The organism is Plesiomonas sp., assembly GCF_051652165.1.
Classification (GTDB): Bacteria; Pseudomonadota; Gammaproteobacteria; order Enterobacterales; family CAMTGL01; genus Plesiomonas.
This window is the reverse complement of the sequence record NZ_JBOFTR010000002.1, coordinates 115,344-221,062: the sequence shown is the minus strand read 5'-3', so window position 1 is coordinate 221,062 and position 105,719 is coordinate 115,344. Positions and strand designations below refer to the sequence as shown.

At 45.9% G+C, this 105,719-nt stretch carries 87 protein-coding genes (1 of these 87 only partly in view); 40 read left to right on the top strand and 47 right to left on the bottom strand.

Going from position 1 to position 105,719, the window contains the following annotated elements:
* Positions 1-239, top strand: a 239-nt coding sequence (locus ACRC53_RS01300) for a hypothetical protein (protein WP_438641776.1), incomplete at its 5' end; no start/stop codon positions are given.
* 317 nt (positions 240-556) lie between these two features.
* Here ACRC53_RS01300 and ftsX read toward each other — a convergent pair.
* From ftsX to ftsY, 3 genes are read right to left on the bottom strand one after another with little or no spacing between them, the layout of a single operon-like run.
* Positions 557-1,528: a permease-like cell division protein FtsX gene (gene ftsX / locus ACRC53_RS01295; RefSeq protein WP_438641775.1), complete on the bottom strand. Its 972-nt coding sequence runs from the start codon at positions 1,526-1,528 to the stop codon at positions 557-559.
* On the bottom strand, positions 1,521-2,198 hold the full coding sequence (gene ftsE, locus ACRC53_RS01290) for a cell division ATP-binding protein FtsE (RefSeq protein ID WP_438641774.1): 678 nt from the start codon (positions 2,196-2,198) through the stop codon (positions 1,521-1,523). The genes ftsX and ftsE overlap by 8 nt, the downstream gene beginning before the upstream one ends.
* Before the next feature lie 3 nt (positions 2,199-2,201).
* Positions 2,202-4,100: a signal recognition particle-docking protein FtsY gene (gene ftsY / locus ACRC53_RS01285; protein WP_438641773.1), complete on the bottom strand. Its 1,899-nt coding sequence runs from the start codon at positions 4,098-4,100 to the stop codon at positions 2,202-2,204.
* A 104-nt stretch (positions 4,101-4,204) separates the two neighbouring features.
* Between ftsY and rsmD the strand changes: the two genes are divergently transcribed.
* From rsmD to crcB, 6 genes are all read left to right on the top strand, one after another.
* On the top strand, positions 4,205-4,852 hold the full coding sequence (gene rsmD / locus ACRC53_RS01280) for a 16S rRNA (guanine(966)-N(2))-methyltransferase (protein ID WP_438641772.1): 648 nt from the start codon (positions 4,205-4,207) through the stop codon (positions 4,850-4,852).
* A 375-nt stretch (positions 4,853-5,227) separates the two neighbouring features.
* Positions 5,228-6,340, top strand: a complete 1,113-nt coding sequence (gene asd, locus ACRC53_RS01275; RefSeq protein WP_438641781.1) for an aspartate-semialdehyde dehydrogenase — start codon at positions 5,228-5,230, stop codon at positions 6,338-6,340.
* 431 nt (positions 6,341-6,771) lie between these two features.
* A complete protein-coding gene (locus ACRC53_RS01270) occupies positions 6,772-7,329 on the top strand; it encodes a hypothetical protein (protein ID WP_438641771.1) in 558 nt (185 codons plus the stop codon).
* Between the two features lie 178 nt (positions 7,330-7,507).
* Positions 7,508-8,641 carry a lysophospholipase L2 gene (pldB, locus tag ACRC53_RS01265; protein WP_438641770.1) on the top strand — a complete coding sequence of 378 codons (1,134 nt, stop codon included), beginning with the start codon at positions 7,508-7,510 and terminating at the stop codon, positions 8,639-8,641.
* A 132-nt stretch (positions 8,642-8,773) separates the two neighbouring features.
* Positions 8,774-9,574: a sugar/pyridoxal phosphate phosphatase YigL gene (yigL, locus tag ACRC53_RS01260; RefSeq protein WP_438641769.1), complete on the top strand. Its 801-nt coding sequence runs from the start codon at positions 8,774-8,776 to the stop codon at positions 9,572-9,574.
* A gap of 231 nt (positions 9,575-9,805) precedes the next feature.
* A complete protein-coding gene (gene crcB / locus ACRC53_RS01255; protein WP_438641768.1) occupies positions 9,806-10,186 on the top strand; it encodes a fluoride efflux transporter CrcB in 381 nt (126 codons plus the stop codon).
* A gap of 126 nt (positions 10,187-10,312) precedes the next feature.
* Here the strand turns inward: crcB and glpQ are convergent, their stop codons facing one another.
* Entirely contained in the window at positions 10,313-11,425 is a 1,113-nt protein-coding gene (glpQ, locus tag ACRC53_RS01250; RefSeq protein WP_438641767.1) for a glycerophosphodiester phosphodiesterase, read from the bottom strand.
* A gap of 113 nt (positions 11,426-11,538) precedes the next feature.
* Between glpQ and ACRC53_RS01245 the strand changes: the two genes are divergently transcribed.
* Positions 11,539-11,742: a hypothetical protein gene (locus ACRC53_RS01245; protein WP_438641766.1), complete on the top strand. Its 204-nt coding sequence runs from the start codon at positions 11,539-11,541 to the stop codon at positions 11,740-11,742.
* On the opposite strand, the gene glpT is transcribed toward ACRC53_RS01245, so the two are convergent.
* Positions 11,678-13,024 carry a glycerol-3-phosphate transporter gene (gene glpT, locus ACRC53_RS01240; protein ID WP_438641765.1) on the bottom strand — a complete coding sequence of 449 codons (1,347 nt, stop codon included), beginning with the start codon at positions 13,022-13,024 and terminating at the stop codon, positions 11,678-11,680. The genes ACRC53_RS01245 and glpT overlap by 65 nt on opposite strands.
* A 677-nt stretch (positions 13,025-13,701) precedes the next feature.
* On the opposite strand from glpT, the gene glpA reads away from it, so the two are divergent.
* The 3 genes from glpA to glpC are packed head-to-tail and all read left to right on the top strand — an operon-like array spanning position 13,702 to position 17,898.
* Positions 13,702-15,402, top strand: coding sequence for an anaerobic glycerol-3-phosphate dehydrogenase subunit A (gene glpA / locus ACRC53_RS01235; protein ID WP_438641764.1), 1,701 nt, complete (start codon positions 13,702-13,704; stop codon positions 15,400-15,402).
* Positions 15,392-16,699, top strand: a complete 1,308-nt coding sequence (gene glpB / locus ACRC53_RS01230; RefSeq protein ID WP_438633401.1) for an anaerobic glycerol-3-phosphate dehydrogenase subunit GlpB — start codon at positions 15,392-15,394, stop codon at positions 16,697-16,699. The genes glpA and glpB overlap by 11 nt, the downstream gene beginning before the upstream one ends.
* On the top strand, positions 16,696-17,898 hold the full coding sequence (gene glpC / locus ACRC53_RS01225; protein ID WP_438641763.1) for an anaerobic glycerol-3-phosphate dehydrogenase subunit GlpC: 1,203 nt from the start codon (positions 16,696-16,698) through the stop codon (positions 17,896-17,898). The genes glpB and glpC overlap by 4 nt, the downstream gene beginning before the upstream one ends.
* A 107-nt stretch (positions 17,899-18,005) precedes the next feature.
* Here the strand turns inward: glpC and ACRC53_RS01220 are convergent, their stop codons facing one another.
* Together ACRC53_RS01220 and ACRC53_RS01215 are read right to left on the bottom strand one after the other, a co-directional pair.
* Positions 18,006-18,674, bottom strand: a complete 669-nt coding sequence (locus ACRC53_RS01220) for a 7-cyano-7-deazaguanine/7-aminomethyl-7-deazaguanine transporter (RefSeq protein ID WP_438641762.1) — start codon at positions 18,672-18,674, stop codon at positions 18,006-18,008.
* Between the two features lie 147 nt (positions 18,675-18,821).
* Positions 18,822-19,100 carry a DUF3630 family protein gene (locus tag ACRC53_RS01215; RefSeq protein WP_438641761.1) on the bottom strand — a complete coding sequence of 93 codons (279 nt, stop codon included), beginning with the start codon at positions 19,098-19,100 and terminating at the stop codon, positions 18,822-18,824.
* 254 nt (positions 19,101-19,354) lie between these two features.
* On the opposite strand from ACRC53_RS01215, the gene ACRC53_RS01210 reads away from it, so the two are divergent.
* Both ACRC53_RS01210 and ACRC53_RS01205 read left to right on the top strand, forming a co-directional pair.
* Positions 19,355-21,004 (top strand): methyl-accepting chemotaxis protein, encoded by a 1,650-nt coding sequence (locus tag ACRC53_RS01210; protein ID WP_438641760.1) that lies wholly within the window; start codon positions 19,355-19,357, stop codon positions 21,002-21,004.
* A gap of 350 nt (positions 21,005-21,354) precedes the next feature.
* A complete protein-coding gene (locus ACRC53_RS01205; protein WP_438641759.1) occupies positions 21,355-22,044 on the top strand; it encodes a pirin family protein in 690 nt (229 codons plus the stop codon).
* Positions 22,045-22,072: 28 nt separating this feature from the next.
* On the opposite strand, the gene recQ is transcribed toward ACRC53_RS01205, so the two are convergent.
* Both recQ and pldA read right to left on the bottom strand, forming a co-directional pair.
* On the bottom strand, positions 22,073-23,893 hold the full coding sequence (gene recQ, locus ACRC53_RS01200; protein ID WP_438641758.1) for an ATP-dependent DNA helicase RecQ: 1,821 nt from the start codon (positions 23,891-23,893) through the stop codon (positions 22,073-22,075).
* Positions 23,894-24,238: 345 nt separating this feature from the next.
* Entirely contained in the window at positions 24,239-25,189 is a 951-nt protein-coding gene (gene pldA / locus ACRC53_RS01195) for a phospholipase A (protein WP_438641757.1), read from the bottom strand.
* Positions 25,190-25,518: 329 nt separating this feature from the next.
* On the opposite strand from pldA, the gene ACRC53_RS01190 reads away from it, so the two are divergent.
* Positions 25,519-26,001: a thioesterase family protein gene (locus ACRC53_RS01190; protein WP_438641756.1), complete on the top strand. Its 483-nt coding sequence runs from the start codon at positions 25,519-25,521 to the stop codon at positions 25,999-26,001.
* A gap of 36 nt (positions 26,002-26,037) precedes the next feature.
* On the opposite strand, the gene ACRC53_RS01185 is transcribed toward ACRC53_RS01190, so the two are convergent.
* The 5 genes from ACRC53_RS01185 to ACRC53_RS01165 form a co-directional block, all read right to left on the bottom strand.
* Positions 26,038-27,681 carry a M16 family metallopeptidase gene (locus ACRC53_RS01185; RefSeq protein WP_438641755.1) on the bottom strand — a complete coding sequence of 548 codons (1,644 nt, stop codon included), beginning with the start codon at positions 27,679-27,681 and terminating at the stop codon, positions 26,038-26,040.
* 206 nt (positions 27,682-27,887) lie between these two features.
* Positions 27,888-28,514 carry an OmpA family protein gene (locus ACRC53_RS01180; RefSeq protein ID WP_438641754.1) on the bottom strand — a complete coding sequence of 209 codons (627 nt, stop codon included), beginning with the start codon at positions 28,512-28,514 and terminating at the stop codon, positions 27,888-27,890.
* A gap of 190 nt (positions 28,515-28,704) precedes the next feature.
* Positions 28,705-29,808: an FUSC family protein gene (locus ACRC53_RS01175; protein ID WP_438641753.1), complete on the bottom strand. Its 1,104-nt coding sequence runs from the start codon at positions 29,806-29,808 to the stop codon at positions 28,705-28,707.
* A 97-nt stretch (positions 29,809-29,905) separates the two neighbouring features.
* Positions 29,906-31,285, bottom strand: a complete 1,380-nt coding sequence (locus tag ACRC53_RS01170; RefSeq protein ID WP_438641752.1) for a DASS family sodium-coupled anion symporter — start codon at positions 31,283-31,285, stop codon at positions 29,906-29,908.
* 438 nt (positions 31,286-31,723) lie between these two features.
* On the bottom strand, positions 31,724-33,013 hold the full coding sequence (locus ACRC53_RS01165) for a GGDEF domain-containing protein (RefSeq protein ID WP_438641751.1): 1,290 nt from the start codon (positions 33,011-33,013) through the stop codon (positions 31,724-31,726).
* A gap of 274 nt (positions 33,014-33,287) precedes the next feature.
* Here ACRC53_RS01165 and gpmM point away from each other — a divergent pair, with 274 nt between their 5' ends.
* Genes gpmM through ACRC53_RS01150 form a run of 3 tightly spaced genes read left to right on the top strand, consistent with a single transcriptional unit; the run spans position 33,288 to position 37,317 of the window.
* Positions 33,288-34,832, top strand: coding sequence for a 2,3-bisphosphoglycerate-independent phosphoglycerate mutase (gpmM, locus tag ACRC53_RS01160; protein WP_438641750.1), 1,545 nt, complete (start codon positions 33,288-33,290; stop codon positions 34,830-34,832).
* A gap of 7 nt (positions 34,833-34,839) precedes the next feature.
* The gene (envC, locus tag ACRC53_RS01155) at positions 34,840-36,087 is read left to right on the top strand and encodes a murein hydrolase activator EnvC (RefSeq protein WP_438641749.1); all 1,248 of its coding nucleotides are present in this window, start codon (positions 34,840-34,842) and stop codon (positions 36,085-36,087) included.
* A 21-nt stretch (positions 36,088-36,108) separates the two neighbouring features.
* A complete protein-coding gene (locus tag ACRC53_RS01150) occupies positions 36,109-37,317 on the top strand; it encodes a divergent polysaccharide deacetylase family protein (protein WP_438641748.1) in 1,209 nt (402 codons plus the stop codon).
* A gap of 123 nt (positions 37,318-37,440) precedes the next feature.
* Here ACRC53_RS01150 and ACRC53_RS01145 read toward each other — a convergent pair whose 3' ends face one another.
* The gene (locus tag ACRC53_RS01145) at positions 37,441-38,730 is read right to left on the bottom strand and encodes a malic enzyme-like NAD(P)-binding protein (RefSeq protein ID WP_438641747.1); all 1,290 of its coding nucleotides are present in this window, start codon (positions 38,728-38,730) and stop codon (positions 37,441-37,443) included.
* A gap of 221 nt (positions 38,731-38,951) precedes the next feature.
* Complete coding sequence (gene rpmE / locus ACRC53_RS01140; protein ID WP_438641746.1) at positions 38,952-39,164, bottom strand: 50S ribosomal protein L31; 213 nt, start codon at positions 39,162-39,164, stop codon at positions 38,952-38,954.
* Positions 39,165-39,414: 250 nt separating this feature from the next.
* Here rpmE and priA point away from each other — a divergent pair, with 250 nt between their 5' ends.
* The 7 genes from priA to rraA all read left to right on the top strand — a co-directional run bounded on the left by priA (position 39,415) and on the right by rraA (position 47,852).
* Positions 39,415-41,628: a primosomal protein N' gene (gene priA / locus ACRC53_RS01135; RefSeq protein WP_438641745.1), complete on the top strand. Its 2,214-nt coding sequence runs from the start codon at positions 39,415-39,417 to the stop codon at positions 41,626-41,628.
* A 197-nt stretch (positions 41,629-41,825) separates the two neighbouring features.
* The gene (gene cytR, locus ACRC53_RS01130; protein WP_438641744.1) at positions 41,826-42,830 is read left to right on the top strand and encodes a DNA-binding transcriptional regulator CytR; all 1,005 of its coding nucleotides are present in this window, start codon (positions 41,826-41,828) and stop codon (positions 42,828-42,830) included.
* Positions 42,831-43,160: 330 nt separating this feature from the next.
* Complete coding sequence (ftsN, locus tag ACRC53_RS01125; protein ID WP_438641743.1) at positions 43,161-44,039, top strand: cell division protein FtsN; 879 nt, start codon at positions 43,161-43,163, stop codon at positions 44,037-44,039.
* 85 nt (positions 44,040-44,124) lie between these two features.
* Positions 44,125-44,655 (top strand): ATP-dependent protease subunit HslV, encoded by a 531-nt coding sequence (gene hslV / locus ACRC53_RS01120; protein WP_438623864.1) that lies wholly within the window; start codon positions 44,125-44,127, stop codon positions 44,653-44,655.
* Between the two features lie 9 nt (positions 44,656-44,664).
* Entirely contained in the window at positions 44,665-45,999 is a 1,335-nt protein-coding gene (gene hslU / locus ACRC53_RS01115; RefSeq protein WP_438641742.1) for an HslU--HslV peptidase ATPase subunit, read from the top strand.
* Between the two features lie 282 nt (positions 46,000-46,281).
* Positions 46,282-47,184, top strand: a complete 903-nt coding sequence (locus ACRC53_RS01110) for a 1,4-dihydroxy-2-naphthoate polyprenyltransferase (protein ID WP_438641741.1) — start codon at positions 46,282-46,284, stop codon at positions 47,182-47,184.
* A gap of 182 nt (positions 47,185-47,366) precedes the next feature.
* Entirely contained in the window at positions 47,367-47,852 is a 486-nt protein-coding gene (rraA, locus tag ACRC53_RS01105; RefSeq protein ID WP_438641740.1) for a ribonuclease E activity regulator RraA, read from the top strand.
* Positions 47,853-48,000: 148 nt separating this feature from the next.
* Here rraA and zapB read toward each other — a convergent pair whose 3' ends face one another.
* Positions 48,001-48,240, bottom strand: a complete 240-nt coding sequence (zapB, locus tag ACRC53_RS01100) for a cell division protein ZapB (RefSeq protein ID WP_438641739.1) — start codon at positions 48,238-48,240, stop codon at positions 48,001-48,003.
* 585 nt (positions 48,241-48,825) lie between these two features.
* Here zapB and ACRC53_RS01095 point away from each other — a divergent pair.
* Positions 48,826-49,668: an MIP/aquaporin family protein gene (locus ACRC53_RS01095; protein ID WP_438641738.1), complete on the top strand. Its 843-nt coding sequence runs from the start codon at positions 48,826-48,828 to the stop codon at positions 49,666-49,668.
* 163 nt (positions 49,669-49,831) lie between these two features.
* Positions 49,832-51,331 carry a glycerol kinase GlpK gene (gene glpK / locus ACRC53_RS01090; RefSeq protein WP_438641737.1) on the top strand — a complete coding sequence of 500 codons (1,500 nt, stop codon included), beginning with the start codon at positions 49,832-49,834 and terminating at the stop codon, positions 51,329-51,331.
* Positions 51,332-51,349: 18 nt separating this feature from the next.
* On the opposite strand, the gene ACRC53_RS01085 is transcribed toward glpK, so the two are convergent.
* A complete protein-coding gene (locus ACRC53_RS01085; protein ID WP_438641736.1) occupies positions 51,350-51,583 on the bottom strand; it encodes a hypothetical protein in 234 nt (77 codons plus the stop codon).
* Positions 51,584-51,770: 187 nt separating this feature from the next.
* Here ACRC53_RS01085 and glnL point away from each other — a divergent pair, with 187 nt between their 5' ends.
* The 3 genes from glnL (at position 51,771) to add (ending at position 55,579) form a co-directional block, all read left to right on the top strand.
* On the top strand, positions 51,771-52,817 hold the full coding sequence (gene glnL, locus ACRC53_RS01080; protein WP_438641735.1) for a nitrogen regulation protein NR(II): 1,047 nt from the start codon (positions 51,771-51,773) through the stop codon (positions 52,815-52,817).
* Between the two features lie 34 nt (positions 52,818-52,851).
* Positions 52,852-54,282: a nitrogen regulation protein NR(I) gene (glnG, locus tag ACRC53_RS01075; RefSeq protein WP_438641734.1), complete on the top strand. Its 1,431-nt coding sequence runs from the start codon at positions 52,852-52,854 to the stop codon at positions 54,280-54,282.
* Between the two features lie 289 nt (positions 54,283-54,571).
* Positions 54,572-55,579 (top strand): adenosine deaminase, encoded by a 1,008-nt coding sequence (gene add, locus ACRC53_RS01070; RefSeq protein WP_438641733.1) that lies wholly within the window; start codon positions 54,572-54,574, stop codon positions 55,577-55,579.
* Positions 55,580-55,718: 139 nt separating this feature from the next.
* On the opposite strand, the gene ACRC53_RS01065 is transcribed toward add, so the two are convergent.
* Complete coding sequence (locus ACRC53_RS01065; RefSeq protein WP_438641732.1) at positions 55,719-56,345, bottom strand: c-type cytochrome; 627 nt, start codon at positions 56,343-56,345, stop codon at positions 55,719-55,721.
* 170 nt (positions 56,346-56,515) lie between these two features.
* On the opposite strand from ACRC53_RS01065, the gene yihA reads away from it, so the two are divergent.
* Positions 56,516-57,160, top strand: a complete 645-nt coding sequence (gene yihA / locus ACRC53_RS01060; RefSeq protein WP_438641731.1) for a ribosome biogenesis GTP-binding protein YihA/YsxC — start codon at positions 56,516-56,518, stop codon at positions 57,158-57,160.
* Between the two features lie 83 nt (positions 57,161-57,243).
* Here yihA and hemN read toward each other — a convergent pair whose 3' ends face one another.
* The 6 genes from hemN to ACRC53_RS01030 form a co-directional block, all read right to left on the bottom strand.
* Positions 57,244-58,626 (bottom strand): oxygen-independent coproporphyrinogen III oxidase, encoded by a 1,383-nt coding sequence (gene hemN, locus ACRC53_RS01055; RefSeq protein WP_438641730.1) that lies wholly within the window; start codon positions 58,624-58,626, stop codon positions 57,244-57,246.
* A 38-nt stretch (positions 58,627-58,664) separates the two neighbouring features.
* On the bottom strand, positions 58,665-59,123 hold the full coding sequence (locus tag ACRC53_RS01050) for a DUF2489 domain-containing protein (protein ID WP_438641729.1): 459 nt from the start codon (positions 59,121-59,123) through the stop codon (positions 58,665-58,667).
* Positions 59,123-59,683, bottom strand: coding sequence for a Der GTPase-activating protein YihI (gene yihI, locus ACRC53_RS01045; RefSeq protein WP_438641728.1), 561 nt, complete (start codon positions 59,681-59,683; stop codon positions 59,123-59,125). The genes ACRC53_RS01050 and yihI overlap by 1 nt, the downstream gene beginning before the upstream one ends.
* A gap of 1,162 nt (positions 59,684-60,845) precedes the next feature.
* The gene (locus tag ACRC53_RS01040) at positions 60,846-60,893 is read right to left on the bottom strand and encodes a spot 42 RNA, inhibition of DNA synthesis (RefSeq protein WP_071892919.1); all 48 of its coding nucleotides are present in this window, start codon (positions 60,891-60,893) and stop codon (positions 60,846-60,848) included.
* A gap of 256 nt (positions 60,894-61,149) precedes the next feature.
* The gene (polA, locus tag ACRC53_RS01035; RefSeq protein WP_438641727.1) at positions 61,150-63,975 is read right to left on the bottom strand and encodes a DNA polymerase I; all 2,826 of its coding nucleotides are present in this window, start codon (positions 63,973-63,975) and stop codon (positions 61,150-61,152) included.
* A 1,257-nt stretch (positions 63,976-65,232) separates the two neighbouring features.
* Positions 65,233-66,384: an NAD(P)/FAD-dependent oxidoreductase gene (locus ACRC53_RS01030; protein ID WP_438641780.1), complete on the bottom strand. Its 1,152-nt coding sequence runs from the start codon at positions 66,382-66,384 to the stop codon at positions 65,233-65,235.
* 223 nt (positions 66,385-66,607) lie between these two features.
* On the opposite strand from ACRC53_RS01030, the gene ACRC53_RS01025 reads away from it, so the two are divergent.
* Entirely contained in the window at positions 66,608-66,784 is a 177-nt protein-coding gene (locus tag ACRC53_RS01025) for a hypothetical protein (protein ID WP_438641726.1), read from the top strand.
* A gap of 246 nt (positions 66,785-67,030) precedes the next feature.
* Positions 67,031-68,512: an inorganic phosphate transporter gene (locus tag ACRC53_RS01020; protein WP_438641725.1), complete on the top strand. Its 1,482-nt coding sequence runs from the start codon at positions 67,031-67,033 to the stop codon at positions 68,510-68,512.
* Between the two features lie 65 nt (positions 68,513-68,577).
* On the opposite strand, the gene uspB is transcribed toward ACRC53_RS01020, so the two are convergent.
* From uspB to fabG, 4 genes are all read right to left on the bottom strand, one after another.
* Positions 68,578-68,931 (bottom strand): universal stress protein UspB, encoded by a 354-nt coding sequence (uspB, locus tag ACRC53_RS01015; RefSeq protein WP_438641724.1) that lies wholly within the window; start codon positions 68,929-68,931, stop codon positions 68,578-68,580.
* Between the two features lie 234 nt (positions 68,932-69,165).
* Entirely contained in the window at positions 69,166-69,693 is a 528-nt protein-coding gene (gene ftnA / locus ACRC53_RS01010) for a non-heme ferritin (protein ID WP_438641723.1), read from the bottom strand.
* Between the two features lie 124 nt (positions 69,694-69,817).
* Positions 69,818-70,861 carry an extracellular solute-binding protein gene (locus ACRC53_RS01005; RefSeq protein ID WP_438641722.1) on the bottom strand — a complete coding sequence of 348 codons (1,044 nt, stop codon included), beginning with the start codon at positions 70,859-70,861 and terminating at the stop codon, positions 69,818-69,820.
* Positions 70,862-71,114: 253 nt separating this feature from the next.
* A complete protein-coding gene (fabG, locus tag ACRC53_RS01000) occupies positions 71,115-71,846 on the bottom strand; it encodes a 3-oxoacyl-ACP reductase FabG (protein ID WP_438641721.1) in 732 nt (243 codons plus the stop codon).
* A gap of 497 nt (positions 71,847-72,343) precedes the next feature.
* Here fabG and uspA point away from each other — a divergent pair, with 497 nt between their 5' ends.
* A complete protein-coding gene (gene uspA / locus ACRC53_RS00995) occupies positions 72,344-72,775 on the top strand; it encodes a universal stress protein UspA (RefSeq protein ID WP_438641720.1) in 432 nt (143 codons plus the stop codon).
* Between the two features lie 141 nt (positions 72,776-72,916).
* Here uspA and ACRC53_RS00990 read toward each other — a convergent pair whose 3' ends face one another.
* The 3 genes from ACRC53_RS00990 to prlC all read right to left on the bottom strand — a co-directional run bounded on the left by ACRC53_RS00990 (position 72,917) and on the right by prlC (position 76,384).
* A complete protein-coding gene (locus ACRC53_RS00990) occupies positions 72,917-73,093 on the bottom strand; it encodes a hypothetical protein (protein WP_438622631.1) in 177 nt (58 codons plus the stop codon).
* Between the two features lie 202 nt (positions 73,094-73,295).
* Positions 73,296-74,051: a 16S rRNA (guanine(1516)-N(2))-methyltransferase RsmJ gene (gene rsmJ, locus ACRC53_RS00985; protein ID WP_438641719.1), complete on the bottom strand. Its 756-nt coding sequence runs from the start codon at positions 74,049-74,051 to the stop codon at positions 73,296-73,298.
* A 251-nt stretch (positions 74,052-74,302) separates the two neighbouring features.
* The gene (gene prlC, locus ACRC53_RS00980; RefSeq protein WP_438641718.1) at positions 74,303-76,384 is read right to left on the bottom strand and encodes an oligopeptidase A; all 2,082 of its coding nucleotides are present in this window, start codon (positions 76,382-76,384) and stop codon (positions 74,303-74,305) included.
* 105 nt (positions 76,385-76,489) lie between these two features.
* Between prlC and ACRC53_RS00975 the strand changes: the two genes are divergently transcribed.
* Positions 76,490-77,332, top strand: a complete 843-nt coding sequence (locus tag ACRC53_RS00975; protein ID WP_438641717.1) for a 23S rRNA (adenine(2030)-N(6))-methyltransferase RlmJ — start codon at positions 76,490-76,492, stop codon at positions 77,330-77,332.
* A 537-nt stretch (positions 77,333-77,869) separates the two neighbouring features.
* A complete protein-coding gene (locus ACRC53_RS00970; RefSeq protein WP_438641716.1) occupies positions 77,870-79,438 on the top strand; it encodes an EAL domain-containing protein in 1,569 nt (522 codons plus the stop codon).
* A 121-nt stretch (positions 79,439-79,559) separates the two neighbouring features.
* On the opposite strand, the gene ACRC53_RS00965 is transcribed toward ACRC53_RS00970, so the two are convergent.
* The 14 genes from ACRC53_RS00965 to rfbB all read right to left on the bottom strand — a co-directional run bounded on the left by ACRC53_RS00965 (position 79,560) and on the right by rfbB (position 97,102).
* Positions 79,560-81,515: a polysaccharide biosynthesis protein gene (locus tag ACRC53_RS00965; RefSeq protein WP_438641715.1), complete on the bottom strand. Its 1,956-nt coding sequence runs from the start codon at positions 81,513-81,515 to the stop codon at positions 79,560-79,562.
* A gap of 88 nt (positions 81,516-81,603) precedes the next feature.
* Positions 81,604-82,155, bottom strand: coding sequence for a sugar transferase (locus ACRC53_RS00960; protein WP_438641714.1), 552 nt, complete (start codon positions 82,153-82,155; stop codon positions 81,604-81,606).
* An 11-nt stretch (positions 82,156-82,166) separates the two neighbouring features.
* On the bottom strand, positions 82,167-83,126 hold the full coding sequence (locus ACRC53_RS00955) for a UDP-glucose 4-epimerase family protein (protein ID WP_438641713.1): 960 nt from the start codon (positions 83,124-83,126) through the stop codon (positions 82,167-82,169).
* Positions 83,126-83,932 carry a glycosyltransferase gene (locus ACRC53_RS00950; protein WP_438641712.1) on the bottom strand — a complete coding sequence of 269 codons (807 nt, stop codon included), beginning with the start codon at positions 83,930-83,932 and terminating at the stop codon, positions 83,126-83,128. Before ACRC53_RS00950 ends, ACRC53_RS00955 begins: the two co-directional genes overlap by 1 nt.
* Before the next feature lie 153 nt (positions 83,933-84,085).
* Complete coding sequence (gene wecB / locus ACRC53_RS00945; protein ID WP_438641779.1) at positions 84,086-85,216, bottom strand: non-hydrolyzing UDP-N-acetylglucosamine 2-epimerase; 1,131 nt, start codon at positions 85,214-85,216, stop codon at positions 84,086-84,088.
* Between the two features lie 1,042 nt (positions 85,217-86,258).
* Entirely contained in the window at positions 86,259-87,356 is a 1,098-nt protein-coding gene (locus ACRC53_RS00940; protein ID WP_438641711.1) for a glycosyltransferase, read from the bottom strand.
* A gap of 1 nt (position 87,357) precedes the next feature.
* A complete protein-coding gene (locus ACRC53_RS00935) occupies positions 87,358-89,466 on the bottom strand; it encodes a glycosyltransferase (RefSeq protein WP_438641710.1) in 2,109 nt (702 codons plus the stop codon).
* 19 nt (positions 89,467-89,485) lie between these two features.
* Positions 89,486-91,549 carry a methyltransferase gene (locus tag ACRC53_RS00930; RefSeq protein WP_438641709.1) on the bottom strand — a complete coding sequence of 688 codons (2,064 nt, stop codon included), beginning with the start codon at positions 91,547-91,549 and terminating at the stop codon, positions 89,486-89,488.
* Positions 91,546-92,883, bottom strand: a complete 1,338-nt coding sequence (locus tag ACRC53_RS00925; protein ID WP_438641708.1) for an ABC transporter ATP-binding protein — start codon at positions 92,881-92,883, stop codon at positions 91,546-91,548. Before ACRC53_RS00925 ends, ACRC53_RS00930 begins: the two co-directional genes overlap by 4 nt.
* A complete protein-coding gene (locus ACRC53_RS00920; protein WP_438641707.1) occupies positions 92,873-93,691 on the bottom strand; it encodes an ABC transporter permease in 819 nt (272 codons plus the stop codon). Before ACRC53_RS00920 ends, ACRC53_RS00925 begins: the two co-directional genes overlap by 11 nt.
* Positions 93,691-94,239: a dTDP-4-dehydrorhamnose 3,5-epimerase gene (gene rfbC, locus ACRC53_RS00915; RefSeq protein WP_438641706.1), complete on the bottom strand. Its 549-nt coding sequence runs from the start codon at positions 94,237-94,239 to the stop codon at positions 93,691-93,693. The genes ACRC53_RS00920 and rfbC overlap by 1 nt, the downstream gene beginning before the upstream one ends.
* Positions 94,240-94,241: 2 nt before the next feature.
* On the bottom strand, positions 94,242-95,123 hold the full coding sequence (gene rfbA / locus ACRC53_RS00910; protein ID WP_438641705.1) for a glucose-1-phosphate thymidylyltransferase RfbA: 882 nt from the start codon (positions 95,121-95,123) through the stop codon (positions 94,242-94,244).
* Between the two features lie 5 nt (positions 95,124-95,128).
* Complete coding sequence (gene rfbD, locus ACRC53_RS00905) at positions 95,129-96,019, bottom strand: dTDP-4-dehydrorhamnose reductase (protein WP_438641704.1); 891 nt, start codon at positions 96,017-96,019, stop codon at positions 95,129-95,131.
* A 6-nt stretch (positions 96,020-96,025) separates the two neighbouring features.
* Positions 96,026-97,102: a dTDP-glucose 4,6-dehydratase gene (gene rfbB, locus ACRC53_RS00900; protein WP_438641703.1), complete on the bottom strand. Its 1,077-nt coding sequence runs from the start codon at positions 97,100-97,102 to the stop codon at positions 96,026-96,028.
* A gap of 608 nt (positions 97,103-97,710) precedes the next feature.
* On the opposite strand from rfbB, the gene ACRC53_RS00895 reads away from it, so the two are divergent.
* Together ACRC53_RS00895 and ACRC53_RS00890 are read left to right on the top strand one after the other, a co-directional pair.
* Positions 97,711-98,070, top strand: coding sequence for a c-type cytochrome (locus tag ACRC53_RS00895; protein WP_438641702.1), 360 nt, complete (start codon positions 97,711-97,713; stop codon positions 98,068-98,070).
* A gap of 315 nt (positions 98,071-98,385) precedes the next feature.
* Positions 98,386-98,991, top strand: a complete 606-nt coding sequence (locus ACRC53_RS00890) for a transcription termination/antitermination NusG family protein (RefSeq protein WP_438641701.1) — start codon at positions 98,386-98,388, stop codon at positions 98,989-98,991.
* Positions 98,992-98,993: 2 nt separating this feature from the next.
* Here the strand turns inward: ACRC53_RS00890 and rep are convergent, their stop codons facing one another.
* Positions 98,994-101,033, bottom strand: coding sequence for a DNA helicase Rep (rep, locus tag ACRC53_RS00885; protein WP_438641700.1), 2,040 nt, complete (start codon positions 101,031-101,033; stop codon positions 98,994-98,996).
* A 286-nt stretch (positions 101,034-101,319) separates the two neighbouring features.
* Here rep and ACRC53_RS00880 point away from each other — a divergent pair, with 286 nt between their 5' ends.
* The 3 genes from ACRC53_RS00880 to ACRC53_RS00870 form a co-directional block, all read left to right on the top strand.
* A complete protein-coding gene (locus ACRC53_RS00880) occupies positions 101,320-101,913 on the top strand; it encodes a TetR/AcrR family transcriptional regulator (protein ID WP_438641699.1) in 594 nt (197 codons plus the stop codon).
* A 163-nt stretch (positions 101,914-102,076) separates the two neighbouring features.
* On the top strand, positions 102,077-103,183 hold the full coding sequence (locus ACRC53_RS00875; RefSeq protein WP_438641698.1) for an efflux RND transporter periplasmic adaptor subunit: 1,107 nt from the start codon (positions 102,077-102,079) through the stop codon (positions 103,181-103,183).
* Positions 103,184-103,198: 15 nt separating this feature from the next.
* Positions 103,199-105,719 carry the 5' portion of a multidrug efflux RND transporter permease subunit gene (locus ACRC53_RS00870; protein ID WP_438641697.1) on the top strand. It continues 614 nt past the right edge of the window, so the window shows 2,521 of its 3,135 coding nt (coding positions 1-2,521); its start codon is at positions 103,199-103,201; the stop codon falls past the right edge of the window.

The following is a 105,719-nucleotide window of genomic DNA, read 5'->3' as shown; positions in this document are numbered from 1 at the left end:
TGCGTAAAAACCTGCACATCAATAATGCTAATGCAGTTGCCAGTGTCATGGATGGATTTGGTGGGTTATCGACACAATACCAGATCAAGAAAGTGAACAAAGTACTACCAGAGATGGAAGCCTACTACTCGTATTCAGTGAAATCGAATCAGAATATCACGCTTTACTCTGGCTACCGCGATGTTGGTTTTGGTTCTGGAGAAGTTAATGGTGGCGTGAGTTACCGCGTCTCATTCTAATTTATCTGCTATCTACTTAAAAAGGCCAGTCAGTTATTACTGACTGGCCTTTTTTATACCGTGAGTTAATCTTAATGTCACTTGATTGTACGCACCAAACGCCATGGTGCAGTACAACTCTGTGTTAACCCTTTTACTTGCTCTCGCTCAACGAAATAGAGCAAGCTTGGTAATCACTTTTCATCATTTAACCCAGTACTCTGCTCTTCTGATAAACATGCCGCTTATTATAGGAATACACCCAAACTTAGCCGGTGTACTCAATGGTTAAGCAGCCATTTATAAAGAACAATGTGTTATGGCATCGTGAATAAATATTAATTGGGCACAAAATCACGCAGATGGCGCGCAGTGGCTAACCATGCAGCACTCCAGCCAATCATGGTCGACACGATCAACATAATCAGCACTTCATCTATTCCGAAACCCTGTAGTGTAAATTGTGTACCGAAAACTTGCATAACTGAGTTAACTTGAATCTGTAATCGCCAAGTAATCACTGCATTTAACAACCACGCAAGCAAACCACCTGACAACCCTAGCAACGCACCACCATACAAAAATGGGCGCAGAATAAAGCCATCTGTTGCCCCGATCAGTTTCATTACTTCAATGCTGTCGCGGCGGTTAAAGATGTTTAACCGCACACTGTTACCGATAATCAAAAATACGGCGCACAGCATCAACGTAGCCAAAATCAAGGCCGCTTGTGCCACCAGTTCAGTTAATGCAGTGAGCCTATCGAGCCACGTGTTATCCAGTTTTGCCTCGCTAACCCCTTTTTCGGCAGCCAGCACATCGCGTAAACCAGCCAATGCTGTACCGTGTGAAAACTCACCTTGTGGGCGAACAATGATCACTGCAGGTAACGGGTTATCTTTGAGCATGTCTAATGCATCATTAAAGCCTGACCACTGGCGAAACTCATTTAAACTTTCAGCACGTGAAAGATAGGTTAACTCACTTGCACCGGGAATCGCACGAATCGAGTCAGCCAGTGTTTTTGCTTGTGAGTCGCTCAGTGATTTTTGCAGATACACTGTAATTTCTGGCTCAGGATACCACTGGTCAGCCGCTAACGAGGCGTTCTTCCACCCTAAATAACACACCCCTGGCAGGGTCAATGCAATGGCAATAACCACAACGGTCAGCAGTGTTGCGATGGGTTGCAACAGAATATCTTGTAGGCAATTGTGCCATGCATGCCGCCACTGTTCGCGTAACCCACCACGCGCGCGGGTTGGGCGCAATTTCTCTGGTTGGCTCTTTTTACTGACACTTTTAGCCACGGTCAGACTCCTTCCTGTTAGTGCTGATCCGCCCTTGTTCAAGGGTCAAGACAGGGTATGGCTGACTGGCAATCAGTTGGGTGTCGTGCGTGGCCATCAATACCGTGACCCCGACACGGTTAAACTCTTCAAACAGATGTAAAATACTGCCTGACAACGCATCATCCAGATTACCGGTTGGCTCATCGGCCAACAGCAGTGCGGGTTTATTCACTACTGCACGCGCAATGCCTACCCGTTGTTGCTCACCACCGGAAAGCTGAACCGGTAGGCAGCGGGCTTTATCTAACAACCCAACCTTATCCAGTGCTGCACTGACGCGGCGCTTGATGTCATCGGCTGTGTTGCCGGTGATCACCAGCGGCAATGCCACATTTTCATATACTGTACGATCCATCAATAAGCGATGATCTTGGAAAATCATCCCGATATGTCGGCGTAAAAATGGCACTTCACGGGTTTTCAACCGTGATATATCGTGCCCGTCAAACCAAATCTGGCCATCACTTGGCCGCTCTATCCCGCAGATCAGCTTTAATAATGTGCTTTTCCCTGCCCCTGAGTGGCCGGTAAGAAAGGCCATTTCGCCGGCACGTAGGTGGAAAGAGACACCCTGTAATGCCTGTCGACCACCCAGATAGGCTTTGCTGACCTGCTGGAAACGGATCATTTTTTACTCCTCACGGGCAAAAAGTGCCTCAATAAAGTCTTTGGCATGGAATGGGCGTAAATCGTCAATCCCCTCTCCGACACCGATATAACGAATCGGAATGCTAAACTGATCCGCAATGGCGAAGATCACCCCCCCCTTAGCCGTACCGTCAAGTTTGGTCAGGGTAATACCGGTTAGCCCAACGGCTTCTTGAAACAGTTTAGCCTGACTGATGGCGTTCTGACCTGTACTGGCATCGAGTGTCAGCATGATTTCGTGCGGGGCGTTTTCATCACTTTTCTTCATCACCCGTACGATTTTCTTTAGCTCTTCCATTAGATGGCTCTTGTTCTGCAAGCGCCCTGCGGTATCAGCAATTAAAATATCTACCTTGCGCGCTTTGGCAGCCTGAATCGCGTCATAAATCACCGAGGCAGAATCTGCACCGGTATGCTGGGCAATCACCGGGATCTTGTTGCGCTGCCCCCACACTTGCAGTTGTTCAACGGCAGCAGCACGGAAGGTATCACCTGCTGCCAACATGACACTTTTGCCTTCGGCTTGGAACTGGCGGGCCAGTTTCCCGATAGTTGTGGTTTTGCCTACGCCGTTAACACCTACCATTAAAATAACATACGGGTTTTGCCCCTCAACACTCAGTGGTGCTTCAACTGGTGTGAGGATCTCAGCCATCTCCTCTTTTAGAAGACCATACAGAGCTTCTGCATCACGCAGTTGTTTACGGCTGGCATGTTGAGTGAGTTTATCGATAATTTTACGGGTTGTGTTAACGCCAACATCCGCAATCAGCAGTTGCTCTTCTAGCTCTTCAAACAGCTCATCATCAATTTTTTTACCGCGGAACAGGCTAAAAAATCCGGTTCCGATATTCTGTTTGGTTTTTAGCAAGCTGCGCTTTAAGCGAGCAAAGAAGCCCTCTTTGGTTGGGCGCTCTTGTACTTCAGGTTGAATTTCATCATTACCGATATTCTCCTCATCTTCGTTGCAAGCCTCTGCAAGGACAATATCTATGTTCTCAATGCTCTCTTCGACCACGTGCTGCGCGTGGGGTTCGATAGTGTGCTCGATTTCTTGCACATGCTCTGGCTCTGCTGTTGGCTCTGGCTCTGCTGTGGGTGCGAGCACAGGTTCAACGCTGTGTGCAACAACTTCAGTTTCAGCAACCGCTATTGCAGGTTCAACCGGAAGCTCGGCAACAGGCTCGCTATCCTGCACATGCTCTGGCTCTGCTGTTGGCTCTGGCTCTGTTGTGGGCACGGGCACAAGTTCAACAATAGGTTCAACAATAGGTTCAACAATAGGTTCAACACTGTGTGCAACAACTTTAACTTCAGCAACTGCTATTGCAGGTTCGGCCTGAAGCTCGACAACAGGCTCGCTATCCTGCACATGTTCTGGCTCTGCTGTTGGTTCTGGCTCTGCTGTTGGCTCTGGCTCTGTTGTGGGCACGGGCACAAGTTCAACAATAGGTTCAATACTGTGTGCAACAACTTCAGCGTCAGCAATGGCTATTGCCGGTTCGGCCTGAGGCTCAGTAACAGGCTCGCTATCCTGCACATGTTCTGGCTCTGCTGTTGGCTCTAACTCTGCTGTGGGCGCGAGCACAGGTTCAACAGTAGGTTCAACGCTGTGTGCAACAACTTCAGTTTCAGCAACCGCTATTACAGGTTCAGCCTGAGGCTCAGTAACCGGTTCTGACACAGGGCGATGAGGCGTATCGGCAAGCTCATCTGTCGAGAGGGGGATAGCATCAACAACAGGTGTGATATCCGTATGAGTCTCAGTGTGGTGAGTATCAACCTCAGGTTCGTTGGCCTGTTCAGCCGGTAACTCAGGCTCGGCCTCTTTACGCCCTAACCCCAACCAAGACCAAAATCCACGTTTCTTTTCTTTAGTCATTTCGCAATACGACCCTGCGCAATTAGAATATCATCTTTAATGAACTGTATAGTTTACCACTTTCCTTGCGGTCGAAAAATTGTATGGCTAAACGATCTCCGAGTATGACAAAAAAATCTTTCGGTCAAATCCGAATTATCAGTGGCCAGTGGCGTGGACGCAAATTGCCTGTTCCCGACAGCCCCGGTTTACGCCCAACGACTGATCGGGTGCGTGAAACGCTGTTTAACTGGCTTGCCCCTGTGCTGCACGGTGCACGCTGTTTAGACTGTTTTGCCGGTAGTGGGGCACTTGGGCTAGAGGCACTATCACGCTATGCTGACCATGTTGTGTTACTTGAGTTTGAACGCCACGTGGCAGAGACCCTGCAAAAAAATATCCGTGAGTTGGGCAGTACTCACGCTGAGGTTATCCACACAGATACGCTTAACTATCTGAATAAAAATGGAAAACCTTTTGATGTGGTGTTTATTGACCCCCCATTCCGGCGCGATATGCTAACCACCTGCTGCCAATATCTTGAGAATAACCACTGGCTTGCCGCAGGCGCATATATTTATGTAGAAGCTGAAGTTGATGCTGGCCATCTGGCCGTTCCTGCTTGCTGGCAATTGCACCGCGAGAAAATCGCCGGACAAGTGGCATACCGTTTATATATTCGCCACGGTGATGAGAGCGATACTGATACCGACAATGACAATGAAATAAAAGAAGAAAATATACCGGCTAATCATACACAACATGCTGATTGAGCTGGCGATGCATCGCCGTAAGACAGTTTTTTATGGTTAATAATGCAAGTAAAACAGTCAGAAAAACTAAGGCGATTGCTATTTTTCTGTATTATTTATTGAAGCGTATAAAATCCACTGTTCGGGGCTTGCGCCTGCGCGCTCAATCAGTAAGGTGAGATGTAGCAGATTAAGCATAATTAACCCGTTGTGCTGACAAAAAGGCCCATTGTGGCCCATCACTGACATACGGGTTTATGTTGATTTTCTCATTGGGATTTTCTTCATTTGAGGGTATATCTACCTCTTGTATTCAGGTGTGCAAAAGGTACATCCATAATAATACGTAAGGTTTACACTCAAAATTTCACTCACTCAGCTTAGGATGAACGCGTGATGAAAAATGTAGGGCTTGTTGGATGGCGTGGCATGGTGGGCTCTGTGCTGATGCAGCGTATGCAAGAAGAGCATGATTTTGCTCACATTAATCCACTCTTTTTTACTACATCACAAGCAGGTCAAGCTGCACCCGTTGTCGCAGGGAAAAGCGGCCTGTTGCAAGATGCGTATGATATCGATGCACTCAACGCATTGGATATTATTATTACCTGTCAAGGTGGCGATTACACCAGTGAGATCTACCCTGCACTGCGTGCAAGCGGCTGGCAAGGTTACTGGATTGATGCTGCCTCAACACTGCGAATGAATGATGATGCGATTATCATTCTTGACCCGGTCAACCAGCATGTTATTCATCAAGGCCTTGATAGTGGTGTGAAAACATTTGTTGGGGGAAACTGCACCGTTAGCTTGATGTTGATGGCAATCGGGGGGTTGTTTGCCAATAATCTGGTCGAGTGGGTCTCAGCAGCCACCTATCAGGCCGCCTCTGGTGGCGGGGCACGCCATATGCGTGAGCTGCTGACACAGATGGGAATGTTGCAGCATGAGGTAGCCGCAGAGTTAACCGATCCGGCATCGGCAATTTTAGAGATTGAGCGTAAAGTCACGGCAAAAACCCGCAGTGGCACACTGCCGGTGGATAATTTCGGTGCACCGCTGGCTGGCAGCTTGATCCCGTGGATTGACAAGCAGCTCGATAACGGTCAAAGCCGTGAAGAGTGGAAAGGTCAGGCGGAAACCAATAAAATTCTGGGTATTGATGGCAAGCCGATTCCGATTGATGGCCTATGTGTGCGTATTGGTGCACTGCGTTGCCACAGTCAGGCATTCACCCTGAAGTTAAAACAAGATGTCAGTATTGAGAGTATTGAGCAGATGCTGGCGACCCATAATGATTGGGTCAGCGTGATCCCCAATCAGCGTGAGATCACCATGCAGGAGCTTACCCCCGCGCGCGTTACTGGCACACTGTCTGTACCGGTTGGTCGCCTGCGCAAACTGAATATGGGGCCAGAATATGTGTCGGCCTTTACGGTCGGTGATCAGCTATTGTGGGGTGCAGCAGAACCACTGCGCCGTATGCTACACGTTTTACTGCGCACTTAATCTCTTACAACACAATATCCATGTGGGATTTTGTTGGTTGCGCCAAAAACCGCACACCCAGTATAGCGCCACACTCAATAACGCTGTACTGGGTGATGACCATAATTTTTTAAGTGATAACTGAGCAATATGAAGTGATGCCTTAGCCATATCCTCTGACGATGTGCTACGCATTGAGCAAAAAATCGATGGTTCCCGCCACAATGTTTGAAAACATTTTATTAACATTCGCAATTTGAGAGCAAGCTAACGTTACGGGCGGTTTCCTCAGTGCATATCCAATGGCTTTGTTACACTGGTAAAAAGGGTGAGCATCATAATGGCTAAATAGGGTTAATCTAACCGTAATCATACAAGATAGCCTGAAAAAAAGAGACCAGATAACCACCGCATCACCCCGCCTCTGACTCTGAACAATGAGAAAGCAACCCATGCAAATACCGTGGCAACCTGCCGTTATCGCTCTGATGCTTTTCAGCCTAAACGGGTTTACGCCTGTTTTTGCTGCAAGCCTTGATTTTAAAGGGACGCTCGCCACCCCTTTTTTTGGTCATGCGCGCGGTAGTGCATTTAGTGCTACGCTATTTTATGATCAAAATACAGCAAGTTTTGAAACTCTCGAAGAGCAAGATCACTGGCAACAAGAGAACTACCCGTTTCAGCAAGTCTCTATTGTCATTGATGATCAGCTCTATCAGGTGAGTGCAATTGAACCATCGAGTGTCGATAATCGTATTCGCCTGACACACTGTAAAGTCGCATCAGCCACCTGTGTGTATGATGAGATCAGTGTTCATGCCAACGGTGAAGCAAACGGCACATTAGATGCTCCGCGTATCCAACTTATTTTACGTGGCAATGCTGGTTGGCTAACGAATACCAAGTTGCCAGATGCCATGAAACTGCGTGATTTATTAGCCAGTGCTAATCAAGCCAGTATGACATTGCAATCAAATCTTGCATCATCTTCATTGCGTATTCAGCGTTGATCAGGGCATCATCTTACAGAAAAAAATACTCTCTTTTCTCTGCCAACAGCAGACAAAACAACACGTAGAGATGAGCCACGCGAACATGGCGATAATAAATGACAACCCAAAAACGTGCTGTCAATCCGAAAATACGGCAAGATTTGCACGCCCTCTTTTTTTTAGCTTATGGTTATTGATGATGAGTTCTTCTGCACAGGCCAATAGCGCCAATGATCACACTGAAATACACCATGATAAAACCACACCCACCTCAGCAATGCAGTACCAAACCGGCTCTAAACCCTCTGCTGTTAGCCGTTTACCGGCTGATTTGCTCACCCGTGAGGCTGATTATCAAGCCTTCATGCAGCAGCGTGTTGCCCCGTTTTGGCAACAAGGGGTAACATCATCTATCGTGGGAAAAGATAACATTCGTTTGAGTTCGATGAGCTTTACCGCGCCTGACCATGATAACGCCATTTTGATTGTTAATGGCCGCCTAGAGACATACCTAAAGTATCAAGAGCTTGCCTACGATCTGTTCTTGCAAGGCTATGATGTATTTTTGTTTGATCATCGCGGACAAGGGCTATCTGGGCGGTTGTTGCCAGACCCGCAAAAAGGCTATGTTCAGCACTTTAGTGATTATGTCAGTGATATGAAAACAGTGCGTGATCAGCTCATCACACAGGCAGAGCAAGCTCGTGGCAAACCTTATCAGCACCGTTATCTGCTGGCACACTCCATGGGCGGGGCTATTTCAAGCCTGTATCTAGCACGCTATCCACACGATTTTACTGCCGCAGCCCTTTCAGCCCCAATGCACGGTATTGTATTCCCTATGCCGATGTGGCAAGTCAAAACCCTGACCACGGTTGCCAAATTATTTACCCGTTATGATCAAGGTTATGCGCCGAGTACCGGCCCTTATCAAGCAACGCCATTTGCTGGAAATGATCTGACCCATAGCCAAGCACGTTACCAGTGGTTTCGTGAGTTGTATGCGGCACATCCGCAAGTACAACTTGGTGGCCCCACGCTGCATTGGATCGGTGAAAGTGTGCAAGGTGCAGAACAGGCCATTGTACAAGCAGGGGCGATTACCACACCGCTGCTGTTGCTGCAAGGTGGTGATGATACCGTAGTCGATAATCAGACTCACCGTGCATTCTGCGAAGTGATGCAACAAGCTAACCACCCTTGTGCCAACGGTTCGCCAATCACTATTCAAGGGGCACATCATGAGCTGTTATTTGAACAAGACGCAATGCGAAAACAAGCACTGCAGTACGTGCTAAACTTTTTTAACTTGTACTCTGCTGTCCATTAAGTGCGCGACTTAGCCGATAAGTTTAGTGAGGTCGATCACCCTATCGAGTGAGAATTTGTCATATCAACAGACAGCCTCACCTGAGCGGGTATACTGTAGATCTCACTTTTTCGGTTACCAGAGTATGTCACTATGTATCGTGTTGTCGCCTCAGATCTGGATGGAACGTTACTCACCCCTGATCATCGTGTCTCGCCTTTTACCGCAGAAACGTTACATCTACTGACAGAGAAAGGGGTTCGTTTTATTTTTGCTACGGGCCGTCATCATGTTGATGTAGCACGTATCCGCGATAATCTGGGTATCGACGCTTATATGGTCACCTCGAACGGTGCGCGAGTACACAACACCGCCGGAGAGCTGATCTTCAAACATGATTTGCCTGCTGATATTGCCCGCGATCTGATGCTACTGTCACATAATCACCCAGATATTATGACCAATATCTATCAAGGTGATAACTGGTGCATTGATCGTGATGCAGAGTGGTTAGCCAAATTTCACGAAGAGACCGGTTTTTGCTGTCGCATTGTCGATATGGCCATGGTTGAAAACCATAACGATATCGCCAAAGTGTTCTATTTAGGCAATCATGAACTTCTGGTGGCATTGGAAGAGGCCATCAATGCTCGCTTTGGTGATCAGGTTAATGTGAGTTTTTCACTGCCTGAATGTTTAGAAGTGATGGCCGGTGGTGTGTCAAAAGGCCATGCGCTAGAACAAATTTTGCCGCTCAAAGGGTTGACACTGCAAGAGTGTATCGCATTTGGTGATGGTATGAATGATGTTGAAATGCTGAGTATGGTCGGCAAAGGCTGTGTTATGCAAAATGCACATCAACGTCTGAAAGATACCCTGCCTGAGTGCGAAGTGATCGGTGAAAACAGTACTGAGGCTGTCGCACACTATCTGCGTAAACTCTTCTTGAGCTAACGCGGTTTAATCTCAAGCTGTCTCTTATACTCGGTATAATCTAATACCATGTCGATATCTAGTATTAAAAAAGCTGCTCTATACTCACAGAGTAGCTTTTTTCTGTTTCTCTGCGACAAACAGTAACCTTTAAAATACCCCTATCCTCTTTTTTTCAGCGATAATCAGAGAATTATTATTTTGGTCTGTTTTTCTTTGTTGTGATTATCTTTTAATTAGAGGAGTCACCCAATGTTTAGCTCATTATTGGCTGTCAGTGGCGGCGCGGCGATTGGCGCATCACTTCGCTGGTGGATTGGAACAAAACTGAATGACTTTTTGCCACAGCTTCCGCTCGGTACATTAACGGTTAACTTGCTTGGTGGTTTTTTAATTGGTTTGGCCATCGAGCTTTTTTTGCGGATCCCCAATATTTCACCCTATCTGCGCTTGTTTATCATTACAGGTTTTCTGGGCGGTTTGACCACGTTCTCAAGTTTCTCCGCTGAGATGATCACTGGCCTTGAAAAAGGGCAAACGTTGTGGGTACTCGGTGGGATTATTTTGCATTTAGGTGGATCACTGCTGATGACGTTTGCGGGTATGAGCCTTATACGCTATCTCTGGCCTTAAAGGTTTCAGATAACGATATACCCAGCGCATCGGCTGGGTTTGCGTTTAATCTGCGCGTTAAAACCGCAAAGTATGAGGGCCGTAAGCCAAACATACTCCCATTATGCCCAATGGTTCGATTCATTTTTACGGTTGTTTAACGGCAGTTTGCTTTTGTAAAAACTTGACCGCAATATCAGGAAAATCGGTAAACACACCATCAACATCAGCGGTATTGTAGAAAATATCCAGCATATTATTCAGATCTTTTGCGTATGCCGGTACTTTGCCCGGATCTTTACGGAAGGTATACGGGTGCACCACTAAACCGTTTTCATGCGCTTCTTTGACCATAATGGTGGTTTTAATATTACCCGGTGTAGAGCTCTCTTCCACGACCATTGGGTACCACGGGCCAACACCATCGGCATACTTGGCAATTTTGGCCATCGCACCGGGCTTAAACATCCAGTCGTAACTGTAGTTGGTTAATGAGCCATCAGGGTTAATGACCATCGTCTCTTGATCATCGGTTGGCGTAATCAACTGTACCAGTTTGATATCCATACCCATTTTTGGCAGCAGATCATCATGCACTCGCTGTAAATCGGGCGCATCAAAACTCTGGAAGAACACCTTATCGCCCTTCTGGGTATATCCGTACTTTTTCAGCGTCTCTAGTACGGCCACTGAAATGTCTTTGCCTTCGGTTTTATGAAACCACGGTGCTTTCGTCTCAACATAAAGCCCGACATTATTGCCAGTAGAGTGGTTCATTCCCTGAATCATCTCGATCTCTTCGGCCAGAGTATGCACTCGGAAATCAGAAGCCCACATCGGGAAGCGGTTCGGGAATTTCTGGCTCATTTTGCCATCTTTATCCAGTACAAACTCTTCAGTAAAGCTCAATTGGCGGATCTCAGGCAAAGTAAAATCTATTGCGTAGAAACGGCCATCTTTACGCGCCCTGTCAGGAAATTTCTTTGCGACATCGGTCACTCGGTCAAGATAGTGGTCGTGCAGCACAATCAGCTGATTGTCTTTCGTCATCACCACATCTTGTTCCAGATAATCCGCCCCCATTGCATAGGCCATCGCTTTTGCCGGCAACGTGTGCTCCGGCAGGTAACCGCTCGCACCACGGTGGGCAACCACAATTTTACCTTCCGTTTTATCAGATGGGGCCGCATTTTCAGCCAATGCAAACAACGGTGTAGCTAACAACGTTCCAGTCATAAGTGCCAGCAATGTTTTTTTCATCGTGAATGTGCTCTTAGTTTATGTGCGTTGCAGAGTAGGGTACAAAGGTAATGTGTTATTTTTATTAACAGAAAAATAATTTTTATATAAAACAATTGATTAGGATTATCTTTATGACAATGGGTGATAAATATGGGGTGATAAAAAGCAACCGACTTACCGCCTCTGTCACCTCACTGGATAATCATGACAGCCTAAGCTGCCATGATTTAATGCCAGTAGGGGCAACAGCAATGAACGCGGTAGAATCCATTACCCGCGAGCTTTATCTTCCTGCACTTTATTGTGGTGGAACATGGTTAATGCCAGCAAAATGACCGCCATCACACATGAACCGATCAGCAACATAAAGCCGCCATCCCAACCAAAGCGATCCACGGTGTAACCCACCACGGCATTGGCCGCAACCGAGCCACCTAAGTAACCAAACAGACCGGTGAAACCGGCTGCCGTACCTGCCGCTTTTTTCGGTGCCAGTTCAAGCGCATGCAAACCAATTAGCATGACAGGCCCGTAGATCAAAAAGCCAATCGCAACCAGCGCGGCCATATCCACCGTCGGGTTTCCTGCCGGATTTAACCAGTACACGGTAGTCGCAATGGCAACCAAAATCATAAAGAACACACCGGTTGCACCGCGGTTGCCCTTAAAGACTTTATCTGACATCCAACCGCACACCAGCGTGCCTGGAATACCCGCCCACTCGTACAGGAAGTAAGCCCATGAGGATTTATCCACCGAGAAGTGTTTAACTTCTTTAAGATAAGTTGGGGCCCAATCAAGCACACCGTAGCGCAGCAGATAGACGAATACGTTGGCAAATGCGATATACCACAGCAGTTTGTTCGGCAGGATATATTTGGTGAAGATCTCTTTTGCTGTCAGCTCTATCTCATTTTTAGCACTGTAATCTTCCGGATAGTCATTTTTGTACTCTTCAATCGGCGGTAAACCACATGACTGTGGCGTATCGCGCATTGTCAGGTAAGCAAAAATAGCCACGCCCACCGCAGCAGCTGCCGGAACATAGAAAGCAGAACGCCAATCATTGAACCAACCCATACCGAGAATAAACAGTGGCCCTATCATGCCGCCGCCCACGTTATGCGCACAGTTCCAAACTGAAACTATCTCACCACGCTCTTTTTGCGACCACCAGTGCACCATTGTCCGGCCACACGGTGGCCAACCCATCCCCTGTACCCAGCCGTTCAAAAACAGCAGTACAAACATGATGGTAATGCTTGAGGTTGCCCACGGCACAAAACCCATAAACAGGAAGATAGCCGCTGACATCAGCAAACCAGCCGTTAAAAATACCCGCGGATTTGAGCGGTCAGATACCGCGCCCATCAGAAATTTTGATAACCCGTAGGCAATCGCCACCCCTGACATGGCAAACCCCAAATCACCGCGCGAAAAGCCCTGTTCAACCAGATAGGGCATGGCCAGTGAGAAGTTTTTACGCACCAAGTAATAACCGGCATAACCAAAGAAAATACCGGCGAAAATTTGCCAACGCATGCGTTTGTAAGTGCTGTCAATTTGCGCATCCGGCAAACGGGCACTGTGTGCTGCAGGTTGAAAAAAACGCAACATAATCAGGTCCTCGATATGTTTTATGAGTGAGATGAGCTTGTTATTGTTATTGCCATTGTGAATAAAAGCGCATTTGATTAAGAAGAGTGTCATCAAAAGTGAGTAGGAGATGCGCGATGCGCTCGAAATCGAACGCAATAATAGTGACAATACAAAGATAATGGTGTGAGATCAAACACACTTCGTTGAATATAAAATTAATTTTCCCTTTAAAATAAATTAGTTAGCTGTAACCTTTCAGCAAAATATGCTGGCATTCACCTCGTGTTCATCTGTAAAAAGTCATCAATAACGAAGGTGTTTTTAGACAATGTGTCTATTATTACCGCTGCACCCACATCAATCGATCACAACTTGGTTACAGTGGCATTACGAACGATGATATCTTGTGATAAAAATCACAAATAACCACAAAAAAAGCCAATGATAACTTTCGGTTTTGCTCATTTATGGTTTATATCAAACATTTTAGAGTAAAAAACCGTGATACTTCCCACACCAAAAGAGTGTCCTGTATAAAATGCGTGCAAAATAAAATGCTAGATAACCTCATAATAACCGTATATTTACATCAATAATGAGCATAACAGGCACACAAGATCTCCATACTTTTGCGCACAAAAAAGAGGCTTATTTCCTCTTTGATGCTCTACCGCTAACTTGCGAGACATGTGACCATGATGAACAGCGCAACCCGAATTGAAACTGATGTTGCCATTATTGGTGGCGGTGCAACCGGCGCCGGTGTCGCCCGAGATTGCGCCCTGCGCGGCCTGCGCTGCGTGCTACTTGAGCGCGATGACATTGCAACCGGTGCTACCGGACGCAATCATGGTCTGTTGCACAGCGGCGCACGTTATGCCGTGACTGATGAAGAGTCAGCACGTGAATGTATCAGCGAAAACAAAATTCTTAAAAAAATTGCCCGCCACTGTGTCGAACCGACCGGGGGGCTGTTTATTACGCTGCCAGAAGATGATCTCGATTTTCAGGCCGGTTTTATCCGCGCCTGCCAAACTGCCGGTATTGATGCCAATGCTATCAGCCCAGCAGAGGCTCGCCGTTTAGAGCCTTCCGTGAACCCTACACTGATTGGTGCGGTCACCGTTCCCGATGGCACGGTTGACCCATTTCGCCTGACGGCTGCCAATATGCTCGATGCGCGCGAGAATGGTACGCAAGTGCTTACTTACTGTGAGGTGGTCGGTTTAATTCGAGAAGGTACGAAAGTCATTGGGGTACGCGCATTTAATCACCAAACCCATACGGTGGTTGAAGTGTATGCGCCAATCGTGGTGAATGCTGGCGGGATCTGGGGGCAACGTATTGCTGAGTATGCTGACTTAACCATTCGGATGCTGCCCGCGAAAGGGGCGCTGCTGATCATGGGCCACCGCATCAACAATCAGGTCATCAACCGTTGCCGCAAACCGGCAGATGCCGATATTTTAGTTCCGGGTGATACCATTTCGCTGATCGGTACAACCTCTAGCCGGATCCCGTATGACCGAATTGATGATATGCGGGTAACACCAGAAGAGGTTGATATTTTAATCCGTGAGGGAATTAAGTTATCACCGATTATGGAAAGAACCCGCATTTTGCGTGCCTATGCCGGAGTACGGCCTCTGGTGGCAACCGATAACGACCCTTCTGGTCGTAACGTCAGCCGTGGTATTGTGCTGCTTGATCATGCCAAGCGCGACGGGCTCGATGGGCTAGTCACCATTACTGGCGGTAAACTGATGACCTACCGGCTGATGGCCGAGTGGACAACCGATCTGGTATGCGAAAAACTCAACCACCAAGCGCGCTGCACCACCGCCGAACAACCGCTGCCCGGCTCAAATGAACGCACCGAAGAGACGCACGGCAAAATTATCAGCCTACCCGCACCGTTACGCGGTTCAGCGGTTTACCGCCACGGCGACCGCGCGCCACGTTTTGTCAGTATCAACCGTTACGACAGCTCACTGGTGTGTGAATGTGAAGCGGTCACCGCCGCCGAAGTGCGCTATGCGGTAAACGAGCTGAAAGTGAACAATCTTATCGATCTACGCCGCCGTACACGGGTTGGCATGGGGCCCTGTCAGGGCGAGCTGTGTGCCTGCCGCGCCGCGGGCGTTATGGCCCGTTTTGGCCAGACCACACCGCAACAATCAACCCAACAATTGCGCGAATTTCTGGAAGAGCGTTGGAAAGGCATTCGCCCAATTGCGTGGGGGGATGCGCTGCGCGAATCGGAATTTACCAACTGGATTTATCAGGGGTTATGCGGGCTTGATGATGTGCCGCCCGTTTCGTTAAATACCGTAAATACAGTGCCAAACACCACCACAACCCAGACCGTTCAACAGGAGAACGCCAATGAAATTTGATGTGGCTATCATTGGTGCCGGTTTAGCTGGGTTAACCTGCGGGATCAAGCTGGCACAAGCCGGACAACGCTGCACCATTATTAGCTCAGGGCAGTGTGCGCTGAATTTCTCGTCTGGCTCACTCGATTTACTCAGCCGATTGCCCAACGGCCACGCCGTAGCGACGCCACTGCAAGCACTTGATCAACTGGCTACCCAAGCGCCACAGCACCCGTATACCCGTATCGGCTATCAGGCGATTACACAGGCTACCACCCAGTTCAGCCAGATGCTGGCCGACAGCGGTATCTTGATGCACGGCTCGGCACAACACAATCATCTGCGGATGACCCCGCTTGGCAGCCTGCGCAGCACTTGGTTAAGCCCAGCGTCAGTGCCGGTACATCCGTTATCTTCCCACGCAGAGCACAGTGATGATTCTGTGGCTATGCGCAGTAAAATTGCGCTGATTGGCATCGAAGGCTTCCATGATTTCCAGCCGGAAATGGCGGCCGCAACACTGCGCGAACACCCGCTGTACCGTCACTGCGATATCGTTACCGACCACCTGACCTTGCCGCAGCTTGATCTGCTGCGCACAAACCCCAGTGAGTTTCGCTCCGTCAATATTGCCCGCGTGCTCGAACAGCTCACTGACCTAGCACCGCTGGCCGCCGAGCTGCAACGGGCCGCGCAACAAGCACAAACTGTGATTTTACCGGCAGTACTGGGGCTTGAGCAGCACGATCTGCTGGCTCGTCTGCAAACTCTGACCGGTTTAACACTGCTCGAATTGCCGACCTTGCCACCCTCAGTGCTGGGTATTCGACTACAACAGGCTCTGAAACGCCGTTTTCAACAGCTCGGCGGTCTGCTGATGAACGGCGATCAGGTGCGCAGCGCAACGCTTGAGTCCGGCCGCGTGCAGGCACTGTATACCCGAAATCATGAGGATATTCCGGTACAAGCCGATTATGTCGTGCTGGCCAGCGGCAGCTTTTTCAGCAACGGTTTAGTTGCCGAATTTGACCGTATTCGTGAGCCTATTTTTGGGCTGGATGTGGTTGATACCGGAGAACGCGCACAGTGGAGCAACCCACAGTTTCTGACCAGTCAGCCGTTTTTACAGTTCGGCGCACAGGTTGATAATCAGTTACGCGCCCGCAAAGCAGGAAAAACCATTGAGAATTTATATGTCATCGGCTCGGTGCTCGGTGGCTATGATCCTATCTATCTTGGCTGCGGTGCCGGTGTGTCCGTCACCACTGCACTTACCGTAGCAGAACAGATCCTGCAACGTCAGGAGGCCCACGCATGAGCATTACCCCCGATTCAAGCTTTGAAAGCTGCATAAAGTGTACCGCCTGTACTACGTTTTGTCCGGTATCGAAGGTCAACCCGCTCTATCCTGGCCCTAAGCAGGCCGGCCCTGATGGTGAGCGCCTACGGCTCAAAGACCCTGATCTGTATGATGAAGCCCTGAAATATTGCACCAACTGCAAACGCTGCGAAGTAGCTTGTCCGTCTGATGTCAAAATTGGTGACATTATTCAACGCGCCCGTGCCCAATACAGCCAGAAAAAACCGACACTGCGCGATGCGATTTTAAGCCATACCGATCTGATGGGCACACTCTCAACCCCGTTTGCCCCCATCATCAACCTAACTACCGGCTTAAAGCCCGTACGCAAACTGCTCGACAGCGCACTGAAAGTCGATCACCGCCGTGAACTGCCCAAGTATTCACACGGTACATTTCGTAACTGGTATCGCAAACATGCGGCAGACAAGCAGGCCCAGTATGCCGAGCAGATCGCCTATTTTCACGGCTGCTATGTCAACTACAACCATCCACAACTGGGTAAAGATCTGATCCGCGTATTTAATGCCATGGGGCTTGGCGTACAGTTGCTGGATAAAGAGAAGTGCTGCGGCGTACCGCTGATTGCCAACGGGTTTACCGAAAAAGCAAAAAAACAGGCCAGCTTCAACGTCAAGCATCTGGAAACCGCCGTGGAACAAAAAGGGTTGCCGGTTGTGGCCACCTCTTCCACCTGCACCTTCACGCTGCGCGATGAGTACCCGCATATTTTGGGGATAGACAACAGCAAAGTGCGCAGCCACATCGATCTGGTCACCCGCTTTTTATACCGTGAACTCAGCGCGGGCCGTACCTTGCCGCTCAAACACACTCCGCTGAAAGTGGCTTACCACACGCCATGCCATATGGAAAAAATGGGCTGGGTTCCCTATACCCTTGATTTACTCCAACGTATTCCGGGAATAGAGCTGATTATGCTCGACTCACAATGCTGCGGTATTGCCGGAACATACGGTTTTAAATCAGAGAATTACGATACCTCACAAGCTATCGGCTCATCACTGTTCCGCCAGATTGAAGAGAGTGGGGTTGATTTTGTGGTGTCTGACTGTGAAACCTGCAAATGGCAGATTGAAATGTCGACCAGCAAACGCTGTGAACACCCGATCACCGTATTGGCTCAAGCACTGGCCTGATAACGCTGTGAATAACGTCGCTAATAACCTCGCTAACAGGCTAAAACAAAAACGGGCATGCCCTCCGCTGCCCGTTTTTGTTGTTTACTCGGCCGATACAGACAGCGTTAGTTTTGCTGCACCCACACCGCTTTTTCTGGTGTATGCGTCAGGCGTTTGAGCAGAAAATTGAGCAATACACCGTATGCTGGCACAAACAACCCCAAACTGATAATCAACTTGAAGGTGTAATCCACCAGCGCAATCTCTACCCAATGCTGGGCCATAAACAGATCGGGGCTTTTATAGAAGGCAATAAAGAAGAACGATGCGGTATCACTGATATTACCAAACAGCGTAGATGCCATCGGTGCCAACCACCACGCCTTCATCTGACGTAAACGGTTAAAAACATTAATATCAAGGATTTGACCGAGCAGATACGCCATAAAGCTGGCAACCGCAATCCGCGCCACAAACAGATTAAATGTCGCCAGTGAAGCTAACCCCTGATAGCTTCCTGCCAAAAACAGCACAGAAACCACATACGAGATCAGTAACGAAGGCAACATCACAGCAAAAATAATCCGGCGCGCCATTGCCGCACCATAAATTCTGACCGTTAAATCAGTGGCTAAAAAGATAAACGGAAACGAGAATGCGCCCCACGTGGTATGAAAACCAACAATCGTGATCGGCAACTGCACCAGATAGTTACTTGAAGCGATGATAAAAACATGAAACAAAACCAGCCAGATCAGCGCATGGCGCTGCTGGTCGCGGCTAAAAGAGAGCATGACACATCCACCTTTTTGTTAGTTGGGGTGAGGGAACCCAATACCAGAAATTTATCAGCCACAGCCGGTTTTGCCTACAAAACAAAATATACAACACCGGCATAGACTAACCTACGGCGCAGAGTATACCTGTGTGTTGCGCAACTGTCAGCTATTGTCCCGCACAGCAGTGAACATGGCTTGCTTCGTTAGCAAAAACTGCAACACGGCCACGCCTTCATCACATAACGCCTCTAGCCAAAGAGTCTGGGTGTAGTGATCACCACGCAGCAGCAGTGGCGTACCTTCAAATTCGACCCGCCATGTGTGCAGATCGGCATCGCACTGACGATCGATCACTTGTAACTCAGCCTGCTCTAACAACGGCTGTACTTTTTCAGCAAAATTATCAACATCAAGCCCACGGCAATACACACTTAATACCATCTCTTTTCCCTCTGGTTCGATCCCTGATTGCCTTGTTGCATGGCATTTACATCACACATGCATAAAAAATTTGAATCTACCCTTCATTTTATCCAGAGTCAGCCGCTAAAACAGACTGTGACAACCTGCACTGCGACACGTTGAACTATGCCATTGAATAAGCCGCATATCGAAATTCCGCAGTGTTACCGCCTTTTATGGTTTCCACCGCATAAGTGGTGGCTTTGCAATGCCTCTGGCAACAAGGTGATTTTATGTTCTTACCCAGCTTAAACATTGGTAAAAAACTTGCGGCAGCATTTGCCACTCTTTGCTTAGTATTGATTGGGATAGGAATATTCTCTCTCTCCCAATTTAACAAAATGAATACTGAATCATTTAATCTTACCAACAATATTATTCCCAGCATTCGTACTGCGGCCAATATCGATCAGGCTATGGCTAATTTTCGCCGTTATGAACTCGGTCTATTTTTGGTCGAATCTGATCCAGTGCGTACTGCAGAATATCTACAGATACTCGAACAAATAAATACGACTATAAATACCGCTATCGATAGATATGCCAAACTGATGTCATATGATGAAGAGCCGCCTATATACAACAGCATTAAAGAAAAATGGTCACAATATTATACAATCCACAAACAAATCATTTCTTTGTTAAACACTCGTCAAACAAGTCAAGCCAGTAATATTCTACTTGGCCAAGGAATGACTATTTATAACGCAATGCTCAATGATGTAGGGCAAATAATCGAGATCAATAAAAAATATGCTGATATAGCACGTGTAGATTCTGTCTCTGTTTATAACGCAGCCAAAATCAACATTGCCATTTGTATTGTACTTTCTATTATTTTAGTGGTGGTATTTGCCACTATGTTAACCCGCCAAATCCGCGATCCGCTGATTTTATTAGTGCAACAAGCACAACAGATTGCCAGCGGACACCTGGGCCGCAGCGCACTGTGTGATTACCTTGATTCAGGCAAACTCTCTAACGATGAAATTGGCCAACTTGCCCGCGCGATTCGCCAAATGAAAGAGGGGTTAAGCCAGTTAGTTAATGAGATCAGCACCTCAGTTTCGCAGCTCAGTAGTGCAGTTGAAGAGGTAGGGGCCATTGCCGAGCAGTCATCACAAGGTATGCAGCAGCAGCAAAGTGAAGTATCACAACTGGCAACAGCCATGAATGAGATGCAATCAACTGTACAAGAAGTTTCACGTAACACCACCGATGCAGCAACCGCAGCACATAAAGCCACTGATGCTTCAAACAGTGGCAGTAAAGTGGTTCATAACTCGATTGGCAGTATTGAACAAGTGGCCCAAGAGATTGAGCGAGCAGGCTCAGTGGTACAGCAACTTGAGCAAGACAGTGCCAGCATCAGTGTGGTGCTTGATGTTATTCGCAATATTGCCGATCAAACCAACTTGCTGGCGCTGAATGCGGCGATTGAGGCAGCACGTGCGGGTGAACAAGGGCGTGGCTTTGCCGTCGTTGCCGATGAAGTTCGCACACTGGCCCAGCGCACTCAAGACTCAACGGCTGAGATCAATAAAATTATCGATGTACTGCAATCCCGTGCTGCAGAAGCTGGGCAAGCAATGCAAGTGAGCCGTCAGCAGATGCAAACCAGTGTAGAGCAAGCTCGCCATGCAGGTGCAACCATTGGGCAGATAAATCAGTCGGTTATTCAAATCTCTGATATGAACACCCAGATTGCCAGCGCCACCGAGCAACAAAATTCTGTAACCGAAGAGCTCAACCGCAGCATTGTGAATATTCATAACGCGTCTGATGAAGTGGCACAAGGCGCAAACCAGACGGCACAAGCCTGTGCAGAGCTCAGTCAATTGGCCGTTTCATTACAGCAGATGACGAACCGTTTCACCCTGTAATACGCTACATAACTTAACGTCATCTTATTGTTTTGTGCAATACCCCCACGGAGCAGATTTTCTGCTCCGTTTTTTCATCCTTACCGTAGTAAAACCGCTGATTACTTGCTCTGTGTTCAAGCTTGTCATGCCATATTTATCTGCCTCAATGACACAACAATGGGTTTTATCATCATAAATAGCTTGTTTTGTATCGCTATCCTCACTCAACTCGCATTAAGACACCGTATCGCCCGCCTAACAGCGTCATCATTCGTAAAAATTGATACATTCTGGTGATTTTTTGCGCTTTTTTTCTCTTTTTGAACGATTACACTGCATCTATTACATTGAGGATAAGAGAGGTTTATATGCTACAGCTTCGTCAATCTGATCGGCGCGGGTACGATAATCATGGTTGGTTGCAAAGTTGGCACAGCTTTTCGTTTGCCGACTATTTTGATCCTAACTATATGGGTTTTTCTGCGCTGCGCGTGATCAATGAGGATATTATTGCGCCCCATTCCGGCTTTCCGACTCACCCACACAAAGATATGGAGATACTGACCTATGTGCGGCAAGGGCGCGTTGCACATAAAGACAGCATGGGCAATATGACGGAAGTGCAAGCCGGTGAGTTCCAGATCATGAGCGCCGGCACAGGCATTCGCCACTCAGAGTATAATCCGAGTGAAAGCATGCCATTGCACCTGTTTCAGATCTGGATTTTACCGCAACAACATGGGCTTGAGCCACGCTATGCGCAGCAACACTTCGCGCCACAACAAGGTAAGCAGTTGATTTTATCCCCGAATGGAGACAAAGGCTCACTTCAGGTTTTTCAAGATATGACACTGTGGCGCTGGATACTACCCACACACACGCCCGCCTGCTACCGTATCGCCGAACGCCGGCATATCTGGCTACAGCTCATTAGCGGTGAGTTAGAGGTTAACGGGCAGCCGTTACAACACAGCGATGGGCTTGCGATTTGGGATGAACAAATACTGCAAATCACCGCCCAGAGTGACAGTGAATTTTTACTGTTTGATCTGCCTTAGTTGGCAGTACGATACTTTTTTGCAGGGGTTACTCACTATCAACATGATCACGGATCATCGCCAAAAATGGTGAGCCAAAACGGGTCAGCTTACGCTGGCCTACCCCGTTAACAGCCAGCATATCACGCGCGGTAACTGGCATCTGCTCGGCCATCTCTTGCAATGTGGCATCATTAAACACCACATATGGCGGGATCCCCTCTTCATCAGCAATCGATTTGCGCAGCTTGCGTAACTTGGCAAACAGCTGCCGATCATAGTGACTGAGCGCAGTTTTAATGCTGTTTTTCAGTGATGACAATGAGGTACGTGGCTCGGCTAACTGCAAGCTCACCTCTCCGCGCAGCAGCGGTCGGGCTGCCTCTGTCAGTTGCAGGGCCGAGTGCTGTACAATATTTTGTGTCAGAAACCCCAGATGGATCAGTTGGCGTAACACACTCACCCAGTGTTCATGGCTCTGATCGCGCCCCACGCCATACACCGATAGCTTTTCGTGCCCGTGTTCGCGAATACGCTGATTGAGCGAACCACGCAACACCTCGACCACATAACCAATCCCAAAACGTTGGCCAACACGGTAAACACACGACAAGGCTTTTTGTGCATCTTGCAACCCATCATACCGTTTGGGGGGATCAAGGCAGATATCGCAGTTCCCGCACGGCTGCTGACGCCCCTCACCAAAGTAGTTCAGCAGCACCAAGCGGCGGCACGTTTGCGCTTCGGCAAATGCACCCATCGCGTTGAGTTTATGGGTTTCCACATCGCGTACCGGCCCTGGCTCTTTCTCTTCGAGCATACGGCGTAGCCACACCATATCGGCAGGATCAAAAAACAGCACGGCTTCTGCCGGTAGGCCATCGCGCCCTGCTCGCCCAGTCTCTTGGTAATAAGATTCAATATTACGTGGGATATCAAAATGCACCACAAAACGTACGTTTGGCTTATTGATGCCCATGCCAAATGCTACAGTAGCCACCACAATCTGTACATCATCACGCTGAAACGCCTCTTGTACCTGATTGCGGCGCTCAGTCGGCAAACCGGCATGATAAGCGGCAACACTGAGCCCACGGGTCTTTAAACGTTGGGCAGTATCCTCAACTTTGGTGCGGCTATTACAGTAGATAATGCCACTTTTACCACGCTGATCTTGCACATAGCGCAGTAATTGCTCGGCCGGTTTGAATTTTTCCACCAATGTGTAGCGGATATTCGGCCGGTCAAAACTGCCCAAATGCAAAAAGTGGTTGGGGATCGCTAAATGGCGGACAATATCTTGTCGGGTGGTCTCATCCGCAGTGGCGGTCAATGCCATTACCGGTAAGTGCGGAAAACGCTGCTTTATCTCGCCCAGTGCACGATATTCTGGCCTAAAATCATGCCCCCACTGTGAGATGCAGTGCGCTTCATCTACTGCCAACATGGAAAGAGGCCAATCAGCCAAACGATGTAGCAGCCCACCAGCCAGTAACCGTTCTGGTGAGATATACAGCAGTTTAATGCTGCCGTTTTTAACCTCTAGCATCACCTGCTGCTGCTCTTCACGGCTTAGGGTGGAGTTTAAGCAGGCCGCAGCAACACCATTGGCACGCAGCTGATCGACCTGATCTTTCATCAGTGAGATCAGCGGAGAGATCACCAGCGTAACGCCCGGCAGCATAAGCGCCGGAACCTGATAGCAGAGCGATTTTCCACCGCCGGTAGGCATAATCACGAGGCAATCATTGCCGTTGAGCACCTGCTCAATAATCACCGCTTGTCCGGGGCGGAAGGCCTGATAGCCAAAGACCTCACGCAAAACATGCGCGGCCGCTGAGGGTTCTAGGGGACGTTCCGCCAATGACACGCTGTGATCCTTAAAGTAAGCGATAAAGTAACAGACTAAAGAGTGGCTATTGTAGAAAGAGTACTGGGGTTTGTCGCTATTTTGTTGCGGTAGCGGTTGTCTTACTCAGATGAGGGAAAGCATAATCTGCTCATGGGCCAGACAGTGAAGGTGATGCTACTGTTTTTACACCACCGGTTTACACTGCCTGTTTTACATTACCTGTCTTGACATCACCTAAATTTGTGGCGTTCAAAACAGAGCCAAACGCTCACCGTGCATGGCAGTGCAGTAACCTTCACACAGCACTGCCATTGTGACTACCACTGTGGCGGAACTGTCACCGTCACTGGATAGACACGCTTTTTACATAATATCGTTAAGCATAATCCCGACACCAAACGAAGTCTGGCGGAAGTTATAATCAATCATGGTTTGACCATAACCGGTAAATAACTGCGTATAGAAACGGACACTAGGGGTAATAGGGTAGCTCCAACCTATTTGTGCGCTGCCCTTATCTGAACTCCAGTTATAACGCCCTTCAACACTATATACACTCTTACCGGCTTTATAGCCGACTTGCAGACGATAGTGCCCCAGATAATCAACAATATTTGGGTTATCATCATTTTTCTTCGAGTCAATCCGCACCCAAGGTTCGAGATCAACCATCCAGTTGCCTCGCTGTGCCATGACCCGCGCATAAACACGATTCCAGCTCCGCGATGTATCATGCTTCTCATTGTGTTCATCAAAATAGTCGTAACCACGGCCATTTGATTGATGTACCATACCAAATTCAAGCTCTTTAAAGTGCCAGCCTGCCAGCGTGTAATCGGTGCTCCAAGCAGTAAATACGCGCGGCTCATAATTTGTTTCTAAAAAAGGCGCTGAAATGGAGAAGTTAGTTGCTTGCCAAAATGACTTTTGGGTATACGCCGCGGCTAACACTGAGTTATGGCCGAAAATACCACGCCAGATTGGGAAGGCAAAACTGAGTTGAAATTTAATATTATCTTTTCGTAAATCATTGGCATCATAGCCACGATTTGCATACATCTCTTTATTAATATTATTGCTGTAAGAGTACACTATATAGTTAGTGTCATAGGGGATCAGTAAAAAAGGTGAATCATGATCCTCAAGCAAATTAGCAATACGCCCGGCATAATTGTGCTTATTGCTCTGCGTCTCTGCGGATACGGAAGCCGCGTGCGTCTCGCTTTCTGGCACAGTTTGCGCACCAACTGACTGACTGATGGCTAACCCAGAGAGCAATGCACTCGCGCCAATTGCCCAACGACTACCTAACATATATAACATCTCCATGTGATTGATCTTCAATGCAAACAAGCAAATGACATCTCTCTAAATAGCTTGCTAACACGATAAGCGATGTGGCCTCACAATGCATCCACACCGGCCTACAAGAATACTGATAATCTTACGCGTATCTGCCTAAATAGCGACTACGCTAACTTTATATATATGCATCCTACCAACGAATGACTGATTCTGTTAGCAGATGTCTCTCTTTTTCTGTGAGAAAAAATACTGTGAACCCGTGATGCAGATAACATTTTTTTAGTGTGGTTGCTTTACAGTAAAAACACCTTGCAAACAATTTAGCAACAAAGGTATTTATGTTATCAGCACAACCTGATCTCATCCTCAGCCCCACTGATGCACGTGATTTTATCGGCCAATTATTTATGGAGCAAATGCCATTTAACCGCTTAATCGGTATGACACTAACACGCAATGCACCTGATATTGTCGAAGTGCAAGTCAAAATGCGTGATGAGCTCATCGGTAATACACACCAAAAAATTTTACACGGTGGGGTAACAGCGGCCATTTTAGATGTGGTTGGCTGTATTTTGGCAGCCACCTCTGCACTGGCCCACGAAGAGCAACAGACCTTGCAACAATTGGGCGCTCGCTTAACTAAAGTTGGCACAATTGATCTGCGTATTGATTATCTGCGCCCTGGACGTGGCCAGCAGCTTATTGCCACCGGCCACTTAATCCGAGCGGGTAATAAAGTGGCAGTCACCCGTATGGAGCTACACAATGAAGAGGGTATGCACATTGCGTTTGGTACAGGCACTTACCTTGTCGGTTAACGTATCACCCCAACACCAATGACCAAAGAGGCCCTGTTATTGCGCGGCATCTTGGAATACGCTCTTTGGTAGAAAGCCCGCTGTCAGTTGCCCTGGTGCATTAAGATAGTGCAGCGTTAAATCGCGCAAAACCTGTTCAGAAATACCGGCTAAAAGAGTTGGCATCTGCATAATATCTTCTATTGGATAGCCCGCCAGCCAATAAGTACTTAGCGTTTGCGTGCTGCGCTTAGGATCTTGCCAGAGTGCCATGATTTGCTGGTTTACCTGCTGCTTTGCCGTATCCATCTCTTTTGCACTGAATCCTTCAACAAGTAAAAGATTGAGCTGTTTTTTCAAGATCATTTCAGCCTCAGCATACTGTTCTGCTGGTACAGTTGCCCGTATTTGTAGCATGTTCATCTGCATATCGGTGGCAGGATATGTCATATCCACCGTAACATGCACTGCTTCTCCTCCCGTTGCACGAAGCGCCTGACGCATACGCTGCTGTAAGATGTATTGCAGCATTTTATGGGCTAAACGGTGTTCCACATCATCAGTTATGGCTGGAACAGAAAGGCGGGTAATCACCACCAATGCCCGATCATCGGGATTGTGTGCCTCTATCAGTGGTGCACTTTTTTTCAGTAAAAACGGGTAGCTATTCCAGTAGGGTTTACTGCCTAAATCAAGCCCTCCGAAATAGTTGCCAACAAGGGTTAACACCTGTTGTGGGTCAACATTACCGACAATGACAAGCTCTGCATCTTGCAATGCATTGCGAAGCTGTGTATGTACAGCATTAAGCTGTTTAACACTGACATTTTGCACATCACGCGGAGAGCTAAAACGCACATATGGGTTGTTTGGAAACAAATACTGCTGCAGGTGCGATTGAAAAAGCCCTTTGGGTGTCTGCAAATACTGGCTTATTGCGCGTGCTTCTTGCGTTTGTACGCGATACAGCAGTGTTTCGCTAAAAAAGGGTGCGACAAGTATCTGACGAGCAAGGGCAAACCACGTATCAAGGTGTGTTTTCTCAACAGAACCGCTAATACCATGTTGGCTGGCTGTGATAATAGGTTGTAATTTAATACCATTTTGCACAATGAAGTTGTGCAAAAAATCATTCTGATGAAGGTCAATTTGCTCATCTGCATTCATTTTTAATGATAATAACTTTGCGGCTGCCAGCAACTCTGGTGGTAGTGATCGCATGCCACCACGGGCGCGTAACTGTATATAGACCCGATCGGGTACAACATCCATTTGTTTGATTAATACAGCAAGGCCATTATGAAATGTTGCCTGCGTTATATTCCATTGTGGAAATTGTTGCTGCTCTTTAAGCTCCCCAACCTGTTCAGGTATGGCCATAATCTGAGCATATTGTTGGGAGAAGGCGGTATCAGAAAGTGCTGGCGTTATTTGCCATAACGATAAACATTGCTTTAATTGTGCTGTATTTTCTGTGGGTAAAGAAGAAGGCGCAGGTGATGATAATACAGACGGTGGCGATGAATGATTTGAATGACGCAATTCACTGCCTACTAGAGGCTTCTTTTCAGTGGCTACACTAAGGGCATTTGTTGCACCTACATTGTAGCTTAACAACATGTAACTTAATAACAGCATGCTAAGTAACATCGAACCACCGCGTAGGCAAGAAGCCCTGCGTAGAACACATCCTTGCACCATAATTATGCATCCCAAAAATGAGGCATTCGCTCGACATAAGATAACTTGCGCAGGTAACGACATACCTTATCGCAAATATATCCGCGATACTGAATGCTATTTATTATTAGAGTTATTGATATAGGCTTACTCGCCCTTTTTGTATATGTCACATTGTCGTAACACTGATCTGATGCTAACGTAAATATGTTACATTGACTAGAAAATCACGGTACTTGCAGCACAAATTGCACCCTACGGTTCAATGCACGGCCTTCTATGCTGCTATTACTGGCAATCGGTGCTGATTCACCTGCACTGCGCACAGCATCAATTTGCTCAACCGGTGCATTTTGCTGTACCAGTGCTGTCATCGTAGCGTGTGCCCGGCGTAAGCCTAAGGTGTGATTATAGCCAGCCGAACCGATGCTATCAGTGTTGCCAACTACACCCACCCGTAAATCACTTTGCTGCATCACTTGCACTAAACAGTGAAGTACGCGCTGATCGGCAGCGGTAATTTCGCTGCGATTAAATGCAAAATAGAGTGGTTGAACCGCTAAAACATCGTATTGATTACTGAGTAAATCAGCGTGGCACTCTGGCGGAATAACCTGCGCAGAGTAAGGCCCAGCAATAGGCATTTGATAGCCCCCTGCAACACGCTCTTCACGCACCGTAAAGCCTGATTTTTGCCTGGAAGCGGAAGCCGTATACTGCCCATTCATGGGTTCATTCTCTGTATAGAGCACCGGAATGTCAGCCTGCACTTTAAGTATCGGGCTAACACCCCAGACAAGTCCTAATAGTAACTGAATGGATAAGCTATTTTTTTTGCGCACCCAATACCGCATGTTGCACTCCTTTGCCGTTCGCTCTCTTATGCTATGAAACCACCGTTTCATGCTTGATTTGCTCAGTGTATTGCGAAATTAACACGCTTTTTCAAATAGATGATGCATGTTAACGTCACAATCTACAGTGTTTAGCTGCATATCGCTTTTGCTGTGTTTCAGCATCTGATATTACATCCATAAAGCACCCCTATTTTTGCTGATCTTCAGCCGAAGGTATTTGCGCTGTTTGCTCTGATTTTTCCACTCTTATCGGCTGATCTTTTTTGAGCGGGGGTTCAGCATGTTGCAACAATAATTGTAAACGCGTGAACTGACGCGCTAACTCACGGTTTAACCACAAATAACCAAACGGGCTAAGGGGAATGCGATCATCGGTGCGATCAACAATAAAGTCAGGGGAAACAAAAGTTTCAAACATTCCGCTATCTGGGCGAGAAGCACGCAGCCCCCGCAAACGGCTTGCTTGTGCATTCATTGCGCGGGCAACTTGCATTTGTTCTGCTTTCAGTTTGGGTAATTCCCAGTGAATATGTGCCTCAGAGTAAGATTTGTGTGTGCCGACAAGTAACTCCAGTGTACTGAGCATTAACTGCAACAAACTTTGGATCTCATTGAGCTTATCGGCTGACAAGAAGTGTTCGCGTGATGCTGGCGCTAACAGTGGGCGCATCGAAATTGCGCGATCATAGATAGTTTTGATCGCATAATCGCTATCGATTGCTTGCAGTTGCTCTGTTGAGCGGTGCGCTTGGTACAGTTGTGCCATGGCTTTGAGGTTATCACTGAGCAGCAGTTGCCAACGGCGAGAGGCGCGTTGTGGCCACAGGCTGCTAAATAAAATCGCAAGCAATGTGCCAATGAGTACATCTGCCGCGCGCCACAGTGCCTCGCTCGTACCGTCGACCCCACCCCAACCTATCATGGCCAGCGTAATGCCACATAACATCGCCACATACGGGCGCTTTCCAACACCGTAATAGCCACATGCCATGGCCATTAGACTCATCCACCCCCAAGCTATCCACGGTGAAATTAGCTGTAATTTCAATGCAATAAGGCCAGCAATTGCACCAATTAACGTACCTAAAATACGGTGTAAGCCCTTTTGCCACACCCCTCCAAGATACGGGATGTTGCTCATCACCACGAGGAGTGTCACCAGTACCCATGGGCTGTGCCCAAGCGGGGCATAGTGCAGCAAAATCAGTGTCAATAAGAATGCGAGCCCCACCCGTAACGCGTGATAAGCACGGTAATGACAGAAAATAAACTCACGATCAACCAAACGCATAACGGCTGTGCCAGACAAAAAAAGAGAGCCTAAATACTATCAGGCTCTCTTGAATAATGCAGATAGCAATACGCGCAACATCCACAAATTTGTTGTGTTACATCCACACAAACCAAGCAAATAAGGTCACAATTCCTACGCACATCAGGTTTAACCCAACTCCTACACGGATCATTTCACTTTGTTTAATGTGGCCTGAACCAAATACAATCGCATTAGGTGGCGTAGCAACAGGCAGCATAAAAGCACAAGAGGCCCCCATTCCAATAACCAGCGTTAACAGGGCTGAAGGCATACCGAGTGCATCGGCAACTGTAGCAAATACCGGCACTAGCAGTGCAGCACTGGCAGTATTAGAGGTGAACTCAGTTAAGAAAATAATAAAGGTGGCAACCGCTAAAATAATGATAAACCAGTGGCTTGCCCCAAAAATATCTGCCATGCCATTGGCCAGCACCACACTGGCCCCTGACTCTTTCAGTACCGCGCTAAGGGTTAAACCGCCCCCGAACAGCATCAGTACACCCCATTCGGTATTTTTCTGAATCTGCCCCCAGCTTGCTGTTCCCGTCGCCCCAATTAGCACAGCCGCACTTAGCGCCACGAGTGAGTCAAACTGCTTCACGCCCCCCAGTGCCGCGCTGATTTGGCTGCTAAAAATCCAGCAAATCACAGTTAATGAAAAAATGCCTAATGTTACTATACGGTGTGGGGTAAGGATCAGCGGTTCGGTTTTAATCGAAAATGTGTGCTTAAGGTTAGGTTTTAGCAGCATATATAGCAAACCTATCATCAGTGGCATAGTAACGAGCATCACCGGAATACCAAACTTCATCCACCCAGCAAAATCCAGCCCTAACTGTGCCGCGGCAATGGCATTTGGTGGGCTGCCTACCAGCGTGCCTAACCCACCAATACTGCAACTGTAAGCAATCCCTAATAGTACAAATACAAAGGTTTTATGTTCACGCTCTTGATCAAGTTGGCTCAATACTCCCATTGCCAGTGGCAGCATCATCGCAGCGGTTGCTGTGTTACTGATCCACATTGAAAGCAGTGCAGATACGCCAAACAGCATCATCGTGGCGACACTCATTCGTCCACGCGCCGCAGCCAACAACTGATTGGCAATCAGGCGATCAATTCCTTGAATATGCAGTGCCGTGGCCAGTGCAAACCCGCCAAAAAATAGAAAAATAATCGGATCAGCAAACATTGATAGGGCTTTGGGGGCTTCTAGCAGCCCTAAACCTACCGCCATAATGGGAACAAGCAAAGCCGTTAACGTGACATGCAGCGCCTCGGTAAGCCACAACACACCGATAAAAACCATCAGCGCCAAACCTTTATTGGCTGTCGGCTCAAACGGTAATACGTTGAGTAGCACAATAAACAGGGCAATATTGGCGATTAAAATCAGTGGATTACGGCCAAACAGCACCGTTCGGGGCATTTGCGGTAACGAAACATCACTCATATCAACAATCCTTATCGGGGATCAATCATACTGTGTGTAATACCCCATTTATTGGTCATCACACCGATTGGTCTTTATCAATTTAACGCCACGATAACGATTTACTGACAATGTGGGAATGTATTTACCGGGCAATAACCCGATAGTATTGCATTTCTGAGAGCTGAAACGAGCCGCTTAATCTGAAAATAGTGCACTTATTAGTATAAACTGCCACTAAGCAGCATTAAAACATGACAATAACAGTGGCCGTGGCTAAAAAACCACAACACTCAAGATAAGAAGGGGTAAAAATAGCGTATCAGATTATTGAGTACCCTGCTAAACGGGTAAACTTATCCCCTAACACGCGAATGATCGTGCTCTTTGTATGAGCATTGAACACGGTATGCTGTACCAAGAATGACAGCATACCGCGGTGCGCTAAACCAAACTCAGTTACCCAACCACCACGCAATTTCGTCCTGAGTTTTTCGCTTTATACAGTGCAATATCGGCACGATTTATCGTATCAGCAATATTTTCATGCAATGCCAGCTCTACTACCCCCAACGATACTGTGACTCGAATACCTAAAGGCCACTGAGTTAGCACAAACTCTTGACGCAGCAGTTCAGCCTGTTCGTGTGCCTGATCACGATTAAAATCAGGGCAAAGTAGCATAAACTCCTCCCCGCCCCAGCGAACCAAGCGACAACGTGGATTGATCAAGCTGCGGCAGCGGTGTGCCAAATGCTGTAAAACCTCATCACCCACCAGATGGCCATAGGTATCATTAATGTGCTTAAAGTGGTCAATATCTAACAAAATTAGGGCTGAGGGCTCTTGCGACTCACTTTGGCGCAGCATCTCAAGCATCAAGGTTCGCGCACCATAGCGATTAAATGCCCCGGTTAATGGGTCATATTTTGCTTGATACTCTACCTCTTCATTGCGCAGTTTTAACATGGTATTCAGATCCGTTAACTGCTGTTGGCGTTTTTGCGAAAACGTCAGTTCACGGCGCATCTGTAGCTGCATTCCAAGTAAATACGCAAATGTGCAGATCACCCAAATCGCAATAATCAGTAGATAGTAATACTCTTCACTAATCCACGAACCATGAAATTCAATATAATCAAACGCCACATGGTGTTCACCCTCTTGCATCAATTCACTTGAGGCAAGCTCAATCTGAAAAATACGGTTAAATTGTGGCAATGCCTGTGTTACCGGGATTTTTTTATCATTGACCCACCAGCTAGCCACCTGAAAAGCACTTAGCGGCATATCCAGAAAATTATGGGTATCACTTGGCTGCACGATCAGTTGATTCACTTTGTGCGAGAGTGAGTCATCTGGGCGTGAATAAGCAGGATCGTAATTGCGCAAATACACACGCCAAAACTGTGGACCAACACCAGTGCTGCGAATCGGAATTTGGATACGGTTAAAATCCGAGAGATCAAGGCCATCTTCGGGCGAGCTCAATATCAACGACACTTCACAATATGGCCAACGATAGACATTTTTTAGTGTGCAATACAAATTAATGTGGCCATTATCATCAACACTGACCTGCGCTTCTGTTGCGCCACCGCGAGCCCGATCATCCATCGGCTCAATGAGCTGCACATTACTGGCATCAACCCGAATAACTCGGCGTGTAATCATTGGGTGCAGCGCAACCGCTGCAACGGTAAAGATTAACAACAGCGTAAAAAGTTTAGCAACAATGTGCTGACGCATAAAATTAGTTATTCTCAGAAGAAAAACCTAAAGCAGGTTATACCAAATATTTAAGCAAGAATGGTAACACTTAAGGGTGAAAGTGATACATAGTCACCTTATAGTAGTGTAGAAATCTAGCATCAATGTTTAATACAGAATAAAACCTTCATCACGATTCTCTTTGATTCTGTGATATTCAATAGCTGACACGAGTCAGTTATGTAGTAAAATTACTAAACTGATATGCTCAAGTATCACAGCACACTTTTGTATTCTCAACGAGAGGTCTTGCATGGCTAACGTGAAGAAACCGATGGTTTTGGTCATCCTTGATGGCTACGGCTACCGCGAAGATAAACAGGATAATGCAATTTTAAACGCTAACACACCGGTCATGGATAAGCTGTGGGCCGAGTGTCCGCACAGTTTAATCTCCGGTTCAGGTCTGGATGTTGGCCTGCCTGATGGCCAAATGGGTAACTCTGAAGTTGGCCATGTCAATCTGGGTGCTGGCCGTATTGTGTACCAAGATTTGACCCGTTTGGATAAAGAGATCAAAGACGGTGACTTCTTCCACAACCCTGTACTGACCGCCGCAGTAGATAAAGCAGTGGCTGCCGGTAAAGCCGTACATATCATGGGTCTGCTCTCACCCGGTGGTGTACACAGCCACGAAGCGCATATTCTGGCGATGATCGATCTGGCCGCCCAGCGTGGCGCAGAGAAAATCTACCTGCACGCATTCCTTGATGGCCGTGATACCCCGCCACGCAGTGCAGAAGATAGCCTGACCCGTGTCGCGCACCACTTTGCCGAACTGGGCAAAGGCCGCGTAGCATCACTGGTTGGCCGCTACTACGCCATGGATCGCGACAACCGCTGGGATCGCGTACAGCTAGCCTATGATCTGATGACCCAAGCCAAAGCTGAGTTCCACGCCAGCAATGTGCTTGATGGCCTGCAAGCGGCGTATGCCCGCGGTGAAAACGATGAGTTCGTCAAACCGACCGTGCTGCAAGCCGACGGCGAAACCGCTGCTGATATGAATGACGGCGATGCGCTGATTTTCATGAACTTCCGTGCTGACCGTGCTCGCCAGTTAACCCGCACCTTCATCAATGCTGATTTCAACGGTTTCACCCGCGAAAAAGTGGTGAATTTCGGTGATTTCGTGATGCTGACCGAGTATGCGGCCGACATCAAAACCGTTTGTGCTTATCCGCCGGAAAATCTGGTCAACACCCTGGGTGAGTGGCTGTCAAAGCACCAGAAAACCCAACTGCGTATCTCAGAAACTGAAAAATATGCACACGTGACCTTCTTCTATAACGGCGGTGTTGAAGAGCCGTTCACCGGTGAAGACCGTATTCTGATCCAATCCCCGCAAGTGGCGACTTATGACCTGCAACCGGAGATGAGCTCTGCCGAACTGACCGAAAAATTGGTTGGTGCAATTGAGAGCGGTAAATATGATGCTATCATCTGTAATTACCCGAACGGCGATATGGTCGGCCATACGGGTATTTTTGATGCTGCCGTCAAAGCCGTTGAAACGCTGGATCACTGCATTGAGCAAGTTGTTGCGGCCGTACGCCGCGTTGATGGTCAACTGTTGATTACCGCCGATCACGGCAATGCTGAGTTGATGAAAGACCAAACGACAGGCCAGCCATTTACAGCACATACTAACTTACCTGTACCGCTGATTTATGTCGGTAAACCAGCAGAAACGGTGCACGGTGGTAAGTTATCTGACCTTGCTCCGACAATGCTAAGTATGATGGGAATGGAAATTCCTGCAGAGATGACTGGCAAGCCGCTGTTTATCGTGAAATAATTTTCATATGAAAACAAAAAATGACGTACTCCTCAAAAAACAACTTGTCGGCACACTCAGTGTTGGCCTGTTGCTGTGGTCGTCATTTACCCTTGCAGCGCCGAAAACCAAAGAGGCGTTGCAAGGTGTCATGCAAGATATTGCACAACAAGAGACCAAGGTGGCTGCGCAAAAAGATCAGCGGGCACAATTGCAACAAGCACTGCAACAACAAGATCAATCTATTGGTGCTGCCAGTAACGTACTCAGGCAGACCGAGCAACAACTCAGCCGCTTACAGCGCGATTTAAGCCGTTTAGCAGCTTCAATTGCCACGCTGGAAAAGACACAAACACAACATCAACAACGCCTAGCACAACAACTTGATGCCGCTTTTCGTTTGGGTAAGCAGGGGCAATTACAGGCAATTTTATCCTCTGATGATCCTGCTCGTTCAGAGCGTTTATTGCACTATTACCGCGCGATTAACGAAGAGCGTGCCGCCGTAATTGATGAATTAAGTGTTAATCGCCATGAGTTGCAACAACAAAAAAACCAGCTAAATGCAGCTCAAAAACAGCAAAAAACACTGCTTAGTACCCAACAGCAGCAGCAGAGTAAACTGCAACAGGCACGTCTTGAACGTAAAAAAACCCTCAGTGCACTTGAATCTGATTTAAAACAAAATCAGCAACAATTAGCGCAACTTAAACTCAATGAACAACGCCTGCGTGATCAGATAGTCCGTGCCGAGCGGGAAGCCAAACTACGCGCTGAACGCGAAGCGCGTGAACTGGCGCGCAAACGCGCCAGCGAAGAGAAACGCACCGGAAAACCGTACGTTCCTAATGCCAATGAACAAGCCCTAATGGCACAAAATGGTGGCTTAGGTCGCCCTGGTAGCCAACATCGCTGGCCTGTTAATGGCTCTGTTCTGCACCGTTTTGGTGATAGCCAAGAGGGTGAGTTACGTTGGAAAGGAATGGTCATTGCAGCCAAAGAAGGAAGTGAAGTCCACGCCATTGCCGCGGGTAAAGTGCTGCTGGCAGATTGGCTACAAGGCTATGGATTAGTGATGGTTATCGACCATGGAAAAGGTGATATGAGCCTGTACGGATACAACCAAACTGTACTGTTTAAACCCGGTGATAATGTTAAAGCGGGGCAAACTATCGCACTGGTTGGTGATAGTGGTGGTCAAGGTGAACCTAGCCTCTATTTTGAAATCCGTCGGCAAGGTCAGGCGGTTAATCCGCGTCCTTGGCTGGGCGGTTAATACCTTAACCGAGAATCTTCCATGTTGTTATGCCCGCTACACCCGCTTTTATGCCGTTTCTCTTTTGCACGTCTACAACGCTTACCTGTATTACGCACGCCTATCTTGCTACTTATCAGCTTATCAATATCTGGATATATCACAAGTACATGGGCAGGACAACTGGTCATTGTGATTGATGATGTTGGTTATCGTGCTGCAGATCATCAAGTGATGCGTTTACCCCTGCCAGTCACTGTTGCCGTTTTGCCAACAGCACCACACGCTGCAAATATGGCTAAACAAGCGGCGCAACAAGGGCGTGAAACCATTATTCACTTGCCAATGCAGCCACTTGGCCACCAAAAAGTGGAAGCGGGAGCACTGCATACCGGCATGGGCGCAAGTGAAGTGCAACGCACCTTACAGCAGGCTATGCGGGTTGTTCCCAATGCTATTGGTCTCAATAACCATATGGGGAGTGCGGCAACCTCTGATCCTGCATTGATGAAACTGCTGATGCAACAACTCAAAGCGCAACAACTGCTTTTTTTAGATAGCCGAACTATCAGCACCTCAGTCGCTGAGTCGACTGCTCATCAGCTCGGTGTTCCTGCGTTGCGTCGTACCGTATTTTTAGATGACGATAACAGCCTGACACAAGTGCAAGCAGAGTTTCAACGCGCCGTTAACATGGCACAGCACAAAGGCTGGGCTATCGCAATTGGTCACCCACGCCCGAATACGATTAAAGTCTTACAAGCCGGATTATCTCGTTTACCACGTGGTGTTCAACTCGTATCACTGAGTACACTCGTTCATGCAAAATCACATACCTCATCGATACTGCCAACACAAAAACCACACAGTGAACAACCGGTTGGTAAAGGCACATCATCTCAGATTGTCGTCGATCACACAGCAACAAGACCACATGCGACAGAGACATCACGTGGCCTCTATCAGCCTGGGCCTATCATTGAACCGTCGGCAGAGCCATCACACTCTGAGATATCACCGGCGCATACTGCTTCGGCGAAAAAGCATCCACAATACCCTGTAGCACAAGATCATCCTTTGCCAGGATCAGCCCTCTTACCGAATGGCGCAGAGAGCCTGACGACACCACCAGAGCCTGTGATTATATTTGAAGTTCTAGGTATGAGCGAAAGTCCTGACAGTAACCCAAACAATATATTGCCAACTCACATCTCGACGCCGTCTCTGCTGCATCGTCAGCATAAAAAGTAGGGTATTGAGCATAAAAAAACGCCCGACAGAGTTCTCTCTGAAGGGCGTTTTTGTTAAACGATATTTTGTTAAACGATAATCACAAAAAGAGCCTTATACACACAATAGAGTGAGTGATAATCATTAATTTATAGCTTCTGCAACACTCATTGGGTTCAAGGTGTTAGACGTACGGCACAACAAAGACGTAGGTATATGCCCAGCAACACCTGACGCTATCGCGGCGGTAGAAACGGCGTGGGCAACACGCTCAAGCAAACGTGAATCCATTGGCTTAGGGATAATATAATCACGGCCAAAAGCTAACGATGTAACCCCTGCCGCGTCAAGTACATCTTGTGGCACAGGCTCTTTTGCCAGTTGACGAATTGCCTCAACTGCGGCCAATTTCATCTCATCATTAATCGCACGGGCACGCACATCAAGCGCGCCACGGAACAAAAACGGGAAGCAGAGTACATTGTTAATCTGGTTCGGGTAATCAGAGCGACCCGTTGCCATAATCAGATCGCTACGGGTAGCAAATGCCAGTGCTGGTTTGATCTCCGGATCAGGGTTAGCACAAGCAAACACAATGGGATTTTTTGCCATCAGCGCCAGAGCTTTCGCCGGTAACAAGTCAGGGCCAGAAACACCGATAAAAACATCAGCACCGGTCATCGCATCTTCTAATGTACGTTTGTCGGTTTTATTGGCAAACAGCGCCTTAAATTCGTTGAGATCACTGCGATCAGCGTGGATCACGCCCTTACGATCAAGCATATAGATATTTTCACGCGCCGCACCGCACTTGATCAGCATATTCATACAAGCGCTTGCTGCCGCGCCTGCACCCAGACAGACCACTTTGGCCTGTGGCAAGGTTTTCCCTTGAATCTCCAGTGCATTGAGCACACCGGCCGCCGTAACAATCGCCGTACCGTGCTGATCATCATGAAAAACTGGAATATGGCAGCGTTCAATCAAACGCTGCTCAATCTCAAAACACTCTGGCGCTTTGATATCTTCTAAATTAATGCCCCCAAACGAATCTGCAATATTGGCAACCGTATCAATAAACTGCTCAACCGTATCGTGTGTTACCTCAATATCAACCGCATCAATACCTGCAAAACGTTTGAATAACAGCGCCTTACCTTCCATTACCGGTTTAGAGGCCAACGGGCCTAAATTCCCCAAACCCAAAATTGCCGTGCCGTTAGAGATCACCGCAACCAGATTACCTTTACCGGTATAACGGTAAGCATTTTCTGGATCACGCGCAATTTCACGCACCGGTTCAGCCACACCGGGGCTATAGGCCAGCGCCAAGTCATGCGCAGTATCCGCAGGTTTGGTCAGAGCAATAGCAATTTTTCCGGGGATCGGGTAAGCGTGATAATCGAGAGCTTGTTGGCGCAAATCGGCAGACATCAGACATTCCTATCATTATTCGTTTTTGTGTTACGGAACGTAACGTACGCTGATGATAAGCAATCTCAAGGGGGATTCCCAGCCGATACATCTGAAAAAACGTGTCAGCAAGAAGATAAATCACTACGGAACAGGTTATATTGCAGTGTTATATCTGAGATATAAAAAAAGCACCCAAAGGTGCTTTTTTTGCTTTCGCGATACTGCAGAAAGAAGAAAGATTACTTCTTCCCAGACAGTGCGCCAAAACGCTTGTTGAAACGGTCAACACGGCCACCGGTAGAAACTTCACGTTGCTTACCAGTATAGAACGGGTGGCAGTTACCGCACACGTCTAGGTTAATGTCGCGGCCAGTAGAACCGATTTTGATAACGTTACCGCAAGAACAGTTTGCAGTAATTTCTTTGTATTCTGGGTGGATACCTTGCTTCATGGGAAACCTCAGTAAAGGCCGTGTCGCTATCTGGTCAACCTTACCACGCTTTACACAGTAATTTGCCAAACACCACACGAGGATTAATAACACAGTTATAAGGCGCAAAATAATACGGCATTCATCCCCACCTTTCAAGCAGGCTGCCGCCTTTTTCACCACTAATCATACCCTTTTTGATACAAAGGATCGATCTACTCTCGGCTTCCCCTTACACTGTATTCTCTGACCCAATGAGCCGCTTGCCCAAATGACTGAATCTGTAGCCCGAATTGCCCTGCCCGTTCCCCTGCCACGCCTGTTTGATTATTTGCTGCCTGCTGCGCAGATAGCCGGTCAATCGATATTGCCCGGTATGCGGGTTAAAGTGCCATTTGGGCGACGCGAGCTAATCGGGGTAGTAGAGAGCCTAACTGACAGCGCCGAGATCCCACATGATCAGTGCAAAGCGATCACCACACTGCTCGATCACGATCCTCTCTGGTCAGCACCTATTTGGCGCTTATTGCACTGGGCGGCCGCCTATTATCAGCATCCGCTTGGCGATGTACTAACTCAAGCCATGCCAGTACTATTGCGTCAAGGCCACAGCACTGAGCAGGCGGCCGAGCAATACTGGCAACTGACCGAACAGGGTAAAATCAGCCTACAAACTCAGTTCAAACGTGCGCCAAAACAGTGGCAGATCATTCAAGCACTGCGTAACGGGCCACTTGATAAAACCGCACTGCAAGAACAGGGTTGCAGTGACAACGCCTTTAATACACTGCGGCAAAAAGGGCTGATAGATGTTCAGCTACAAATGCCATCGCACCACGATTGGCGGCCGACCTATCGCGCCAGCGAGCACCGCCCACGCCTAAATACCGAGCAAGCCACCGCCGTGGCTGCAATCAACAGCCGCAGTAATTTTGCTGTCTGGCTACTTGAAGGGGTCACAGGCTCTGGCAAAACAGAAGTCTATCTCAGCGTAATAGAGCAAGCCCTATCACAAGGTAAACAGGCTCTGGTGTTAGTTCCCGAAATTGGCCTAACACCGCAAACCATCGCCCGTTTTCGTGAACGTTTTAATGTACCGGTAGATGTGCTGCATTCCGCACTCAACGATAACCAACGGCTGGCAGTGTGGCGACGTGCGCGTACAGGCGAAAGTGCCATTGTGATCGGCACCCGTTCTGCTCTGTTCACCCCGTTAGCGCGCCCTGGCGTGCTGGTAATTGATGAAGAGCACGATAGCTCATACAAACAGCAAGAGGGCTGGCGCTACCACGCGCGCGATCTGGCAGTGATGCGTGGCTATGAAGAGCAGATCCCTGTGGTACTGGGCTCGGCCACCCCTGCGCTAGAAAGTTTGCACAACTGTCAGCAAGGAAAATACCACCACCTGCATCTGACCGTACGGGCGGGCAATGCCAAACCACCTAAGCAATTTGTGTTGGATATGAAAGGCCAACCCGTACATGCTGGCTTGTCGGCAGAGTTACTGGTGCGTATGCGCCAACATCTGCAACAGGGTAATCAGGTGATGCTATTTTTAAACCGGCGCGGCTTTTCACCTGCTCTTTTGTGCCATGAGTGTGGCTGGGTTGCCCACTGCCCCCGCTGTGATCGCCCCTATACCTTTCATCAGGTTAGCCGCAATCTACGCTGTCACCATTGCGATAATCAGTACCCTGTGCCACCACAATGCCCACAATGTGGCTCAACCCAGCTGATACCGGTGGGTGTAGGTACAGAACAGCTAGAACACACGCTCGGTGAACTGATGCCAGAATTTAGCATCACCCGTATTGACCGCGACAGCACCCGCAGAAAAGGCTCACTTGAACAGCATTTAGAGGATATACAGCAAGGGCGCAGCCAGATTTTAATTGGTACGCAAATGCTGGCTAAAGGCCACCACTTTCCTAACGTAACCTTAGTAGCACTGCTTGATGTTGACGGTGCACTCTTTTCTGCCGATTTTCGTGCTGCCGAGCGTTTTGCTCAACTGTATACACAAGTCGCTGGGCGTGCAGGGCGTGCCGGAAAACAAGGGGAAGTGTTACTGCAAACCCACCAGCCAGATCACCCCTTATTGCAAACACTGTTAACCCAGGGATATCCGGCCTTCGCCGGTCAAGCACTGCGAGAGCGACAGGTCGCATGGCTGCCACCGTTTACCTACCATGTGCTGATTCGGGCTGAAGATCATCAGGGAGACCCAGCCTGCCAGTTACTGACCCAAATCCGCACTGTTTTAGATGCTAGCTCGCTGAAAACCGACGATTTATGGCTGCTTGGCCCTGCACCCTCGCTGCAAAGCAAACGGGCCGGACGCTATCGCTGGCAACTGTTGATCCAACACCCTTCACGCAAAATGCTGCAACAAATTCTAACCTTAGCACGGCCTGCCTGCGAAATGTTACCGCTCTCGCGCAAAGTAAAATGGACACTGGATGTCGATCCTATCGATATGATTTAACGTGCCACATCGATCTTTGCGCTCAAAAAGCGAATTACATCACGAAAAAAATGTAATTTCCGTAATCGAGCGCATTTTTCATCTTGTCACAGCTGTTTACAATGTTGGTGTTCAGCAGCATTTTTCTTTCGCTGCGAATTTAGCAGCCTGTTGCTGACAGGGAGAACACAACCCTCAGAAATGTAGGAGAATGGTATATGGCAACAATGAAGGACGTTGCCCAGCTTGCAGGCGTATCGACTGCCACGGTATCCCGTGCGCTGATGAACCCGGATAAGGTTTCAACAGCCACTCGCCAACGTGTCGAAAAAGCCGTCGTCGAGGTGGGTTACTCCCCAAACTCGCTCGCCCGCAATCTGCGCAGAAATGAATCGAAAACTATCGTTGTGATCGTGCCCGACATCAGTGATCCCTTTTTTGCGGATGTGATCCGTGGGATCGAAGAGGCCGCAACCGCACAAGGTTATTTAGTATTATTAGGTGATTGTGCACAACAAAATGCCCGCGAACGTTCGTTTGCGAATCTGGTTTTCACCAAACAAGCTGATGGCATGCTGCTGCTCAGTTCAAATCTACCGTTTGATATCAGTAAACCGGAACAAAAAAACTTACCACCGATTGTCATGGCCAACGAGTTCTCACCCGAACTTGAACTGCCCACGGTACATATCGACAACCTGACTGCCGCATTTGATGCCGTGCACTACCTCACGCAACTTGGCCACAAACGCATTGCCTGCGTTGCCGGGCCAAGCAGCATGCCGCTGTGTAGTTACCGAACTCAGGGCTATATTCAGGCGATGCGCCGTGTCGGAATTGCCGTCGAAGACAGGTACATGACCTATGGCAATTTTAGTTTTGAGGCTGGTGCACAAGCTGTTTCGCAACTGATGGCACAACCTTCTCCTCCAACGGCTATTTTTTGCCACAGTGATGTCATGGCAATTGGCGCATTACAGCAAGCAAAAAAACTGGGGTTTCGCGTACCACAAGACTTATCAATCATTGGTTTTGATGATATTAAGTTTTCAGAGTATTGCGATCCGCCACTGACCACCGTTTCTCAACCCCGTTATGAGATTGGCCGCCAGTCAATGACATTACTGCTTGATATGCTCAGAGGCAAAGATATCGGTACGAGCTCACGGCTGCTCGATGCCAAACTGGTGGTACGTGCCAGTACTGCACCACCGCGCCGCTAACATCACATTTCCTTGATTATTGACGGTTATTTAGAGCGTATTACACGCTCTATTGTCACCTTATCACTACCGTTTGGCCGGCATTGTCGGTCAAATTTTATACCTGGTCTATTTTGCCAATCAGGTTATGACTGCCGTTGTTGCTCACAAAAATGATTAAATCATCTGCAAGATTGTACGCTATACATCCAAAAAATCTGTGATGATTGATTTTGATGCAAAATACGATGAATAAATAGCCCGCTTTTCGCATCCATAACTGGTCAAGTCTGCTTCAGTTAAGTAACATGTTTGCCTTATTCCGTTAAACAGTCAGACTCGATATTCATTGTGGCACAACGAGACTACGTATCCCGCGGTAAACGCGCGGCGGCAAAAGCAAAAGCACGCCGAAAAACAAAAACAACGCCTCGCCCGTTGCCCATTATGGCTATCGGTCTTGCTGCTGCATTGGTTGCCGGTATTGCGGGCGGAGTCTATTACGCCAAAAACCGTGATGCCGATGCAGCACTCAACTTACATCAGCAAAGTAAGCATAAAAATGGTTTGCCGGTAAAACCCGAAGAGCGTTGGAGCTACATCAAAGAGTTGGAAAATAAAGAGGTAGTGATCAGTGATCCGCATAACCCAATGCAAGATCGCACCGCGCCAACTCAGTTAACCGCAGAGCAGCAGGCCATTTTAACCCAACTGCAAACTGAAATGCAGCAATCGCCACAAGTTTTACCACGGGCTGATCGTAACGGTAATGTTGATGGTAAACCACCCGTAAAACAACAAAGCGTCCCCGATTACAGTGCTTCAACACGTACTCACCAAGAGTTACCAACCGCAAACGTTGAGCCGCCACCTCGCCAGACCACACCAACGGTAAAAGAGAGTAAACCAACACTCGTACAACCTCCTCCTATTCCACGTGGCGCAGAAACGGCGCGAAGTGAAGCGGTAAAAGTTGAAACAGCCAAAAAAGTGGATGAAAAACCACAACAGTGGCTGGTTCAGTGCGGCGCTTACCGTACCAGTGCTCAAGCAGAAGAAGTGCAAGCCACCCTTGCATTCCAAGGCATTGAGGCTAACTTACGCACCAGTAATAGTTGGCATCGTGTGGTACTTGGCCCTTATAGCAGCCGTGCTGCCGCAGACAAACAACAGAGCCGTTTAAAAAGCAGCGGTATGTCCGGTTGTTTAATTCTTCCTGTTAAGGGTTGAAACTCCTTGCCTAAATCCCCATCTAAGCAGTAAGTGCCCTGACAGTGATCAGGGCTTTACACTATTTTTCGATGAGGAACACACAGTGACAACAATCGTAAGTGTGCGCCGTAATGGTAAAGTCGTCATTGGCGGTGACGGGCAGGTTTCTCTTGGCAACACGGTCATGAAAAGCAACGCGCGCAAAGTGCGCCGTTTATATAACGATCAAGTGATTGCCGGTTTTGCAGGCGGTACTGCTGACGCATTTACCCTGTTTGAGCGTTTTGAGCGTCAGTTAGAGATGCATCAGGGAAATTTGGTTAAAGCTGCCGTTGAACTGGCCAAAGATTGGCGATCTGATCGTGCTCTGCGTAAACTAGAAGCACTGCTGGCCGTTGCCGATGAAAATGCCTCTTTAATCATTACCGGTAACGGTGATGTCGTGCAGCCAGAAAATGATCTCATTGCCATTGGTTCTGGCGGCCCGTTTGCCCAGTCTGCTGCACGTGCACTGCTGGAAAATACCGAGCTCTCCGCCCACGATATCGTGGAAAAAGCCCTGACTATTGCCGGTGATATTTGTGTGTATACCAACCAACACAAAACCATCGAAGAACTTCCAAGTAAAATTTAAGGCCTGACCATGTCTGAAATGACCCCCCGTGAAATTGTCCACGAGCTTGACCGTCATATCATCGGTCAGGATAAAGCCAAGCGTTCGGTTGCTATTGCGCTGCGTAACCGCTGGCGGCGGATGCAGTTGCCAGAAGCACTGCGTCATGAAGTCACACCCAAAAATATTCTGATGATCGGCCCAACCGGTGTTGGTAAAACAGAAATTGCTCGCCGTTTGGCAAAACTGGCTAATGCGCCCTTTATCAAAGTGGAAGCAACCAAGTTCACCGAAGTGGGGTATGTGGGTAAAGAAGTTGACTCTATTATCCGCGATCTGACCGATGCAGCCATTAAAATGGTGCGTTTGCAGTCAATCGAAAAAAATCGAGTACGCGCTGAAGAGTTAGCAGAAGATCGTATTTTAGATGCACTGCTGCCGCCTCCTCGTGATAATTGGGGCCAGACAGAAAAAGCTGACGAGCAATCACACACTCGCCAAATCTTCCGCAAAAAACTGCGCGAAGGCCAACTCGATGATAAAGAGATCGAGATTGAGACGGCGGCAGCTGGCAGTGCTGGTGTTGAAATCATGTCACCACCAGGCATGGAAGAGATGACTAACCAGTTGCAATCTATGTTCCAAAATCTGGCCGGTCAGCAAAAGAAAAAACGCAAACTCAAAGTGCCCGAAGCCCTTAAAGCACTGATTGAAGAAGAAGCCGCTAAACTGGTCAACCCTGAAGAGCTCAAAGAACAAGCGATTCACGCTGTTGAGCAAAACGGCATTGTCTTTATCGATGAGATAGACAAAATCTGTAAGCGTGGCGAAAGCTCTGGCCCTGATGTTTCACGTGAAGGTGTTCAGCGCGATCTGCTGCCGTTAGTTGAAGGCTGTACTGTATCGACCAAGCACGGCATGGTGAATACCGATCATATCCTGTTCATTGCCTCAGGTGCATTCCAGGTTGCTCGCCCGTCTGATCTGCTGCCTGAGCTACAAGGCCGCCTGCCTATTCGTGTTGAGCTTGATGCCCTGACCAGTGCTGATTTTGAGCGCATTTTATCAGAGCCAAGTGCCTCACTGACTGAGCAATATAAAGCGTTGCTGGCAACCGAAGGTCTGAATGTTGAGTTCACACCAGAAGGTATTCGCCGTTTAGCGGATGCTGCTTTTACCGTGAACGAACGCACTGAAAATATTGGTGCTCGTCGCTTACACACGGTAATGGAGCGCCTGTTTGAAGAGGTCTCTTTTGATGCCAGTGAGCGCGGAGGTCAGCTCATCACCGTTGATGCCGATTACGTCAGCAAATACTTGGCTGATGTCGTAGAAGACGAAGATCTCAGCCGTTTTATTCTGTAATCAGCCAAACAAAACGGTGGCAATCATGGTTCATCATGCTTTGGTATGTTATCCATAATAGGCTTGCACCGCTTTTTGCTTCTCAAAAACAGAGCGCACTTGCGCTCTGTTTTTCTCTTTATACCGCAGCTTATGCTGTGAATTTAACCAAACAGCCATACCCGCATCCCTATAAGATACGGTAAACTACCGCGTTCACACTCCTCGCACTGCCTTCTTGCGTTATCGCATGACTTGCTCTGCCGGCCATTTTTAACCCTTAACTATGTTGAAGCCAAACCCATGAGTGACTCCAAATTTGCCATCTGGTTGGAAGCGACACGTCCGCGCACTTTACCGCTGGCTTTAGCCTCTATTGTTACTGGTGCTGCAGTGGCAATGTGGCAAGGGCGCTTTCAGGCCACCATTACTGTTTTGGCACTGCTCACAGCCACATTGCTCCAGATCCTCTCCAACTTGGCCAATGACTACGGAGATGCCGTCAAAGGCACAGATAAAGATCGGGTGGGCCCACGTCGGGCAGTACAAAGTGGCCTAATCTCAGCACAGAGCATGAAGCGGGCTATGCTACTCACTCTCCTGCTCACGTTAATCAGTGGCAGTACATTAATTTTCTTAGCCTGCCGTAAACCAGAAGACATTATCGGGTTTCTGCTGATGGGCGTAGTGGCAATTATTGCTGCTATTACCTATACCGTTGGCAATAAACCTTATGGTTACATGGGGTTAGGTGATATCTCAGTACTCACTTTCTTCGGTTTACTGGGGGTCGGTGGTACGTATTACCTGCAAACAGGCACATTTGAGACCACGTTACTACTGCCAGCAATAGGTTGCGGCTTACTGGCTACTGCGGTACTGAATGTAAATAATTTACGTGATATCGAAACTGATAGGCTCTGTGGGAAAAATACACTGGTTGTGCGCATGGGCCCATTATGGGGCAGACGCTATCATCTGATGCTGATTGGCGGGGCGCTGCTAAGTTTGGCCCTGTACGCCCTATTTACCGTGCAGACGCGGGTGATCTGGCTATTTTTACTGGCCAGCCCGTTGCTGATTAAACATGCCATCGCAGTGTGGCGCGAACCCAATGGTGCAGCACTGCGCCCATTACTTGAACAAGTCGTCAAAGGGGCGCTGTTAACGAACCTCTTGTTTGCAATTGGATTAGTGCTCAGTTAACACCTGCACTCTTGTGTTAAAACCTCAGAGATATGCTCGTTTATCATATCGGGCACTCATTTGGCCATAATACCTTTGTGGAAAAAAACAGACTTTCGTTGCATCTGCCGATGTTGGTGGTTTTGCAATCAGCTTGCTCAAGGTTATACTTTGAGCACACTCAATCACTAAGCTGATGTTTTATGAAATATGATACTTCTGAACTGTGCGATATCTATTTAGATCAAGTTGATGTGGTTGAACCTATGTTCTCCAGCTTCGGCGGTCGCAGTGCATTTAGCGGAAAAATCACCACTATTAAATGTTTTGAAGACAACCAATTGATCAGTGAAGTACTCGAGGAAAACGGCCTTGGTCGTGTATTGCTGGTTGATGGTGGCGGCTCAGTACGTCGAGCCTTGATTGATGCAGCTTTAGCACGTAAAGCCTGTGATAACGCTTGGGAAGGTATCATTGTATACGGTGCAATTCGCCAAGTGGATGAGCTTGAAGAGAGCGATATTGGCATTCAAGCACTTGCTCCTATCCCTGTAGGTGCAGATCAGCAAGGGCACGGTGAAACCGATGTTCCGGTGAACTTTGGAGGGGTAACGTTTTTACCTGAAGATCATGTTTATGCTGATAGTACGGGGATACTCTTATCGCCAGAGCCTCTTGAGATCGACTAACGGACTTTTTAGCTTTGCCTATCAACCGATTCATATTCATTGCTGAAAAGACGAAGAGATAAGCCTACACTCTCTGTTATCTGTGATAAGTCGCCACTGCACGGTAGCGAGATAAAAAAACAGAGCATAAATGCTCTGTTTTTTTATATTACACTTCGTCCATCTTACCGAGCAGTACGCGTAAACGCTCTTGCCAGCCATGGTGCTCAGAACGTAACTGCTCATTTTCACGCAGCAGAGCATCATGAGAAGATGCCCCTTGTTGAACTTGTTGTGCCAGTGTGTGATTTTGATCTTTAAGCTCTTCAATTTCCATCTGCAGTAACTGGATGGTATCAACAGCTTGTTGAACTTTAGATTCCAACTTCTCAAATACTTCAAAAGACATATAAAGACTCCTTTAATCATCGCACTATCGCGACTATACGTATTATCGATTGTACCCCACAGCCTGCATAGACCACAGCCCTATCCACACAGCTTTTTACTCTCTTTCGTATATATTATGATTTATTCAGCCATATCCTTAGGAAAGGGGAGTCTAATAACGCACTAATCCCTTTGATACGGCAAGCCATTTATACCACAACACGTATACCAAACCCTTTTTGTTATCTACCCAATATTCACGAAAACAGGCCCATATTCGCCAAAGAAACATAAAACAAACATTACACCATCATCAGTTACATTCCACTCACTCTTGGTGTTGATCCCCACCCCTTTTAGCTTAATTGATTCAGCTATCAGAAAATGCGTAAAGAGCATATTTTGCTACTTATCACTAAATTTTGAGCCTGTTCACTAAAAAATGTGCAAAAAATCATAAATTTTGACCGATAGCGCACATTCTATCTTTCTTATTTTTCGCATTCGAACTTTAACGTTATCTTTACACCAAGGACAACTGATCTGGTCTATCCCATTAAGTACTCCCCATTGCGGACTCCACAATAACAACAGGACTGCAACTATGCCTACAACTCATCACCCTACGCTTACCGCACAATGTACCGCTGAATTTATCGGAACCGGACTTCTCATCTTCTTTGGCCTTGGCTGTGTGGCTGCAGCGAATTTAGCTGGCGCAAGCATGAGCTTATGGGAGATCAGTATTATCTGGGGGGTGGGCGTGGCAATGGCCATCTACCTGACTGCCGGTGTTTCTGGCGCACACCTTAACCCTGCGGTGACTATTGCCTTGTGGCTATTTGCCTGTTTTGATCGCAAGCGCGTGATCCCATTTATTATTGCGCAAGTTGCGGGCGCATTTTGTGCTGCTGCACTGATCTACTTCCTGTACGGCAATCTGTTTACCAACGTTGAGGCAACCCACAACATCGTACGCGGCAGCGTAGAGAGCCTACAAACAGCCGGTATATTCTCAACCTACCCACATGCTGCCATCAGTGTCGGCCACGCTTTTGTGGTTGAATTGGTGATTACCGCCGTTCTAATGGCGCTAATTATGGCATTGACTGACGATGGTAACGGCTTGCCACGCGGCCCAATAGCGCCACTGCTCATTGGTCTAGTCATTGCCATTATTGGTGGCGCAATGGGCCCGCTCACTGGCTTTGCGATGAATCCGGCACGTGATTTTGGCCCGAAACTGCTGGCATTTATCGCCGGTTGGGGGGATATCGCCCTGACAGGGGGACGTGATATTCCGTATTTTATTATCCCAATTATTGCCCCGATTGTTGGTGCATGTTTGGGTGCTGCTGGTTATCGCGCCATGATTGGCCGCAATCTGCCTTGTAATCGTTGTGCATTAACTGATGATAAGAGCCCTGTGACCAAAACAGCGCAATAACACGGGTGATATCAATCACATTACGATGCCTGATACCGTTGAGCTGCCGTGCCAGCATTATTTTTAAGCCCATGGCAAAAAGACCCTATAATCCACTGAATAATGACGCATTCATGCGTAAAATTAAGAATAACTGACCTAGGATAGAACAATGGAGTCGACGATGACTGAAAAAAAATTCATGGTGGCGCTGGATCAAGGCACAACCAGTTCACGTGCGATTGTTCTTGATCACGATGCCAATGTTATCAGTGTTTCACAACGCGAGTTTACCCAACACTACCCACAAGCGGGCTGGGTAGAACACGACCCGATGGAGATCTGGGGTACACAAAGTGCCGTGCTAGTCGAAGTGCTGGCAAAAGCCGGTATCACCTCTGATCAGGTTGCCGGTATTGGTATCACCAACCAGCGTGAAACCACTATTGTGTGGGAAAAAGAGACTGGCAAGCCGATTTATAATGCCATTGTCTGGCAGTGCCGCCGCACTGCGCCTATCTGCGAAGCACTTAAAGAGCAAGGGCTAGAAGAGTACATCCGCCACAATACCGGTCTAGTGGTTGACCCTTACTTCTCAGGCACCAAAGTGAAGTGGATTTTAGACCATGTTGAAGGTTCACGTGAACGTGCCCAGCGTGGAGAGCTGCTGTTTGGTACGGTTGACACTTGGCTGGTCTGGAAGATGACCCAAGGGCGTGCACACGTTACCGACTACACCAACGCCTCACGTACCATGATGTTTAATATCCACACGCTAGACTGGGATACCCGCATGCTTGAAGCACTGGATATCCCACGTGCAATGCTGCCAGCGGTACGCCCATCCTCCGAAGTTTATGGCCAAACCAACATTGGTGGTAAAGGCGGTACCCGTATCCCGATTGCCGGTATTGCCGGTGACCAGCAAGCCGCGCTGTTTGGCCAGATGTGCGTACATCCGGGTATGGCAAAAAATACTTACGGAACGGGCTGCTTCTTGCTGATGAACACCGGTAAAGAGGCGGTACGTTCGCACCACGGTCTGCTCACGACCATTGCATGTGGCCCGAAAGGTGAACCAAACTATGCACTTGAAGGTGCGGTATTTATCGGCGGTGCCTCTATTCAGTGGCTACGTGATGAGCTGCGTCTGCTGGGTGACTCGTTCGACTCTGAATACTTCGCCACCAAGGTTAAAGACAGCAACGGCGTATACGTTGTACCGGCGTTTACCGGCCTTGGCGCTCCCTACTGGGATCCGTATGCCCGTGGCGCAATTTTCGGTCTGACCCGCGGTGCAAACCGTGACCATCTGATCCGCGCCACGCTCGAATCCGTCGCCTATCAAACCCGTGATGTGCTCGATGCGATGCAAGCTGACTCCAGTACTCCGCTGACCGCCCTACGGGTTGACGGTGGTGCAGTACAAAACAACTTCCTGATGCAGTTCCAATCTGACATTCTGGGCACCACGGTTGAGCGGCCACAAGTGCGTGAAGTCACCGCGCTCGGTGCGGCGTATCTGGCGGGTCTGGCAATTGGTTTTTGGAAGAACTTGGATGAGCTCAAGTGCAAAGCAGCCATTGATCGGGTATTTGAACCGACCATGTCTGACGGTGAACGTGCACGCCTGTATAAGGGCTGGCAAAAAGCGGTCAGCCGCGCACAGCACTGGGAAGATTAAGTACCAACACTAACCACTCTAGGCAAAACACAGTAAAGCCATCGCTTCAGATGGCTTTGTTATTTGACAAGAGCGACCACGATTACGAATCTCTATCATCGTGATCTGTTGTGTACTGACATCACTGCCTCTACCCAATTGCCCCTGCCCCTGCCACTTCCCCACCAAACTCACCAAACTCACCAAACTCACCAGCATATTGGGTACAAATAAGCGGGTATGCTTACCGTACAAAAGGGGTTCTGCACGCATCCCCCCTAACATAGCCTGATTTACACACGTTTCATACGCTCTTTTTAATCACGCATCAAAAGGTCATCACAGTGGCACTTTTGGGTGCACAATCGGCACTTTTTTGGCGCAAAGAGGTATCTGTTAAACCTCAAGTCCGTGTACACTGCTTTTGCTTGCTGTCAGGCTGACATCATTAAGGCGAGATATGTTGCACTACTCCCACTTGCTGCTCAACAACCTCAAAACCAGTGTCTTACTGCTTGATGATGATTTAACCATTCAGTTTGCTAACCCCGCGGCAGAACAACTGCTGGCACACAGCACCCGTAAACTTATCGGTTTACCTCTTGCCTCACTGTTTAGTTATATCTCACTTGATCTGACACTGATGCAGATCTCGCTTGATAGCCAACAGAGTTTTACCGATAACGAAGTGATGCTGGTGATTGATGGGCGAGCCCACACATTGGCGCTAACGGCCCAACCACTGATCACACCGGAAAGTTCAGCTATTTTAGTTGAGTTACAACCGCTCGATACTCACCGAAAAATTAGCCAAGAGTTACTGCATCAAACGCAACAAGTTGCGGCACGTGATTTAGTCCGTAGTCTGGCGCATGAGATTAAAAATCCACTAGGGGGATTACGGGGAGCTGCACAACTGCTAGAAAAAGCCCTGCCTAACCCTGAGCTGACTGAATACACCCAGATAATTATTAGCCAAGCAGATAGGCTACGAAACTTAGTTGATCGTCTACTCGGCCCACAGCGGCCAGGCGTACGGATAGAGCAGAATTTGCATGTTGTACTAGAACGGGTGCGGCAACTCATTGAGCTAGAAAAACCGCCTCATATTACACTGTTGCGTGATTATGACCCAAGCCTACCGGAATTTGAGCATGATGCCGAGCAACTTGAACAAGCCATCTTAAATATGGCGCGTAACGCCCTACAAGCACTTGGCGAACACACTGGCAGTATTACCTTCCGTACACGCACCGCCTTTCAGCAGATGCTGCACGGCGAACGCTATCGGCTCGTGATACGGCTTGATATTATTGATACCGGATCAGGTATTCCAGCACACCTGCAAGATATTCTCTTTTATCCGATGGTCAGTGGGCGTGAGGGCGGCACTGGGCTTGGGCTATCAATTGCACACCATATTATTGACCAGCATCAAGGGAAAATTGAGTGCAGCAGTTGGCCTGGCCATACTGAATTTTCAGTGTATTTGCCGCTACGAAAATAATAGAGAGACCTAAGGCAGATTAATGAGGCAAACGATGAGTACAGGGCAAGTCTGGGTTGCAGATGATGATAGCGCCATCCGCTGGGTATTAGATAAAGCACTCTCTGGCAGTGGCATACATTGTGAAACGTTCGAAGATGCGCAGCAGGTGTTGCACGCACTCACAACTCGCAGCCCTGATGTACTGATCTCTGATATTCGAATGCCGGGTATCGATGGTTTAACACTGCTCACTCAATTGCAGACTCAATATCCTGATCTGCCGGTCATCATTATGACAGCGCACTCTGATTTAGATGCGGCAGTCAGCGCCTATCAACGCGGCGCATTTGACTATCTGCCCAAACCGTTTGATATTGATGACGCGGTAAGTTTGGCTGAGCGGGCTATTTTACATCGCCGTGAGTTATGTCGCGTACCGCCTATCCCCTCTTCACCCACCCATCCGCACAGCCCTGCTATTATTGGTGAAGCTCCTGCCATGCAAGAGGTATTTCGCGCTATTGGCCGATTATCACGCTCATCTATTAGTGTATTAATTAATGGTGAGTCAGGCACAGGTAAAGAGTTAATCGCCCATGCGCTGCATCAGCACAGCCCATGTGCGCATGCGCCATTTATTGCGCTCAATATGGCCGCTATTCCCAAAGATTTGATTGAATCTGAATTGTTTGGCCATGAGAAAGGAGCCTTTACCGGTGCAAACACCGTGCGTCAAGGGCGCTTTGAGCAAGCTAATGGTGGCACACTATTTTTAGATGAAATTGGTGATATGCCTATTGATGTACAAACCCGTCTGCTACGTGTTTTAGCCCAAGGGCAATTTTACCGCGTAGGTGGACATCAAGCCGTCAATGTGAATGTGCGTATTATTGCCGCCACCCACCAAAATCTAGAGCGACAGGTGCAGCAAGGGCTCTTTCGTGAAGATCTGTATCATCGCCTCAATGTGATTAAAATTTTACTGCCGGCCCTGCGTGAACGCACGCAAGATATTGCCGTGTTAACGCAGCATTTTTTACAATTGGCAGCCCGTGAGTTGGGCGTAGAGGCAAAAAGCCTACATCCTGCGGCACTGCAACTGATGAGGACCTTTCGCTGGCCTGGTAATGTGCGCCAATTAGAGAATGTTTGCCGTGGCCTAACGGTTATGGCCGCAGGAAAAGAGATCTTAGCGACTGATTTACCTGAAGAGCTACGTGTTCCTACTACAGACTCATCGGCTTTTAGCCTGCACACTGCATGGCAACAGCAGCTTCAGCACTGGGCATTACAACATTTACAACAGGGTGAACAATCACTTCTGACCCATGCACAACCTGAATTTGAACGCGTTCTATTACAAACCGCACTGCACTACACTCAAGGGCATAAACAAGAAGCGGCGCGCTTACTGGGCTGGGGGCGCAATACTCTTACCCGTAAACTCAAAGAGTTTGATTTAGATACCGATTATTCAGTGTGAGTATTGCGCAAGCACGACTCAATAATCGCGGTAATGACCACAAAAATAGATAAATCATAGCAGAATATATGCGCGATCTGGCTACAAATGGCCCTCGAACAATAGGTTGTTCTGCTCTGTTAATCTCGGTTAAACAGATAAGTCACAATACCTGCACACACCAAAACCAAACACTCTGCAACACCGCCCCCTCGATGTGATTTTTGTCACATAAAAAAAGCAACAAACCTAGGTGTTTTACATTCGGATGCCTATACTCTCACACCATATTATTATGGGAGAATGCAGAATGATCGCTCGTGATTTACCGTTGACCGACTTACACCGCCACCTTGATGGCAATATCCGCCCTGCAACTATCTTGGCATTAGGTCAGCAGCACGGTATCGCACTGCCTGCGGATAATCTGAATGCATTGCTACCCTACGTTAGTATTACTGATAATGCGCCAACCTTAGTCAGCTTTCTACAAAAGCTTGATTGGGGTGTGAGTGTGCTTGCTGATCTTGATGCCTGTCGCCGTGTTGCCTATGAAAATATGCAAGATGCCGATAAGATTGGGTTAGATTATACCGAACTGCGTTTTTCCCCTTATTACATGGCAATGAAACACAACTTACCACTGCAAGGCGTGGTAGAAGCGGTCATTGATGGCATTACACAAGGGCAGAAAGATTTCACCGTACAAGCGAACTTAATTGGGATTTTAAGCCGCACATTTGGCACAGTGGCCTGTCAGCAAGAGTTAGATGCACTGCTTGCTTGCCGCCAGCATTTAGTGGCAATCGATCTGGCCGGTGATGAGCTTGGTCAACCTGGTGAGCTGTTTGTACCACATTTTCACCAAGTCCGTGATGCTGGGTTACATATTACTGTACATGCAGGTGAAGCTGCAGGTGCAGAGAGCATTTGGCAAGCGATTAATCAACTCGGTGCCGAGCGTATTGGGCATGGGGTCAAAGCGATTGAAGATCCCCGTTTGATGGATTACCTCGCTGAACACCAAATCGGTATTGAATCAGCACTGACTTCAAATATACAAACCACAACAGTCAGTACGTTGAGTGATCATCCACTGAAAGCGTTCTTGGCACACGGCATTTTAGCCAGCCTGAATACGGATGATCCCGCAGTAGAGGGCATTGATATTCGCCATGAATATCTTGTTGCTGCACCTGCCGCAGGCTTGTCAACCGCACAAATCCGCCAAGCGCAAGAAAACGGCATGACACAAGCATTTTTAAGTGCAAGTGATAAAGCCGCTTTACGTGCCAAAGCGCGTGCACGCAGTATGTAATGTTATAAAATGAGCCACTCACGTACGCAATGCTTGAGTGCATTAGCGGTAGAACCATCTGCAATGCATACGGAGACTCGCTGTGTGCTGTGTGGCCTGTAAACAGGCCACTGTATCATTTGTAATTACACACTAAAACTCAGTGTAAACCACCTAAATAGCCCGCTAATGCACTGATCTCTTTATCTGTGAGTGATGCGGCAATCTGACGCATCATACTATTTGGGTCATTTTGCCGTTGCCCAGCCCGAAACGCGTTAAGTTGTGCGATAATATAATCAGCATGTTGGCCCGAAATTTTCGGAAAGCCTGAAAGATTAGCGCCGTTACCACGTGGGCCATGGCAGGCTACACACGCCGGAATACCGCGTTGTTTATCACCTGCCATATACAGTTGCTTACCCAACGTTACGCTATCTTTACGGGTATAGGCAGGTGCTGGTGTTTGTTGTGAGAACCATGCGGCCAGATTCTCCAAATCTTGCTCAGACAGTGTAGCCACTTGCCCCTGCATAATCGGGTTAGCGCGCCCTTGTTGGGCATTGGTATGTGCAGCTAATTGGAATTCTTTTAGCTGCTTGAGCAGATATTTGTTATGTTGTCCGGCCAATTTAGGGTTGGCAGTGATGGTGCTATTCCCATCGGCATTGTGGCAAGCAACACAAACCGCAGAAGCAATTTTTTTACCCGCTTCTGCATCTCCCTGTGCCTGCGCCATACCGCTAACACCCAGCATCATTGACATCACGAGCGCAAATTTTTTCATGGCGTTCCATTTAGCTATATGATTGTTGTTATGCCGATAACGGATAATCCTGTCCGTTACAGTAAGGGGAAGTGTTCACGCTTTCCCCTGAATTATTACAACAGATATTTTACACATTTTCACATAAAAGAAATCAGTGCACCACATTTGACTAGGGTGGAGATCGTTCCGTGGCTCAATTTAATTATCATGTTACACATTTTGTCACCAGTGCTCCGGATATCCGTCACCTTCCGATGGATAATGCTATTGAAGTTGCCTTTGCGGGCCGCTCAAACGCCGGAAAATCCAGCGCGCTAAATACCTTAACCAACCAAAAAAATCTGGCGCGTACCAGTAAAACGCCAGGCCGTACCCAGCTGATCAACTTATTTGAAGTGGCCGAACAAGCCCGTTTAGTCGACTTACCCGGTTACGGCTATGCACAAGTGCCTGAAGAGATGAAGCTAAAGTGGCAGCGAGCACTGGGCGAATACTTGCAAAAACGCGAATGCCTGCGTGGTCTGGTCGTGCTGATGGATATCCGTCACCCTCTAAAAGATCTGGATCAGCAAATGGTGATGTGGGCAGTTGATGCCGGTTTACCCGTGCTAATTCTACTGACTAAAGCCGACAAGCTGGCCAGTGGCGCACGTAAAAACCAAGTAAAAATGGTGCGTGATGCGGTTGTTACTTTTGGCGGTGATATTCAGGTTGAGGCCTTCTCATCACTGAAAAAATTCGGTGTTGATCTGCTGCGCATTAAGCTTGATACCTGGTTTACCCATGAAATTGAAGCGTTGAACGCACAGCAAGCGGCAGCAGACGAAGCGTAATCTTCACGCACACTTTTTGTAGGTATTTAATAACGTAAAAATGCCGCCGGATGCTGGTGCATCACGGCGGCATTTTTTATCGGTTAAATCACTCGCGAGAACTGCTGGCGACGCGCTTGTTGACGCAAATAGGTATCAAAACACATACAGATATTACGGATCAGCAGATGACCGCGTGGCATTACAGTGATCCCCTCATCGCTCAACGTCACTAATCCATCGGCGGCTAACGGGGCAAGCAGAGCCAAATCCTCTGCAAAGTGCTGTTTAAAATCAATCGGGTACTGCGCTTCTATCTCGGCAAACGAAAGCTGGAAATTACAGATCAAGGCTTTGATAACATCACGGCGTAAGCAGTCTTCATCGCTCATCCGCAGGCCTTTATTCAACGCATGCCCCTGCTCAGTAACCTGCGCATAGTAGTGTTTAAGCTCACGCTGATTTTGTGCATAGTGATCGCCAATCATGCTGATGGCTGATACGCCCATACCGAGCAGATCACACTCTGCTTGCGTGGTATAACCCTGAAAATTACGGTGCAACTGGCCCTGACGCTGGGCAATAGCCAGCTCATCTTGCGGACGCGCAAAGTGATCCATCCCGATAAACTGATAACCTGCCCCACACAAGGTTTCAATACTCTCTTGCAGGATGGCCAATTTCTGTGCCGGATTTGGCAAGTCTTCATCGCGAATTTTTCGCTGTGCCGGAAAACGTGCAGGCAGATGCGCATAATTAAACACGCTCAGGCGATCAGGGTTTAACTCAATGACCTTTTGCAGGGTGAATGCAAAACTTTCCGGTGTCTGTTTTGGCAGGCCGTAAATCAAATCAATATTGGTTGAAGCAAACCCAAGCTGGCGAGCACGGGCAATCAGCGCAAAGATAAAATCTTCATCCTGCTCACGGTTAACCAACTGCTGAACATCTTTGTTGAAATCCTGCACCCCCATGCTCATGCGGTTAAAGCCTTCAGCCCGCAGGTGATCGAGCATATCGAGCTCAATTTCACGCGGGTCAAGTTCAATACTGATCTCAGCATCGGCACGCACATTAAAATGGGTTCGCAGCAGGTGAATCAAACGGCTGACTTGTGTTTTACTCAGGAAGGTCGGCGTGCCGCCACCCCAGTGGATCTGGGAAACCTGACGGTCAGTAAACAGCGTTGCGCGCTGAATAATCTCTTGTTCTAGCACATCAAGGTAGTGATCGGCCTTGTGCACATGGCGGGTAATCACTTTATTACAACCGCAGAAATAGCAAAGCTTGTGGCAAAAAGGAATGTGAATATACAGTGATAGCGGGCGCTCTGGATAACGGGCAACGGCCTGCTTAAAATCGCTCTCTTGATAACCTTCATGAAATTCAAGTGCCGTAGGATACGACGTATAGCGTGGACCAGAGTAGTTATACTTCTGAATTAACGCCAAATCCCACTCAGTGGGGTTATTCACAATCACAGACATGCTCATTCCTTCCAATTCACCGCAGCTTAAAACTGCTTTTATTTCGGTAATCGAGAACACCAGGCAAGCAGAGTTGGCAGCTCATCTTCGATCTCTGTTTGCAGGCGGCTTTCTGCCAGCTCGCGTTCCAGATCCCATTTCATAATTTGATTACGTTTGTAATTTTTGCGGGCTTCATGTGTTGGCATGGCAGCAACAGCCTCAAACAGAGCCTGCATTGCCGGAAAATGGGTAGATAATTGCGGGGTATCTGCCTGATTCACTGCCTCAAGTAGAGGGTGCAGGCGCAACACGCCTTCTGATAAATTACACTGCCCAGACTGCATCGCCAGTGCGATGGTCTGAATGCTGTCGGCCAGTGTCTGGTTACGTTGCTGTTGCCGATGGTGCTGTGCCTGCCGCTGTTGCCACAGTTTGCTCAGTAACCAACCCGCGTATAAGGCTAATGGCAGCAGTATCATCACTGCTGCCAATACTAATCCCTGTTGCCACAGCATCAGAATGACTTCGGATCACTGTTGTTAAAACGCTCCCACAAATCTTCTGGATCACTGCTTTTTACCGGTGCAGGCGTTTCAGATTCGTCCTCTTCTTCATCAGACAAACCAAGCAGTTGCATCAGTTCATCAACACGATCAAGGCAGCTATCAATATAATGTTGCTCTTCTTTACTGATACTTTCACCGTTATCAACACGATCTAACAACAGGTGCAGACGCTCATTAGCTTCCAGTTGTGCCAGTTCAAGTTCTGGGGAAAGAGTCTCTTTTTCTACCGGCTTAACAACGGCTGCTTTTTTCGGCTGACGGTTTACAAATTCAACCATCAGTGGCACCGGTTTTTTACTGCCGATACGCGGGTCTTTATCTGCACGGCTATCTGCCTTACGTGAAGAGCCTTCCGGATTTTGGCGTGTACCTGAGTTAAGGCCTTTACGCTTTTTTAGTCGCTTTTGATCACGTGACATTTGATCAAGTTCGGCACGGCTTTTTTTCGGCTTTGATGAATCAAGTTTAACGCCACTTGGCGCTTTACGGGTTTTCTTTTCGCGGGTCATATCAACACCATTGTGATGCGGGATCAGTAGGCCATATTATGCCAGTGTTTACGCTCAGAAATAGAACATTCTAGGCTTTCGGCCCTGCAAATGAATAAAAAGCAGGAAAATTGCCCTGATTAACCCATGAATAATGACGCTATCACACAGTGAGTGGCTCAAAAATGGGTTTTCAACCACTCTGCTCTCTAATAACCGGTATTGGTAACTATCCATTTTGAGGATTTTTTGTAGAGTACGTATTGTTATCTTATGCGAAATACCCTGTCTATTTATGGTTAATGTGACTAAATGTCATGATTTCTCAGCAAAAAAGTCAGTACAAAATAGACTCAAACAGATGGGAGGTATATCGCAGAAAAAACAAAGTCCCCATCGTGCGATGGGGCAACGGGAGAGAAATAGGAGATTTTTATCGTTATCTTTTTAGGATCTTCGATCCTGCATGGTTTCGCAAGATCTTTATGCAAAAAAGAGCACTACACGGTATATATTGTGCTAGATCGACTCTTTTCACTCTTATTATTACAACATGTCACCCATTATACCCACAATAACATGGCTCTCTTTCATCTTATCCATGATTTCGCAACAATAAATAAGTTCAATAAAGCTGTTTTTTTATAACGACATATATGTGCTCTTCTGCATACTCGTTGATACATAAATAACTGCAATAGTTATTACGATCTTTACTTAAAATAAACAAAAAAACCACCAATTAATAACAATGGCAATAAAAAAAGCCAGCAAAAGCTGGCCTGAAAATACAGTAGAATCACTGCTGGTTTTCTCTGCACAGTATCAGAGTCAACTCTGCACAATCTAAGATAAATAAGAAGAGCCTGTTGATTATATAGACTCTACGCTTAAATTAAAGTAATTACTCTAATTTAAACGTGAAAATCAGTGATGTATATCGCACATTTTAAATCATTTATCTTTTAAAAGAGTAACTTAAGGTAATAAAACAGAAAGGTAAATAAACAAAAAATAATATAATGGAATGCAATAGCAGGCGCAAAAAAAGGGGAAATAGAGGGAAAGCCGAGGAGAAGTAGTGGCCATATATCAACACAATACGAAGAGAAAACAGCCCACTATTTTGGATTTTATCCATAAAAGAACGCCCCAGTCATAACAACTGGGGCGGCTAAAAAATTCAGCCAAATCCAATTACGTGAAGTAAAAGGTCTGAAAGATAGAACATCTTACCTCTGTACCCTACGTGATAAACTTTACAGTACTTTAGCGGTGTAGGTAAAGGGCTTTCTGTCGTTTACTTTCACCTTTTTGTTGCACTTCATCACAAAAAATAACATTAATTTGTGAGTTATTTTTCAATATAAAATTACTTTATAACCATACTCGCTCTGACTATGGTCCGTTTCGTTTGTTTACGGTTGCCTAATACTGATACCAAAGCACCCAGTGAGGTATTTTCAGTAAAAACCACCGTGATAAACTTAATGTGCTTGATCCCAGTTATCACCCACACCAACATCGACCACCAGCGGAACATTCAGCGCAGCACACTGCTCCATAATCTGTTTGATCTGGGCAGTACAGTGCTCTACATGCTGCTGTGGAATTTCAAACACCAGTTCATCGTGTACTTGCATCAACAAACGTACACCCAGCTCAGGGGTTTCACGCAGCCAGTGATCAACCGCCAGCATTGCTTTTTTGATGATATCCGCCGCCGTGCCCTGCATAGGGGCATTGATTGCTGCCCGCTCTGCAGCTTTACGCCGGATCCCATTACTTGCATTGATGTCTGGCAGTTGTAAACGGCGACCAAATAGGGTTTCAACATACCCTTGCGCAGTAGCCTGCTTACGGGTGCTTTCCATATAATCAAGCACGCCAGGATAGCGTTCAAAGTAGAGATCCATATAACGTTGGGCTTCATTACGGCCAATACCAAGCTGACGCGCCAGACCAAAAGCACTCATGCCGTAGATCAGGCCAAAGTTAATGGCTTTGGCACTGCGGCGCTGATCCGCACTGACTTGATTGCGCGCTAATCCAAACACTTCTGCTGCGGTAGCACGATGGATATCGGCACCTTCACTGAAAGCAATCAGTAACCCCTGATCGCCAGACAGATGCGCCATGATCCGTAACTCAATTTGTGAATAGTCAGCCGCGAGAATTTTATATCCTGTATCCGCAATAAACGCCTGTCGGATACGACGGCCCTCTTCATTACGAACAGGAATATTTTGCAAATTAGGATCAGTTGAGGATAAACGGCCTGTTGCAGTAACCGCCTGATGGTACGAGGTGTGTAAACGGCCAGTCTGCGGATTGATCATCTGCGGCAGTTTATCGGTATAGGTTGATTTGAGCTTTGCCATGCCACGGTACTCAAGCAAAATTGCCGGTAACGGGTAATCAAGCGCCAGTTCAGCCAACACCTCTTCATTGGTAGATGGTGCGCCGCCCGGTGTTTTTTTCAGAACCGGTAAACCGAGTTTATCGAACAAAATAGCTTGTAATTGCTTGGGCGATGCCAGATTAAACGGCTCACCCGCCAGCGTGTGGGCCTCGGTTTCGAGCTCAGCCAAACGCTGCGCCAATTCAGATGACTGCTGATTGAGCAGCATCGGCTCAATTAATACGCCCGTGCGCTCAATGCGTGACAATACGGGTACCAGCGGGATCTCTATCTCACGAAAAACCTTTTCCAAACTCGGTTGGGCCTGTAGCTGTGGCCACAGAGCCTGATGCAAACGCAAGGTGATATCGGCATCTTCCGCGGCATACGGCGCGGCCTGTTCAAGGGCAATTTGGTTGAAGGTTAACTGATTTTTCCCCTTACCGGCCACCTCTTCAAAACTGATGGTCTGGTGCGCCAGATGGCGTTCGGCAAGGCTATCCATATCATGGCGACCGGCGACGCTGTTGAGCACATAAGATTCAAGCATAGTGTCATAGGCGATACCGCGCAGTTCAATGCCGTAACGCGCCAAAATGCTCTGATCAAACTTCAGGTTTTGCCCCACTTTCTGCCGCTGCGCATCTTCCAGTAGCGGCTTGAGCTGTGCCAGCACCGCGGTTAGATCAAGCTGATCGGGGGCATCCAAGTAGTCATGGGCCAGTGGCAGATAGGCCGCTTCACCAGCTGCACAGGCAAAAGAGACACCGACTAGATTGGCCGTCATATAGTCTAGCCCGTCGGTTTCGGTATCAAAGGCAAACAGATCGGCCGCTTGCAATTTTTGCAACCACAGATCAAGCTGCGCCTGAGTCAGAATGGTGTCATACGCACTGCGATCAACACTCACCGCTGTAACCTTTGCCTCAGTCACCGCCGCTTGTGCTACTGAGTAGCTACTGCTTTCACTGCTTGAGCCTGTTCCGGTACGGCGCGCCGCCGCCAGCGGTACGGGCGCGCTGATATCTTTACCGTCAAGTAAATCGGCCAACCAGCGTTTAAATTCAAAACGGCCAAACAGTCGGATCAGGCTGTCGGTATCGGCAGGCTGAATATCGAGCGACAGATGATCTTGCTCTAATGGCACATCGGTTTTGATTGTTGCCAATGCGTACGAGAGATCAGCATTGGCTTTGTGTAACTCCAGTTTTGCTGGCAGGGTTTTTGCCCCACGAAAACCGAGCGCGGGAATAGCGTCAAGCTGGGTATAAATCTGCTTAATACTGCCGATACCGTTTAATAGCGCCAGCGCGGTCTTTTCACCCACGCCTGGAACACCCGGAATATTATCGGAAGAGTCCCCCATCAGTGCGAGAAAATCGATAATCAGCTCGGGGCCAACACCGTACTTATCTTGCACTTCCTGCGGGCCTAACACCGTGTTGTTCATGGTGTTAATCAAGGTGATCCGTGGGTTCACCAGCTGCGCCATGTCTTTATCACCGGTGCTGATCAGCACATCACGCCCGTCGGCGGCTGCCTGAGTCGCCAGCGTACCTATCACATCATCCGCTTCTACCCCGCTGATCACCAGCAACGGCAACCCCATCGCCTGCACCATTTCGTGCAGCGGCGCTATCTGGCTGCGCAGATCATCGGGCATCGGCGGGCGGTGTGCCTTGTATTCGGCAAACATCTCATCACGGAAGGTTTTGCCCTTGGCATCAAACACCACCGCCATCTGGCTGGGAGCATACTGATTTAACAGGCTTTTGAGCATATTCAGCACACCGTACATTGCACCGGTCGGCTCTCCGTGTGCATTGGTCAGCGGTGGAAAAGCATGGTAGGCACGGTAGAGGTAAGATGATCCATCCACGAGGATCAACGGATTGGGTGCAATCTCAGCCATAATAAAGGTATCCGGTCAGTCATCAATACCCTAAAGAATGCCACACCTGCGCCCAGAAGCGAATCACAGCACACCATGTTGCTCACCTTACGTATCTACATCATAAAAAATCGCCTCTTCGCTTAAACCAAAGGGCAATATGTTGGATAAAGCAGCACGATGTACTCAATTAAGATTGAATGCTCACACAAAAGATGATCACAAACAGCTATTCAAGCATGTTTTTTAGCGATTTCTGATCTGTGGATAAGTTTGTGAACAATAAAACGTAGTTTTGTGATCATCCTTATAAATCGACCATGAAGCCTATTAAATATAGTTATTAATCATATAGTTATTGATTATTTTACTGATCGGGGCGTGATCTTTATATGATCATCTGCTGTGGATACTGTTTTTGTCCTTGACTTTTATCAAGCCCAGAGCAGATATGTGATGGCGCGTTAAACACAACCTAAAAGGCTACGCTATTCTGAATATGTATTTTGGTAAAAAAACGCCATTTGAATAAAAAACAAGCATGTGATGTACCCGTCTCACACAAAATGCGTGCAATATTTATACGCTACCCGTGTGGGTATACTATGCTGTCAGAGCGTATGATCTTATATTTCTGATCTCTTCTTAAAGATCAGAAAAAATGTCGCCTAGTTACAAAGAAAAGAGAAAAGAGAAAAGAGAAAAGAGAAAAGAGAAAAGAGAAAAGAGAAAAGAGAAAAAACGATAATGAAAAGATCATCGCTCACAGCTATTGCCATACTTGATATAAAAAAATGGCCAGCTTATGGGATATAAGCTGGCCAAAGTGCATTTTGGAAGCAATATGTGAGCAATGTCGTGCGTTAATGTTGTTGTAAACAACGTCATCAACACAAATTAATGATAACGATTATCATTAGCATTGTAAATGAACAATAACCGCATATCGTCAATTTTTGTGATAAACAAGGTATTTGCCTGATAAAGTGCGCAACACCTTCCTTCACTTATCGCTCTATTTCAGTTTGATACTGGCAGCTTGAATCTTCATTTTCCCAGATCTCAGCAAAACCAAGGTCATGCCTAATCAGTATGCTTATTATCGCTAAGATTTTACTGTTGTACTTGTCTGCTCAGGTTTATGCTTAAGGGTATTAACTAGCATATTCACTTGGCCAATATCTCAGCTAACAGCACGATCAATGACACTTGCATTATTATCTAATGTTAATATGCTATTTATATACACAAATAGCAGCATTGTTTATTCTTGATAACTTATAACGCCTGAGCGCAGGCGTAAGCCGAACTCCATGCCCACTGAAAGTTATATCCGCCAAGCCAACCCGTAACATCTACCACTTCGCCGATAAAATAGAGACCGGGAATATCATTTGCCTGCATGGTTTTTGATGACAATACCCGTGTATCAACTCCACCGAGCGTAACCTCTGCGGTACGATAACCTTCTGTGCTATTTGGCTGCACCGCCCACTGCTGCAGCGCACTGACCAGTGCCGCTTTTTGCGCATTACTCAGTTGCGATAGTACCGGATTAGGCAACTTTTGTTGCTCAATCCAACACTCGACAAAACGTTTTGGCAACCAGCGCGACAGTGCGTTTTTCAAACTAAGATTTGGTTGTGTCTGCCGTAACTGCTCCAGCTCGGCCAGCAGATCAAGATCGGGCAGCAAATTCACACTGACTGTTTCCCCCGCTCTCCAGTAACTGGAGATTTGCAAAATCGCCGGCCCTGATAGACCACGGTGGGTAAATAGCAGGTTTTCACGGAATACCACCCCTTGCTGTGATTCAACACTCACCGGAATCGCAATTCCTGCCAAAGATTGCTGGGCATCGAGCTCGGCTTTGTGCAGGGTAAATGGCACTAATCCAGCACGGGTGGGAATAATCGGCAGCGAAAATTGCTCGGCAATCCGATAACCCAGTGGTGTTGCACCTAACCCTGGCATAGATAGCCCACCGCTGGCCACCACCACCGACTGACAACAAATGGCCCCGCTGCTGGTTTGTACTAAATAGCGTACATCAGCACTCTCTGTTGCCTGTTCAACCGTTGCCCGCTCAACGGCACTGACATCACAACGCAGGCGAATTTGCGCGCCATGCTCGGCACATTCAGCCAACAACATCGCCACGATCTGCTCGGCAGAATCATCACAAAATAGCTGACCAAGCGTTTTTTCATGATAGGCAATATTGTGTTTTGCTACCAACGCAATAAAATCCCACTGGGTATAACGCGAGAGTGCCGACTTACAAAAATGCGGATTTTCAGACAGGTAAGCTGCAGGCTCAATATATAAATTGGTGAAATTACAGCGGCCTCCTCCTGACATCAGAATTTTACGCCCTGCCTTTTTACCGTTATCCACCACCAGCACTCGTCGCCCACGCTCGGCAGCCATTGCTGCACACAATAACCCCGCGGCTCCTGCACCAATCACCACTACATCAAATTCACTCTTCACATTTGCCTCGATTTCCGGTGTTCTCTTAGCGTTTGGTCACTGACCACACAACCACTGTCGGCGGATTGTAATCGTCTTTAAGACTCTCCACCAGAGAGCCTCACTTTGTGCGACCACTCTGAGCAGAAAAATTCGGATACCTCTGCTTTATGCGTACAACATGCCAAAAGTTCAGCCACTTATATCAGAACAGATCAGAGCCATCAGAAAAACAGGCACACCACGATTAACACGCATCACCATTAAACGGTATATTGAACATGCTGTACTGATCGCAATGGTATGGAAAAAGCGGGAAAACGCTAAATTGCGTGATGAAATGGCGCTATCCTCGTAAAAAAAATTACTTTTATGCTCAAACTCTGTATCGCGCAGCCAAAAAAACAAATGACGATGCAACCAAACACAAACATAATACAAATCAATACGTTAATAATGTAATTGACTTAAAATCATGCCTGTCAGTATGCAATTAACCCTCACTTTTTTGCGGCAGTTTTAAAAATAACTCGAATTTTCGCTTTGTAGAGTCGCTATTTATATTGATAATGCGCCAGTCTGATGACGGTTTATGGCTTATTTTATGTTTGATATATTTACCGGTCTTGATACTCATATCGCCATTTTGCTTGGACTGGCGCTATTATTTGTGTTGGCTTACGAGTTCATTAACGGATTTCACGACACTGCCAATGCGGTAGCGACGGTTATCTACACAAAAGCAATGCCAGCACAACTTGCAGTTGTACTGTCGGGTTTTTTTAATTTCCTTGGGGTGTTATTAGGGGGGCTGAGTGTCGCCTATGCTATTGTGCACCTGCTCCCCATTGATCTGCTAGTCAATATCAGCTCAACACATGGCTTGATCATGGTATTCTCGATGCTGCTGACCGCCATTGTGTGGAATTTTGGAACGTGGTATCTCGGATTACCCGCCTCAAGCTCACACACCTTAATCGGTTCGATTTTGGGGGTGGGTATTGCAAATGCCTTGATGACACACACCTCCATCAGTGATGGTGTAAACCTAAAAAAAGCACTGGATGTTATGCTTTCATTGGTTGTCTCTCCGCTTGTCGGGCTTGCGATTGCGGCGGTGGTGCTGCTAATACTGAAGCAGTTATATCCAACATCACACATGCATCTGAATCCACAAGAGCGCCAACTGCTTGATGGAAAGAAGCACCCTCCATTTTGGCCACGTATGATGCTGATTTTCTCCTCATTTGGTGTCAGCTTTGCACATGGTTCTAATGATGGACAAAAAGGGATTGGCTTATTAATGCTGGTGCTTATCGGTATTGCTCCCTCGCAATTTGTGGTTAATATGGCTGCCAGCAAATATGAGATTGCAAAAACAGCCGATGCCACAAAGCACATTGCCAGCATTTATGCTAATAATCCTGCGGTATTAAATGCGTTTATTGCAAGCCATCCGCGCAGTGCTGAAGACAATGCTATCCCACAAGGCTCATTCCATTGTAGCCCAGCACAGACCCAAGCTTCGTTAGGTGAATTAGAAACACTGTTACGCGGGGTCAACAGTTACCATAACCTCGATACTGAACAACGCCGGATGACCCGCCGCTTGATTCTGTGTATTGATGATACGGCGAAGAAAATGGCTGTACAGCCAGGGCTGTCGAAATCAGATGCGCATAGCTTAAATACCTTGCGTGCTGATCTAAACCAAACAACGGAATATGCACCAACATGGGTGATTGTTGCTGTCGCACTGGCTCTAGGTTTAGGTACACTGGTTGGCTGGCGGCGGATTGTCGTGACAGTAGGTGAGAAAATTGGTGAGCGTGGTATGAGCTACTCTCAAGGAATGGCGGCACAAATTACTGCAGCCTCAGCCATTGGGATTGCCAGTATTACAGGTATGCCGGTATCAACTACGCACGTACTCTCTTCTGCTGTAGCAGGTTCTATGCTGGCAAATAAAAACCGCCTGCAATCAGGTACAGTAAAAAGCATCCTGATGGCATGGGTCTTTACCCTGCCTGCGACCATGCTACTCTCTTGTGCTCTCTTTTGGATTGCGAGCTACCTTATCCTCTGACCGTACACTTTTTCCATCATCAGATCATTATCGGCAGCCTTCGGGTTGCCGATATTGTTTTAGCACTACTCGACTACTATTGCCGCGTCTGGCAAAAAAAGAGTGAGCAAAAGTGTAGCCAACATCAGCAATAATAAGCTGCTGGTCAACATAAATAACTGCCTGACTTTGGCACATTTATCGATAAATAGCGGATCATGGTGGGATAAATAACGCTGTTCACGCAAATAGTGAAACAGCCGAATTTGTTTTGATAGCACGCCAGTTGCACGGAAAAAACCACGCCCATCAACTTGCAGATACAGATACGGGTCACTTTCCCGCATAATAAACAGCAGCACTTTCAAACTGGAGATATAGCGTGCAATATTCACGATACTGATCAGTAATAAACCCCAAATAGCCCAGTGTAAATCCATCTACTCACTCTCTTCCGTATTCCATTTACGGTGTTCTGTTTTTATTTTTGTGGCGTAACATTGCAGGCTGTTACCAGAGCAAAACCCAGTCTTACATATACAATTCATTATCTCTGCATAACAAAATAGATATAGCGCAGTTTTTGCAAAGGATCTATTGCGTACTGCGCTATTTTTTCACGTCTATATTATGCGACAAGTAGGCTCTGATCACTCCTCTTTCGCTGTACTCACTTACTCTGCGCTGTTAGTCACCGCATTAACACTGCCAGTTTGCGCCAGAGCACGCAGGTCTTTATCGATAAAGAATAATGCTTTCCCATCTTCACCCACCAATTCAATCTTATCGAGAATGCTTTTAAACAGCTTCTCTTCTTCGTGCTGCTCGGCCACATACCATTGCAAGAAACTGAACGTAGAGTAATCTTGTGTACTGAATGCTACATGCACCAGTTCATTGATTTGGCGGGTAATAAGCTGCTCATGCTCATAGGTTTTCTCAAACACATCAGACAGTGATCGGTATTCCGTATCTGGCGCAGCAATCGCACCAATCAGCGGCAACGCTCCGGTTTCGCTAACATAGTTAAATAACCGCTGCATATGCTGCATCTCTTCTATAGCATGCTGACGCAAGAACAGTGCCGCACCATCAAACCCGTGGTGATCACACCATGCGCTCATTTGCAGATACAAATTGGATGAGAAGAACTCCAGATTCAACTGCTCATTTAATTTATCAATCATGGCTTGTGCCAACATACAAACTCCTTGATGTTGAGAATGGGATCTCTACTGTTGATAACAGATAATAATCATGATTACACACGAATACTGTGAAGTACTAAAAAATGGTAACGGCCACGTTACCGTTTAACACAGACATTTATTTACTTGAGCGTAACTTATTCCAATAGGTTTCGTACAGTGTAATTGCATCCCCAACATCACGCTGAAACTGACCTTTTTGCATAGCCACAGCAGGTGGGAACAAGGTGGTATTACCTGCCATGCGTTTATCAAGTAGTGAGAGCGCCGCGCGGTTTGGCACTGAATAGCCCAACTCTTTCATAATCGCTACCGCACTCTCTGGCCGCAGCAGAAAATCAATAAATTGATAGGCCGCGTGTGGATTTTTTGCCTGCGCAGGAATGGCCATACTGTCCATCCAAAAAATGGCTCCCTCTTTTGGATAGATAAATTGAATATCAGGGTTCTCTTGCGCGGCACGCCATGCTGGGCCATTCCAGATCATCCCAACAGACACTTCATCTTGCAAATAAGGTACATCTGGCGCGTCAGAGTTAAAGACCCGCACATTTGGCATCAAGGGACGCAACAATTCATAAGCTTGGCGGATCTCGTCAGGATCAGTCGTGTTAGGGGAGAACCCCTTCACCAATAGCGCCATATGAAAAACTTCCCGTGAATCATTGGTCAGCAACAGATGATCTTTAAATGCCGGCTTCCACAAATCTTGCCAACTATTTACTGTTGCGGGATCAATTTCTGCACGATTCACGGCAATACCAGTCGCCCCCCAAACATAGGGAATCGAAAACTGATTTTTAGGATCAAAATCTTGGGATAATAAACTTGGGTCGAGGTTAGCAAAATTTTTCAGCTGACGGTGATCGAGAGTTTGCAGCATCCCTTCACGGGCCATTTTACTGATATAGTACGTAGAGGGAACAATCAGATCATACCCTGCACCTTGTGTCAGTTTCAGCTTTGAGTACATCTCTTCATTACTCTCAAAGGTCGAGTAAATAACATCGATGCCGGTCTCTTTAGTGAACTGTTCTAACAGTGCTGCGGGAATATAATCGGTCCAGTTATAGACGTACAGTTTCTCTTTCGCGATAGCTTGTGTACTAAAACTGGCTAATGCGCTGATGATCAGGCCTAAGACCCACCCTTTGTTTATCATTATGGTTCAATCCTCCAAGGATACCCTCTAGGTATCAATTGTGCTTTATCTGCTCAGTTTGCATGTTGAGCTGTTATACAGGCAAACCCGATGACAACTACGCGCTAAGTGCGCATAACTGGCCCCACTGCAGGTAAAAAAAGCCCCGCAGCGCGGGGCAATCATACACGGATTGTTATTATTATGTTTATTTGCGCCATCGCATTGTGGGCTAACTCAGATATTCTCATTAACACTGACAGACAAACAGCCGTTAAACGGTTAAGCCTCCGTCTACCCGTAGCACTTGTCCGGTGATGAATACTGACTGATCACTGACTAAAAACAGCACCGCCTGTGCAATATCCTCTGCCGTTCCCATGCGCCCAAGTGGGGTTTTGCTCACCATATAATCAATCACCTTATCAGGCACTACCGCCGTCATCGGGGTGCGGATAAATCCCGGTGCAACTGCATTAACCCTGACTTTCGCCCCCTTACGGGTGAACTCTTTCGCCCAGGTTTTGGTCATCGCAATCACCCCACCTTTACTGGCCGCATAGTTACTCTGGCCAATATTACCGTCAATCCCCACCACCGAAGAGAGGCTGACCACCGCACCACTGCCTTGCTCTATCATCACTGGTGCAACCGCTTGTGTCAGGTTAAAGACCCCTTTGAGGTTGATATCGAGCACCAAATCCCACTCTTGCTCGGTCATTTTTTGAATCAGGTTATCGCGCGTGACACCGGCATTATTCACCAGCACATCAATCTGGCCGAACTCTTTAACTATTGATTCGATAAACACTGGAATCGCACTGCGGTCGGTCACATTGAGCACATAACCACGCACATTGGCCCGCCCGCTGGCGGTCTCTTCCAGTGCGGCAGGATCAAGGTCACAGGCAATCACCATCGCTGCCCCAGCATCGGCTAAGGTATTCACAATTTGTCGGCCAATGCCACGACCACCACCGGTTACTACACAGATTTTATTTTTCATTGCATCACTCCTGCACCTGCTCTGCATTGATCGTAATAAATAAGTTTGTAAACCTGATCACGTTCTGCCGTGTATCAGCGCATACCGTTATCAATGACACCGGAAACCCATCGCGGCAAATTTCACCCAAATCAAAACAACAACAGATCACTTTATTTTTTGGATAAAAATCAGACCGACAAACTGCTTATTAAGGAAAATGCTAATTAAACAACCCATCAATCCGCCAAAAAACAGTGCTTAATTTTTTTTATTTATCTTATTTTTAGCCCTTGTGTCAGCGTAGATCTCTGGCCAAAAATGATAATGTGCAGTCTCTCATCACTGATTTGATGTATTGCGTGCATACCCGCGCACGATATTTGTACTCAAAATGCCCTCATTTTTTGCTTTTACTGGTGACACTGTTCAACAACAGCCTGTGATCGGTAAGACATTTTGCAACGGTGGCCGGTGCTACCATCAAAAGAGTCCACGGTATAAACAGGAGCATCATCATGGCCTATCAACATATTTTAGTGGCCGTTGACCTATCACCAGAAAGCCACTATTTGGTGAAAAAAGCCGTCAGCATTGCTAAACGAAATGCCGCCAAAGTTTCGCTGATCCACGTTGATGTCAACTATTCGGATCTGTACACCGGGTTGATTGATGTCAATTTAGGGGATATGAAGCAGAAAATTACAGAAGAGACCCATGCCTCTTTGCGTGAACTGGCACTCAGTGGTGGCTATCCAATAAGCGAAACCCTGAGCGGAAGCGGTGATTTAGGGCAGGTACTGATTGATGCTATCAAGCAGTATAATGTGGACTTACTGGTCTGCGGCCATCATCAGGATTTCTGGAGTAAGCTCATGTCATCGGCACGCCAACTGATGAACAATATCCCAATTGATATGCTGATTGTACCGCTACGCGATGATGAGTAACCGCGCTCAGATTCAACGATCTGCGGTGATGCAGCAACGGCACACTGACTATAGCGCCGCCTAATGGCGACGCTATATGGGATCTACATTTGGTTTAGTAAAGCTGTATGTCGTTCAATAAAACTAAACTACCCCAGAGGGTTATTCACGCTTTTGCGGCTTGCATAAGTAGCGTTTTTTACGTGCACTGCGCCCACAGCGTATACAGCTAAACTTTGGTTTACGGGTAATTTCACACAGCAGACTAAAATGCTCACTGTACTCATCTCTTCCCCACTTACAGAGCCGACGAATCTCCATAACACCCTCTGATTTCATTATTATTTATCGTGCAAACGGGTTGCTGCCTCTACGAGTAATACCCGTAATTGAGAAAATCAGCAAGTGCTTATCGGGTGTATGGGCAGATTGATTGTACTGATATATCTCTGCCATATCTCACAGTGCTATGTAACCACAACAGGGCGCTGGCAACCTCAAGACAGCCGCATGCAAACAGCGCCATGAAACATGAAAATAGCTACATGGCACTTTTTACATACAGGTCAAATCGGTGGCTTTTGGTTGGCACGGCAGCACTGGCTTTTTGTCCGGCAAGTGGTGGCGCATAATCGGGGCGCTTTACCACAACACGGCGAGTAGCCAGTTGTAATGCCGGTGCAAGCAGGGAGTCGGCATCCAGATCGGCCCCAACCAATGACTGAAATACCCGCATCTCTTTTTTCACCAGCGCCGATTTGGTTTTATGCGGATACATAGGGTCAAGATAGACCACATCGGGCGGTGGCGTGAGGTTATGCAGTGCATCAATGCTTGAGGCATGCAGCAGTGTCATGCGTTGCTGCATCCAGCCACCGATCTCCGAATCGGCATACGCGCGTTGCAGGCCATCATCAAGCAGCGCAGCCACGACTGGATGGCGCTCTAGTAGCCGGACGTTGCAGCCAAGGCTGGCGAGTACGAAACCATCGCGCCCCAAACCTGCGGTCGCATCGACCACATCCGGCAGATAGCCTTTTTTGATACCGATGGCTTTGGCCACCGCTTCACCGCGTCCGCCGCCAAACTTGCGCCGATGCGCCTGCGTACCGGCCACAAAATCGACATAAATCGCGCCAAGTTTTGGCTCATCACATTTTTGTAGCTCAAGACGATGTTCAGTTAATACCAAGGCAAAAGGGGCATCTGGGGTGTTAACCAACTGCCAGCGCGCAGCAAGTTCAGTCAGCCGTGCGGTATCGGCAGGACATGGGCAAATAAGTTGGATCGGGTACAAAGCAGACTCCTGAACATCGGCGCGGCACACCTGCGGGAGGCTGCATCAGCGATAATAGGCGAGCAGAGCATGACCGAGTTCGGCAATTTCTGACCACACAACAACAAAACCAAAAGGCAAAAAAAAGCACGCTATTATAGCGTGCCTGTGATCAAAACCTAGTCTGTGGCGGTATCTGCTCTTGGTTTGTATCCCGCCAAAAAGGTTTTATTGCGGTAGATTCTACGCGCTGGCATTGCACCCAGCCGAATTTAGCCCGCAATACCTTTGTGGCGCAGCAGAGCATCAAGCTGCGGTTCATGGCCACGAAAACGCTTAAACAGAGCCATTGGCGCTTCTGAGCCGCCACGTTCAAGAATGTTGTGCAGGAAATCTTGCCCAACTTGCGGGTTGAAAATGCCCTCTTCCTCAAAACGGGCAAAGGCATCGGCTGACAGTACTTCAGCCCACAGATAGCTGTAGTAACCGGCGGCGTAACCGCCGGCAAAGATATGACTAAAGCTGTGCGGGAAACGCTGCCAGCGCGGGGCTTCAATCACCGCGACCTTGTCTTTCACATCAAACAGCATTTCCAGTACGCGCGCACCCTGTTCAGGCTGGTATTCATGGTGCAGACGGAAATCAAACAGAGCAAATTCAAGCTGACGCAGCACAAACATGGCGGCCTGATAGTTTTTTGCATCGAGCAATTTTTGCAGTTTATCAGTCGGTAACGGTTCACCGCTCTCATAGTGGCCAGAGATAAAGGCCAGTGCTTCAGCTTCCCAGCACCAGTTTTCCATAAACTGGCTTGGCAGCTCAACGGCATCCCACGGTACGCCGTTAATGCCAGAGACCGCGCCGGTATCCACTTCGGTCAGCATGTGGTGAATGCCGTGACCAAATTCGTGGAACAGTGTGGTGACTTCATCATGGGTAAATAGCGCCGGTTTGCCGCCAACCGGTTTGTTGAAGTTACAAGTGAGGTAGGCGACCGGTTTTTGCAGTGTGCCGTCTAAACGGCGGTTACGACCAATACAGTCATCCATCCATGCGCCGCCGCGCTTATGTTCGCGGGCATACAAGTCAAGGTAGAAGCTGCCGCGCAATTGGCCTTGTGCATCAACCAGTTCAAAGAAGCGAACGCTGTTATCCCATACATCAATGCTGTTTTCTGTGGCGTTCGCGGCCGTGTCACCGGTGTGCGTGGCACGCTCACGCGCCTGAATGCCAAACACGCGTTGCAAGACTTCAAATAGCCCGCTGATCACACGGTCTTCCGGAAAATAGGGGCGCAGCTCTTCATCACTGATCGAGAACAGGTGCTGCTTTTGTTTTTCGCTGTAATAGGCCACATCCCACACATCAAGCTGTTCGGCCTGACAGTGCTGACGAGCAAAATCTTGCAATTCGGCCAGCTCTTTTTGCCCCTGTGTACGGGCGCGAGTAGCCAGATTGTTTAAAAAGTCGAGCACCTGCTGCGGGTTTTCGGCCATTTTGGTGGCCAGTGATTTATCAGCATACGTTGGGAAGCCAAGCAGTTGTGCCAGCTCGTGGCGCAGGGCAAGGATCTCTTCAATCAGCGGGGTGTTATCCCACTGGCCAGCCTGCGGGCCCTGATCGGAGGCGCGGGTATTGTAGGCCTGATACAGCTCTTGGCGCAGTGCGCGGTTGTCACAGTAGGTCATTACTGGCAGGTAGCTTGGAATATCCAACGTCAGCAGATAGCCTTGCTGCTCTTTGGCCTTAGCTGCAGCTTGCGCTGCCAACAACGCACTTTCTGGCATGCCACTGAGATCAGCAACATCAGTAATCAGCTTACTCCAGCCCATGGTGGCATCGAGCACATGGTTACTAAACTGGTTCGACAACGCCGATAACCGTGCCATAATTTCCCCGTAACGCTGTTGCTGTTCGGGGTTTAGTGCGATACCTGAGAGTTCAAAATCGCGCAGGCTGTTTTCTACTGCTTTGCGTTGCGCGCCGGTTAACTGACTGAACGCTTTACTATCGTGCAAGCTTTTGTAGGCTTGATACAAACCGGCATGTTGCCCCATCCAAGTGCCGTACTCTGACAACAGCGGCAAACACTGCTGGTAAGCATCGCGCAGTTCAGGGCTGTTTTTAACGGCGTTTAAATGGCCCACCGGTGACCATAAGCGGCTAAGGCGATCATTAACTTCGGCCAGCGGCTCGCACAAGTTTTCCCACGTAAAAGGCACGCCATGCGCTAATACATGGTCAACTTCAGCACGGCATTCGGCAATCGCCTGCTCAACTGCCGGAACAACCTGCTCCGGTTTGATCTGGGAAAACGGCGGTAATCCGTTAAAGTTCAACAGCGGGTTGCTCATGGTCAGTTATCCTTCAAATAAATTATCTTTATATAAGATGGCGACACAACAAGCGAAATTCAATGGTGACTCAGGCATAATGTGTGATCATAAAGAGAGGTTATCATGCTCAGTTATCGACACAGTTTTCATGCCGGCAATTATGCCGATGTTCTCAAGCACAGCGTTCAATCGCTGATTATTGACGCACTCAAGCAGAAAGATAAGCCATTTTTGTATCTTGATACTCACTCAGGTGCTGGGCGTTATTATCTGAAAAGTGACCATGCCACTAAAACTGGTGAGTACCTTGAGGGCATTGCGCGGATTTGGCAACGTGATGATATTCCTGAGCTATTAGCACCGTATATTTCGGCAGTAAAAGCGGTCAACCGCGGCCCGCAACTGTTCCACTATCCGGGTTCGCCGCTGATTGCCCAACATCTGCTGCGGGCGCAAGATCGTATGCTGCTAACCGAGCTGCACCCAAGTGATTTTCCGCTGCTGCGCAGTGAGTTTTCACGTGATGAGCGCGCTACTGCAAAACGCACCGATGGTTATCCACAGTTGAAATCACAACTTCCACCGAAAGAGCGCCGTGCATTGGTGCTGATTGACCCGCCTTACGAGCTGAAAGAGGATTATCAGCGCGTGGTCGAGGCGATTGTTGAAGGGCATAAGCGTTTTGCTACCGGTGTGTATGCTATTTGGTATCCGGTTGTATTGCGACAGAATATCAAACGTATGCTGCGCCAACTGGAAGAGACCGGTATTCGCCGCATTATGCAAATTGAATTAGGCATTAAACCCGACTCTGATCAGCGTGGCATGACCGCCTCTGGCATGATAGTGATCAACCCGCCGTGGCAGCTTGAAAGCCAAATGCAAACCCTGTTGCCATGGATGAGCGCCGCCATGACACCAGAAGGCACCGGCTATTTCAGTGTTAACTGGATTGTTCCAGAGTAAATATCTGAAATAGCGAGTTAAATAATAAGGCCTTATAATCAGATTTGAGTAATACGCTCTGAATTATCTGGCAAAAACTCTTTAACGAGCACAATAGGGTCAATACAAGCTCTACAAGAGATTATTTTCCCCTTTAAGATGAGTGCAAACGGCTGATCTATTCCTCTTCAGCCGTTGATCTTGTTTTTGATGTATTGCATCACCTCATTCTCTTTCTACCTTCATGAAGCAACGCACTGATAACCTAATGGCTTATTATCAGTAAAAAACAGGCTGTTTTAAAACATCTTGATGTACATCAACTCTTGCTAACATACAACTGTTGCATACTCGCAAAACAGTGCGTCGTGCATAACTATCAGTAATCTATGGCGAAAAATTCAGCGTTGGGTCAACAAAATATGCCCTACAATTCCCGTTGCACGTTCAATTTGTTACACTCCGTTAGTTACTCGCGCATTAACCGCGCTTGCCGTCTCTCTGTAAACCGCACGGTAAATATAGTGAACAATGATGACAGCTACAGGCCCTCGCGTTATGAATAACGATTCAGTACTGCATAAACACTACACACTGCGTCGTTTAAGCATTGCTCTTTTGATTGGTATCATTTGTGTACTGTTATCTCTACTCAGTAGTTTTTTGCAGTTGCAAGAGCAAGCTCGCAAACAGCAACAGCTCACATTAAGCCAAATAAGCAGCGATATTCTTAATCAGCGGTTATTTAACAAACGTTGGCATCAATCATTACGTAAACAAATTGGTCAACCTTGCGATGATATTCGGGGCTCTTTGCAGCAAGCCGCTACGCGTGATCGCGAAGTACGCAGTTATCTGTTGATCAAAGCAGGGCAAATTTATTGCTCTTCTGCCAATATTCACGATGAGAGCCAAGTTGTTAACCCCATTTTGCCGCAATTATTGCAACAGGCGCATGGGTTGATGTTCAGTTACGATCATGTCGGAGGCTGCCCACTGATTGTGCACTGGCAGCTCTCACCGGGTAAAACGGATCAGGGTGTTATCTCTATCCACGATATTTATGCACTAACCCATCAGCTCTTACAACCTCGCCCACCGTTTGTTGATCAGCTTGCACTGCAAATTGGGGCTTTCGCTGCACTGGGTCAAAGTGGCCGCTTAGTTGATGCGGCATCACTGCCACAACCGCGTTTTAGCTGGAAAGATCAGAGCCATGAGTTTTCTTTGCACTTATATGGGCCAAGCGGTATCCAACTGTTACCGTTATTGATTGGCATGCCATTACAGATAGCGTTTCTCATCGGCCTGTGTGGCGCAATGCTAACATTTAGACTCTACAGCCTGCGCCAACATGTTAGCCTTGCGTTAAGTGCCGCTATCCGCCAGCAACGCCTACAAATGCACTATCAACCCTTGATTGATAGCCACAGTGGGCGCTGTATTGGTGTAGAGGCGCTGTTACGCTGGCATTACAGTGCCAGCGAGCTGCTTTCACCTGAGATTTTTATTCCACTGATTGAGCAACATCGCTTAATGCCACGCTTAACCCATTATCTGATGAAGCTAATTGCACAAGATGCATTGTTACTGCCCGTTAAGCAGTTACCTGCGCATTTTCGAATGTCAGTAAATATCTCAGCAGATCACTTTGATAATCGTGCACTGCTGGCACATACCCATAAACTGCGTAAACATTTACCCGCAGGGATATTGCTGGTGCTTGAGATCACTGAAAGCTCGCCGTTATCATTTAGTGAGCCGCAACAAAAGCTCTTTGGTGCGCTACTGAATATTGGCGGTATAGCACTGGCATTAGATGATTTTGGTACTGGCCACTGCTCACTGAGTTATTTGCAGCGTATTCAGCCGCAATATCTTAAAATTGATAAACGCTTTACCCGCAGTATTGATAACCCAGGTATGGGTACTGCGGTACTCGACAGTATTATCAACCTTGCACAGCGCCTACAAATATCGGTAGTGGCAGAAGGGGTTGAAAGCTTACAACAGCGTGAGTATTTACAAGAGAAAGGCGTGCAAACTTTGCAAGGTTTTCTGTTTGCAAAGCCAATGCAAATTGATGCATTACGGGTGTGGTTGGGAAGAAACCGATGTATAGAGTAATGAAGGTAGGATGTAATAATAAACTTAGGCTATCAACAATACTGAAATCTTTGTGTGTAAAATAGCAGCAACCAAATATAATCTCGACCATAGAAAAGATTGCTGCTATTTAATAACAAAATTATAAATGCACCACATTACTCAATGTGTCAGACTTTTGCTTTGCCTGCCATACCAAATCACAAATGCCATCAGTAGGTTGGAAAGCTGCCGGTGCTTTTAATAGCAATTGCCGAATGTACTCATGATCAAAATTATGGCAAGCCTCATCTAGTTGTTTAAGCAGCACTGACAACTCAGCCCAATTCAGCATCACTTCATTGGCAGTCATAATACGTGGGTGCGTTGTTCCTTTGACTGAATCACCAATTAATAACTCCTCGTACAGTTTTTCACCTGGGCGCAAACCTGTGACCTCAATGGCAATATCACCCTCTGGATTATTCTCATTACGTACAGTTAAGCCGCTTAAACGGATCATCCGCTTTGCCAGATCATAAATCTTAACAGGCTCGCCCATGTCTAATACAAATACATCCCCCCCCTTGCCCATTGCGCCCGCTTGGATCACTAACTGTGAGGCTTCAGGAATGGTCATAAAGTAACGGATAATATCGCGGTGTGTGAGTGTCAAAGGCCCGCCTTGGCTAATTTGCCGCTCAAACAAAGGCACTACTGAACCTGATGAGCCAAGTACATTACCAAAACGCACCATACAAAAGCGAGTATGAGATTGCTCTTTAGACAACGCCTGCAACACTAACTCGGCTAAACGTTTTGTTGTACCCATTGTATTGGTTGGGCGAACAGCTTTATCTGTTGAGATAAGCACAAAGGTTTCTACGCCCGCAGCAATGGCTGATTGCGCACAATACAGAGTACCAAAAATATTATTTCGCACCCCTTCAACCACATTGTGCTCAACTAACGGTACATGCTTGTACGCCGCTGCATGGTAAACGGTTTGCACTCCAAACGATTTCATCACCGCTTGTAAACGGTTTTGCCGTTGCACTGAACCTAATAAAGGTGTTAGCGCCACGTTCAATGCTTCATTTTTACAAATTTCAGCTAACTCTTTTTCAATTGCATACAGTGCATATTCTGACAATTCAAAAAGCACTAAGCGGGTTGGTTTTTGGCGCACAATTTGACGACACAACTCCGATCCAATAGAGCCCCCCGCCCCTGTCACCATCACCACTTTTTGGGTAATATTACGTGCTAATAACGCTGCGTCTGGGGAAACGGTATCTCGCCCTAACAGATCATCAATAGAAATTTTCTTTAAATTATTAATCTGCGCCCGACCTTCGACTAAATCAACCATGCCGGGAATAGAGAGTACTTCGCAAGGAAATGCCTCTAAACTATTAATAACCTCTAAACGGCGTTGTTTAGAGCAACTTGGCATTGCCAATAAAATTTTACTGACACCGTGATGATTAATTAATACAGGCAATTGGGCGCTTGGGTATACCGAACAGTTTTGAATCATGCACCCTTGTTTAACCGGATTATCATCAACAAATGCAACAGGATAAAAATCACTGCCCTGCAATAATGCTACCTGTAATTGGCGACCCGACGAACCTGCGCCATAAATAATCACCTGTGTCCGTGCAAGTTTTGTCGTATTCAATAGCGCACGGAAAAACAGACGAACCCCGCCAATTGAAATCACCAAAAAGGTAAAGTAAATGACAGAGACCGTGCGTGGTAAAAAGACATTAAAGTAAAACGCGGTGAGAATAAGAAAACCCGCAGACAATGAAGCGCCAAGAGAGATCGTCCACAAAACACGAAAGCTAACATAGCGCAGCACTGCACGGTATAATCCTAAGCGTGCAAAAATAATAACGCTAAAAAAGACCAATACAGCTAATAATAACCAATGGTGTATACTACCAATTGGCCAAGCATCTTCTAATCGAATCCAGTATGCACCCCAAAAGGTGAGTGTAATCAATACACTGTCTGTACATACTGAGATCAATCTTTTATTCGTGCGTGAAAGCGTGCCTAAAAAATCAAGTAAATAATTACCACCCGATGGCTTCATAGCTTTTCTCATCATAAATAAATGCTGAGTATCAAATAATATATTGCAACAACAGGTTATTATTCACCTACACATTAAAATACTCGTTGTTTTATCAAAACAACTAAGGTTGTATTCTATCGCCGCTGCCTTTTCCTAATACGGTTTGTATAATATAGCTGATATAATTTTTTAAATTCAGTGTTTTTATCATTTGCTGATCAAGCTCGGCAAGCTGTACTGGTGTAGACATATCCACACTGTTAATTTGCGCTAAACCGGTAATACCTGGCAATACAGTAAAAACGCCCCGTAACTCACGTTCAGCAATTAACTCATGTTGGTTAAACAAGCAAGGGCGAGGGCCAACAAAACTCATCTCCCCTTTTAGTACATTAATTAACTGTGGTAACTCATCAAGCTTCGTTTTTCGTAGAAATCGCCCAAAGGCAGTGATTGACGCTGTATTCACTAAATGTGTTGCTACAGACGTTGTATCTACCGACATAGTCCGAAACTTAATTAAGGTAAATGGTTTCTGATCACGGCCAACGCGTTGTTGAAAAAAAATAGGCGAAGCAGTATCAAAATAACCGACGATACCAATCAACACAAACACTGGCCATAAAAATAACAGCCCTAAAAAAGCAAAAATGAAATCAATAACTCTCAGCATATCATTTATTATCACTTAACATGGTGTAATAGATAGTCATCAACAGTGCGTTTAATACCTTGTTCAAACGTCACCGGAGGCTGCCAATGTAATACTTTTTTTGTTTTTGTTACCTCTAATGCCAAGTCACCAAAAAGGCGCTGACTCAGACTTTTCATTCCTAATATAGCGAAAACAGATTGTAACCATGATTGAGGGATAGGAAGCAATCGGCTTTTTATCTGCATTTGCATGGCAATAGTTTGAAGTAATTGAGTCAAGGAGACATCATTATCATCTGAAACTAAAAATGTTTCATTTGCCGCAGCAGGATGCGAACAACAAGTGACTATCAAATCAATGAGATTATCGATAAAGACAAAACTTCTGACATTATCAATACACCCAAAGGGAAGTGGAATCCCTTTTTTTACCCATGTCATCATAGAAAGAAAGTTTGCTTTTACACCTTCACCATACACTAATGGTGGCCGAATAATCACAACCTCTAAACCCGTTTCTTGCGCTAAAATCTTGAGTTGTTGTTCCGCCTCATATTTACTTAGCCCATATGGGTCTGTTGGAATATGATTATCATCAGCACAAAATGGCTGATTCAATAAACTTAGCTCACCATTTACTTTTATTGAACTAAGGTAAATAAAGCGTTTAACGCCAGATTGTACAGCTTGCTTTGCTAAATGAAGTGTCGCTGCAGTATTGATCTCTCGATATTGCTGTAGCGCGTTACACTCCTTTTCGTTCATCTGATGAACACGGGCAGCACAATGCACTACCGTATCAACGCCTTTTAATAAGGGTTGCCAATTTGCACGATCAGAAAGCTCTGGCCCTACTACTTGCCAAGGCTGTGTACTCTTTTTACGAGTAACACCCATTACTGATATTTTTTGTTGATGCAGATAATAGCATAATGCCGAGCCGACAAAGCCTGAGGACCCTGTAACCATCACTTTTTGTAATTTATTCATTACCACCAACGCCAACCATGGATATTAAAAAAAGTGACCATAGAGCGGCCAAACATTTTTATATGCTTCCATCCTTTACGTGATGCATGCCCGCCATGGTGAACTACTTTAACTTGAGGCACATAGGCAATCCGACTTATCTTTGCTGTACGCAAGCTGATATCGAAATCTTCAAAATATAAAAAGAATCGAGGGTCAAATCCACCAAGTTGTTTTAATACCTCTGTGCGAAAAAGCATAAAGCAGCCGCTTACAATGGGTGGATCCCAATAAACATCTGTACTATTTAACGCATCACCCATTTCATACAAAGATAAACGCTTCTGAAAAATACGCTTTACCATATTAGGTGCAAAACCACGCAGCAATAGATCAAATACGGTAGGATAACGCTTACAAAGCCGCTGAACTTGACCATCAGCCCATGTAGCATAAGGTGTTAATAAACCACACTGAGGGTTATTATTCATAAATTCAAGGGCTTTTTGAAGAGCATCTGGTGCGACTTCAAGATCAGGGTTGAGAATAAGGTGGTATTTGGTATCACTGTGTAATGCACGATTATGACCTGAACCAAAACCTGGATTGGTTGCATCAACTATTGACTTATAAGGCGCAGACCAACATGGTAATACATCCTCCACCTTTAACATTTCTGCGAACGAAGGAGAATGTTCTACCACATACAAAATGGAACTTAATTTACTAACATGAGCAGCTATATTTAACGTCGATAACGTTTTTTTTAGCATACTCAAATTAGATCGGTAATTAACAATAGACACCGAGAGAGTATTTTCTTTCACCCAAGCAAACCTAATTAAACGAAAATACGGATTAAAATAATAGATGCAGAAGCAGGCGTTATCTATCCCCATTACACTGGAACTAACGTTCAGTGTAATGGGATAAGTGCTAACTAAAACACTAGTTAGTTACTTTACATTGAGATATACATATTACATTCGATTGCACGCATCAAATATCGAATTTAATATACGAATAGAGGCTTTTCCATCACCGTAAGGGTTATGCGCCATACTCATGGAGCAATATGCATGCTCATCGGTCAGCAATGTAGTGACTTCACCAACTATTTTATCAACATCAGTACCAACTAACTTAACCGTTCCGGCCTCAACAGCTTCAGGACGCTCAGTGGTATCACGCATAACAAGAACTGGTTTACCCAAAGAAGGTGCTTCCTCTTGAATACCACCGGAATCGGTTAAAATGATATGAGCACGCCCCATGATATATATAAATGGGAGATAGTCCTGGGGTTCAATCAAAAAAACATTTGAACGTCCAGATAAAAAACGGTTAACCGGCTCTCGCACGTTCGGATTAAGGTGAACAGGATAGACAAAGTCAACATTACTAAACTTATCAGCCAACTTGGATACCGCTTGGCATATACGCTCAAAGCCTCCACCGAAACTTTCTCTACGATGGCCAGTAATCAAAACAACTTTACGCTCTGAATTTAAAAAATCAAACCGCAAATCTAAATTAGCTTTTAGGGCCTGATCATAACTTAGTCTATCACGAACCATAAATAACGCATCGATAACTGTGTTTCCTGTAACAACGACAGTATTTTCCGATATATTTTCCATCAAAAGATTATTTTTGGAAGTATGAGTTGGTGCAAAATGCAAATTCGCCAAACAACCAGTAACTTTGCGATTTCCCTCTTCCGGCCATGGAGAGTAAATATTATTTGTCCTCAACCCAGCTTCAACGTGACCAACTTTAACTTGCTGGAAGTATGCAGCCAAGGTAGTAGACAACGTTGTTGCCGTATCTCCATGTACCAGCACATAATCTGGTTTAAACTCATTAAATACGCTACGCAACCCAAGCAGAATAGAATACGTCACATCAGTAAGATCCTGACCCGCTTTCATAATATTTAAATCAAAATCTGGCTTTATATTAAAAAGTTCAAGGACTTGGTCAAGCATCTGGCGATGTTGACCGGTTACGCATACTTTGCTTTCAAAACGATTATCTTTTTTAAGTTGCTCCACAACCGGAGCCATCTTGATAGCTTCTGGGCGAGTTCCAAAAACTGACAACACCTTCACCTTAACCATTGCACCCCCCTTTATAAAAAATTTCTTTACTTGACAGCAGCACTTGAAATAAAGCTATTTATTTTTGTGATATTTTTTCCTTGCCAATTTTTTGATAGTCTTTTCAATTAAATGCCAAGACATATAAGATAATGTCATTGTAAGTATGACTATAAATATTAGATAGTAATAAAATCCATACTCAGAGAAAAAATATATGATAGTTGAGAAAATGGATATGCGTATAGATAGTATCCATATGAATAATCATTTCTTAAACTTATATTTAAGAAATCTCTTGCTACATAACCAGAAGACACAACAAGATATGAGACCAACATTGACAAAACTATTGGAGACATGATAGTTGATGTTAAGGCAGTAAGAAATACAATTTTACACCCAGCCTCTTTCTTTAAGAAAGAGTACATTAAGCTTACATTTACCAAACCCAAAAAGACAACTCATGAATGATATAATTGAGGATGTTCAAATAAATAGTAGGATGTCAAAAGCCACGGGTTAAAATTAAGAGGCCTATAATGAAATTCATTATAATGAAAAACACTGTAATACTTAATATCTGACAATGCTCCCACAAATGTTGCTTTTACTCCCCATCCAATTTCATCATAACTAAAATAACCAGGATTTATAAATAGCCCGAGACTCATAACTAATCCAATAAGGAATATCGGCCAAATTTTTTCACACTAATCATTATTTATTTCCGTATTTTAAATATGTAGCGGGATAGGTTTTATTTAGCTATTTATTATATAAATACATTTATCTTTCCCAAAAGCACTGAGATATACATATCTAAATGACTTTTCCTAATAGCACTACATCTTTGATAATCTATAGTTACTCTCAGGGAAAGGAAACATGATATCCATGAAGTGTGTCACTGGATCTAGCAGTTAGCAATCCCTCTACTCTGATAATTGCACTCAATCATCACATCTAGCTAGATTATGAACTAAAAAAATATGCCTCTACCTCTTTTTCCAAATGTAGTCTATATAACACTAAGATAAAATTACGGTGTATACTAATTTTTTGCTACATCATGTAGCAACGCCTCAAAAACACTATGAAACCTTTCATCCCATGTAATAGTATGATCTAAAGCTGAAGTTATTCCTTTTTTAAACTGGAGAAAACTTACAGCTCTCCCATTAGCAACCCTGAATCTCATTTCACCAAACTCTGTAGTGATAACACACAATCCAGCGGCAACATATTCATAATACTTCACAGGGTCAACTGAGTTAGTTAGCTCATTTAACTTGAATGGAATCAGGCCAAAATCAAAAGAAGAAAGTAGCTTAGGGATTTCGCAATGTTTTACTGCCTTTTGCAACTCAATATTCCCAGGTAGTTTTGGAATGTTTCTAGAGTAATTAGGCCCAACAATAACAACTTTATCCATCGGGTTGTCTTTTGCCAATTTAATCACACAGCTCCAGTCAAACCATTCCGCAATACTCCCTACATACCCGAATGTTCTTTTGCTTAGATATCTCAAGTTTCTTTCATGTAACAGAGATTGGCACTTCCTCAGAAACTCCTCATCACATGCATTTAAAACAAGTTCAGATTTTTTTGCTAGGTAACCATACTTTTCTTGAAGATTATGCGAGGAAAAAAGACACACATCTACATTTTGAATAACTCGGCGAAGAGCTATGTCCATGCTTCTAGCCGCTATCCCATGGAAGAACTGAGGAAAATCATCCATCACATCGAAAATAATTTTATGAAACTTTACACTGGACATGATTTCTATGGAAAAGCGGCTCGGCTTTCCAATTACGAGAACTGTATCTTTGCCATTATAACTGAACTGCTGAATACTTTTCAGTGCACCTAATATCATTTTTCGGTTAACAAAGTCATATATCGAACCCAAAGGCTCAACTGGAATGCATCTTAATTTTAAGATCTCGATCCCTTCTGGCTTACTAAAACTATCAGCTTCAACAGAAAATAATTTTGACCGAAAATCTTTCACTTGCGGGAGCCTAGATGGAGTTGGCTCTACCCACAATATAGAGCTAAAGCCGCTCCGAAGAGCAGCTTTGGCAAAAAAATGAGGACGTTGTGCAACACTATGCCAAGGTACTGGAGATAAATACACCAAACGCATATTAATTGACACCTTTCCGATAACGATGTGGTGTCCATTGTCCCCACTTAGCTTCAAAGATCGCCTTGTTTTTTTTCATCAGTTCCTCTTTATGATTATTTTTCAACTTGTTAAAACTAGCTGAAAGATGATGATGAACGAAGGCATCGTCTACAACAGCAATATTCCAACCAGCGTCTTTTACTCGCATGCAATAATCATCATCCTCAAAGAAACCTAATCCATATTCCTCTGATATAGGACCTACCGCCAGGTAAACACTTCGTGGAATTGCCACACAGAAAAAGGCTAGGCATTCAACTGGATATAATTTATTCCTATTTTCGATAATATAATTGACGGCCGAATTATTTAGCTGAACCCAGTTATCATAAGAAATATTTATTTTTGCCTCATTACCTATATTATTCGTTACCGGGCCGACAATACCAAGCGTTGGATTATTCTCTAAAGCACCGACCAACCCTTCTAACCAGTAAGGGCCTACATATGTGTCATTGTTTAATACAACGAGAATTTCACCGGTCGCTTTATCCAACCCAACATTATTGCCTTTTGCAAACCCCAAATTATTTTCATTAGGTATGAATAGGTAGTTTTCCCTAAGAGAACAATATTTTTCAAGATACTCTCTGCTTCCATCCGTCGATGCATTGTCGACAAGTATAACTTCGAAGTTGCTATATGTAGTATTACGCTCAATGCTTTCCAAGCAGTCCTTTGTGAGTTTAAGGTTGTTGAAAGTTAGAATGACTATACTAACCTTTGGTTGTTCATTTCGATTAGTCAATGCATCCAATTCACGCTCTAGATGCTTTGCTCTTTCCATCCAATCATGACTTTCCGCCCATTTTTTTCTGTCAGCAACTAATTTTTCATCGTGTTTCGTCTTCATCGCCTCTTCGATGCACAATGCAAACTTATCCGCATCTGAAGCAATAAACACCTTATCCTCTATCAAAACTACTTCCGGCATAGCCGTAGCTACAACAGGTTTGCCTGCAGCCAAGTATTCATAGACTTTAACCGGATTCGTGCACAAGGTAAGATCGTTAATAATAAAAGGAATAGTACAGACATCAAATGATACCAAGTACTTGGTTAAATCTTTATATGGAACTTCACCCAATAGCTTAATATTAGACTGTTTTTTCAAACAAGACACATCTGTAGTAACATTTCCTATTAAGACAAAATCGTATTGTGGCAATAATTTAGCAGTTTTAAGAATTAAGTCAGTATCAAACCATTCAGCAATAGCACCATAATAACCTACTATTGGCCGACTTTTTGCTAACAGCTCTTCAGATGGTTTTTCTTTAAAAAAGTCTATTTCTGCACCATTTCGTATTATTACATTTTCGCGAACTACAGATATATTCTGGGATAATAACTCAGCAGTAGTTATTACGAGATCCGCATCTTTCAGCAAAGAGTTTTCTTGCTCTAACATTTCGGAACTGTTAGTAGAGAAGCCAGCATGATGATCCATACAATCATACACTATTTTATTTTTAGGCAACTTTTTAACGGCACTATGCCAAAAAGGAAGGTTTAATATTGAGTAAACATCTGACTTTCCGAATGCCCTGCTCACAGCAAGAAGACTCTTTGCCAAAAATGTTGATTGCTCGTCACTCAAGCTATCTCTATAGAGATTAACATTAACATTCATATTCAATCTACAGCAAATTACATTTTTCGCTGGAGAATCGATAATTGTAAATCCAGGTTGATTGGTTATATTGAATGTTGTTGAAAAATAGACTACCCCATTTCCTAACTCTGCAAGCTGCTTACACAGGTGTTGAGGCCGCTGAATCCTGAAATTCCAATCAATAACCGGAAGTAAGAATATGAGCTTATTAACTTCATCAAATTCATGCAAATAGGATAATTCACCAATTACTGATGGTACTGATGGTACTGATGGTACTGATGGTACTGATGGTACTGATCGCTCATTAGCAATAGTACTTGCATATGTAATTTTTTTCTTTGGTTTCAAAAAATCACTAGTTCGTTGATAAGTTGATAGAGCAATCGTTCTATATTTAGGACTTAATGAATAGTAAATTTTTCTTAATGGCTTTTTAATAAGATGCTTCATTTAATTATTGTCTCAAATACTATGATTGACTAGAGATAAATGATTTTATTTTTCTAAGAGGCATAGTAATTTTCCAGGAAAGAGAACCTGTAATTCTTTCAATACTTGCCAAATAAAGTTCACGTTCTTTATTAATTGCATAGTTCGATAACTTAAGGTTCTCTACCTGGGATTTTAAATCATCATTTTCTAATCTATATTTATCTATAATTTCATCATGCGATGATTTAAGGCTCTCTACCTGAACTTTTAAATTATCAGTTTCCAACCTGGATTTATCGATGATTTCATCATGCGATGATTTAAGGCTCTCTACCTGAACTTTTAAATTATCAGTTTCCAATCTGGATTTATCGATGATTTCAAAAAGATTATGATGCTCATACACACTATTTTCAAAAACGATATCGTTAGCGTTTTTGAATACTAGCTGAATCTCATCTGATAAATTAAATTTATCACATCCAGTAACGGATTGACGTAGTTTCTTTTCTCTCAACACATATGAATTATATTTTTCTTCATCAAGAGATAAACCAATAACGCTAAAAGAATAGAACACAAAATCTCGAATAGTGCGTAAACTAGCTCCTTCAGGTTTACCTATCTTAGTTATAAGATTAATAATAGATATGAGTGAACGAAAAATGAGATAGCCAAGCTCTAACTCCGCTTTATAAACCCACTCTCTATCAATGATAGAGTATTCCTCATTTCCAATGACCACGATATTTTGTGGGATTGCATCTAACAAATTACCTGGCAGCAAGGTGTTGATACTCATCTGACTATAAGGAATTCCACTCTCCAATCCAATAATTTTAATATATCTTTCAAAAAATGAAACCAACTTCTCTTTACAAAAATCACTATCCGTAACAATCTTTATAAATTCGAGAATCAGTAACTCTCCGCTCTTATACTCTGTATCTTCAACAGTTATTAAGTCAACCACACTACGATGATCTTTATATTTCTCATCATAAAACGGGAATTTTACTACAGTGAATATTTCTTCATTTTCATTACAGAAAAACCGTCTCTCTTTGCAAAATTTCTTTTCTCTATTTGTTGAATAACTATACGCAATAGGTGACCCATTATCATCATCGGCTGATTCTAATCGCCCTATACAAAGAAAAGAGTTAGAAAGGTCTAATGTTAATCCATTTGTATCAATATATTCCCAAGCTCTCTCTATATTGAAATTAGTAATTCTTGGCAGAAGAGGATCTCTTCGAGAGCTTAATATGGGGAAAATTTTGCTATCAAATCTGCTTAACTTAATAGCCCGTTCAGTTAAAATAAAGCTCGGGAACTTGTAATCAGGAAAAGGTGCAAGGAACTCAATGCTTTCAAATCCAGAAGCAGAAAGGTGATTCGTTAATTCAATCTTACCAAAGGTAATTGCTTCAGTAGACTTATATCTACCATCAATACCATACATGGGTGTTCCAATATGATCTTCCCCCGCACCAGCAAAATATTTAAGCCCAAGCCTATTTTCAATCGCGATGATTAGCTTTCCATTCGGCCTCAAAAATGACTTAGCTTTATCCAACATATATTTAATTGGATTCTCATCGCTGCTGAAAACGTTAGCGTACTCTAATACACCGATCAATGTTACAAAATCAAATTTTTTCTCTACATTAAAGCCTTCAAAGGAGTCAGCTACTATTGTGACATTGTCAAGATCTCTTGTTCGCTCTCTTGCAATTGAGGCTCGTCTTATTGAACCTTCTAGCGTTAGTAAGTTCGCTCCACATTCACCAAGGTACCTTGATATAGCGCCACAACCACCACCAATTTCTAATACATCCTTACCATAAAATTCCTCACCGAAGGGTCTTAAGATATTAGATCTCTCTGGTGAAAAATGATAAGTTTGAGGCCAGTTTGTGCAATGCTCTTTAAGTTCACTAGAGTAAACATCGATATTATTGCAATTTTTCAAAATCTCTATAATTCTATTTTCAACATCATCTCCATCATTATAAGCTATACTCGTATAATCAGATTTACACCAAACCCCGTTTTTTTCATCAGCTGTATACCCAACTAAAAATTTATTAACTCTCATTCCCCCCCCTCAACGCTAAATTGTAGACCCAAATCGACTAATCCAAAGAAGGTGTTGTCTGGTTTTACCTGCAGATGTATAGAATCATAGCGCCGATCATGCGGTACGATTTCCTCTCCATTTTTTGTTGCTATACCGACGGAAATAAAATAATCACCGGAAGACAATTTGCACTCAAATTTAGCATTTACAATTGCTACTTCTCCTGGTCGTCCATACTGTCTAAACTCATTAAAATCAAGGCTTTCACTATTAACTCCATAAACAGTAACCCCTTCTTTAGTTTTTATCGTTATCCCCAAGATAGGGCAAACTACTGTTTTTATAAATTTAACCGCTAGAGTTAAAGAAACTTTTTGGCCAGGACTAATAGCAGAAGGATAAATGACATCATCAGCTGATAGATTGAAGTCTAAAATTTTTGCAGCACCATCACCCCATCGATACTCATACGGGTTGTAACCTGCGCGTGTTGCATATACATCTGCTGCGCAATTTACTTGCATATGATTTTTGAGCAGTTCTAACTTATTACTTTCTAATTGCGATGTATCATTATTAACTATTTCCTCTTTTCCAAAGAGCAAATCCATATATCTATTTACTACAGTGTTTGGATGGCCTTGTTCTATCATATTCCCTTTATCAATCAACACGGCATGAGAACAGTGCGTAACAATCTGTTCGCTTGAATGAGTAACCAGCAGGATACTAGTTCCATTCTCTTTTAGCTGTTTTAGCCTATCGAAACATTTTGCTTGGAACTTTGCATCTCCCACAGCAAGAGCCTCGTCGACGATAAGGATGTCAGGGCTAGATTGAGCCTGGACAGCAAAGGCCAATCTCACCATCATTCCACTCGAGTAGGTTTTTACTGGCTGATCTATAAACTCTCCTATATCGGCAAACTCTAATATATCTTGAAATCGCTCATCGATCTCTTCACGGCTTAAACCGAGGATAGCGGCATTCAAATAGACATTTTCTCTACCAGTAAATTCAGGATTAAACCCTGAGCCTAACTCAAGTAGTGCCGCAATTCTTCCGTGTGTATGTATTTCACCAGTAGTTTGATTTAAAGTGCCGCAAATCATCTGTAATAATGTAGACTTTCCACTACCATTGCGCCCAATAATACCAACCGTTTCCCCACTTTTTACTTCAAAAGTAATATCTTTAACAGCCCAATACTCTCTAAAATATTTTCTTTGTGTGAGGCGAAATATTTTTTGAATACGGGGAAATATAAATTGCTTTAATCTGTCTCGAGGTTTTTCATATATATGATAGCACTTCGAAACATTCTCAATTTTTATAGCAAGATCAGATGACATCAGAAAAACCTTTACGTGTATTCTGGAACCAAGCAAATCCTACCCATGCAATAAGTAGTGATATGATGAAAATAACTCCATTCATCAGTAAGTCAGGTGACTTACCAAAATACAATACATCCCTTGCTTGCTCTATAAATGGCACAAGAGGATTTAAATATAGAATAGACCTATAATGTTCTGGTAATGATGAGATCGGATAGAAAACACCACTCATGAACATCAATACAGTAGTTAGCACCCCAATGATCTGTGATACATCTCGTAGATAAACGCCTAATGATGAAATAATCCAACTCAACCCCAAAATGAAGAACATATAGGGAATTATTATAAATGGTATAAACAAAGATGATGCGTGAGGAATACCAATCAAGATACTATATGCCAAAATCCATACAATCAAACTAATGCTAGTATGAAATAAACTCGATAGTAAATTAACAACTGGTAATATTTCCAAAGGGAAAACAACTTTTTTTACATAATTTGTATTGGACAATATTATATTTGGCGCCTGATTAATTGTTTCTGAAAAAAGATTGAACATTAACATGCCAGCGAATAGGATTAGTGCAAACTCTGCTTTGGAGCCAGTTCCCACACCCCATCGAGCATTAAATACCTCACTGAACACAAAGGTATACACTGCCAGCATAAAAAGTGGATTAAAAAAAGACCACAACATGCCGAGTATAGAACCTCTATAGCGTCCTAAAATGTCGCGTTTTACAAATGCTATTATTAGAGCCTTGTTACACCATAATACAGTAAGCATTGCTTTGGGTGAGGAAGAAAAATGCTTCATTAATCAAACATCTCCGCATTTTTAAATTCTATTCCGCTTTGATCTTTAAGAGAGAGTTGCGGTAGTAGCTCTGAAGTCCAATCAATATCAATTGTGATGTCATTCCATACGATGCAACGCTCATGAGTAGGTGCATAATAATTCGTTGTTTTATACAAAAATTCGGCAGTATCACTCAACGTCAAAAAACCATGAGCAAATCCTTCCGGGATCCATAACTGCCGCTTGTTATCACCAGATAGATGAGCTCCGACCCACTTACCAAAAGTCGGTGAACTTTTGCGGATATCCACTGCTACATCGAACACTTCACCTGCCACGCAACGCACCAGCTTACCCTGGGCATGAGGAGGCAACTGATAGTGCAAGCCGCGCAATACCCCTTTCGAAGATTTAGAATGATTATCCTGTACAAACGTAACCGGATAACCTACCGCCTCTTCAAACTGTTTTTGATTAAAACTTTCAAAAAAGAAACCACGCTCATCACCAAAAACTTTAGGCTCAATAATTAACACATCAGGAATGTCTGTTTTAATAATATTCATGGTTACTCTTGGCCTTTAATCATATTTAATAAATATTGCCCATAAGCATTTTTAGCCAATGGTAGCGCCAGTTTTTTAACTTGCTCGGCATCGATAAATTTCATGCGGTATGCAATCTCTTCTGGGCAAGCCACTTTCAACCCTTGGCGTGTTTCAATAGTTTGAATAAAATTGCTTGCTTCAATTAAACTCTCATGTGTACCGGTATCAAGCCAGGCATAACCGCGCCCCATCATGGCTACTGATAAATCACCTTGTTGCATATACAAACGGTTAATATCAGTAATTTCAAGCTCACCACGGGCTGAAGGTTTTAAGTTCTTAGCCAGCTCAACAACACGGTTATCATAAAAATAGAGGCCCGTTACCGCATAATTACTTTTCGGTTCACGTGGTTTCTCTTCCAATGAAATGGCAGTTCCTGTTTTATCAAATTCAACAACACCATAACGCTCAGGGTCGTGCACATGGTAAGCAAATACTGTTGCACCATGGGTTTGTTGATTCGCTTCGGCCAACTGCTTTTGTAAACTGTGGCCATAAAAAATATTATCACCCAGAACTAATGCACAAGGGTCATTACCAATAAACGCTTCACCAAGAATAAAGGCTTGTGCCAACCCATCTGGGCTTGGCTGCACTTTATATTGCAGGTTTAATCCCCATTGGCTGCCATCTCCTAACAGTTGTTCAAAGCGTGGGGTGTCTTGCGGGGTGCTGATAATCAGAATATCGCGGATCCCCGCCAGCATTAAGGTACTTAGTGGATAATAGATCATTGGTTTATCGTAAATCGGCAGCAGTTGTTTACTGACTGCCATTGTTACAGGGTATAGCCGCGTGCCAGATCCACCGGCAAGAATAATACCTTTACGGTTGTTCATAATGATTATTTACCTAAAATCTCAATTAACATACGCTTTACCCCTTCCTGCCACTGCGGTAGTTTTAATCCGAAGGTCTGTTGGAAGTGAGTGGTATTTAAACGGGAGTTATGCGGACGCTTGGCTGGGGTTGGAAACTCATTGGTAGGCACAGCATTTAACTGTGTCACGGCTAACTCAACACCTTGTTTACGCGCTTGTGCAAACACTAACTGGGCATAGTCAAACCACGTGGTAGTGCCTGATGCAATCAAGTGATATAACCCTGCAACACTAGGCTGAATCAACGCAGTACGAATAGCATGAGCCGTACAGTCAGCCAGTAACTCAGCACTGGTTGGTGCACCGAATTGATCATTAATCACTGACATTGTGGTACGCTCTTTACCAAAACGTAGCATGGTTTTAGCAAAATTATTCCCACGCGCAGCATAGACCCAACTGGTTCTAAAAATCAGATACTTATCGCATGTTGCTTGTATTGCTTGCTCACCTTCAAGTTTTGTTTGACCATAAACATTCAGTGGTGCAGGCACATCTGTTTCGCGCCAAGGGGTATCACCAGCACCGTCAAAGACATAATCCGTTGAGTAGTGAATTAACCAAGCCCCAAGCGTAGCCGCCTCTTTTGCCAATGCAGCAACGGTTGTTGCATTCAGTAACCGTGCAAAATCAACTTCACTTTCTGCTTTATCAACTGCAGTATGTGCCGAGGCATTGACAATAACATCCGGTTTTACACAGCGTACTGTTTCTATAATCCCTTCTGGCTGGCTAAAATCACCACAATAGTCTGTAGAATCAAAATCAACTGCAACAACCTCACCCAGCGGGGCCAGAGCACGCTGTAACTCCCAGCCAACTTGACCATTTTTACCTAATAATAAGATCCGCATGTCAAGTTACTCTCCGTATTGTTGCGTAATCCAATGTTGATAAGCGCCACTGCGCACATTATTTACCCACACTGTGTTCTCTAAATACCACTGCACTGTTTTACGAATACCAGACTCAAACGTCTCTTGTGGTTGCCAGTTTAACTCTGCACTCATTTTACTTGCGTCAATGGCATAACGCCGATCATGGCCTGGGCGATCAGTAACATATGTAATTTGCTCACGGTAAGAGTTTGCTTTTGGAACTATTTCATCAAGCAAATCACAAATGGTATATACAACATCTAGATTTTGTTTTTCATTGTGACCACCAATGTTATAGGTTTCACCTACCTTTCCTTCAGTAACCACTTTGTATAAAGCACGGGCATGATCATCCACATAGAGCCAATCGCGAATTTGATCGCCTTTCCCATAAATAGGTAAAGGCTTATTTTCCAGCGCATTTAAAATCACTAAAGGAATTAATTTTTCAGGGAAATGATATGGCCCATAATTATTAGAACAGTTTGTAATCAGTGTTGGAAAACCATAAGTACGCAACCAAGCTCGAACAAGGTGATCACTAGAAGCCTTTGATGCAGAATATGGGCTACTCGGTGCATATGCAGTCTGTTCGGTAAATAATGGTAATACACCCGATACTTCATCTGGATGTGGTAAATCACCGTAAACTTCATCCGTTGAGATATGGTGAAAACGAAATGCTGACTTATTTGCTAATGTATTCCAATACTGGCGAGCGGCTTCTAAAAGTGTATAAGTACCAATAATATTGGTTTCAATAAATGCTGCAGGGCCAGTAATTGAGCGATCAACATGGCTCTCTGCGGCTAAATGCATCACAGCATCAGGCTGATATTTCGCAAAAATACGATCAAGAGCTGCACGATCACAAATATCAACTTGCTCAAACGTATAACGAGGGTTTTCTGCAATACACTCTAATGACTCAAGATTACCGGCATACGTTAGCTTATCGACATTAATCACACTATCTTGCGTATTTTGAATAATATGCCGAATAACAGATGAACCAATAAAACCGGCCCCACCGGTAACGAGAATAGTTTTAGCTTGCATGAGTAGGTAACTCTATATATTGAGTAAAATATGAGGAGTTAAGCGTTATGCAGTGAAATATAAAGAATACAATGACACTCGCAGTGTGATAAAAACATACGCTACCGCCCTTAGGTTGCAGCTCCTAAAATGCTGAGTGTTATGTATAACCTTTTGATAAGCGAAGGAAATATCCATAAAAAGGCTCTTCCTTGGGCCGTAGCCCTTATCAGTATCCCGCTTAACTTACTCGGTATGAATGTGATCTACTTGGAAAATTTTGCGCGCCAATTATAAGGGAATGTGCGAGCTGCGCCAAATGTAACGCTGAAATAGTCCGTATTAATCTGTAAATCCATCGTTGACATGACATTTTAGCCACAATAATGACAGTAAGTAACATCATTATTCACTTCATTTTATTTACAGTTAACTTATAATCACGCAACAACACGCTCATTGTTTGCGCATAAGGTCATGCCTTCAAACCCGATAGCATCACACGGTCATCCATAAGAAACTAAGGTAATATCGCGCAAAAAGCAGGCAAGTACAAACCTATTTATGTTGGGGGCAATACAGTGAAAATACCGGTCACTCCGTTAATAAAAACGTTAGCAGTACTGCTTGTGAGCATTTCATCCGTTGTGTCGGCCGCCGATATGTCGCACGAGGCCATTGCCGAGCGCATTAAACCTGTTGGTAATGTTTACCTTGAAGATAAAAGTGCTACAACTCAACCTACTGGCCCACGAACCGGTGAGCAGGTGTATAACGGCACATGTATAGCTTGCCACGGCACAGGCGTATTAGGATCACCTAAATTTAGAGATGCAGCAATGTGGTCACCACGTTTGAAACAGGGTATTGAGACTCTACAAAAACATGCCATCAGTGGCATAAACCAAATGCCACCGCGTGGAACCTGCACCAATTGCAGTGATGATGAGATAAAAGCGGCCATTGAATATATGACTCAAGGGCTGTAACTGAGTTTTTATCGTTAACATGCGTACCGCATGTTCTATGTACTGAGCACAGTTTTGTCTGTGCTGTGCTCAGTAGAGGTAGGTAGGTATTTTTATCCATGCGTGAATGCTTGAGTGTTTATGCTGTGTGAATCGGGCATTCACAAAACAGCCAAACTTCGGTATGCCCACGTGTTAGTAAAGGGTGAGTACAACTCTTATTACATATTATCGTCACCCCTTATCAAATTTACGTATCTTCCCCCTTATTAGCATCTGGTTATTTATGACATAATTGTTATTAATACAGCATGAACTTAATATACTCAGACACTTATGGACGCTTGGTATCTTCTTTATTGTAAACGCGGGCAGCAATCGCGGGCTGTGCAGCATTTAGATATGCAGGCGATTCGTCATTTTTGCCCGGTGCTAACGGTGAAAAAATTACGCCGTGGGCACTGGCGTGAAGAGCAAGAGGTGCTGTTTCCTAACTACTTATTTGTGTATTTTGATCCAGATGTATTTAGTGTCACAAAAGTGCATGCAACCCGCGGTGTTGCACGCATGGTCCGTTTTGGTGACGAGTTAGCCAAAGTGCCTGATGATGTTATGCAGGGTCTTGAGTGTGCTTATGCTAATTTTAACCCCAACCGAGCTGATTTACCTGCTGAGTTATCACCGGTAACACCAGCATCAACAACGTCAGCCTCGTTGCACTCTTCTGCGCCACAGGCTGAGGTTTTGTTACCTGAACACAGTGCCGATCATAAGCAGGCTTGCGATCATCAGGTTCGTGTGGCAGATACAGCGCACCAAGAGGCGTTATGGTTACAAGCACTCTCTACGATTAACCTTGAGCCTGATGGCGAAAAGCGTTCGCTCCTGTTGGTTAATTTGCTTAACGCTCACTATCTACAAACCCGTAAACCTCGCCGTTAATATCATAAGTTCGGTTTATTTTTAGCTTTTGCGAGCATATCGCGCAATCCGGCAACACCGGCTCGCCCCGTTTGCATACGCTGTTCGGCTGTTGCAGGCTCTTTGCGCAGCTCCCAATTTAGATCATCTTGTGGCAGTTCAAGTAAAAAACGGCTTGGCTCTGGGCGGATAAGTTCACCATACTGACGGCGCTCTTTACACAGGCTAAAGGTGAGAGTTTTCTGCGCGCGGGTAATCCCTACATAGGCTAATCGGCGCTCTTCATCCACATTATCTTCATCTATGCTGCTCTGGTGCGGCAAAATGCCCTCTTCCATGCCGATTAAAAACACATGCGAAAACTCTAGCCCTTTAGAGGCGTGCAGGGTCATCAGTTGTACCTGATCGGCATCATCATCACTCTCACCACGTTCAAGCATATCGCGCAGGGTCAGGCGTTGTACTACCTGTGGCAGAGTCATCGGCTCGTTATCGTTGTGTTGATCACCTTCGAGCATGGTGGTGATCCAGCCGAATAGGGTAGAGACATTACGCATTCGCATTTCGGCCGCTTTCTGGCTAGGCGAAGTTTCATTCAACCACACATCATAGTGGATGCCGTGAATCAAATCGCGCAGCGCAGCCACCGGGTCGCCACGCTCGGCGCGATCACCCATTTCAACTATCCAGCGGGTAAACTGCCGCAATGCGTCTAAACCTCGCCCTTGTAAGTGCTGCTCTAGCCCCAGATCAAAGCTGGCCGCGAACAGGGTTTTATTCCGACAATTTGCCCAACTGCCGAGCTTTTCAAGTGTGGCGGGGCCAATTTCACGGCGCGGGGTGTTAACTATACGCAAAAAGGCGGTGTCATCATCAGGGTTGGTCAGCAGACGCAGATACGCCATAATGTCTTTAATTTCGGCGCGAGCAAAAAATGATGTGCCACCAGAAATTTTGTAGGGGATGCGGTTTTGCATCAGTAACTTTTCCAGTGTCCGCGATTGGTGGTTGCCACGGTATAGAATGGCATAATCACTGTACTGGGTTTTATTCAGGAAGCGGTGAGCAATAATCTCACCCACTACGCGTTCGGCCTCATGCTCTTCGTTGTTGGCTTGCAGTACGCGCAGCGGATCACCGTAGCCCAGTTCAGAAAACAGCCGCTTTTCAAATTCGTGTGGGTTGTTGGCAATCAGAATGTTGGCCGATTTTAAGATCCGCTCAGATGATCGGTAGTTTTGCTCAAGTTTAATCACCTGCAGGGCCGGAAAATCCTGTTTCAGCAATGTTAGGTTTTGCGGGCGCGCGCCACGCCATGAGTAGATTGATTGGTCATCATCCCCCACCACCGTAAAACGGGCACGGCTTCCCACCAAGAGCTTTACCAGCTCGTACTGGCTGGTGTTGGTATCTTGATACTCATCCACCAACAGGTAACGTACCCGCTGCTGCCAACGTTCGCGCACCTCTACGTTGTTGCGCAGCAGCAAGGTTGGCAGCAAAATGAGATCATCAAAATCGAGCACATTACAGGCGCGCAGTTGTTTATCGTATTGCTCATAGCAATATGCAAACAAAAAGCCCCGCTCCCCTTGTGCGATCACTTTGGCACGTTCTGGCAAGATCAGATCATTTTTCCAGCTCGATATTTGGCTAACCAGTTGGCTGAGTAGGTCTTTATCCCCTTGAAGCTGGGTTTCGGTTAGCTCTTTGAGCAGTGCCATTTGGTCTTGATCATCAAACAGTGAAAAGCCACTTTTTAGGCCAATGGCCTTATGTTCACGCTTGAGGATCTCTAACCCAAGTGAGTGAAAGGTTGAGACTAATAGCCCTTTAGTTTCATAGCGGCCCAGTGTTTGGCTAACCCGCTCTTTCATTTCACGCGCAGCTTTGTTAGTAAATGTTACAGCCACAATATGTCGAGCTTGATAACCACACACACGGATTAAGTGCGCAATTTTGGTGGTGATCACCCGTGTTTTACCCGAACCTGCACCGGCTAAAACAAGACAGGGCCCGGTGACACTCTCTACCGCTTCCTGCTGACGGGGATTTAAACGCATACCACTTCTCCGAGAATACATGACAAAAGGCTGTGCCGATTTTAGCACCTCCTCTATTCAAACGGGTTAAAAAGCCACAAACGACTACGTTCAGGCGATTATTCCGTAAACAACACGTAACATTCACGCCGATCAAAAGTGTGTTTTTATGTGGCAACATTGAGTTTTGTTTGCACAAACGCAAATAACGCTTACAATAATGTGAACTGAACGTTCATTCAGAATCGGTGCTATTTTACCCGTGTTGGGAGCAGCTTGCCGCGCTGTATGAGAATATCAACCCTTCATGGACTCCGAATTTACCATGCTCGATACCCGAGAACAGATCCTTGCGGCAACTGAAATTATCTTGGCTACCCACGGTTTCCAAGGGCTTTCTATGCAGAAAGTCGCGCAGCAAGCGGGTGTTGCGGCAGGCACAATTTATTGCCACTTTAAAGATAAACACGACTTGCTTATTCAGCTTGCAGAGGCAATTCGTACCCGAATTGCTAATCAAATCTGCGCAGGGGTTACAACTGAAGGGCCGCTATATGGGCGTTATCGCCAGTTGTGGTTGAATTTATGGCAGTTTTGTTGTGAAAACCCGAACCAAATTAATAACCAGTATCAGTATGACAATGTGCCTGGTTTTGATCGCCCATTATGGATTGAACAACAAAAACGCTACGCGGTTTGGTTTCAGGTATTAGAAGAGGGGGTGGCAAGCGGTGAGCTCATTGATCTACCGCAACAGGTATTATCTACACTCAGTTTGGAAACTGCGCAGGGGCTTTTTCGGCGCATGAGTATCCACGGTGATACCGCTACCTTTAGCCCGCAAATTATAGAGCAAACTATTGAAGCGAGTTGGCGCGCTATTTTACGGCCAACTGACTAAAGCGCAATAACTGTATAACAAGCGGAATCAATATACCCTAATGTGTACACCTAAAATGATTATTCGCACCCTAAATCTGTGAAACCAACCCTGCAAGGGATAAGCACACGGAACGCGAATTAATAAATAGAACAATATTTTTAATACGGAGCATCAGATCAAGATGAAAAAATGGGTCGCAGGGATGTTATTGCTGGTGGTTGTCCTTCTTGGCAGCGTCATCGGGTTTAACATATTTAAAGAGCATATGATCGCCAACGCACTGGCGAACCGCCCTGAGCCGGATTATCCGGTAACGGAAACAACCATTAAATCAACCAGTTGGACTCCAACTATTGAAGCTATCGGTTTTATTGATCCAAACCAAGGGGTTGTTGTTTCAACACAAACTCCAGGTATCGTAAAACAGATTAACTTTAACTCTGGTGATAAAGTGGCAGCGGGAACCGTGCTAGTACAGCTCGATGACCAAGTTGAACGCGCCAATTTGCAAGCAGCACAGGTTAAGTTACCGTCGATAAGGGCTACTTATCAGCGTAATTTAGAGCTAGCTAAAACTAAATTTATCTCTAAATCAAGTTTAGATGAAGCACAGGCGAACTATGAAGCCCAGCTTGCCCAGATCGAGAGCCTAAAAGCGACCATCGAGCACTATAAAATCCGTGCGCCATTTAGCGGCATTGTCGGTATTCGTAATATCAACCTAGGCCAATACTTACAAGCCGGTACCGATATTGTGCGCTTAGAAGATGTGTCGGTGATGAAGCTGCGCTTCACTATCCCACAAACTGAAATCTCTCGCGTACATACCGGTCAGCCTATCGACATTTATGTTGATGCCTACCCACAAGTTCCGTTCAAAGGCCAAATTACCGCTATTGAACCGGTTGTTACCACACAAAGTGGTTTGATTGAAGTTCAAGCAGATATTCCAAACAACGATGGCCGTTTACGTTCAGGTATGTTTGCACAAGCGAAAATTATTCTGCCAACACTGACCGATCAGATTGTTATCCCACAAACGGCAATCACCTTTACGTTGTACGGTGAGACGGCCTATATCCTGAAAGAGAAAGACGGTATTTTGCGTGCTGAACAAGTCACCGTTACTGCAGGCGATCGTAAAGGCGATAGCGTGCACGTGCTTAACGGCTTAAAAGCAGGCGAACGTCTGGTAACCACAGGTCAGGTTCGTCTGAGTAATGGCAGCAAAGTGCATGTTGTGAACGGTGATCCGTTAGTCACACCTGCACAGCCACCAATGCTATAAGACCGGAGTGTAATAATGCGCTTTACCGATATATTTATACGCCGGCCGGTACTTGCGATTTCGATCAGTTTTCTGATCGCATTGCTCGGCCTGCAAGCGTTGTTAAAAATGCAGGTACGTCAGTATCCTGACATGACCAATACTGTGATCACGGTCAGCACCAGTTACTACGGTGCCAGTGCTGACCTGATTCAGGGCTTTATCACCACCCCAATTGAGCAAGCTATTGCGCAAGCGGATAACATCGACTTTATGACCTCAAGCAGCCTAATGGGTTCTTCGACCATTACGGTTTACATGAAGTTGAATACCGATCCTAATGCGGCAATGTCAGATATTCTGGCAAAGGTAAACTCGGTTCGTTCGCAAATTCCAAAAGAGGCGCAAGATCCGACGATTACCAGTTCAACCGGCTCAAGTACCGGTATTCTTTATTTAGGCTTTACCAGTAAAGAGTTGAACTCTAGCCAGATTGCTGACTACCTTGATCGCGTTGTTAAGCCAATGCTGTTTACTGTCGATGGGGTCGCAAAAGTTGACCTGTACGGTGGTGAAAAGTACGCGATGCGTGTATGGCCTAATCCGGCAAAAATGGCCGCATTTGGGATTACATCAAGCGATTTAGTACAAGTGATGACCTCCAACAACTACCAGTCTGCGGCAGGTCAAGTAAACGGTGATTTCGTATTTTATAACGGGAATGCCGATACCCAGGTTGATAATGTCGCTGACATGAAAAATCTGGTGATTAACAGCAATAAAAATGGCCAAGTTGTCCGCTTAGGTGATATTGCAAAAGTCACGATGGCAAAAAGCCATGACTTGTATCGCGCCTCTGCAAATGGTCAGGAAGCAGTTGTTGCGGCAATTAACGGCGCACCATCGGCTAACCCAATCAACGTTGCGGCAAATGTGCTTAAACTGTTACCGGATATGACCCGTAACATGCCAAGCACCATTAAGATGAATGTGATGTATGACTCAACCATCGCAATCAATGACTCTATCGATGAAGTGGTAAAAACCATTATCGAAGCGGGTGTGATTGTACTGGTGGTGATTACACTGTTCCTCGGCTCTTTCCGTGCTGTACTGATCCCTGTTGTTACCATTCCGCTATCACTCATTGGTGTGGCGATGATGATGCAGTTCTTTGGGTTTACCATTAACCTGATGACACTGCTCGCGATGGTGCTTGCTATCGGCTTGGTGGTCGATGATGCGATCGTGGTACTGGAAAACGTCGATCGGCATATTAAAGAGGGTGAATCACCGTTCCGTGCCGCAATCATTGGTACACGTGAAATTGCCGTACCGATTATCGCCATGACGCTAACACTTGGCGCAGTATATGCACCGATTGCACTCATGGGTGGCTTAACAGGCTCACTGTTTAAAGAGTTTGCGCTGACACTGGCCGGTGCGGTATTGGTTTCTGGTATTATCGCGCTAACCTTGTCGCCGATGATGTGTGCGCATATCCTCAAAGCGAATGAAAAACCAAGTAAATTTGAACTGACTGTACACACGAAACTGGATAATCTTACTGAGCGTTATGATCGTGTTTTACATGCGATTATGCAGCATCGTTCAGTGGTGATTGCTTTTGCGGTATTGGTATTCTTATCACTGCCACTGCTGTTTAAATTCATTCCAAGCGAACTGGCACCGAATGAAGATAACGGCTTGGTGGTTTTGATGGGGACAGCCCCCTCAAATGCTAACCTTGATTATATTCAGCAGAGTATGGCTCCGGTTAACAAAGTGTTGTCTAGCCAGCCAGAAGTGCAGTTCTCGCAAATTTTCTCAGGTATTCCAACCGCAAATCAGGCGTTTGGTCTGGCAACACTCAAACCGTGGAGTGAGCGTAAAGCGTCTCAACAAGAGGTTGCTAACCGTGTGACAGGTTTAGTGAAAGACTTACCGGCCATGTCAGTCACCGCATTCCAGATGCCTGCCCTACCGGGTGCATCAAGCGGTCTGCCATTCCAGTTTGTTATTACCACACCAAACAGCTTTGAAAGCCTGTTCCAGATTGCGTCTGATATGTTAGATCAGATCAAGAGTAACGGTATGTTCGTTTACTCCTCTATGGATCTGAACTTTAACTCGGCCACTGTCAATATCCAGATTGATAAAGACAAAGCTGGGGCATATGGTGTGACGATGCAAAGCATCGGTACTACACTCTCAACTATGCTGACCGATGGTTATGTCAACCGAATTGACCTGTATGGCCGTTCGTATGAAGTGATCCCGCAGCTTGAGCGTAAATACCGTCTGAACCCTGATTTACTCAATCAGTTGTATGTTCGTGCCGCTGACAATAAATCCGTGCCACTGAGCAACTTTGTGAAGATGACGGTTCAATCAGCACCGCCATCACTGTCACACTTTAACCAGATGAACTCGGCCACATTAAGTGCAGTACTGGCACCGGGTGTGACAATGGGTAATGCCGTGAAATGGATTGAAGGCCAAGCCGCTGAGAAATTACCACAAGGTTATAGCTATAACTTTACCGGTGAATCTCGTC

Excerpts from the sequence above, each read along its gene's own strand:
- ftsE (WP_438641774.1), bottom strand. The coding sequence starts at position 2,198 with ATGATCCGTTTCCAGCAGGTCAGCAAAGCCTATCTGGGTGGTCGACAG.
- ftsY (WP_438641773.1), bottom strand. The coding sequence starts at position 4,100 with ATGACTAAAGAAAAGAAACGTGGATTTTGGTCTTGGTTGGGGTTAGGG.
- rsmD (WP_438641772.1), top strand. The coding sequence starts at position 4,205 with ATGACAAAAAAATCTTTCGGTCAAATCCGAATTATCAGTGGCCAGTGG.
- asd (WP_438641781.1), top strand. The coding sequence starts at position 5,228 with ATGAAAAATGTAGGGCTTGTTGGATGGCGTGGCATGGTGGGCTCTGTG.
- ACRC53_RS01270 (WP_438641771.1), top strand. The coding sequence starts at position 6,772 with ATGCAAATACCGTGGCAACCTGCCGTTATCGCTCTGATGCTTTTCAGC.
- pldB (WP_438641770.1), top strand. The coding sequence starts at position 7,508 with ATGATGAGTTCTTCTGCACAGGCCAATAGCGCCAATGATCACACTGAA.
- yigL (WP_438641769.1), top strand. The coding sequence starts at position 8,774 with ATGTATCGTGTTGTCGCCTCAGATCTGGATGGAACGTTACTCACCCCT.
- crcB (WP_438641768.1), top strand. The coding sequence starts at position 9,806 with ATGTTTAGCTCATTATTGGCTGTCAGTGGCGGCGCGGCGATTGGCGCA.
- glpQ (WP_438641767.1), bottom strand. The coding sequence starts at position 11,425 with ATGAAAAAAACATTGCTGGCACTTATGACTGGAACGTTGTTAGCTACA.
- ACRC53_RS01245 (WP_438641766.1), top strand. The coding sequence starts at position 11,539 with ATGACAATGGGTGATAAATATGGGGTGATAAAAAGCAACCGACTTACC.
- glpT (WP_438641765.1), bottom strand. The coding sequence starts at position 13,024 with ATGTTGCGTTTTTTTCAACCTGCAGCACACAGTGCCCGTTTGCCGGAT.
- glpA (WP_438641764.1), top strand. The coding sequence starts at position 13,702 with ATGATGAACAGCGCAACCCGAATTGAAACTGATGTTGCCATTATTGGT.
- glpB (WP_438633401.1), top strand. The coding sequence starts at position 15,392 with ATGAAATTTGATGTGGCTATCATTGGTGCCGGTTTAGCTGGGTTAACC.
- glpC (WP_438641763.1), top strand. The coding sequence starts at position 16,696 with ATGAGCATTACCCCCGATTCAAGCTTTGAAAGCTGCATAAAGTGTACC.
- ACRC53_RS01220 (WP_438641762.1), bottom strand. The coding sequence starts at position 18,674 with ATGCTCTCTTTTAGCCGCGACCAGCAGCGCCATGCGCTGATCTGGCTG.
- ACRC53_RS01215 (WP_438641761.1), bottom strand. The coding sequence starts at position 19,100 with ATGGTATTAAGTGTGTATTGCCGTGGGCTTGATGTTGATAATTTTGCT.
- ACRC53_RS01210 (WP_438641760.1), top strand. The coding sequence starts at position 19,355 with ATGTTCTTACCCAGCTTAAACATTGGTAAAAAACTTGCGGCAGCATTT.
- ACRC53_RS01205 (WP_438641759.1), top strand. The coding sequence starts at position 21,355 with ATGCTACAGCTTCGTCAATCTGATCGGCGCGGGTACGATAATCATGGT.
- pldA (WP_438641757.1), bottom strand. The coding sequence starts at position 25,189 with ATGTTAGGTAGTCGTTGGGCAATTGGCGCGAGTGCATTGCTCTCTGGG.
- ACRC53_RS01190 (WP_438641756.1), top strand. The coding sequence starts at position 25,519 with ATGTTATCAGCACAACCTGATCTCATCCTCAGCCCCACTGATGCACGT.
- ACRC53_RS01185 (WP_438641755.1), bottom strand. The coding sequence starts at position 27,681 with ATGGTGCAAGGATGTGTTCTACGCAGGGCTTCTTGCCTACGCGGTGGT.
- ACRC53_RS01180 (WP_438641754.1), bottom strand. The coding sequence starts at position 28,514 with ATGCGGTATTGGGTGCGCAAAAAAAATAGCTTATCCATTCAGTTACTA.
- ACRC53_RS01175 (WP_438641753.1), bottom strand. The coding sequence starts at position 29,808 with ATGCGTTTGGTTGATCGTGAGTTTATTTTCTGTCATTACCGTGCTTAT.
- ACRC53_RS01170 (WP_438641752.1), bottom strand. The coding sequence starts at position 31,285 with ATGAGTGATGTTTCGTTACCGCAAATGCCCCGAACGGTGCTGTTTGGC.
- ACRC53_RS01165 (WP_438641751.1), bottom strand. The coding sequence starts at position 33,013 with ATGCGTCAGCACATTGTTGCTAAACTTTTTACGCTGTTGTTAATCTTT.
- gpmM (WP_438641750.1), top strand. The coding sequence starts at position 33,288 with ATGGCTAACGTGAAGAAACCGATGGTTTTGGTCATCCTTGATGGCTAC.
- envC (WP_438641749.1), top strand. The coding sequence starts at position 34,840 with ATGAAAACAAAAAATGACGTACTCCTCAAAAAACAACTTGTCGGCACA.
- ACRC53_RS01150 (WP_438641748.1), top strand. The coding sequence starts at position 36,109 with ATGTTGTTATGCCCGCTACACCCGCTTTTATGCCGTTTCTCTTTTGCA.
- ACRC53_RS01145 (WP_438641747.1), bottom strand. The coding sequence starts at position 38,730 with ATGTCTGCCGATTTGCGCCAACAAGCTCTCGATTATCACGCTTACCCG.
- rpmE (WP_438641746.1), bottom strand. The coding sequence starts at position 39,164 with ATGAAGCAAGGTATCCACCCAGAATACAAAGAAATTACTGCAAACTGT.
- priA (WP_438641745.1), top strand. The coding sequence starts at position 39,415 with ATGACTGAATCTGTAGCCCGAATTGCCCTGCCCGTTCCCCTGCCACGC.
- cytR (WP_438641744.1), top strand. The coding sequence starts at position 41,826 with ATGGCAACAATGAAGGACGTTGCCCAGCTTGCAGGCGTATCGACTGCC.
- hslU (WP_438641742.1), top strand. The coding sequence starts at position 44,665 with ATGTCTGAAATGACCCCCCGTGAAATTGTCCACGAGCTTGACCGTCAT.
- ACRC53_RS01110 (WP_438641741.1), top strand. The coding sequence starts at position 46,282 with ATGAGTGACTCCAAATTTGCCATCTGGTTGGAAGCGACACGTCCGCGC.
- rraA (WP_438641740.1), top strand. The coding sequence starts at position 47,367 with ATGAAATATGATACTTCTGAACTGTGCGATATCTATTTAGATCAAGTT.
- zapB (WP_438641739.1), bottom strand. The coding sequence starts at position 48,240 with ATGTCTTTTGAAGTATTTGAGAAGTTGGAATCTAAAGTTCAACAAGCT.
- ACRC53_RS01095 (WP_438641738.1), top strand. The coding sequence starts at position 48,826 with ATGCCTACAACTCATCACCCTACGCTTACCGCACAATGTACCGCTGAA.
- glpK (WP_438641737.1), top strand. The coding sequence starts at position 49,832 with ATGACTGAAAAAAAATTCATGGTGGCGCTGGATCAAGGCACAACCAGT.
- ACRC53_RS01085 (WP_438641736.1), bottom strand. The coding sequence starts at position 51,583 with ATGCGTGCAGAACCCCTTTTGTACGGTAAGCATACCCGCTTATTTGTA.
- glnL (WP_438641735.1), top strand. The coding sequence starts at position 51,771 with ATGTTGCACTACTCCCACTTGCTGCTCAACAACCTCAAAACCAGTGTC.
- glnG (WP_438641734.1), top strand. The coding sequence starts at position 52,852 with ATGAGTACAGGGCAAGTCTGGGTTGCAGATGATGATAGCGCCATCCGC.
- add (WP_438641733.1), top strand. The coding sequence starts at position 54,572 with ATGATCGCTCGTGATTTACCGTTGACCGACTTACACCGCCACCTTGAT.
- ACRC53_RS01065 (WP_438641732.1), bottom strand. The coding sequence starts at position 56,345 with ATGAAAAAATTTGCGCTCGTGATGTCAATGATGCTGGGTGTTAGCGGT.
- hemN (WP_438641730.1), bottom strand. The coding sequence starts at position 58,626 with ATGTCTGTGATTGTGAATAACCCCACTGAGTGGGATTTGGCGTTAATT.
- ACRC53_RS01050 (WP_438641729.1), bottom strand. The coding sequence starts at position 59,123 with ATGCTGTGGCAACAGGGATTAGTATTGGCAGCAGTGATGATACTGCTG.
- yihI (WP_438641728.1), bottom strand. The coding sequence starts at position 59,683 with ATGACCCGCGAAAAGAAAACCCGTAAAGCGCCAAGTGGCGTTAAACTT.
- polA (WP_438641727.1), bottom strand. The coding sequence starts at position 63,975 with ATGGCTGAGATTGCACCCAATCCGTTGATCCTCGTGGATGGATCATCT.
- ACRC53_RS01030 (WP_438641780.1), bottom strand. The coding sequence starts at position 66,384 with ATGGCTGCCGAGCGTGGGCGACGAGTGCTGGTGGTGGATAACGGTAAA.
- ACRC53_RS01025 (WP_438641726.1), top strand. The coding sequence starts at position 66,608 with ATGCCAAAAGTTCAGCCACTTATATCAGAACAGATCAGAGCCATCAGA.
- ACRC53_RS01020 (WP_438641725.1), top strand. The coding sequence starts at position 67,031 with ATGTTTGATATATTTACCGGTCTTGATACTCATATCGCCATTTTGCTT.
- uspB (WP_438641724.1), bottom strand. The coding sequence starts at position 68,931 with ATGGATTTACACTGGGCTATTTGGGGTTTATTACTGATCAGTATCGTG.
- ftnA (WP_438641723.1), bottom strand. The coding sequence starts at position 69,693 with ATGTTGGCACAAGCCATGATTGATAAATTAAATGAGCAGTTGAATCTG.
- ACRC53_RS01005 (WP_438641722.1), bottom strand. The coding sequence starts at position 70,861 with ATGATAAACAAAGGGTGGGTCTTAGGCCTGATCATCAGCGCATTAGCC.
- fabG (WP_438641721.1), bottom strand. The coding sequence starts at position 71,846 with ATGAAAAATAAAATCTGTGTAGTAACCGGTGGTGGTCGTGGCATTGGC.
- uspA (WP_438641720.1), top strand. The coding sequence starts at position 72,344 with ATGGCCTATCAACATATTTTAGTGGCCGTTGACCTATCACCAGAAAGC.
- ACRC53_RS00990 (WP_438622631.1), bottom strand. The coding sequence starts at position 73,093 with ATGAAATCAGAGGGTGTTATGGAGATTCGTCGGCTCTGTAAGTGGGGA.
- prlC (WP_438641718.1), bottom strand. The coding sequence starts at position 76,384 with ATGAGCAACCCGCTGTTGAACTTTAACGGATTACCGCCGTTTTCCCAG.
- ACRC53_RS00975 (WP_438641717.1), top strand. The coding sequence starts at position 76,490 with ATGCTCAGTTATCGACACAGTTTTCATGCCGGCAATTATGCCGATGTT.
- ACRC53_RS00970 (WP_438641716.1), top strand. The coding sequence starts at position 77,870 with ATGAATAACGATTCAGTACTGCATAAACACTACACACTGCGTCGTTTA.
- ACRC53_RS00965 (WP_438641715.1), bottom strand. The coding sequence starts at position 81,515 with ATGATGAGAAAAGCTATGAAGCCATCGGGTGGTAATTATTTACTTGAT.
- ACRC53_RS00960 (WP_438641714.1), bottom strand. The coding sequence starts at position 82,155 with ATGCTGAGAGTTATTGATTTCATTTTTGCTTTTTTAGGGCTGTTATTT.
- ACRC53_RS00955 (WP_438641713.1), bottom strand. The coding sequence starts at position 83,126 with ATGAATAAATTACAAAAAGTGATGGTTACAGGGTCCTCAGGCTTTGTC.
- ACRC53_RS00940 (WP_438641711.1), bottom strand. The coding sequence starts at position 87,356 with ATGCGTTTGGTGTATTTATCTCCAGTACCTTGGCATAGTGTTGCACAA.
- ACRC53_RS00935 (WP_438641710.1), bottom strand. The coding sequence starts at position 89,466 with ATGAAGCATCTTATTAAAAAGCCATTAAGAAAAATTTACTATTCATTA.
- ACRC53_RS00930 (WP_438641709.1), bottom strand. The coding sequence starts at position 91,549 with ATGAGAGTTAATAAATTTTTAGTTGGGTATACAGCTGATGAAAAAAAC.
- ACRC53_RS00925 (WP_438641708.1), bottom strand. The coding sequence starts at position 92,883 with ATGTCATCTGATCTTGCTATAAAAATTGAGAATGTTTCGAAGTGCTAT.
- ACRC53_RS00920 (WP_438641707.1), bottom strand. The coding sequence starts at position 93,691 with ATGAAGCATTTTTCTTCCTCACCCAAAGCAATGCTTACTGTATTATGG.
- rfbC (WP_438641706.1), bottom strand. The coding sequence starts at position 94,239 with ATGAATATTATTAAAACAGACATTCCTGATGTGTTAATTATTGAGCCT.
- rfbA (WP_438641705.1), bottom strand. The coding sequence starts at position 95,123 with ATGAACAACCGTAAAGGTATTATTCTTGCCGGTGGATCTGGCACGCGG.
- rfbD (WP_438641704.1), bottom strand. The coding sequence starts at position 96,019 with ATGCGGATCTTATTATTAGGTAAAAATGGTCAAGTTGGCTGGGAGTTA.
- rfbB (WP_438641703.1), bottom strand. The coding sequence starts at position 97,102 with ATGCAAGCTAAAACTATTCTCGTTACCGGTGGGGCCGGTTTTATTGGT.
- ACRC53_RS00890 (WP_438641701.1), top strand. The coding sequence starts at position 98,386 with ATGGACGCTTGGTATCTTCTTTATTGTAAACGCGGGCAGCAATCGCGG.
- rep (WP_438641700.1), bottom strand. The coding sequence starts at position 101,033 with ATGCGTTTAAATCCCCGTCAGCAGGAAGCGGTAGAGAGTGTCACCGGG.
- ACRC53_RS00880 (WP_438641699.1), top strand. The coding sequence starts at position 101,320 with ATGGACTCCGAATTTACCATGCTCGATACCCGAGAACAGATCCTTGCG.
- ACRC53_RS00875 (WP_438641698.1), top strand. The coding sequence starts at position 102,077 with ATGAAAAAATGGGTCGCAGGGATGTTATTGCTGGTGGTTGTCCTTCTT.